The sequence below is a fragment of the Streptomyces sp. NPDC029836 genome (genome assembly GCF_055574495.1).
Genome location: NZ_JBVHZI010000002.1, coordinates 644,236 through 757,971 on the forward strand (window position 1 = coordinate 644,236; position 113,736 = coordinate 757,971).

The window sequence follows — 113,736 nt, forward strand, 5'->3', positions numbered from 1 at the left end:
ACCCCGCCCGGAGCATTCCAACGGGCGCGGCACCCCATTTACCCGAGAAGATATGAAATGCGACCGGCACCCGCCGGTCCCTTGCGTCAGTGCTCTCGGGAGGATCTGCCGTGACCGTCAGTCTTGAGCAGTTGCGCCGCTGCCACGTCGCCGTCGACCTGGGAGCCGCCAGGACCCGCGTGTACGTCAAGGGCGCCGGACTGGTCGTCGACGAGCCCAGCGTCGCCGCCGTCAACACGCGGACCGGCGCGCTGATCGCCGTCGGTACCTTCGCGGAACGGATGACGGGCCGTACGCCCGACTACATCCGGGTCGCGCGTCCGGTCTCCGGCGGCACCGTCGTCGACATCGAAATGGCCCAGCGGATGCTGCGTCACCTGCTCGGCGAGAAGCTGCGCCGCGCACTGCGCCGCAAGCCCCGACTGCGCGCCGCCGCGTGCACCCCGCACGATGCCGACCCGCTGGCCCAGCGGGCCACCGTCGAGACCCTCGTGGGGCTCGGCGCCCGGCGCGTCGAACTCGTCGACACCCTGATCGCGGCGGCCGTCGGCTGCGGCCTGCCCGTGGAGCAGCCGACCGCGACGATGATCATGGTGTGCGGGGCGGCGGCCACCCAGGTCGCGGTCCTGTCCCTCGGCTCGATCGTCACCGCCCAGCGGATCCCCGTCGGCGGCGAGGCCATCGACCACGCCGTGGTCCAGCACCTGCGCCACGCCCACGAGCTGATGCTCCCGAGCCAGGCCGTCCGCCCGCTCCAGCTGGCCCTGCACGGCAACGGCCTCACCGCCGGCGGCCCGACCTCCACCCTCATCCACGGCCGCGACGTGGCCACCGGACTCGCCCGCTCCGTCCACGTGGACACCGCGGCCGTCCGCGACGCCATCCACACCCCGCTGACCGCCGTGCTCGACGGCATCGGCAAGGTGCTCCGCGACTGCCCGCCCGACCTGGTCGCCGACCTGACGGACCGGGGGATCATGATGGTGGGCGGCAGCGCCCTGCTGCCCGGCCTGGACCAGATGCTGCGGGACCAGACCGGAATGCCCGTGGCCATCGCGGAACGGCCCGACGTGTGCGCCGTGCTCGGCCTCGGCGCGATGCTGGAAGGAAAGATCGCCCCCATGGTTCTCAACCCGCTGGCCGGATGACGCGGGAATCGGCCCCCGCCACGACGGCCGGTCTCCCGGTCCTGCTGGAAGCGGTGCTCAGCGTCGGCTCTGAACTGGAACTGCACGCCACCCTCCAGCACATCGTGGAATCCGCCGCCGAGCTGTGCACGGCGCGGTACGGCGCGCTCGGGGTCATCGACCCCGAGCGCGCCCGGCTGACCAGGCTGTTCACCGTCGGCCTGACGGAGGCCGAACGGGCCGCGATCCCCCGGCTGCCCGACGGCCGCTCCGGCCTGCTCGGAGCCCTGATCACCGACCCGCGACCGCTGCTCCTGGACGACCTGACGCGGGACCCCCGCTCGGCCGGTTTCCCGCCGGGCCATCCCCCGATGCGCGCGTTCCTCGGCGTACCGATCCGGGTGCACACCGAGGTCTTCGGGAACCTGTACCTCACGGAGAAGCGCGGCGGGGGCCCCTTCACCGAGGAGGACCTCGCGCTGCTGCGGGTGCTGGCCTCGCAGGCGGGGATAGCGATCGGCAACGCGCGGCTGTACGAGACCGTGCGCCGGCGGGAGCGCTGGATCGAGGGCGCCGCCGCGGTGACCACCACCCTGCTGGCGGGCAGGCCGGCCGCCGACGCCCTGATGTGCGTGGCCGAGCGGGCCCGGCTGCTGGCGGACGCGGCGGCCGGGGTCGTGCTCCAGCCGACCCCGGAGGGCGGCATGGAGATCGTCGCCGCCTCCACGCACGGGGACCCCGGGGACCTGGTCGGTACGGCGATCGCGCCGGGGTCGGCGGTGCTGGAGCAACTGCTGGGCGGGGAACCGGTGTTCATCGAGGACTCGGCGACGGATCCGCGGATGACCACCCATGTGCGGGAGCGCTTCGGCCCGAGCATGATGCTGCCGCTGCAGAGCGGCGGGCAGCTGATCGGCACGTTGGCCCTGCCCCGGGAGCGGGGCGGGCCGCCGTACGACGCCGTGGACCGGCTGCTGGCCTCGCAGTTCGCCTCGCAGGCCGCGCTGGCGCTCGTCCTCGCGGACGCGCAGCACGACCGTGAGCAGCTCGCCGTGTACGAGGACCGCGACCGGATCGCGCGGGACCTGCACGACCTGGTGGTCCAGCGGCTGTTCGCGACGGAGATGATGCTGGAGAGCACCCGGCGACGATCCTCGAACGCGCCTTCCGGGGACACGGTCGGGGAGGAACTGGGCCGGGCCGTCGACGAGCTGGACTCCACGATCCAGGAGGTCCGGACGGCCATCTTCGCCCTTCAGCAGCCGCCGACCGACGCGCCGACGACGTTTCGGGGGCGGGTGCTGCGGGAGACCGGTGGGGCGGCGGTGTTGCTCGGCTTCCAGCCGTCGGTGCACTTCGCGGGAGCGGTGGACGCGTTGCTGCCGGACGCGGTGGCGGGTGACCTGCTCGCCGCCCTGCGCGGGGCGCTGGCCGCGGCGCACCGGCGCAGCGGGGTCACCGCGATCGAAGTCTCCATCGACGCGACCCCGACCCGCGTCCACCTCACCGTCTCCGACGACGGCCGCACCACCACGGGCCCCCGGGGCACGACGCTGCGCTGGGAGTCACCGTTGTAGGGGGGCGGGGTCGGCGGTGGTCGAGGGGCGGGGGCGGACGGCGGCGGCCTAGGGTGTGGGGGTGACGACCCGCCTCTCGGCCCGTGCCGCCATCGCCGCCCTCGTGGATCCCGACAGCTTCGCCGAACTCCCGGTCCCGCCAGGGGAGTCACCGGTCGACGGCCCCCTCGCCTGGGCCGGCTACGACGCCTCCCGGGCCCGGGCCACGGCCCGTACCGGCGAGCAGGAGTCCGTCGTGACCGGCACCGCCCGCATCGGGGGCCGCCAAGCCGCCGTGATCTCCTTCGAGTTCGGATTCCTCGGCGGATCCCTCGGCCGCCGCACCGGAGACCGGCTCGAAGCCGCGTACACGCACGCTCGCGAGCACCGCCTGCCGCTGGTCTCGCTCATCGCCACCGGCGGGTCCCGCATGCAGGAGGGGATGCTCGCGCTGGCCCAGCTCCAGCGGGTGGCCGCGCAGTGCGTCCGGACCCGCGCGGCCGGCCTGCCGCAGCTCGCGGTGCTGCGCGATCCGACGACCGGCGGCGGCTGGGCCACCCTCGGCGCCGGCGCCGACGTGGTGCTCGCGCTCCCCGGCGCGCAGGTCGGCTTCGCCGGGTCCCGGGTGCGGCCCGCCGACGCCGATCCGGCCGCCTACACCGCCGAGGGCCAGTACGCCGCCGGGCACGTCGACGCCGTGGTGCCCCCCGCGGAGCTGCCCGCCGTACTGGCCGACTGGCTGCGCGTGCTGGCCGCGCCCCGGACGACCGACCCCGTGCCGCCCCCGGCCGCGTTGGCCGACGTGGCGCCGCCCGCCACCGGCTGGGACGCCGTCCTCCAGGCCCGGCATCCGGACCGGCCCCGCGCCGAGGCGTACCTGGAGGCGTACTTCGACCTGCGGCTGCCGCTCTCCGGGGACCGCGCCGGCGGCGTCGACCCGGGGATGCTGTGCGGGTTCGGGCTGCGGGGCGGGCGGGCCGTGGCGTACGCCGCCCAGTGCGGCACCGCCACCCGCCCGGCGGGCTACCGTACGGCCGCCCGCGTGGTGCGCCTCGCGGACCGGCTCGGCATCCCGGTGCTGACCCTGGTGGACACCCCGGGCGCGGCCAACGACGCCGCGGCCGAGCACGCGGGGGCCGGCGCGGCCATCGCCGACACCTTCGCGGCGCTCGCCGCGGCCACCGTCCCGGTGACGACCCTGCTGATCGGCGAGGGCGGTTCGGGCGGCGCGCTCGCGCTGGCCGCGCCCGGGAACACCTGGGCGACCCCGGACAGCTACTTCTCGGTGATCGCACCGGAGTTGGCGGCGGCCATCCTCAAGCGCCCGGCCGACCGGGCCCCGGAGACGGCGGAGCAGCTGCGCATCCGTCCCCAGGACCTGGTGGCGCTCGGTGTGGCCCGGGGCGTGGTCGGGCCGTAGGACCCGGGCCCGGGCTACCGGTGGCGCCGCGCCGGCAGGCGGACGTCCAGCGGGTGGAGCCGGGTGATCTGCTGCGGGAACTCGTTGTCGTCGCTGGCGAGCAGCAGTCGGGTGCGGCCGCGGGCGTCGTCGTCGAGGACGACCATGCCCTCGACGTTGTCCGCCGATGTCGGCGCCGGCGCGGGCATCGGCGCGGGCGAGGACCGCCGAACTGTCACATGTCGAACAGAGATAAAACGGAAGGGGTGGCGACGGCATCGCGACGAACCCGCCAACTTCCCTTCACATAGGGCCGGAACGGGCGAATCCGGCCGGCCCGATCCCGACGTGCCGCCCGAAGTGCCGGGTCAGGTGCGCCTGGTCGTGGAACCCGGACGCCGTCGCCGCCTCCGCCGCCGGCGTCCCCGCCAACAGCAGCTCCCGCGCCCGGGCCACCCGCCGCCCGATCAGGTAGGCGTGCGGCGGCAGCCCGTAGGCCCGCCGGAAGGCCCGTACGAGGTGGGTGGGGTGTACGCCGCCCAGTACGGCCGCGGCCTGCGCGAGCGTGACGCCCTCGACCACCCGGGCGTCCAGCAGCTCCCGCAGTCGTACGGCGACCCCCGCGCCCGGGGCCTCGTACGGCGCGGTCCGCCGCCCCGCCAACCACCACCGCAGCCGCTCCCCCACGAAGGCCAGCCGCGTCTCGGCCTCCATCGGATCGGGCGCGGCCAGCGCCCGGTGCAGCCCGTCCAGCCGCGCGCCCAGGGCCGGATCGCGCAGCAGCGGGGCGTCCACGGCCGCCCCGGTCAGCCGTTCGGGCAGGACGGAGGTGTCGAGGTACAGCACCCGTTTGCGGAAGCCGGTCTCGGTGACGGTCCGGCCGTCGTGGGCAACGCCGGGCGGCAGCAGGATCACCGGATCCTGGACCCCCGCGCCGTGCCGCTCCCGGTCGAGGGCGAAGTCCACCCGGCCGCGGTCGAGGAGCATCAGGGTCCAGGTGTCGTGGACGTGCGCCGGGTAGGCGTGCGCGGTGAAGCGGGCGTGGAAGACCTCGGCGATGCCGGCGACCGGCGGCCGCCAGGCGGAGACGGAACTGCGCGGGGGTGCGGCGGCGGCCATGTCAGGAACGTACAAGACCGGCCCCGCCCACCGGGGCAGCCTGTCCACATGACGACACAGAAGGTCAACATCGCCGAGAAGTTCGCCGGTTTCACCGAGCGGTGGGCTCCGCGCCGCATCGCCCGCGTCAACGACTACGAGGTCAAGGCGGCCCGCCTCCACGGCGAGTTCGTGTGGCACAGCCACGAGGACACCGACGAGATGTTCCTCGTGGTGAGCGGCACCCTCACGATCCGGCTCCGGGACGACGAGGTCGTCCTGCGCCCGGGCGAGCTGTACGTGGTCCCGCGCGGGGTCGAGCACCTCCCGGTGGCGCAGGAGGAGGTGTCGATCCTGCTCTTCGAACCCACCGGCACCCGGAACACCGGCGACCGGGGCGGCGAACGCACCCGCGAGCCGGTGGACGCGTAGGCCGTCTCCCGCGGCCGAGGGCCGGCCCGGGGTTCAGGCCTGCGGCGAGCGGGCGTCGTAGCGGGCGAAGTCGCGCCACCGGGTGGCGAGCAGGGCCACCACGAGGACGCAGGCGAGTCCGCCGCCGGTGACGGCGACGGCCGGTGAGGTGAGTTCGGCGGTGGTTCCGGCGAGGAAGTCCCCGAGCCGGGGCCCGCCCGCCACGACCACGATGAAGACGCCTTGGAGCCGGCCGCGCATGCCGTCCGGGGTGGCGGCCTGGAGCATCGTGGTGCGGAACACCATGGACACGGTGTCGGCGCAGCCGGCCACGGCCAGGAAGAACAGGCCGGCCCACAGGTTCCGGGTCAGTCCGAAGACCGCCACGGCCAGCCCCCACGCCGCGACGGAGATCAGGATCGCCAGCCCGTGGCTGCGGATCCGCCCCTGCCAGCCGGAGAACAGCCCGCCGAGCAGCGCCCCCACCGCGGGGGCGGCCACCAGCAGACCCACCGTCCTGGCGTCACCGCCGTACCAGAGCACGGCGATGGCCGGGAACAGCGCTCGCGGCTGGGCCAGCACCATCGCGGCCAGGTCGGAGAAGAAGGTCATCCGGATGTTGGGCCGGGTGCCGAGGAAGCGCAGCCCGTCCATGACCGAGGCCCGCCCCTGCTTGCCATCGCCCTCGGGCAGCATCGACGGCAGCCGCCACATGGCGTACAGGGCGGCGCCGAAGGTCACGGCGTCGATCACGTACGCCGCCTGGTAGCCCCACCAGCCGACGATGACGCCGCCGAGCACGGGCCCGGCCATCATGCCGGTGGTCATGGTGACGGAGTTCAGCGCGTTGGCGGCCGGCAGCTGCTCCTTCGGCAGCAACCTCGGGATCATGGCCGACCGGGCCGGTCCGTTCAGCGCCCCGCAGACGGCCTGGAGGGCGACGACCGCGTAGAGCAGCCACACCCGGTGGTAGTCGAGCAGCGCCGCTCCGGCCAGGGCGAGGGACAGCCCGGTGAGCCCGAGGGAGCTGTGGAGGCCGAGCTTGCGCCGGTCGACGGTGTCGGCGATGGCGCCGCCGTAGAGGCCGAAGGCGACGAGCGGGACCAGGGAGAAGAGCCCGACCAACCCGACCGAGAAACTGGAACCGGTGATCTCGTACACCTGGAGGGAGATGGCGAGGGCGGTCATCGCCTGTCCCAGCCAGGAAATGGTGCTCCCGACCCACAGCCGCCGGTAGTCGGCGGAGGTGCGCAAGGGGGTCAGGTCGGCGAATATCCGTCGGCGGGGCTGTGGAGGAGAGGCGGTACCGGTCACAGCGGATGATAACCAGCGGCCGCGGAGGGCCCCGGGGCCGTCCGCCGTTGTTCACACATCAGCAACGCCCTCCCCACCCGGATCCGGTGTCCCAGGGTTGGCCGGGTCCTGCCGCTAACCCGCCACCATCACCGGACATTTGACCGAATCGTCGTACCTCCTCGCCTCCCGCTCGGCTCATGATGAAAAGACTCGTATGTCCAGGGAGGCGTAGTGATCGAACCTGGCAACAGCACCACGAGCACCAGTGACACCAGCCCCACGGGCCACGGCCTGCGCACCGCGAGCGGCCGCACCTCCCCCCTCACCATCGGGGTCGAGGAGGAGTTCCTCCTGGTCGACGCCCGCACCCTGCGGGTGGTCCCGGCCGCTCAGCACGTCCTCGCCACCGCCGCCGGGCTCCCCCACGAACTGCACGCCGAGGGGACCCGGTACCAGGTGGAGATCGCCACCCCCGTCGCCGATTCCGCGGTCACCCTGCGCGAGGAGCTGGCCGTCCTGCGGCGCACCCTCGCCGGGGCCGCCCGCGCGCACGGCTGCCTCCTGCTCGCCGCCCCCTCGCCGGTCGTGGCCCTGGAAGGGCCGCTGCACCTGACCGACGACGAGCCGCGCCAGCGCGAGCAGCACCGCCGCTTCGGCGCCCTGACCGACACCCTGGTCAGCTGCGGACGCCACGTCCACATCGGCACCCTCGACGTGGACACGGCCGTCGCGGTCTCGAACCGGGTCAGACCTTGGCTGCCCACGCTGATCGCGCTGGCGGCCAACTCCCCCTTCTGGGGCGGCCGCGACACCGGCCACTCCAGTTGGCGGGCCATGGCCTGGTCGGGCTGGCCCTCCGCCGGTCCGCCCCCGCACTTCACGTCCACCGCGCACTTCCGGCGCTCCGTCCAGACCCTGCTCGGCTCCGGGGCCGCGCTGGACACCAAGATGGTCTATTGGGACCTCCGCCCGTCCGGGAACTGGCCGACGCTGGAAATCCGGGCGCTCGACATGTCGCCGGACCTCGACACGGCCGTCCTCCAGGCCGAACTGGGCCGCGCCCTGGTGGCCACGGCCCTGCGCGACATCGCGGAGCGGGTACCGGAGCCGGCCCTGCGGGACGACGTCCTACGGCTCGCGCGCTGGCGGGCCGCTCACGACGGGCTGGAGGGCTTCGGCCTGGACCCGTACACCGGGGTCGAACTCCCGGCCGCCGACCTGGCGGAAGCCCTGCTCGACCTGGTCGCCCCGGCGCTGGCCGCCGCCGGTGACCTCGACCACGCCGCCAAGACCCTGGGCGGACTGCTGCGCGACGGCTCGGGCGCCGCCCGCCAGCGCGCCGCCTTCGCCCGCCGCCACGACCTCGACGACGTACTGCGCCACCTGGTGGAGGAGACCGAGAACTTCTAGCCCTCCCCCACCCGCACCCGCCCCGGCGCCGGTCGCAGCCGCCCCGAACGCCTGCGACCGCGCCGGACCGCACCCCGCGACCGGCCCCGGAACGCGCGAAAGGCGGCCCCGAAGGACCGCCTTATCGTTTCTGCAGAACTGCTCCGCGGTGGGGCGGGTGGGACTCGAACCCACGGCCGACGGATTATGAGTCCGCTGCTCTAACCGGCTGAGCTACCGCCCCTTTACGGCGTGGCGCGTACATGTGTGCGCGCCGTCTGCCGCAGCATAGCCGCTCATACGATCTCCTGCCTCGGATGCCTCGCATGATCGGCTTCGCTGTCCTGAGAGACCGTATCGAGTGCTGCCCGGTTCCAGGATGCGGGCAAAAAAAAGAGGACCCGCCCGGGTCCCCTTCTTCTTTGCTCCCCCGACTGGACTCGAACCAGTAACCTGCCGATTAACAGTCGGCTGCTCTGCCAATTGAGCTACAGGGGACCGCGCTCCCCCGACTGGACTCGAACCAGTAACCTGCCGATTAACAGTCGGCTGCTCTGCCAATTGAGCTACAGGGGATTGCTGCGGGTGCATCGAACGGCCCACCTCCGGCCTTGCCGGGGGGCGAGCGCTCGTTGCGAGTCATAGATTAGCGCAAGCAGGGGGGTGCTCCGCCAATCGGTATCGCCAGCGGGCCGGGCACCACACGACGAAGGGTGGCAAGCATGCGGTACAAGGTCACGTTCGTGGTCGGACTGGCCCTCGGATACGTCCTAGGAACACGGGCCGGGCGCGAGCGCTACGAGCAACTGAAGAAGTCGGCGCGCCAGGTCGCGCAGAACCCGGCGGTCCGCAACGCCGCCGAAACGGCCGGTCAGAGCGGGCGCCAGTTCGCGGGCAAGGCCTTCGCCGTGGTGAGCGACAAGGTCGGCGACGCCGTCCCGGAGTCGCTGACCGAGCGCGTACGGACCCTGCGCGGTCGGGTCGGCGGCGGCGCCGGCCGCGAGGACGAGTGGGGAACCAGCAACACCTGACAGCCGGGTTCGGACGGGGCGCGGCGTCGCCCCGCGCCCCGGTCGGGCCGGGGTACGAGCGACGCCGGTACCCCGGCCCGACCGGGGCGCCGGCGATGCCCGGCGCTCCCCGTCCGGACCGGGTGCGGGCGGCGCCCGGCGCCCCGCCCGCGGTGGGGCGGAGTCCGCGCGGGAGTGCCGGCGCGGCGTGCGGCAGAATTCTCCGCATGGGGATAGTCGCCGGACTGGACAGCAGTTCCACCTTCACTCGCATCGTCGTCTGCGACGCGGACACGGGCGCCGTGCTGCGCCAGGGCTACGCGCCCCATCCGCAGTCCGCGGGTGAGACGGTCCCCCACGAAACCGATCCACAGGCATGGCTGCTGTCCCTCGGCGAGGCCGCGGGCGGCGGGCTGCTGGAGGGCGTCGAGGCGATCGGCGTCTCGGCGCAGCAGCAGGGCGTCCTGCCGTTGGACTCGCAGGGCGCGCTCGTGCGGCCCGCGCTCGTCGGCAACGACAAGCGGGGGCAGGTCGCCGCGGCGGATCTGATCGAGGCGCTCGGCGGGCGGCAGGCGTGGGTGCAGGCCGTGGGTTCGGTGCCGCACGCCGCGCAGCCGATCGCGAAGCTGGCCTGGTTGGCCCGTACGGAGCCGGAGGCGGCCCGCCGGGTGGCGGTCCTGATGTCTCCGCACGACTGGCTCGTCTGGCAGTTGCTCGGCCGGCCCGCCCGCCGCACCACCGACCGGGCCGGCGCCTCCGGGACCGGCTACTGGTCGGCGGCGACCGGCTCCTACCGTCCGGACCTGGTCGAGCTGGCGCTCGGCCGGCAGGCGCTGCTGCCCGAGGTGCTCGGGCCGGCCGAGGCCGCCGGGATGACGCCCGAAGGACTGTTGATCTCCGCGGGGACCGGCGAGACGATGGCCGCCGCCCTCGGGCTCGGGATCGGTCCGGGTGACGCGGTGGTGTCGCTGGGCGCCTCCGGTTCGGTGATGGCCGTCCACCACGAGGCCCTCGCGGAGCCGGGCGGGCTGATCACCTCCCTCGCCGACGCGGGCGGCATGCACCTGCCCGTGGTCAACACCTCCAACGCGGTACGGGCCCTGCGGGGCACCGCCGACATGCTCGGCACCGACCTGGAGGGGCTCAGCGCCCTCGCGTTGAAGTCGACCCCCGGTGCACACGGGCTCGTGCTCCTGCCGTACCTGGAGGGAGAGCGCACGCCGAACCTGCCGCACACCGCGGGCACCCTGAGCGGGCTGCGCCGGGACTCGATGAAGCCCGAACACCTGGCGCGGGCGGCCTTCGAGGGCATGCTGTGCGGGCTGGTGGACGCCCTCGACGTGCTGCGGCACCGGGGCGTCGGGATCCGGCGGGTGTTCCTGCTGGGCGCGGCGGCCGACCTGCCCGCCGTACAGATCGCGGCGCCGGGGCTGTTCGGGACGCAGGTGGTGGTGCCGGCTCCGGCCGACTACGCGGCGCTGGGCGCGGCCCGGCAGGCGGCGTGGGCGCTCGGCGCGCACCGGGGCACGCTGGCCCCGCACACCCCGCCGATCTGGCCGGCCGCGGCCGCTCAGGTCTTCGAGCCGGGTGAGGACTATCCGGCGTGGCAGGCGGTGCGCCAGCAGTACATCGCCACCCGGGAACAGCTGCACCCGGGCGCCTTCCAGTACTAGGGGCGCGGGTCACGGCCGTAGGTCCGGGGGCGCGGGCGGCCTCCTCCTTTTGACCGGGCTTTACGAAATCCGGTGGGGATCGAGGCGCCGGTTGGCACAAGATGGAGCGAACCCCCTCGATCTTGCCGACCGGAGCCTGCGCGTGCTCATACGACTTCTGCGGACCCATCTGGGTCCGTACCGGAAACCGATCGCCGTCCTGGTGCTGCTGCAACTGCTGCAGACCAGTGCGAGCCTCTACCTGCCGACGCTCAACGCCGACATCATCGACAACGGTGTCGTCAACGGTGACACCGGCTACATCCTGCGCTTCGGCGCCCTGATGCTGGGCGTCTCGCTCGTCCAGCTCGTCTGCAACGTCGGGGCCGTCTACTACGGCGCCCGCACCGCGGCCGCCCTCGGCCGCGACGTCCGGGCCGCGGTCTTCGACCGGGTGCAGAGCTTCTCCGCCCGGGAGCTGGGCCAGTTCGGCGCCCCGTCGCTGATCACCCGTACGACGAACGACGTCCAGCAGGTCCAGATGCTGGCCCTGATGACGTTCACGCTGATGGTCTCGGCGCCGATCATGTGCGTCGGCGGCATCGCGATGGCGCTCTCGCTGGACGTGAAGCTGTCCGGCGTGCTGCTCGCGGTGGTGCCGGTCCTCGGCCTGTCGGTCGGTGCGATCGTCTTCCGGACGCGGCCGCTGTTCCGGCAGATGCAGGACCGCCTGGACACCGTGAACCGGGTGCTGCGGGAGCAGATCACCGGCAACCGGGTGATCCGCGCCTTCGTCCGCGACCCGTACGAGAAGGAGCGGTTCCGCGAGGCGAACGCCGATCTGACCGGGGTGTCGCTGGCGGCGGGCAAGCTGCTCGCGCTGATGTTCCCGGTCGTGATCCTGGTCGTGAACGTGTCCAGCGTGGCCGTGATCTGGTTCGGCGCGATGCGGGTCGACAGCGGCGGCATGGAGATCGGCCAGCTGACGGCCTTCCTCGCCTACCTGATGCAGATCGTCATGTCCGTGATGATGGCCACCTTCATGTTCATGATGGTGCCGCGCGCGGAGATCTGCGCCGAGCGCATCCAGGAGGTCCTGGACACCAGGTCGAGCGTGGTCCCGCCCACCGATCCGGTGCGCGAGCTGGCGGTGCGCGGCCGCCTGGAGCTGCGCGGCGCCGACTTCCGCTATCCGGGCGCCGAGGCGTCGGTGCTGCGCGGGGTGGACCTGGTGGCCCGTCCCGGTGAGACCACGGCGGTGATCGGCTCGACGGGCAGCGGGAAGTCGACGCTGCTGGGCCTGGTGCCGCGGCTGTTCGACGCGACCGGCGGCGAGGTCCTCGTCGACGGGGAGGACGTGCGCCGCATCGATCCGGCGCTGCTGGCCAGGACGGTCGGCATGGTGCCGCAGAAGCCGTACCTGTTCTCCGGGACGGTCGCCTCCAACCTGCGCTACGGGCGCCCCGGGGCGAGCGACGAGGAGCTGTGGCAGGCCCTGGAGGTCGCCCAGGCCAAGGAGTTCGTCTCCGCGTTGGAGGGCGGGCTCGACGCGCCCATCTCCCAGGGCGGTACGAACGTCTCCGGCGGGCAGCGCCAGCGGCTGGCGATCGCCCGGACGCTGGTGCAGCGGCCGGAGATCTACCTCTTCGACGACTCCTTCTCGGCGTTGGACTACGCGACGGACGCGGCGCTGCGCGCGGCGCTGTCCCGGGAGACCGAGAACGCGACGGTGGTCATCGTCGCGCAGCGGGTCTCCACGATCCGCGACGCCGACCGGATCATCGTGCTGGACGAGGGCGCGGTCGTGGGTGAGGGCCGGCACCACGAGCTGATGGCCGACAACGAGACCTACCGGGAGATCGTGCTCTCCCAGCTGACGGAGGCGGAGGCCGCATGAGCGGGCCCGGAGGACGGATGATGATGGGCCCGACCGAGCGGTCCATGGACTTCAAGGGGTCGGGCAAGCGGCTGCTGGGGCAGTTGGCGCAGGACCGGGCGAAGCTGTGGGGCATGGTCGCGGCGGTGGTCGGCAGCGTGGGCTGCGCGGTCGTCGGCCCGAAGATCCTCGGCAACGCGACGGACCTGGTCTTCGCGGGGATCGTCGGCCGGGAGTTCCCGGCGGGGGTCACCAAGGAGCAGGCGCTGGAGCGGATGCGCGCGAACGGTGACGGCGGGATGGCCGACATGCTGTCGGGCACCGCGTTCACGCCGGGCGAGGGCATCGACTTCGGCGCTGTCGGGGTGGTGTCGTTGTGGGCGCTGCTGGTGTTCACGCTGGCCGGTCTGCTGATGCTGGTCGCGACGCGGCTGTCGAACCACGTGATGAACGGCGCCGTCTACCGGATGCGCGAGGAGCTCCAGGGGAAGCTGTCGCGGCTGCCGTTGTCGTACTTCGACCGGCAGAAGCGCGGCGAGGTGCTGAGCCGGGCGACGAACGACATAGACAACATCGGGCAGACGCTCCAGCAGACGATGGGGCAGTTGCTGAACTCGCTGCTGACGATCGTCGGCGTGCTGGTGATGATGTTCTGGATCTCGCCGCTGCTGGCGCTGGTCGCGCTGGTGACGGTGCCGCTGTCGGTGGTCGTCGCCGCGAGGATCGGCAAGAAGTCGCAGCCGCAGTTCGTGGCGCAGTGGAAGACCACGGGCACCCTGAACGCCCACATCGAGGAGATGTACTCCGGCCACACGCTGGTGAAGGTGTTCGGGCGGCAGGAGGAGTCGGCGGCGGTGTTCGCCGAGCAGAACGAGGAGCTGTACCGGGCTTCGTTCAAGGCGCAGTTGGTCAGCGGCCTCATGCAGCCGGTGATGTTCTTCCTGTCGAACATCAACTACGTGCTGATCGCGGTCGTGGGTGGTCTGCGGGTGGCCTCGGGCGCCCTGTCGATCGGTGACGTGCAGGCCTTCATCCAGTACTCGCGCCAGTTCTCGATGCCGCTGACGCAGGTGGCGTCGATGGCGAACCTGGTGCAGTCGGGCGTGGCCTCGGCGGAGCGGGTGTACGAGCTGCTGGACGCGGAGGAGGAAGAACCGGACGTGGCGGTTCCGGAGCGTCCGGAGACCCTGCGCGGCCAGGTCACCCTGGACAAGGTGGCCTTCCGGTACGAGCCGGGCAAGCCGCTCATCGAGAGCCTCTCGCTGACGGTGGAGCCGGGCCACACGGTCGCGATCGTCGGCCCGACGGGCGCGGGCAAGACCACGCTCGTCAACCTGCTGATGCGCTTCTACGAGGTGACGGGCGGCGAGATCGCCCTGGACGGCGTGGACATCGCGAAGATGAGCCGCGAGGAGCTGCGCGGCGGCATCGGCATGGTGCTCCAGGACACCTGGCTGTTCGGCGGGACCATCGCGGAGAACATCGCCTACGGCTCCTCCCGCGAGGTCACCCGGGAGGAGGTCCAGGAGGCGGCGCGCGCGGCGCACGCGGACCGGTTCATCCGCACCCTGCCGGACGGCTACGACACGGTGTTGGACGACGAGGGCGCGGGCGTCAGCGCGGGCGAGAAGCAGTTGATCACGATCGCCCGGGCGTTCCTTTCGGATCCGGTGATCCTGGTCCTCGACGAGGCGACCAGCTCGGTGGACACCCGTACCGAGGTGTTGATCCAGAAGGCGATGGCGCGGCTGGCGCACGGCCGTACGTCCTTCGTGATCGCGCACCGGCTGTCCACGATCCGGGACGCCGACGTGATCCTCGTCATGGAGAGCGGCTCGATCGTGGAACAGGGCACGCACGAGGAGCTGTTGGCGGCCGGCGGCGCGTACGCGCGGCTGTACGCGGCGCAGTTCGCGCAGGCGGTGGCCGAGGTCGACTGACCCGCGGGGTCGAGCGGGGTGGGGGCGTCCTTCGGGGCGCCCCCTGCCCGTTTCGGTCGCGGTGGCCGCGGAGTTGGTCGGCTCAGTCGAGGTAGCCGCGGAGTGGGTCGGCTCAGTCGAGGTAGCCGCGGAGTGGGTCGGCTCAGTCGAGGTAGCCGCGGAGTTGGTCGGCGAAGGCGTGGTCGCGGAGCTTGCCGAGGGTCTTGGACTCGATCTGGCGGATCCGTTCGCGCGTCACGCCGAAGATCCGGCCGATCTCCTCCAGGGTGCGGGGCCGGCCGTCGGCGAGTCCGTAGCGGAGTTGGACGACCTTGCGTTCGCGTTCGCCGAGGGTCGACAGGACCGCTTCGAGGTGTTCGCGCAGCAGGAAGAACGCGGCGGACTCCACGGGTGAGGCGGCGTCGCCGTCCTCGATGAGGTCGCCGAGGGCGACGTCGTCCTCCTCGCCGACGGGGGCGTGCAGGGAGACCGGTTCCTGGGCGAGCCGGAGCACCTCCATGACCCGCTCGGGGGTCAGTTCCAGGTGGACGGCGACCTCTTCGGCGGTGGGTTCGTAGCCGCGCTCCTGGAGCATGCGGCGCTGGACGCGGATGACCCGGTTGATGAGCTCCACGACGTGGACGGGGACGCGGATGGTCCGGGCCTGGTCGGCGAGGGCCCGGGACATCGCCTGGCGGATCCACCAGGTGGCGTAGGTGGAGAACTTGTAGCCGCGGGCGTAGTCGAACTTCTCGACGGCGCGGATCAGTCCGAGGTTCCCCTCCTGGACCAGGTCGAGCATGGTGAGGCCGCGGCCGACGTAGCGCTTGGCGACGGAGACGACGAGCCGCAGGTTCGATTCGATGAGGCGGCGTTTGGCCATCCGGCCCATGACGACGAGTTGGTCGAGGTCGTGGGCGAGCCGGGAGTCGAGGTCCGGGGTGTTGCCGAGTTTCTCCTCCGCGAAGAGGCCCGCCTCCACCCGCCGCGCGAGGTCCACCTCCTCGGCGGCGGTGAGCAGCGGGATCCTGCCTATCTCGCGCAGGTACTGCCGGAAGAGGTCCGCGGACGGCCCCGCTCCGGCCGCGTTGTCCCTGCTGCGCGTACGTGGCGCGGGTTCCCGGTCCACCGGCTCCAGGGCCTCGGGCGCGTCGGCTCCGGGTTCGTCGTCCACGGCTTCGGCCTCGGGGTCGGGCTCCGCGCCTGCGACGGCTTCGGGTTCGTCGGCCGGGCCGGCGTGGGCGGCGTGGTGGGCAGGGTGGCTCACGTTCGCGGTCAGGGTCCGGGTCTGCACGGGGGCGACCTCCAGGGCTCCGAGGACGGTGGCACCGCACCTCAGTGTGGGGTACGGCACATCACCGCCACGAGGGGCGTGCGAGCACTTTCTGAGTCCGGTGCGTGACCGGATGGTTACCCCCCGGCGGGAACCCCGATGCGGATCGGACGCATGTCCGAGATGATCGATGTCATGTCTTCGCACGGAACCTACGAAACCCACGTGACGGTCCGCTGCCCGGACGCGGCGGAGCTGGAGCGGCTCGAATCCTGGGCCGCGGCGCGGGAGTTGAAGGTCACGCACATCCTGCTGGCCCGGGGCCGGATGCTGTCGCAGCCGATGTTGACGCTGCCGGACGGCACGAGCCACGAGCGGCTCGTGCCGCAGCTGCGGGCGGCGGGCTTCGACCCGGTCCGGGTGAAGGTCGAGACGGTTCCGTGGAGCACGGACAGCCCGGGGCCGGGCGGCGGCTACTACGAGCACCACCTGAAGCTGGCGCTGCCGGCGGACTACGACCGTCAGGCCCTGGAGTCCCTGGTCACCGAGCACCGGGCGCACCTGTCGTGGAACGCCCGCCACACCCTGCCGGATCCGGACGGCACGCACGAACGCTTCGTCACGCAACGCTGCCGGGGCACCGCGTCCGGCGCGACGGCGGCCTGCGACACGTTGATCTCCGTCCTGGTGGAGGCCGGCTACGACATCCTCGCGGAGGAGCGGGAGTTCGTGCTGTACGACAGCGACCTGTCGGTGGACGAGGGCTGGATCGAGTGCGGGGAGGTGTCCCGATGAGCCCGTGGCGCGCGCTCGGGACGCGGAGCACGCACCAGCCGCGGGAGTCGCTGGACGACGCGACGCGGGCGCCGGGGGCCCTGCCGCGCACGTCGCGGACGGTGGCCGGGGACGACGTACGGCAACGGGCCCTCTGCGACCCGTCGCCGCGGCACCGCTTCCGGGGGTACTGGTGCGGACCGGGCGAGGAGGCGTTCGTCGCCCGCCCGGCGGCGGCCCCGCGGCCGACCTTCGACGGCGACGGCGCCCGGGGCGTCCCGTCCGGATCCTGGATCGCCGCGGGTGGCGGCCCCCCGGTCCGCCGTGGCGGGGACCGGGCGCCGGGGGCGGGTCACCGGCCGGTCAGGTACTTCACCGTCAGGCCCGCGGTCCAACCGCCGTCCACGGCGAGTTCGGCGCCGGTCATGTAGCCGGCGGCGTCCGAGAGCAGGAAGGTGACGGCGGCCGCGATCTCCTCGGGGAGGCCGACGCGGCCCAGGGGGGCGCCGGGGTAGTTGCCCTCGCCCGCCGCGATGCCGATCGGTGCGGTCATCGGGGTCAGCGTCATGCCCGGGTGGACGGAGTTGACGCGGATCCGGTCCTCGGCGAGTTCGACGGCGCCGATCTTCGACAGGCCGCGCACGCCCCACTTGGAGGCCCCGTAGCCGGCGGTGAGGGCGAGACCGGTCAGGCCGGCGGCGGAGGAGATGTTGACGATGGAGCCGCCGCCGTTCGCCCGCATCAGCGGGATCGCGGTCCTGATCCCGATGAACACGCCGACCAGGTTGATGTCGATCACCCGGCGGAAGTCCTCGACGCTCTCGTGCTCCAGGAACTGGCCGGTGGAGATGCCGGCGTTGTTCACGAGCCCGTCGATCCGGCCGAACTCGGACACCGCGTGCGCGAGCACCGCCTCCCAGTCGGCCTCGCTCGTCACGTCGTGCCGCAGGAAGCGCGCCGCGTCCCCCAGCTCGGCGGCGGTCTCCGCGCCCTCCGCCTCCAGCACGTCGGTGAGCAGCACCCGGCCGCCGCCGTCGACGACGGCCCGCGCGGTCGCCGCGCCCAGGCCGCGGGCCCCACCGGTGATGACGACGGCCTTGCCGCCCAGATCCACGACAGCCACGGTTCCACACCCCTGACGCACAGACTGGTATATGACTAATCGGCATACGCCGACGGGCCGTCAGTCTGCCAGAGCGGCCAGCACCCGCGACACCCCCTCCTCCTTCGGCCCCAGGAACCGGGGCGCCGGCTCGAACACGGCGTCCAGCGCCGCCTTTCCCGCCGCGAAGACCTCGCGGGCCCCGCCGTAGTACCAGGTGGCGTCGTGCACGTCCTGGACGCCGACCCCGTACGAGTCCACGCCCGCGGCCTCGCACAGCGCGACCGCGCGGCGGATGTGGAAGCCCTGGCTGATCAGCACCGCCCGGTGCACGCCGAAGATCTCCCGGGCGCGCACGCAGGAGTCCCAGGTGTCGAAGCCGGCGTAGTCGCTGACGATCCGGCCGTCCGGCACCCCGTGGGCGGTGAGGTAGGCGCGCATCGAGTCCGGCTCGTCGTACTCGGTACGGCTGTTGTCACCCGTCACCAGGACCACCTTCACCTTCCCGGCGCGGTACAGCTCCACGGCCGCGTCGAGCCGGTCCGCGAGGTACGGGGTCGGCCGGCCGTCGTAGAGCAGGCCGGCCCCGAACACGACGGCCACCTCGGCCCGCGGCGCGTCGGCCGTGGTGCGCAGTCGGTCGGCGGCGACCGCGTGGGTCCACGCCGAGGGCAGCAGCGCGACGGCGCAGCCCGCCATCACGAGCCGCACGAGCCGGCGCCGGGCCCTGACGGTGCGCGGGACCAGCCCCCGCGCGGCGCGCGCGATCCGGTGCGGGCGCGGTGTGCGCATGAGGTTCCCCCTGGTGGTGCCGGCCGGTGTGCGGCGGGCGCCGCACCCGCAGGTCAGGACGTACGAGGAGGGCGGACGGTTTCACCGAACGCGTCACACCCGGACCCCGGCGCCGCCCCGGGCCGAGCCCGCGGCCCTCCGACGCCCGGCCGGACGCACGGCGGCGTGCACCCGTCGGTGAGCGGGCCGTAAACACCCGTCACCCCGACGCAACGCCCGCGCAACCTGCACCCGGCAGGATCGGTCCGTGACGGAGCCGGTGCACCCTCCCGAACCCTTTCGCCCTCCCCTTCGGCAGCGCGGCCGAGCTGCTGACCCGGATCACGGCACGACTCGGCACGCAGCTCGGCGGCCTGCGCCCGCCCCGCGCCTACGGAGCCCCCGCATGCAGCCCACCCTCGTCGCCGTGGCCCACGGCAGCCGTGACCCGCGCGCCCCGCTCGCCGTCCGCGCCCTCCTCGAACGGGTCCGCGAACTGCGTCCCCACCTCGACGTCCGGCTCGGGCACGTCGAGCTGAACGAGCCGCTCCTCGGCGACGCCCTGGGCGCGCTGCCCGGCGGCGGCGAGGCGGTCCTCGTGCCGCTGCTGCTGGGCCGCGGCACCCACGTCAAGCGGGACCTCCCCGCGGCCGCCGCCCGCGCCGGGCAGCTGCGCGTCCGCGTCGCCGCCCCGCTCGGCCCGCACCCGCTGCTCGTGGAGGCCCTGTACGAGCGGCTCCTGGAGGCCGGCTGGACCCCGGGGACGGCGGTGGTGCTGGCCGCCGCCGGGTCCAGGGACCCGGACTCCGCCGCCGACACCGGGCGCGCCGCCGCCCTGCTGTCGGAGCGGCTCGACGGGGTCCCCGTGGTCCCGGCCTACGCCTCGGCCGCCGCGCCCCGCGTGCCCGACGCCGTCCGGGCGCTGGCCGCACGGGGCCACCGGGTCGCGGTCGCCTCGTACTTCGCCGCCCCGGGCCGGTTCGCCGCCGCCTGCGCGGCCGCCGCGTCCGGCCCGGCGGCCGCTCCGCTCGGCGACCATCCGGCGCTGGCCCGGCTGGTCGTGCTCCGCTACGAGCAGGCCCTCGCCCGGTGGGCGCGGCCCCTCGAACTGGTCACCGCCTGAGGGCCGCCCCCGTACGGATCGCTCGGTTCGTCGGCCATTGCGGTTAACGTCGGAGCATGGAAGGCACCGCACACTCCCCCGCCTACGCGTCCTACGACCCCGCCGCCACCGAGCGGTGGGTCCCCGAGCCCGACAAACAACCCGGCCGCACCGCCTTCCAGCGCGACCGCGCGCGCGTCCTGCACTCCGCCGCGCTGCGCCGCCTCGCCGGCAAGACCCAGGTCGTCACCCCGGGCTCCCGCTCCTACGACTGGGACGCGAGCCCCCGTACCCGGCTGACGCACTCGCTGGAGTGCGCGCAGGTCGGGCGCGAGCTCGGCGCGGCCCTCGGCTGCGATCCCGACCTGGTGGAGGCGGCCTGCCTGTCCCACGACATGGGCCACCCGCCGTTCGGGCACAACGGCGAGGAGGCGCTGAACGAGTTCGCGAAGGACAGCGGCGGCTTCGAGGGCAACGCCCAGTCGCTGCGGCTGCTGACCCGGCTGGAGCCCAAGCGGTTCGTGCCCGATCCGGTGACCGGCGAGCCGGTGAGCGTCGGCCTCAACCTGACCCGCGCCTGCCTGGACGCCGCCACCAAGTACCCGTGGGCGCGCGGCGACCACCCGACGGACCCGGGTTCGGTGAAGTTCGGCGCCTACGAGGACGACCTGCCGGTCTTCGAGTGGCTGCGGCGCGGGGCGCCCGCCGACCGCAAGTGCTTCGAGGCGCAGGTCATGGACTGGTCCGACGACGTCGCGTACTCGGTGCACGACTTCGAGGACGGTCTGCACGCCGGTCACCTCGATCCGAACCTGCTCTTCGCGGAGCCCGAACGCGCCGCGATCTGGCAGGTCGCCATCGGCCGGTACGTGCCCGCCGACACCGCCCCGGAGGAACTCCGCGAGGCCCTGGACCGGCTGATGGACCAGGAGTGGTGGCCGCACGGCTACGACGGTTCGGCCGTCGCCCAAGCTCGGCTGAAGGACGCCACGAGCCAGCTGATCGGCCGGTTCTGCCAGGCGGCGGAGGGGGCGACCCGTGAGGCGTACGGACCCGGCCGGCTGACCCGGTACGCGGCCGGACTGGTCGTGCCCCGCGAGGCGCGCAACGAGTGCGCCGTCCTCAAGGCCGTCGCCGACCTGTACGTCATGCAGCGCGACGAGCAGGAGCGGCTGCGGGCCGATCAGCGCATCGTCCTGGCCGAACTCGCGGAGGCGCTCAGCGCCCGCGCTCCGGAGGGCCTGGACCCGCAGTTCCGGGCGACCTTCGACGCGGCGCCCGACGACCGGGCGCGCAAACGCGCGGTCATCGACCAGATCGCCTGCCTCACCGACGCCGCGGCCCGCTCCCTCCACGCCCGCCTCACCAGACGTCCGCAACGCGCCGAAGGGTGAGCCGATCGGGCCATTCCCCCTTCACGCGGCAGGCTCGGTGCGGGACGCTCGCATGTGGTCGCATGTGGCGGAGAGGTTATGAGGAGGCATCAGGTGGTCGACGCACACCGGACGTTCGTGATCGTCGGGGCAGGGCTCGCCGGGGCGAAGGCGGCCGAAACGCTGAGGTCGGAGGGGTTCACGGGCCGGGTCATCCTGATCGGCGACGAACGCGACCATCCGTACGAACGGCCCCCGCTGTCCAAGGGGTACCTCACGGGCAAGGAGGAGCGCGAGAGCGTCTTCGTCCACGAACCGTCCTGGTACGCGGCCGCCGACATCGAGCTGCACCTGGGGCAGCCGGCCGTCCACCTGGACCGGGAGAACAAGACGGTGCGCCTCGGTGACGGCACGCTGCTGCACTACGACAAGCTGCTGCTGGCCACCGGGGCCGAGCCGCGGCGCCTGGACGTCCCGGGCACCGGCCTGGTCGGGGTGCACCACCTGCGGCGGCTCGCGCACGCCGAGCGGCTGCGCAACGTCCTGGCCGCCCTCGGCCGGGACAACGGGCACCTGCTGATCGCGGGCGCGGGCTGGATCGGCCTGGAGGTCGCGGCGGCGGCGCGCGGCTACGGCGCGGAGGTCACCGTGGTCGAGGCGGAGGCGACCCCGCTGCACTCGGTCCTCGGGCCGGAGATCGGCCGGCTCTTCGCCGACCTGCACGCCGCGCACGGGGTCCGGTTCCACTTCGGGGCGCGGCTCACCGAGATCGTCGGCCACGACGGGATGGTGCTGGCGGCCCGGACGGACGACGGCGAGGAACACCCGGCGCACGCGGTGCTCGCCGCGATCGGGGCCGCGCCCCGCACGGCGCTGGCCGAGACCTCCGGGTTGGCGCTGGTGGACCGCGAGCACGGCGGGGGCATCGCGGTGGACGCGTCCCTGCGCACCTCGGACCCGGACGTGTTCGCCGTCGGCGACGTCGCCGCCGCCCACCACCCGGTGCTGGGGACCCGGCTGCGGGTCGAGCACTGGGCGAACGCCCTCAACGGCGGGCCGGCCGCGGCGCGGGCGATGCTCGGGCAGGAGGTCGGCTACGACCGGGTGCCGTACTTCTTCTCCGACCAGTACGACGTGGGCCTGGAGTACTCCGGGTACGCCCCGGCGGGCGGCTACGACCAGGTGCTGATCCGCGGGGACGTGGGCAGGCGGGAGTTCATCGCGTTCTGGCTGTCGGAGGGCCGCGTGCTCGCCGGAATGAACGTGAACGTGTGGGACGTCACCGAGCACATCCAGGCCCTGATCAGGTCGAAGACGCCGGTGGACCGCGACAAACTGGCGGACCCGTCCGTTCCGCTCGCGTCGTTGATCACCGGGAAGGGTGCCTGACGGGATTGTCGTCGCCCGGCCGTAGACTTCACGCGTGGCAGGACGGATCAACGACGACGACGTGAAGGCGGTACGGGACGCGGTCCCGATCGACGCCGTGGTCTCCGAGTACCTCCAGCTCCGCAACGCCGGCGGCGGCAACCTCAAGGGCCTGTGCCCCTTCCACGACGAGAAGTCCCCGTCCTTCCAGGTCAGTCCCAGCAAGGGCTTCTACCACTGCTTCGGCTGCCAGGCGGGAGGGGACACCCTCGACTTCATCATGAAGATCGACCACCTCTCCTTCTCGGAGGCGGTCGAGCGCCTGGCCGGCCAGGCCGGCATCACCCTGCGGTACGAGGAGGGCGGCTACACCGCCGGCACCAGCGGCCGCGGCGAGCGGATCCGACTGGTCGAGGCGCACAAGGCCGCCGCCCTCTTCTACGCGGAGCAGCTGGGCGGCACCGAGGCCGAGATCGGGCGCCGCTTCCTGGCGGAACGCGGCTTCGACCAGGCGGCGGCCGAGCACTTCGGCGTGGGCTACAGCCCGGCCGGCTGGGACCACCTGACCCGGTTCCTGCGCGGCAAGGGCTTCACCGACAAGGAACTGGTCACCTCCGGGCTCGCCCAGGACAGCCGCAGCGGCAAGCCCATCGACCGCTTCCGCGGCCGACTGATGTGGCCGATCCGGGACATCAGCGGCGAGGTCGTCGGCTTCGGCGCCCGCCGGCTCCGCGACGACGACAACGGCCCCAAGTACCTGAACACCCCCGAGACCGCGATCTACAAGAAGTCCCAGGTCCTGTACGGCATCGACCTGGCGAAGAAGGAGATCGCGAAGACCTCCCGGGCCGTGGTCGTCGAGGGCTACACCGATGTGATGGCCTGCCACATGGCCGGGGTCACCACCGCCATCGCCACCTGTGGCACGGCCTTCGGCGGGGACCACATCAAGATCCTGCGCCGACTGCTGATGGACAACGCGACCGCCGAGGTGATCTTCACGTTCGACGGGGACGCCGCCGGCCAGAAGGCCGCGCTGCGGGCCTTCGAGGACGACCAGAAGTTCGCGGCCGAGACCTCCATCACCATCGCCCCGAACGGGATGGACCCCTGCGACCTGCGCCTCGCGCAGGGCGACGCGGCCGTGTCGGGGCTGGTGGAGTCGCGCACCCCGCTGTTCGAGTTCGCGCTGCGGCACATCGTGTCCCGGCACAACCTGGAGAACCCGGCGGGGCGGGCGGCGGCGCTGGACGAGGCGGCACCGATCGTCGCCAACATCAAGAACATCGCGATCCAGCACGAGTCGGCCGTCCAGCTGGCGGGCATGCTCGGCATCCGTGACGAGCAGTTCGTCGTCAAGCGGGTCGCGCAGCTGGCCCGCTGGGCCCGCGAGCGCGGCAACCAGCCGCAGCAGCAGGGGCGCGGCGGCAACCGGTCCCCCGAGTCGGCGCCCTCCGCGCCGGCCGCGGCGCCCGGCGGTCCCGCGCTGAACCTGCGCAGCCCCGCCCACCGCACCGAACGCGAGCTGCTCAAGCTGGCGCTCCAGCGGCCGGCCCTGGTCTCCCCCGCCTTCGACGCGTACGGCATCGACGAGTTCACCGCCCCGCCCTACGCGGCGGTCCGCCAAGCCATCCAGGACGCCGGCGGCGCCGCGCAGGACACCGACGACTACCTGATCCGGGTCCGCGAGGCGGCGCCGAACGACACCGTCCGCGCCCTGGTGACGGAGCTGGCCGTCGAGGCCATCCACGCCAAGACGGTGGACGAGGTGTACGCCGGGGACCAACTGGTGCAGGTCCGGCTGCGCGCCGTGGACCGCCGGGTCCACGAGGTCCAGGGCACCATGTCCCGGCTCGGCCCGCAGGCCCCGCCGGAGCAGCACGCGGCGGTCCAGGAAGAGCTGTGGGTGCTCCAGCAGTACGGCCGCCGGCTGCGCAACCGCGGCGCCGAAGGGCTCTAGACCGTCCCTTTCGGATCCTGCCGGGCCCCGGTCCGGCGGCGGGCGTGCCAGTCGCCGCCCGGGATCGGGGTGCCCGAGTCGGCCAGTCGGCGGGCCAGGGGCTCGGCCGCCAGGTAGACCCAGGCGCGGACGCGGACGCCGTCGGGGCGGACCGCGTCGCGGGCGACCCGGTCGTAGAGGTTCCCGGGGCGGCCCGGGCCCGCGTACTCCTCCAGCAGGTCCAGCGCGGCCAGGAGTTCCCCGTACGCCTGCGGCAGCGCGGTGATCAGCTCGCCGGCTATCGCCGTCGCCGAGCCCGGGCGGTCCACGGCGTACGGGTAGCCGGGGCCCTCGTACAGGACCGCTCCGGGCAGTCGGGCCGGTTCCTCGGCGGCGGTGCGGCCCCGGAGGAACAGGTCGTGGTTGACCTCGCCCGGCCGCAGCGTCCCGTACACGAAGAACGGCAGCGTGCCGGATTCCGGCCGATCGACCGATGCCACGGGGTCCTCCCTCGACGCAGACCGACTCGACCCACACCGTACGCACCCCGCCCGCGCGGCCGGCGCGGACCCCCAACCCCCTGAACCCGCCGGCTTCTTCTCCCCATGACGCGATCACCCCGCCGCTCCCCCGTCTCCCCGCTGCTCTGCGCCGTCCTGCCGGCCGCCGCGCCGTCGGGGGCTGCGCCGCGCCGGGCGGGCTCGGCGAGGACGAAAGGGCACGGCCGAGCGCGGCCGGGGCACCGGGCTCGGGCTGACCATCGCCTTCGGGCAGGCCCGGGTGATCGGCGCCCAGGTGACCCTGGCCGGTCCGGCCCCGTCGGGGGCGGCGGCGACGGTGACCCTGCCGTCGGCGTGAGCCGGCGGGCCCGCCCCCGGCGGTGGCGGCGGTGGCGGCGGCGGCGGTGCGGGGGCCGGTTCACCCGGACGGGGTGGGGGGACACGGATGCCGTCAAACCGGCTCTGACGTGCACGGATGCCGGTTCGGCGGGCGGAGTTCCGGTGATCTGACGGGGGCTCAGCAGGCGGCCGGCGGGTCCGGCGGTTTACCTCAGGACACGACCCCGTGTCCTCAGGAGCCCCCATGCGCCGCAGCACCGCCCACGTGCTCACCGCCACCGCGCTGACCGCCGTCGCCTTCGCCGGTCCGGTCGCCGGAGCGGTCGCCGCCGCGGACCTCGGCATGACCGCCTTCGCCCCCGGGGACTTCGCCGTGCTGGAGGTCTGGCCGAAGTCGGCCCCGGCGGGCACCACCGTCACCGTGAACACCACGGCCTGCGGCAAGGGCAGCCACGCCGAGGGCGATGCGAGCACCGTCGGCGGCGGGCGGTTCAAACTCGCCCCGGGCACGCACAAGGAGGTCGTCGTGGGTCAGTTCCAGGTCGCCCACGGCACCCGAACCGGCACCTACGGCATCGGGGTGACCTGCGCGAACGGCAAGTTCGCGACCGGTGACCTGGCCATCACCGAACGCGGCCCGCAGGGCCACGTGCGGACCGGGGTGGGTGGTGGGACGACCACCACCTACGACCCCGCCAAGATCGCGGCGGGGGTGGCCGCGCTGGCCGCCGCCGCCGTCGGCGGTACCTGGCTCCTGCGTCGCCGGGCGAGCGGCACGCGGAGCTGACGGACGCCCACCGCGGCTCCGGCCGCGGTCCGACCGGTACCGTCCCCGTCGCCCGCCCCCGCGAGGTCCCCCCCGTTCGCGGGGCCGGGCGACGGCCAGTCACAGGAACGGAGAGACGAGGGGGCAGCCATGGGAACCTCCGGGCGGACCTCCGGGCGGGGAGGGCTCGTCGCCCTCGTCGCCTGCGTCGGCGTATGGCTCGTGAGCAGCGGTTCCGGCGAGACGGTCGGGCCCCCGCTGCCCTCCCCCGGTGAGGCGCTGAGCGCGCAGGCCGCGTACCCGGGGAGCATCGACCCGCTGCCCGGATCCCCGCCGCGGCGGATCCGGATCCCCTCGATCCGGGTGGACGCGCCGCTGACCGGCCTGGGCCTGGACCGCGCCGGTAGCCTCGACGTGCCCCCGCCGAACCGCGTCAACCTCGCCGGCTGGTACCGGGAGGGGACCACCCCGGGGGCTACCGGGACCGCCGTCGTGGCGGGTCACGTGGACCACGCGCGCGGCCCGGCCGTCTTCTACCACTTGGGCGCGGTGCGCCGGGGAGCGTCGATCGAGGTCGTCCGCGAGGACGGACGCACGGCCGTGTTCACCGTGCACGCCGTCGAGGTCCACGACGCCGACGCGTTCCCCGACCAGCGGGTGTACGGGCCGGCCCCGCGCGCGGAGCTGCGCGTGATCACCTGCGGCGGCGGCTTCTCGCCGCGGACCGGATACCAGGGCAACGTCGTCGTCTTCGCCCACCTGACGGGGACGTACTGATCCGCCGGGCGGCTATCCCCACTGTTCGAAGCCGAGTTTGACGACGAGCGCGCCCACGACCGTCAGCAGCACGCCGCGGACGAAGCCGCTGCCCTTCTTGAGGGCCATGCGGGCGCCGATCATGCCGCCGGCGAGGTTGAAGACCGCCATCAGGGCGGCCAGTTGCCACAGCACCATGCCCTGGTGGGCGAACATCGCGAGCGCGCCGGCGTTCGTGCAGGTGTTGACGATCTTCGCGGTGGCGGAGGCGGTGACCAGGTCGAGGTGGAGCAGGGCGGTGAGGGCCAGCACCAGGAAGGTGCCGGTGCCCGGCCCGATGAGGCCGTCGTAGAAACCGATGCCGAGGCCCGCGAGGGCGATGGTCAGCAGGACCCGACCGCGTGTGACCGGCGCGGCGGACGGCGCCGCGCCGAACCCGGGCTTGAAGATCACCACCGCGGCGACCACCACCAGCACGACCATGATCAGCGGACGCAGCGCGTCCTTGCTGATGCCGCCCGCGAGCGTGGCCCCGCCCATCGACCCGGCGAGCGCGGCCAGACCGATCCGGACGGCGGTCCGCACGTCCACCGGGGCCTTGCGGGCGTAGGTGACGGCGGCGCCGGCCGTGCCGACGATCGCCACCGCCTTGTTGGTCCCGAGCACGGTCGCGGGGTGGGCGTGGGGCAGGCCGAGCAGCAGGGCGGGCAGCAGGAGCAGTCCGCCGCCGCCCACCACGGCGTCGATCCAGCCGGCCGCCGCGGCGGCCACGCACAGCACGATGATCATCGTCGTCGATATGTCAGGCACCTGCCGACCCTATGGAGCGGTTCGGTGCAGCGGCCATCAATCCCCGGAAACTTGCGCAAAGGTTGAGCTTTGCCTGGCCGGCACCCGGTCCGGGGCCACCGGAGCCGCCGGTTCCACCACGGCCGTCAGCACGGTCGCGATCAGCGCCCCGGCCAGCCCGAGCCCCGCCGCCAGCCGACGTGGCGCCGGTACGCGGGCCGCCGCGCCCAGTCCGAGCCGTACGGGGGACTCCCGGCGCGGCTTGCGGTGCCGAGCCCCGGACGGGGCCGCGGGGGCGGTCGCGGGCGGCGGCAGGGTGACGTGCAGGGGGTGACGCATGGGCGCGGTGACCTCTCGACGGGACGTTCGGGAGCGGGGAGCGGGGAGCGGGCTGGGGTCCCGAGCTCCGGATTCCCGGGTTCCGTGCTCCGGGATTCGTGTGGTGTCAGAAGCTGAAGCACTCGCTGTGCACGCGCTCCGCCGGCACCCCGGCCCGCAGCAGGGCGGCCAGGGTCGCCTCCGTCATCCCGGGCGGCCCGCACAGGTAGACGTCGTACTCCGGGAGGTCCGGCACCAGCGCGGTCAGCGCCTGCGGGGCGAGCGGGTCGTACGCGGCTCCCGACGGCCCGAGCAGGTAGTGCAGCCCCGCCCCCCGTTCGGCGGCTATGGCCTCCAGCTCGGCCCGCAGCACGAGGTGTTCCTCGGCGCCGGCCCGGTAGAGCAGGGTGATCTCCCCCGGCCCGCCGGGCAGGGTCTCGAACAGGGCCCGCATCGGGGTGATCCCGACCCCGCCGGCGATCAGCAGCACCTTGGTCCGGGTCCGCCGGGCGGCGGTGAGCGCCCCGAACGGCCCGGTGGCCAGGACACGGGTGCCCGGGCGCAGCCGGCGGATCCGGCGGGAGTGGCCGCCGAGCGCCTTGACGGTGATCCGCAGCCGGCCCCCGTCGACGGGGGCGGAGAGGGAGAACGGCAGGGCGGTGTACCAGAGCCGCCGCTGGAGGAACCGCCAGCGCAGGAACTGTCCCGGCTCGGCGCGCAGTTCGGCGAGGTGCTGCCCGTACACGACGACGGAGACCACCCCGGGCCCCTCCACCCGCACCTCGGCGACCCGCAGCGCGTGCCGCAGGGCCTGGCGTACGGGGACCACGATCCGGTACCAGACCAGCAGGACGGCCACGACCGCGTGGGCGAGCGCCCAGAACCAGGCGACGGCCGCGAGGTCGGGCCCGGCGAGCTGGTGGACGAAGCCCAGGGCGACGGCGAGGTGCACGAGCAGGTGGACCCCGCGCCAGGTTTCGTGGGGGATCCGGCGGCGTACGGCGCGGGCCGAGGTCACGCCGACTGCGGCCAGCAGGACGGTGCCGGCCGCGGCGGCGGCGAGCGCGGGGTAGCCGAGCAGTTCCCGGCCGGCGGAGAGCACGTCGACGCCCTCGTGCACGGCGTATCCCAGCAGGGCGAACAGGCCGTGGCCGAAGCACAGCAGGAGGACGTACCGACCGCCTAGGGCGTGCCAACGGGCGAGCCGGTCCGCGCCGACGCCGTGCTCGACGGCGGGCACCCGGGCCATCAGGAACAGCATGACGAGCACCCCGTACCCGGCGAGGAGGCCGGTCAGGTGCGCGGCGGTCGCGAAGAGCGCGTCGAGCCGGGCCGAGGGGCGCACCTGGGCCGCCCAGAGCAGGGTCACCAGCCCCGCTCCGCCCAGCATCCCGCCCTTGACCCGCACCGCCGCATCTCGCATGCCGCTCACGCTAGGCGGCTCCCGGGGCCCGTCCGGACGCCCGGGGTGATCCTTAAGGCGGCCTTGAGGGGCGCCTCACCGGCCCTTAATCCCGGCGCTGAGGTCGGCGTTCCGTACGGGTAACAGGGGCGGTGCCGAGGGGAAACAGCGGCCCCGCACGCTCGTGCCATGACCTCGGAGCAGCGTGCGGTGGTGTCGGCCGGCGGGCCGCCGGCTCGGCGCGGGCACGGCCCCCGCGACCACCGCGCACGCCGGGGCACCGCTTCGACCCGGTCGCCCTCGGCGAACCCGGCGACGACGTGGTCCGCCCCGCCGACGCCGGCCGCCGGCCCTACCGGAAGGTCGTCGTCCGCCGCCCGACCCGTTCCACCCGCTCACCGACGACGGAGGCCACTGACATGACCGAGCCCTTGCCCGCAATCGTGCTCATCGGGCACGGCATGGTCGGCCAGCGCTACCTGGAGGCGCTCGCCGAACGCGGCGCCACCGCCACGCACCGCGTCACCGTGCTGTGCGAGGAGCCCCGGCCCGCGTACGACCGCGTGCACCTGACCTCGTACTTCTCCGGTTCCACCCCCGAGGACCTCTCGCTGACCCCGGCCGGTTTCCTCCGCGACCACGGCATCGACCTGCACCTCGACGACCCCGCCGAGCGCATCGACCGCGACGCCCGCACGGTGACCTCCCGCTCCGGGCGGGTGTTCCCGTACGACGTGCTCGTCCTGGCGACCGGCAGCTACCCGTTCGTGCCGCCCGTGCCCGGCAAGGACGCCCCCGGCTGCTTCGTCTACCGCACCATCGAGGACCTCCTCGCGATCGAGGAGTACGCGAGGACCCGGACCAGCGGCGCGGTCGTCGGCGGCGGTCTGCTCGGCCTGGAGGCCGCAGGCGCCCTGAAGGGGCTGGGGCTGGCCACCCGCGTCGTGGAGTTCGCGCCCCGCCTGATGCCCGTGCAGGTCGACGAGGGCGGCGGCGCCGCGCTGCTGCGCACCATCGAGTCGATGGGCCTGACCGTGCACACCGGGGTCGGCACCCAGGAGGTGCTCACCGGCGAGGACGGCGCCGTCAGCGGGATGCGGCTCTCCGACGGCTCGACCGTCGACACCGATCTGGTCGTCTTCTCGGCCGGCGTCCGCCCGCGCGACCAGCTCGCCCGCGACGCCCTCCTCGACGTCGGCGAGCGCGGCGGCGTCGCCGTCGACTCCCGCTGCCGCACCTCCGACCCGCGCGTCTACGCCATCGGCGAGTGCGCGCTGGCGAGCGACGGCCGGGTCTACGGCCTGGTCGCCCCCGGGTACGAGATGGCGGAGACGGCCGCCGAGGACCTGCTGGGCCGCGAGAAGGAGTTCACCGGCGCCGACCTGTCCACGAAGCTCAAGCTGCTCGGCGTGGACGTGGCCTCCTTCGGCGACGCCCACGGCGCCGCCCCCGGCAGCCTCGACGTCGTCTGGTCCGACTCCCGCTCCGGCGTCTACCGGAAGCTGGTCGTCTCCCCCGACGGGGTGCTGCTCGGCGGGGTCCTGGTCGGCGACGCCGACGCGTACGGTCTGCTGCGCCCCCTCACCGGCACCGTCCCGCCCGTCTCCCCCGAGCAGCTGGTGCTGCCCGCGGGGCTCGGTCCCGCCGCCCAGCTCGGCCCGTCGGCGCTCCCCGACGACGCGGTGATCTGCTCCTGCCACAACGTCACCAAGAAGGCCATCAGCGCCTGCGTCGACCTGCCCGAGGTCAAGAAGTGCACCAAGGCGGGCACCGGCTGCGGCAGTTGCGTCAAGGTGATCGGGCAACTGCTGCCGGCCGCCGCCGACCAGGGGCTGTGCGGCTGCTTCCCGTACACCCGGGCGGAGCTCTACGAGATCGTCCGGACCCGCCGGTTGGCCTCGTACGAGGAGATCCTCGACGGCCACGGCCGACCGGAGGCGCGCGGCGGCGACGGCTGCGAGGTCTGCAAGCCCACCGTCGGTTCGATCATCGCCTCGCTCGCCCCCTCCCTCGGGGCCAGCGGTTACGTCCTGGACGGCGAGCAGGCCGCCCTCCAGGACACCAACGACCACTTCCTCGCGAATCTCCAGCGCAACGGCTCGTACTCGGTCGTCCCGCGCATCCCCGGCGGCGAGATCACCCCCGACAAGCTCATCGTGATCGGCGAGGTGGCCCGCGACTTCGGCCTCTACACGAAGATCACCGGCGGGCAGCGCATCGACCTGTTCGGCGCGAGCGTCGACCAGCTGCCGCGCATCTGGGCCCGCCTCGTCGACGCCGGATTCGAATCCGGGCACGCCTACGGGAAGGCCCTGCGGACGGTGAAGTCCTGCGTGGGGCAGACCTGGTGCCGCTACGGGGTCCAGGACAGCGTACGGATGGCCATCGACCTGGAGCTGCGCTACCGGGGCCTGCGCGCCCCGCACAAGCTGAAGTCGGCGGTGTCGGGCTGCGCCCGCGAGTGCGCGGAGGCGCAGAGCAAGGACTTCGGGGTCATCGCGACGGCGAGCGGCTGGAACCTCTGGGTCGGCGGCAACGGCGGGGCCACCCCGCGCCACGCCGACCTCCTCGCGCAGGACCTGTCGGACGCCGAACTGGTCCGGCTGATCGACCGGTTCCTGATGTTCTACATCCGCACCGCCGACCGGCTGGAGCGCACCTCCACCTGGCTGGACCGGCTGGAGGGCGGCCTGTCCCACCTGCGGGACGTGATCGTGCACGACTCGCTCGGCCTGTGCGCCGAACTGGAGTCGCTGATGGCCGAGCACGTGGCGCACTACCGGGACGAATGGGCCGAGACCCTTCAGGACCCGGAGCGGCTGGGCCGGTTCGTGTCGTTCGTCAACGCGCCCGGGGCTCCGGACCCGACCGTGAGGTTCGTCGCCGAACGCGACCAGGTCAAGCCCGACCTGGCCGTGCTGACCATAGGAGGAGCCGTCCGATGACCGTGGAACTACGGGTTGCCGAAGGCTGGTTGACGGTGTGCGAGCTGTCCTCGCTCGTTCCCGGCCGGGGGGTCGCCGCGCTGCTCCCCGACGGGAGCCAGGCCGCGGTGTTCCTGGACCGCTCGGGGCGGCCGTACGCCATCGGCAACCAGGACCCCTTCACCGGCGCGCACGTGCTCTCGCGCGGGCTGGTCGGTCGCGCGGCGGGCCGGCCCTTCGTGGCCTCGCCGCTGCTCAAGCAGCGCTTCGACCTGGAGTCGGGGCGCTGCCTGGACGACGAGGGGGTGACGGTCCGGACCTACCCGGTGCGGACCGCCGCGACCTCGTGAGCCCCCGTCCCCGGCGGTCGGGGGTCAGCCCTGGACGGCGGCCGGATCCATCCACATGATCTCCCAGGTGTGGCCGTCCAGGTCGTCGAAGGCCCGCCCGTACATGAAGCCGTGGTCCTGGGCCGGCCGGGGCTCGGTGCCACCGGCCGCCACGGCGGCGTCGACGAGCTCGTCGACCGCGGCGCGGCTCTCGGCGCTCAGACACAGCAGCACCTCGGAGGTACGGGTGGCGTCGGCGATCTCCTTGTGGGTGAAGTCCTTGTAGCGGGCCTCGGTCAGCAGCATGGCGACGATCGTGTCGCTGATCACCACGGAGGTGCAGTTCTCGTCGGAGAACTGGGCGTTGAAGGAGTACCCGAGCTTGCTCCAGAAGCCCTTGGCGGCGTCCAGGTCCTTGACCGGCAGATTGACGAAGATCATGGTGGCGGACATCTCGGTCCCTCTTCTCTCGTGTGCGGCGCTGCGCCGTTCCGTGCTGTTCGAGGGGTAGACGGGGGCCGCCGCTGAAACTCATCGCTGTCCGGCAAAGTTTTTCGACAACCCGGCCAGCACGAGGAAATCGCAGGTCAGCGCGGCGGACCAGGTCATGCTCGGGTCGGGTGCCGGGCGCCGCCCCGCCGCCCCGCGCGCGGCGCCCCAGGGGCACCACCCGGGCCCCCGTCGGCCGTCCACGCGTCCTCCGGGCAACGTCCGTGTGTACGGAAGTCGCCGCCGAAGGATTGACCCCGAGCCGGTCGCTCGTGCGTCATGAGGAATTGACGTCACGTCAACTCGACGCCTCTAGGTTCCTCGACGCATGCGACCTCGCGCCCGACCGGACGCGGGGCCTTCCCTCCCACAGGAGTGACCGTGGAACGTCGTACCTTCCTGCGCGGTGCTGTCATCGGCTCGTCCGCCGCCGCCTTCGGGGGCACGTTGATGCGGGGAGCCGCCTACGCGGCCCCCGCCCAGCCCGGCGCCGGCCCCTACGGGGGCCTCGGCGCGGCCGACGCGAACGGCATCATGCTGCCCGCCGGGTTCACCAGCCGGGTCATCGCCCGCTCCGGCCAGACCGTCCCCGGCACCTCGTACACCTGGCACAGCGCCCCCGACGGCGGCGCCTGCTACCCCGACGGCTCCGGTTGGATCTACGTCTCCAACTCGGAGATCAACCCCTCCGGCGGCGCGAGCGCGGTCCGCTTCAACTCGTCCGGCACCGTCACCGGCGCCTACCGGATCCTCTCCAACACCCGGCAGAACTGTGCGGGCGGCAAGACCCCCTGGAACACCTGGCTCTCGTGCGAGGAGGTCGACCGCGGCTTCGTCTACGAGGCCGACCCGTACGGCGTCAACGCGTCGGTGCAGCGCCCCGCGATGGGCCGCTTCAAGCACGAGGCCGCGGCGGCGGACCCGGTGCGCAAGGTGATCTACCTGACCGAGGACGAGACGAGCGGCTGCTTCTACCGCTTCATCCCCACCACCTGGGGCAACCTGTCCTCCGGCACCCTCCAGGTCCTCAAGGCCGGCACGGCCTCCTCGGGCTCCTTCACCTGGGCCAACGTGCCCGACCCGGACGGCTCGCCGACGGTCACCCGCAGCCAGGTCTCGGGGTCGAAGAAGTTCAACGGCGGCGAGGGCTGCCACTACGCCAACGACACCGTCTGGTTCACCACGAAGGGGGACAACCGCGTCTGGCAGCTCAACCTCGCCACCAGCACCTACGAGCTGGCCTACGACGACTCCCTGGTCCCCGGCGGCGCGGCCCCGCTGACCGGCGTCGACAACGTGACCGGGTCCTCGTACGGGGACCTGTACGTCGCCGAGGACGGCGGCAACCTGGAGATCTGCGTGATCACCCCGGACGACGTGGTGGCCCCGTTCCTGCGCGTCACCGGCCAGTCCTCCTCGGAGATCACCGGACCGGCGTTCTCCCCCGCCGGCAACCGGCTGTACTTCAGCAGCCAGCGCGGCACGACGGGCAGCTCCTCCGGCGGCATCACCTACGAGGTGACCGGCCCGTTCCGCACCTGACGCCCCTGACGCCCTCCGCGCGGCCCCGGCGACCCCGGGGCCGCGCGGAGGCGTACGGGAGCGCCCGCGGGCCCTCACGAGACGACGGCGCCGCCCTTGAGCAGGGCCGCGCCGAGCGGCGTCACCGTGTGCAGGACGGCGTTGCCGTGGCGGAGGGTGGTGACCAGGCCCGCCTCGCGCATCACGCAGGCGTGTTGGCTCGCCGAGGCCAGGGAAACCCCCGCCCGGCGGGCGAGCTCGCTGGTGGTGGCCCCGTCCCCGATGGCCCGCAGGACCACCGAGCGGGTGTGCCCGACCAGCTTGCCCAGGGTGCGCTGGCGCAGCTCCTCCGGCCGCCCGGACTCGCCGCCGGCCGACGCGGAGGCCAGCTGCGCGGCGGCCGGGTAGACCAGCACCGGCGGCAGCTCCGGATCGTGCAGGGTCACCGCGGTGCGCCGGCAGAAGAAGGACGGCTGGAGCAGCAGCCCGCGCCCCCGCAGCCGTACGTCCCGGTCCACGGGGTACTCGCATTCCAGGACGGGCGCCCGCCAGCGCAGCATCGGCGGCAGCGAGGCGAGCAGTTCGTCCGCGCCGCCGTCGAGCAGGGCCCGGCCGCGCGCGGCCCGTTCGGCCTCTATCTGCGCCTGTATGTGCGTCCAGTACGGCTCCACGGCCGCCCGGTGGTACCCGCGCAGTTCGCCCAGCAGCCGGGGCATGTGTTTGGTGCCGCCGTCCATGAACTCCCGCAGCCGGTTGGGCGTCGGAGTTCCGAAGGCCGCGCCGAAGCCCGTTCCGGCACCCGCGCCGACGAGCGACAGCTCGCGCCGCAGCCGTTCGGGACGCAGCCCGCGCAGCGCGTCGAGGGCGACGTCCCAGCCGTACTGCCCCTCGGTGGGGGTCAGGAAATCCGGGAAATAGCCGCGCGCCGGTATCAAGGCACCGAGCAGCCTTGTTTCACTATTCAACCGGCTCCGGGTTTCCGTACGCCATTCGCCGAACAGCCGGGCGTCGCGCCGGTCTCTTAAGCGGTGAAAACTAAGAATCGTTTCCCACAACGCATCGGGACGCCCTGCCATCCTTACGCGTGCCAGGTCCACTCCAGTGAAATGGATACGAAGCACCGAACCCCCAGCTGTGCAACCGCAATCCCCCCGCCCCATGAGTATGCATGCCGTCACACGTGGTCACCACGCCCTTTCGGCCACAGTTGAAACCCCTTTCGGCAGGGGCGTCACAAGCGAAATCCTGTAGTCCGCCGGGCACACTCCGGTGCGACCGAAACGCTCCGTGAAGGCCGTGGGGGGCTTTGCGGGGCCTGGCGGTCGGTCGCACAGGGAAGCGCCGACGTGCCTGGCGGATAGGCGTCAGGCGGTGGACGGGTGGGGATCCGTCCACCGCCTGACGCCGTAAAACTTTGTTGAATGCTTTGCGGAACGGGACCTTCGAAAAGACGTGGACGCCCGCCCCGGGCAGTCAGGGAACCCGGGGCGGGCGTGGTCGAGGGGCCGGTGACGCTCTCCGGTCAGCGGCTGTCGGAGCCCTTCGACTCGGCGGCCGCGCGGCCCGCCTCCAGGCGCGCCACCGGGATCCGGAAGGGCGAGCAGGAGACGTAGTCGAGGCCGACCTCGTGGAAGAAGTGCACCGACTCGGGGTCGCCACCGTGCTCGCCGCAGATGCCGAGCTTGAGGTCGGGGCGGGTGGCCCGACCGGCCTGGACCGCGCTGCGCACGAGGGCGCCGACGCCGTCCTTGTCGATGGTCTCGAAGGGCGAGACCCCGAAGATGCCCTTCTCCAGGTACGCGGTGAAGAAGCTGGCCTCGACGTCGTCGCGGGAGAAGCCCCACACCGTCTGGGTCAGGTCGTTCGTGCCGAAGGAGAAGAACTGCGCGGCTTCGGCGATCTGGCCGGCGGTCAGCGCGGCGCGCGGCAGCTCGATCATCGTGCCGATGCTCAGCTTGAGGTTGGTGCCGGTGGCGGCCTCGACCTCGGCGATGACCTGGTCGGCCTCGTCTCGGACGATCTCCAGCTCCTGGACGGTGCCGACGAGCGGGACCATGATCTCGGCGCGCGGGTCGCCCTTGGCGTTCTTGCGCTCGGCCGCGGCCTCGGCGATCGCCCGGACCTGCATCTTGAACAGACCCGGGATGACCAGGCCCAGACGGACGCCGCGCAGACCCAGCATCGGGTTCTGCTCGTGCAGCTTGTGCACGGCCTGGAGCAGGCGCAGGTCGTTCTCGTTGGCGTCCTTGCGGGACTCGGCGAGGGCGACGCGGACCGACAGCTCGGTGATGTCGGGCAGGAACTCGTGCAGCGGCGGGTCCAGCAGGCGCACGGTGACGGGCAGTCCGTCCATCGCCTCGAACAGCTCGACGAAGTCCTTCTTCTGCAGCGGCAGCAGGGCGCCGAGCGCCTCTTCGCGCTCCCCGTCGGTGTCCGCGAGGATCAGTCGCTCCACCAGTTCGCGGCGCTCGCCGAGGAACATGTGCTCCGTGCGGCACAGGCCGATGCCCTGGGCGCCGAAGCGACGGGCGCGCAGCGCGTCCTCGGCGTTGTCGGCGTTGGCTCGCACCCGCAGGCGCCGGACGCGGTCCGCGTACGCCATGATCCGGTGCACGGCGGCGACGAGTTCGTCGGCGTCGTCTGCGCCGGCGTGCATGCGGCCCTCGAAGTACTCGACGACCGGGGACGGTACGACGGGTACCTCACCGAGGTAGACCTTGCCGGTGGAGCCGTCGATGGAGACGACGTCGCCCTCTTCGATGACGGTCTCGCCGACCGTCATGCGGCGGCGCTTGGTGTCGACGTCGAGTTCCTCGGCGCCGCAGACGCAGGTCTTGCCCATGCCGCGGGCGACGACGGCCGCGTGCGAGGTCTTGCCGCCGCGCGAGGTCAGGATGCCCTGGGAGGCGATCATGCCGTCCAGGTCGTCGGGGTTGGTCTCGCGGCGGATCAGGATGACCTTCTCGCCGGAGCGCGACCACTTGACGGCCGTGTACGAGTCGAAGACGGCCTTGCCGACCGCCGCGCCCGGGGAGGCGGCGATGCCGCGGCCCAGCAGGGTGGTCGAGGCGGTGTCGTCGAAGCGCGGGAACATCAGCTGCGCGAGCTGGTGGCCGTTGACGCGCTGGAGGGCCTCGGCCTCGTCGATCAGACCCTGGTCCACGAGCTGCGTGGCGATGCGGAAGGCGGCGCCGGCGGTGCGCTTGCCGACCCGGGTCTGGAGCATCCACAGCTGACCGCGCTCGATGGTGAACTCGATGTCGCACAGGTCCTTGTAGTGCGTCTCCAGCGTCTCCATGATCGTCATGAGCTGGTCGTACGAGACCTTGTCGATCGACTCCAGGTCCGCGAGCGGCACGGTGTTGCGGATGCCCGCGACGACGTCCTCGCCCTGGGCGTTCTGCAGGTAGTCGCCGTAGACGCCCTGGTGGCCGCTGGCGGGGTCGCGGGTGAAGGCGACGCCGGTGCCGGAGTCGGGGCCCAGGTTGCCGAACACCATGGAGCAGATGTTGACGGCGGTGCCCAGGTCGCCCGGGATGCGCTCCTGGCGGCGGTAGAGCTTGGCGCGGTCGGTGTTCCAGGAGTTGAAGACGGCCTCGACGGCGAGGTCCATCTGCGCGCGGGCCTCCTGCGGGAACTCGCGGCCGGCCTCCTTCGCGACGATCTTCTTGAAGTGCTTGACCAGCTTCTTGAGGTCGGCGGCGTCGAGGTCGGTGTCGACGGTGACCTTCTTGGCGGCCTTGGCCTCTTCGAGGGCGTCCTCGAACAGCTCGCCCTCGACGCCCAGGACGGTCTTGCCGAACATCTGGATGAGGCGGCGGTAGGAGTCCCACGCGAAGCGCTCGTCACCGGACTGCGCGGCGAGACCGACGACGGACTCGTCGGAGAGGCCGATGTTGAGGACCGTGTCCATCATGCCGGGCATCGAGAACTTGGCGCCGGAACGCACGGAGACCAGCAGCGGGTCGTCCGACTGGCCGAGCTTCTTGCCCATCCGCGCCTCAAGGGCGGCAAGGTGTGCGCTGACCTCGTCGCGCAGCTCGGCCGGGGCCTCGCCGCTTTCGAGGTAGACCTTGCAGGCCTCGGTGGTGATGGTGAAGCCGGGAGGGACGGGGAGACCCAGGTTGGTCATCTCGGCGAGGTTGGCTCCCTTGCCGCCGAGAAGGTCCTTGAGGTCCCGGTTTCCCTCGGTGAAGTCGTAGACGAACTTCTGATCTTTGTTTTCCGACACGGGTCTCGACTCCTCGAGGACTCGGGTGGCTGCCCTGACGGCCAGGAACATACCCAGATCGAAGGCTTATGGGTACGTCCACTTGGTCGTCATACGGCTGTAACCACCCGTGCGCCAGCAGATCGAAAGTAACTCACGGGTAATCGGAAGGCCCGAAGAGCGTTCACCTCCCGAAGACGAAGGGGCCCATAAAGGCCCACTGACGCTCGGATGAGCGATCATCGATACATTTGCGTTCAAGTCTTGAACGCTCAAAGGGTGGCACCCAGTGCCACCCTTTGAAAGTCTTACCCGTGACCTTTCTGCTCATCTGAGCGAAACCTCGCCCCTGCGTGGCGTATATCACGCGCCACGGAGGGCGATTTGTCAGCCTCCGGAAGTGTCCAGCTCCGCGTCCTCGCTCACACCCGCGCAGTCATAGGGATCCTTCAACCAGCCCTCAGGCAGGACAACTCGGTTGTTTCCGGACGTCCGGCCCCGCGGGCCGTCCGCGCTCTCGGGCCACGACTGATCCAAATCCAGCTCGCTCAGATGAGCGTCCAGTTCGGCCAGGGAGGACGTGACCGCCAGCTTCTGGCGCATCTCGGATCCGACGGCGAAGCCCTTCAGGTACCAGGCCACGTGCTTACGGAAGTCGATCACCCCGCGCGCCTCGTCACCGATCCACTCCCCCAGCAGTTCGGCATGCCGGAGCATGGTGGCCGCGACCTCGCGCAGGTTCGGCTTGTGGAAGTCCTCGGGGCGGCCCTCGAAGGCCGCGACCAGGTCGTTGAACAGCCACGGCCGGCCCAGGCAACCGCGCCCGACCACGACGCCGTCGCAGCCGGTCTCGCGGACCATGCGCAGCGCGTCCTCGGCGCACCAGATGTCGCCGTTGCCGAGGACCGGGATCTCCGGCACGTGCTCCTTGAGGCGCGCGATGGCCTCCCAGTCGGCGGTGCCGCCGTAGTGCTGGGCGGTCGTCCGCCCGTGCAGGGCTATGGCGGTGACGCCCTCCTCGACGGCGATCCGGCCCGCGTCGAGGTAGGTGAGGTGCTCGTCGTTGATCCCCTTGCGCATCTTCATGGTGACCGGCAGGTCGCCGGCGCCCGCGACGGCCTCGCGCAGGATCGCGCGCAGCAGGTTCCGCTTGTACGGGAGGGCCGAGCCGCCGCCCTTGCGGGTGACCTTGGGGACGGGGCAGCCGAAGTTCAGGTCGATGTGGTCCGCGCGGTCCTCGTCGACGATCATCCGGACGGCCTTGCCGACGGTCGCCGGGTCCACGCCGTACAGCTGGATCGAGCGGGGCTTCTCGGTCTCGTCGAAGTGGATCAGCTGCATGGTCTTGTCGTTGCGCTCGACCAGGGCGCGGGTCGTGATCATCTCGCTCACGAACAGCCCCTTGCCGCCGGAGAACTCGCGGCAGAGCGTGCGGAAGGGGGCATTGGTGATCCCGGCCATCGGCGCGAGCACCACCGGGGGCTGCACGGTGTGCGGGCCGATCGCGAGGGGCGGGGGAAGCGTGGTCATCCGCCCATTGTCCCGCATGCCGGGGCGCGGGTGCGGACGTACGATCGGCCCCATGATCGAGCCGAGTCACCGGCAACGCACGCTCATCCTGGCGATCTGCTGCATCAGCCTGCTCATCGTCAGCCTCGACAACACCGTCCTGAACGTGGCGCTGCCCTCGATGCGCGAGGACCTGGGTGCCTCGGTCGCGGGCATGCAGTGGACCATCGACGCCTACACCCTGGTCATGGCCTCGCTGCTGATGCTCGCGGGCTCCACCGCCGACCGGATCGGCCGCCGCAAGGTGTTCGTCACCGGTCTGATCCTCTTCACCCTGGGCTCCCTGCTGTGCTCGCTCGCCCCCGGGCTGGGCTGGCTCATCACCTTCCGCATGGTGCAGGCCGTGGGCGCGGCGATGCTCAACCCCGTCGCCATCTCGATCATCACCAACACCTTCACCGATCCGGCCGAACGTGCCCGGGCCATCGGCATCTGGGGGGCGGTGGCCGGTCTCTCCATGGCGGCGGGTCCCGTGATCGGCGGCGTCCTGGTGGACACCGTCGGGTGGCGGTCCATCTTCTGGGTGAACCTGCCGATCGGGCTGGTGGCCCTCTGGCTGACCCTGCGGCACGTCCCCGACTCCCGGGCCGCGCACGCGCGCCGGCCCGACCCGGTGGGGCAGCTGCTGATCATGGGGCTGCTGGGCTCCCTGACGTACGGGATCATCGAGGCCCCGGCCGCCGGCATCGGCTCCCCGCTGATCCTGAGCTGCGCCGTGATCGCCGTCGCCTCGTTGGTGGGGCTGCTGCTGTACGAGCCCCGGCGCGAGGAACCCCTGATCGACCTGCGGTTCTTCCGCAGCGCCCCGTTCAGCGGGGCGACGGTGTGCGCCGTCAGCGCCTTCGCCGCGCTGTCCGGGTTCCTCTTCCTGAACACCCTGTACCTCCAGGACGTACGGGGGCTCAGCGCCCTGCACGCCGGGCTGTACATGGTGCCGATGGCCGGGCTGACCCTGCTGTTCGCACCCCTGTCGGGGCGGCTGACCGGCAGTCGGGGGCCCCGGCTGCCGCTGCTGATCGCGGGCGGGGCGATGGGGTCGAGCGGGCTGCTGTTCGCGGCCTTCTCGGCGGAAACCTCCACGCCCCTGATGTTCGTCGGGTTCATGCTCTTCGGCCTCGGCTTCGGCATGGTCAACGCCCCGATCACCAATACGGCCGTGTCCGGGATGCCGCGCGCCCAGGCCGGGGTGGCGGCCGCCGTGGCCGCCACCAGCCGGCAGACCGGCGGGACGCTGGGGGTCGCCGTGATCGGCGCCGTGCTGGCCGCCGGGACGGCGGGCGGCGGCGAGTTCACCGCGGCGGCGAAGCCCGCCTACTGGATCATCACCGTCTGCGGACTGCTCGTCCTGCTGGTCGGCGCCGCCACCAACGGCCGCTGGGCCCGCGGGACGGCCCTGCGCACCGCGGCGGCCCTGGAACCGGGTTCGCCCGGGCAGGGCTCGGCCCCGGTCGGGGCGCCGCGGTAGCTCCCGCACTCCCCTTCCCGCTGCGGCGCGGACGCCCCGTCGCACTGACGAGTGACAGATATTGAAATCTGTCACTCGTCATGCCATTCTCGTTCCATGACCACGAACCAGAACACCCCGAGCACCTCCCACGGCCCCCGCACGCTCGGCGCGACCGGTCCGACCGTCTTCCCGCTTGGTCTGGGCTGCATGGGCATGTCCGCCCTGTACGGCGAGGCCGACCGCGGCGAGTCCATCGCCACCCTCCACGCCTTCCTCGACGCCGTCCCCGAGGGCACGAACGCCCTCCTGGACACCGGCGACTTCTACGGGATGGGCCACAACGAACTGCTGATCGCCGAGGCCCTGCGCACCGCTCCGGCGGCGGCCCGCGAGCGGGCCCTGACCAGCGTGAAGTTCGGCGCCCTGCGGACGGTCGAAGGCGGTTTCGCCGGGTACGACGGCCGGCCGGACGCCGTCCGCAACTTCCTGGCCTACTCGCTCCAGCGACTCGGCCGGGACCACATCGACGTCTACCGGATCGCCCGCGTGGACCCGGACGTACCGATCGAGGAGACGGTCGGGGCCATCGCCGAGGCCGTCCAGGCCGGACACGTCCGGCACATCGGCCTGTCCGAGGTCGGCGCGGACACCTTGCGCCGGGCCGCGGCCGTCGCCCCCATATCGGACCTCCAGATCGAGTACTCCCTGATCTCGCGGAACATCGAGACGGAGATCCTGCCGACCGCCCGCGAGCTCGGCATCGGCGTCACGGCGTACGGGGTGCTGTCCCGCGGCCTGATCAGCGGGCACTTCTCGCGGGAGCGGGAACTGGCCCCCGGCGACTTCCGGGGCATGAGCCCCCGCTTCCAGGGCGACAACCTCGACCGCAACCTCGCCCTGGTCGAAGCGCTGCGCAAGGTCGCCGAGGAGAAGGACGTGAGCGTCGCCCGGATAGCCATCGCCTGGGTGCTCGCGCGCGGCGAGGACATCGTGCCGCTGGTGGGCGCACGGCGCCGGGACCGGCTCGCCGAGGCACTCGGTGCCATGCGGGTGGAGCTGACCGCGGCGGACCTGGCGGCCGTCGAGGAGGCCGTACCGGCCGGAGCGGCGGCCGGCGACCGCTACCCGGCGGCGCAGATGGCCCACCTCGACAGCGAGCACTGACGCGGCTGTACGGTCGTACTCATGCCCCCCCCTGCTGCCGAGCCCCTGACCCCCGAGCGCATCCTCGAAACCACCGAGGAGGTGCTGCGTCGCTTCGGCCCGACCAAGGCGACCGTGGTGGATGTGGCGCGCGCCCTGGGTGTCAGCCACGGCAGCGTGTACCGGCACTTCCCCTCGAAGGCGGCGCTGCGCGAGGCGGTCACCGACCGGTGGCTGGCCAAGAGCGTGGTGATGCTGGAGAAGATCGCCTCGGCTCCGGCCGAGCCCGCCCCGTCCAAGCTGGAAGCGTGGCTGGAGGCCCTCTTCGAGGCCAAGCGCCACAAGGCCGGTGACGACCCTGAACTGTTCGCCACCTACACGGTGCTGCTCGCCGAGAACAGCGGCACGGTCGACGCCCACCTCACCGAGCTGATCGACCAGCTGGCCGCGATCATCGCCGAGGGCGTCGAAGCCGGGACCCTGTCCGCACCCGATGTCCAGGGCGCCGCCCGCGCGGTCTTCCACGCCACCGGGCGGTTCCACGACCCGCAGTACGCGGCGGACTGGCTCTCGCCGTCGATCCTCACGGAATTCGAGGCGGTCACCGCCCTCGTGATCCGGGGCCTGCGCGCCTGATCCGGGCCGGGGCCGCGTGCTGCTGCGGTGTGCTGGTTCCGGGCTGCGGGCTCCCGGCCGGGGTTCCGGGCCGGGGTTCCGGCCGCGGGTTGCGGCACCCGACTCCCGCCCCGGGTCGCGGACACGGGTTCCGCGCCTTCCGATCCCCTACCCACTCCCGCGCACCCCTGTGGCCGCGGTCGCCCCGCTCCCCCGTGCACCCCTGTGTCCGCGTCACCGCGTCACCGCGTCGCCCCCGGGCCGTTCGCCGCGATGTCCGGAATTCGATGGTCCGGGTGTCTTGACGATCTTTTTGGGCACTCGATGGCTTGCCCATGCCATCTTGCTGCCTACGGTCCCCTGTACCGCACGCACAAGGCACCCCAGGGGGAAGCATGTCCACCCAGGTCGCTCGACCCGACGCACCCGCCCGATCGGGCGTCGCCACCGCACTCGGCTGGCTCCTGACCATCGCGCTCAACGTGGTCGCGCCGATCCTCACCTACAACTTCCTGACCGGCAGCCGGGGCTGGGAGGAGTTCCCGGCGCTCCTGCTGAGCGGTGCGTGGCCCGTCCTCGACACCGTGATCCACGTGATCTGGCGCCGCAAGGTCGACGAGTTCGCCGTGGTCACCATGGTGTTCCTGGTCATCACCGCCGTGGTGGGCCTCGTCGGGGACCATTCGGCCCGGACCCTGCTCGTCAAGGACTCCGTCGTGACGGGGCTGTTCGGCGTGCTCTGCCTGGCCACGCTGCTGGCCAAGCGCCCGCTGATGTTCTACTTCGGCCGCAAGTTCGCCACCGACGGCACCGCCAGGAGCACCGCCTGGTGGAACGGCCTGTGGCAGTACGAGGGCTTCCGCACCACGATGCGCCGCATGACCCTGGTCTGGGGCGTGGCGTACGTGATCGAGGCGCTGGTGCGCGTCGTCCTCTCGTACAGCGTGAACACCAAGACCATGGTGGTCGTCAGCCCGATCATGGTCTACGGCGTGCTGGCCGCCCTCGGTGTCTGGACCGCCCTCTACGGCAAGCGCTCCCAGGCCGAGGGTGAGCGCCGCGAGGCCGAGGCCAAGGCGCGGGCCGAGGCCGAAGCCGCGCCCGCGGGCGCTCCCCGAGCCGCGCCCGAGGCCCGGAGCGAGCCGGCAGAGGCCGGGCGCGGCGGGGGGTCCGCGTAGGACGCGGGGAGGAACGACGGTGGCCCGGTGCGCGGATCGCGCACCGGGCCACCGGTCGTTTTCAGGCCACTTCGAAGAGGGCCCGGGGTGCTCTAGCAGCCGAGCAGACGGCTGCCGAGGTAGCTCTGGATCTGGTCCAGGGAGACGCGCTCCTGCTTCATGGTGTCGCGCTCGCGCACGGTCACCGCGTTGTCGTCCAGGGTGTCGAAGTCGACGGTGACGCAGAACGGCGTACCGATCTCGTCCTGGCGGCGGTAGCGGCGGCCGATCGCGCCCGCGTCGTCGAACTCGATGTTCCAGAACTTGCGCAGGTCGGCGGCGAGGCCCTTGGCCTTCGGCGTCAGCTGCGCGTTGCGGGACAGCGGCAGGACGGCGACCTTGACCGGGGCCAGGCGCGGGTCGAAGCGCATCACGGTGCGCTTCTCCATGACGCCCTTGGCGTTCGGGGCCTCGTCCTCGTTGAAGGCGTCGAGCATGAAGGCGAGCATCGCGCGGTTCACACCGGCCGCCGGCTCGATGACGTACGGGGTGTACTTCTCCTTCGACTCCTGGTCGAAGTACACGAGGTCCTGGCCGGAGGCGGCGGAGTGGGCCTTCAGGTCGAAGTCGGTGCGGTTGGCCACGCCTTCGAGCTCGGAGAACTCGTTGCCACCGAAGTTGAAGCGGTACTCGATGTCAGCGGTGCGCTTCGAGTAGTGGGACAGCTTCTCCTTCGGGTGGTCGTACCAGCGGATGTTCTCCTCGCGGATGCCGAGGTCGCGGTACCAGTTCCACCGCTCCTGCATCCAGTACTCCTGCCACTGCTCGTCCTCGCCCGGCTTGACGAAGAACTCCATCTCCATCTGCTCGAACTCGCGCGTGCGGAAGATGAAGTTGCCGGGCGTGATCTCGTTGCGGAAGGACTTGCCCATCTGCGCGATGCCGAACGGGGGCTTCTTGCGCGAAGTGGTCTGCACCTGGGCGAAGTTGGTGAAGATGCCCTGGGCGGTCTCGGGCCGCAGGTACGCCTTGGAACCGGTGTCCTGGGTCGGGCCGAGGTGGGTCTCCAGCATGCCGGAGAACTGCTTCGGCTCGGTGAACTGGCCCTTCACACCGCAGTTGGGGCAGTTGATATCGGCAAGACCATTGGCGGGCACGCGGCCGTGCTTGGCCTCGTACGCCTCTTCAAGGTGGTCCGCGCGGTGACGCTTGTGACAGGAGGTGCACTCGGTCAGCGGGTCCGAGAAGGTGCCCACGTGACCCGAGGCCACCCAGACCTCGGGGGCCAGGATCACGGAGGAGTCGATACCGACGATGTCCTCACGTCCGGTGACCATGGCCTTCCACCACTGACGCTTGATGTTCTCCTTGAGCTCGACACCGAGCGGGCCGTAGTCCCAGGCGGCCTTGGAGCCGCCGTAGATCTCACTGCACGGGAAAACGAAGCCACGGCGCTTGCTCAGGCTGACGATGGTTTCGATCTTGTCGGCGGCCACGGTGCTCTCTTCATTACGAGGACGAACGGCGAAGGCCTTAGGTTACCGGCGCCCACACCCCCCTCTTCAAATCGGGATCCCCTTCCACGCCCACCGCCCGGGCTCCCCACCTGGGTTTTTGACAATCGTTTCCATCTTTGATGAAAATGGATGTCATGAACGTACGACGCCTCATACCCAGCGCCGCCCTCGCCGGTGCCGTCGCCCTCGCGGCCACGGCCCTCACCGCGTGCTCCGGAGCCGCCGACGCGGCCGGGAACAAGGACGGCAAGGTCAGCGTGCTGGCGTCGTTCTACCCGATGCAGTTCATAGCCGAGGAGATCGGCCGGGACCACGTGAAGGTCGAGACCCTGACCAAGCCGGGCGTCGAACCGCACGACCTGGAGATCACGCCGAAGCAGACCGCGCAGCTGGCCGAGGCCGACGTGGTCCTCTACCTGCGGACCCTCCAGCCCGCCGTCGACAAGGCCGTCGGACAGGCCGTCGCCCACTCCGGCCTGGAGCACGCCGTCGACGCCACCGCCCTCACCAAGCTGGAGGCGCACGACAAGCCGGGCCACGGCGAGCAGGGCCACCAGCACACCGACGGCGACGAGCACGCCGGCGGCCACTCCGAGGGCGACGGCCACGACCACGGCGAGGCCGGCGAGGACCCGCACGTCTGGCTCGACCCCACCAAGTACGCGGAGATCGCGACCGGTTTCGGCGCCGCCCTGGAGAAGGCCGACCCCGCCCACGCCGCGGACTACCGCAAGAGCACCTCCGAGCTCGTCGCCAAACTGCAGGCCCTGGACACGGAGTTCGAGGACGGCCTGAAGAACACGGCCACCAAGACGTTCATCACCACCCACTCCGCCTTCGGATACCTCGCCGAGCGCTACGGGCTCGACCAGGAGGGCATCTCCGGCGTCGACCCCGAGGCCGAGCCCAGCCCGGCCCGCATGAAGGACCTCCAGGCCCTGGCCAAGAAGGACAACGTCACGACGGTGTTCTTCGAGGCGCTGGCCAGCGACAAGACGGCCAAGACCCTCGCCAAGGACACCGGGCTGACCACCGATGTCCTGGACCCGCTGGAGGGAATCACCGACAAGTCCCAGGGCGCTGACTACTTCGAGGTCATGCGGTCCAACCTGAAGAACCTCCAGAAGGCACTCGGAGCCAAGTAATGACACCAGCAGTCACGGAGGTGCGAGCCATGCAGTCCACGCCCCGCACGGCGGACGACCAGCCCGTCATATCCCTGCGCGGGGCCACGGCCTCGCTCGGCTCGCGCCCCGTACTGCGCGGCGTCGACCTCACCGTCCACCGCGGCGAGGTCGTCGCGCTCCTCGGCGCCAACGGCTCCGGCAAGTCCACGGCCGTGCGCGCCGTGGTCGGTCAGGTCCCGCTGAGCGACGGCACGCTGTCCCTCTTCGGCACCGAGTTCCCGCGCTTTCGGCAGTGGTCGCGGATCGGCTACGTCCCGCAGCGCACCACCGCCGCCAGCGGCGTCCCGGCCACCGTCCGCGAGGTCGTCTCCTCCGGCCGGCTGGCCCGCTCCCGCTTCGGAATGCTGCGCCGGGCCGACAAGGACGCCGTGACCCGCGCCCTGGCCCTCGTCGACATGGAGCCGTACGCCGACGCCTCGGTGAACGCCCTCTCCGGCGGCCAGCACCAGCGCGTGCTCATCGCCCGGGCCCTCGCCGTCGAGCCCGAGCTGCTGATCATGGACGAGCCGATGGCGGGCGTCGACCTCGCCAACCAGGAGGTCCTCGCGAACGCGCTGCGCGAGCAGGTCTCCGCCGGCACCACCGTCCTGCTGGTCCTGCACGAACTGGGTCCGCTGGAGCCGCTGATCGGCCGGGCCGTCGTGCTGCGCGACGGCTGCGTCGTCCACGACGGCCCGCCGCCGGAGGCCGTCGGTCAGCACGCCCTGCCCGGCCACGACCACGTACACCCCCACGCGGCGCACGACGCCGAGCCCCTGCGGACGGGACTGCTGAGCTGATGGACCTCCTGAACTACGCCTTCATGCAGCGGGCGCTGCTCGCGGCCGTCCTGGTGGGCCTGACCGCGCCCGCGATCGGCACGTACCTCGTCCAGCGGCGGCAGGCCGTCATGGGCGACGGCATCGGGCACGTGGCGATGACCGGCGTCGCGCTCGGCTTCCTGCTCAACACGAACCCGGTGTGGATGGCCGGCATCGTCGCCGTCGTCGGCGCGGTCGGCATGGAGCTGATCCGCTCCCGCGGGAAGACCAGCGGCGACATCGCGCTCGCGATGCTCTTCTACGGCGGCCTGGCCGGCGGCGTCATGATCATCAACGTGGCCGGCGGGTCCACCGCCAGCCTGAGCAGCTACCTCTTCGGTGGCATCACCTCCGTCGCGCCGGAGGACGTCACCGCCGCGGCCGTCCTCGCCGTCTGCGTGCTGGCCGTCACCGTCGGACTGCGCCGCCAGCTGTTCGCGATCAGTCAGGACGAGGAGTTCGCGCGGGTCACCGGGCTGCCGGTGCGGGCGCTGAACCTCCTGCTGGCCGTCACGGCCGCGCTCACCGTCACCGTCGCGATGCGGATCGTGGGCCTGCTGCTGGTCAGCGCCATGATGGTGATCCCCGTCGCCGCCGCCCAGCGGGTCACCCGCGGGTTCACCGCGACCCTGACGCTGGCCATGGCCATCGGCGTCGTGGTCTCGCTGACCGGCGTGACCACGACGTACTACCTCGACGCCCCCTCCGGCGCGGCGATCGTGCTGCTCGCCATCGCCGTCTTCGTCGTCATGACGGCGGTTTCCGCGCCGCTGGCCAGGCGTCGGGCGAAGGCGGCCCGTGCGGCCGGGGAAGAGGTCTGCTCGCGCGACGACGTCAAGGTCTAGGGCGGTCGGCCGCCTGGCACAATGGCGGCAGGCCGAAACGAGGAGGAACCGGTGGCGACTGCGCCTGGCGAGACGAATACCGCGCCAGTACGAGGACGGTCCACCCGGCAGCGGGCCGCCGTCGCGGCGGCGCTGGACGAGGTGGACGAGTTCCGCAGCGCCCAGGAGCTGCACGACATGCTCAAGCACCGCGGTGACTCCGTGGGCCTGACCACCGTCTACCGCACGCTCCAGTCCCTCGCCGACGCGGGCGAGGTCGACGTCCTGCGGACCAGCGACGGCGAGTCGGTGTACCGGCGCTGCTCCACCGGCGATCACCACCACCACCTGGTCTGCCGCAAGTGCGGCAAGGCCGTGGAGGTGGAGGGCCCGGCCGTGGAGAAGTGGGCCGAGTCCATCGCCGCCGAACACGGCTACGTCAACGTGGCCCACACCGTCGAGATCTTCGGCACCTGCGCGGACTGCGCCGCCGCCGGCTGAGCCGACGCGGCCGCCCGGTCGGAGGGCCGGGCTAGCCGGCCCGGCCGATCCGGGGCAGGTTCCGGTCGAAGATCGATCGGATCCGGTCGATGTCCCGCGGGCCCGCCGCCGCCCGCTTGGGCAGCCAGCCGACGTCCCCCGTCGTGAAGACCACCACGAACAGGTGTCGGGTCTCGCCCCAGCCGCCGTACTGCGTCCACGGGTGGTCGACCATCGTCCCGTCCGGACGCTGGTTGGACATCCCCGACTCCGAGACCACGCAGTGGTACGCCGGGTACTCCGCGGCCCAGGCGTACCAGCGGCGGCAGCGCAGCGCCAAGTCGGTCAGGCACCACAGCAGGCCCATGAACAGACCCGCCGCGACGGCGACGACCGGATGGGGCACGCTGCCCCCGTTGGTGATCCATACCAACGCCACGACGAGCACCGGCACCGAGAGCAGCCGTGACGGCAGCCCCCGCCGGTCCTGGGGGCGCTCGCGCAGGCACCAGCGTTGGACCTGGCGCACGTCGGAGCGCGCCGTGCCGTAGTACAGCCCCACCGCCTGATCAGTCATGTTCATGGCGGCAGAGCGTACCGGTGGGGTCAGCCCGTCGGACCCTCGGCCTGGTTCGGGACGGCTCCGCCGAAACGGCGGTCGCGCTGGGCGTACTCCAGGCACGCCGCCCACAGGTTGCGGCGGTCGAAGTCCGGCCACAGCACGTCCTGGAAGACCATCTCGGCGTACGCGCTCTGCCAGAGCAGGTAGTTCGAGGTGCGCTGCTCGCCGCTCGGGCGCAGGAAGAGGTCCACGTCCGGCATGTCCGGGTAGTACATGTACTTCGCGAAGGTCTTCTCGTTGACCTTCGACGGGTCGAGCCGGCCGGACGCGACGTCGCGGGCGATGGCCTGCGCGGCGTCGGCGATCTCGGCTCGACCGCCGTAGTTGACGCAGAAGTACAAGGTCATCGCGTCGTTGTCGACGGTCTGCTCCTGGGCGACCTGGAGCTCCTGGACGACCGACTTCCACATCTTCGGCATGCGACCGACCCAGCGGATGCGGATGCCGAGCTCGTTCATCTCGTCGCGGCGGCGGCGGATCACGTCGCGGTTGAAGTTCATCAGGAAGCGGACCTCGTCGGGCGAGCGCTTCCAGTTCTCCGTCGAGAAGGCGTACAGGGACAGGTTCTTGACGCCCATCTCCAGGCAGCCCTTGAGCACGTCGAGCACGACGCCCTCGCCGACCTTGTGGCCCTCGGTGCGCGGGAGCCCGCGGTCCTTGGCCCAGCGGCCGTTGCCGTCCATGACGATGGCCACGTGGTTCGGGACCAGCTCGCCGGGGATCTTCGGGGGGCGCGCACCGGACGGGTGCGGCTCGGGAACCTTGTACTCGCGGCGAGAGCGTCCCAGAATCCCGCGTCGTGCCATGTGCCCAGCTCCTATTTCTCGACGTATCGCAGGGAGCGTAGCCCGCGCTCCAGATGCCAGTGCAAATAGGCCGAGACCAGCCCGCTGCCCTCCCGCACGTGACGCGCCTCGCAGGCGTCCGCGTGACGCCAGTCGCCCGTCAGCAGGGCGCTGAGCAGTGCGATGGCCTCCGACGAGGGTACGACGGAGCCGGGGACGCGGCAGTCCCCGCATATCACCCCGCCCGCGGCGACGGAGAAGTGCCGGTTGGGGCCGTGGATGCCGCACTTGGCGCAGTCGTCGAAGCTGGGCGCGTAGCCGTTGACGGCGAGGGAGCGCAGCAGGAAGGCGTCGAGGATCAGGTGCGGTTCGTGTTCGCCGCGGGAGAGGGTGCGCAGGGCTCCGACGAGCAGCAGGTACTGCTGTACGGCCGGCTCGCCCTCGTTCTCGGCGAAGCGTTCGGCGGTCTCCAGCATCGCGGTGCCGGCGGTGTAGCGGGCGTAGTCGGTGACGATGCCGTTGCCGTAGGGGGCGATGATCTCGGTCTGGGTGCACAGCGGCAGGCTGCGGCCGATGAGGTCGGCGCCGCGGGCGAAGAACTGGACGTCGGCGTGGGAGAAAGGTTCCAGCCGGGCGCCGAACTTGGACTTGGTGCGCCGTACGCCGCGGGCGACGGCCCGGACGCGGCCGTGGCCGCGGGTGAGCAGCGTGATGATGCGGTCCGCCTCACCCAGCTTCTGGGTGCGCAGCACGATGCCGTCGTCGCGGAACAGGCTCATGCGCCCATTGTCCCCCGCCCGGGGACCCGTACGGGAACGCCTGCGCGGACGGCGCGGACCCCTCGTCCGGACGAGGGGTCCGGGCGAGGGGTCCGGGCGAGGGGTCGGCACCCCTTGGGAGGGTCAGCCGGCGGGGGTGCCCGCCCCGTCGGCCCGCTCGCCGGCGGCCGGGGCCTTCTCGGTGGACACCGGGGCCTTCTCGGTGGTGGTCGGGGCCTTCTCGGTGGACACCGGGGTCGGGGCCTTCTCGGCGTCCGCCGGGGCCGCCGCCGCCTGGACGGGCAGTCCGACCGGGGCGAGCGGGGCGGGCTCCTCGTCCTTGGCCAGGCCGTTGAAGAGCAGGTTGAGGACGATGGCGGCCGTGGCCCCGAGGGTGACGCCGCTGTTGAGGAGCGAGGACAGGTCCGGGTCCATGTGCTGGGTGAAGAAGACCGGGACGGTGGCGGGGAGCAGGGCGAAGGCGAGGGAGACGCCGACGATCAGGGCGTTCTTCTCCGCCTTGAGGTCGACCTTGCCGAGGGTCTGGATGCCTGCGAGGGCGACCATGCCGAACATCACGGTCGCGGCGCCGCCGAGGACCCCGTGCGGGACGGCGGCGACGATGGCCGCGGCCTTCGGCAGCAGACCCAGAATGATCATGAAGACACCGGCGGCGACGACCACGAACCGGCTCTTGACCTTCGTCATCCGCACGAGGCCGACGTTCTCGGCGAAGGCCACGTACGGGAAGGAGTTGAGGACGCCGCCCAGCGCGGTCGCGGCGCCGTCGGCGCGCAGGGCGCGGGCCACGGTCTCGCTGTCGATGTCCTTCTCGACGATCTCGCCGACGGCGTAGGTGTCACCGGTCGTCTCGACCATGGTGATCAGCATGACGATGAGCATCAGGACGATCGGGAACCACTCGAACTTCGGGGCGCCGAAGTGGAAGGGGGTGGTGACGCCGATCCAGCCGGAGTTGCCGACGTCGCCGAACTTCGCGTCGCCGAGCAGGAAGGCGACCGCGGTGCCGCCGACCAGGCCGAGGAGGATGGAGATGCTGGAGAGGAACGGCTTGCCGATCTTCATCAGGATCAGGATGCCGAGCATGGTGCCGCCGGCGTAGGCGAAGTTCTTCGGGTCGCCGAAGTCGGGGCTGCCGAGGCCGCCGGCCGCGTCGTTGAGGCCGACCGGGATCAGGACGATGCCGAGGACGGTGATGACGGTGCCGGTGACGACCGGCGGGAACAGCCTCATGACCGTACGGAAGGCCCTGGCGGGCAGCCAGGCGAAGGCGAAGGTCGCCATGCCGGCGGTGATCACCGCGCCGTAGATGACCAGCAGCGCGGCGGTCCCGCCGCCCGCGCCGAGGCCGATGGCGATCATCGGGGAGACGGCCGTGAAGGTGACGCCCTGGATCAGCGGGAGGCGCGCGCCGACCCGGCCGATGCCCCAGGCCTGGATGATCGAGGCGATGCCGCAGGTGAACAGGTCGGCGTTGATCAGGTAGACGAGCTGTTCAGGGCTCAGCTTCAGCGCGTTGCCGACGATGATCGGGACGATCACCGCGCCGGCGTAGAAGGCGAGTACGTGTTGGAAGCCGTACAGCGCGAGCTTGGGGAGGGGGAGCACCTCGTCGACCGGGTGCGTGCTCTGCTCTCCGTTGGGGGAAAGCCGGGCGGCGACACGTGCCATCTCTGCCTTGCCCTTTCATGGGGTAGGTGACGAGAGGAGATTGATCGCCCCGGCCGGAGTGGGTCGTCAACCCGTTGATCCGTCGGGGCCGTCGGTGAGAACACGTGAATCGAAGCCCCGCTGTGTTTCCGGCGGCGTCTCGTCGTGTGACCGGAATTGAACGCCTGTGGGAGGGCTCACAGATATCGTCGACTTCTACAAATTGTGGAAGTTCCGGCGGGCGCGATCTGTAGGTTCCGCCAGTGGCGCGGATCTCTGCGCGGGCGTATGCTCCGGGGTCGCCGAACCACCCGCTCCGACCGCCCGCATCGACGGCGGCTACCTGCCCTGACCTGCGCGGACATGGCCGTGCGGGCCGTGGACGGGCCCCGTCCGAACCCCTGTTTCCGACCGTCCGAGGGATGGACGGTCCGGGGTGGAGGCGGACCCTCCACCCCTGCGCGAGGCCGCCCGGGGAGGCCGGTTCACGCCCTGTGAGGCCGGATCGTTACGCCCCGGGGGGCTCGTTTCGGACGTTCACGTCACGCTCCGGGGCCGCCCGCGCACGCGGCCGGGCCCGGCGGGTGGCCCGCCGGGCCCGGAGACCGTATGCGACGCGTCCCGCTCGGGCGGGCGCTACGGAGCGCGCACCGCCGACAGCAGCCGCGCGACCTCGTCCGCTTCCATGCGCAGGGCCGCGCCCACGGTGGCCAGCACCTCGCGCTCGGCCGGGATGTACGGCCCGTCCGCAAGGGCGATCCGCGCGCCCTGGAGCAGGATCGACTCCCGGCCCGGACCGGCCAGGTGCGGGGCCAGGGGCTCCAACGCCTCGTGGAGCTCTATCGACAGCGCGGCCCCGCAGCACTCGGGGCCGTCGTACAGCCCCAGTCGGCCCTCGTCGGTGGCCAGCGCCTCCACGAGGGCCTCCAGCTGCTCCTCGGTGCAGTCCTGGAACCCGGCGGCCCGTACGGCCGACACGGCGGCCTCCAGGGCGCTGCGGGAGCCGGCGCCGCCGGCGGCGAGGACGGCGAGCGTGACGGTGTGCACGGCGTCGCGGAGCAGGGCCGAGAAGCGGGTGGTGGTGAGGTGGTCGAGGACCTCGGTGTCGTAGCGCTCCCGGCAGGCGTGGCATTCGACGACGGGCCCGGCCTGGCCCCGCGGCAGCAGCGGGACGCCGAGCACGGTGAACCGGCGCCGCCCGGTGCGTCGTCGGTAATTGCGGTCACCGCCGCAACCGGGGCAGAAGAACTCCCCGTCGCCCACGGTGCTCCAGGTGGTACGGATGCCCCAGGCCGTCAGCTTCCGGCCGTCCCCACCCCGAACTGGCAGCACGTCGCACCTCCGTAACCTTCCGGCAACATCGCCGGGTTGGCGTGATGTTAGCCACATCGGTGAGGATGCGTCAGCCGTGTGACAGGACAACCTCGCGCAGGGGGGCGTACTTGGCCGATCTGCGCCCCTCCCGAACCGGGCGCGGCGGGCGGTGTCCGGCCGGTGAACGGCGGCCGGCCGGCCCGTGCGGGCCCCGCGAACGCCGGAGCCCCGTCCCCGCCCGGACGGGCGAAGGGACGGGGCTCCGGCGGGGTGGGTCAGCGACCCGCGCGGTTGACGGCGGAGATGACCGCCTTCAGGGAGGCGCGGGTGGTGTTCGCATCGATGCCGATGCCCCACAGGACGCGGCCGTCGATCGCGCACTCGATGTACGAGGCGGCCACGGCGGAGGCGCCCTCACTCATCGTGTGCTCGGTGTAGTCCAGCAGGCGGGCGTCGATCCCGATGCCGGCCAGCGCGTCGAAGAAGGCCGAGATCGGACCGTTGCCGGTGCCGTTCAGTACGGCCTCGACGCCGTCCACGACGGCCTCGACGGTCAGCGTGTCCGTGCCGTCCTTGTCGGTGGCGGTCGAACCGGAGCGCAGCTGGATGCGACCCCAACGCGACCCGGCGCTTTCGGGGTTGGGCAGGTACTCGTCCGAGAAGATGTCCCAGATGGCCTTCGGGGTGACCTCGCCGCCCTCGGCGTCGGTCTTGGCCTGGATGATCCGGGAGAACTCGATCTGCATGCGGCGCGGCAGGTCCAGCTTGTGGTCGTTCTTCAGGACGTACGCGATGCCGCCCTTGCCGGACTGCGAGTTGACGCGGATGACGGCCTCGTAGGAGCGGCCGACGTCCTTGGGGTCGATGGGCAGGTACGGGACCGCCCACTCCAGGTCGTCGACGGTCTTGCCGGCCGCGGCCGCGTCGGCCTCCATCGCGTCGAAGCCCTTCTTGATGGCGTCCTGGTGGGAGCCGGAGAAGGCCGTGTAGACCAGATCGCCCGCGTAGGGGTGGCGCGGGTGCACTTCCATCTGATTGCAGTACTCGCTCGTGCGACGGATCTCGTCGATCTGCGAGAAGTCGATCTGCGGGTCGATGCCCTGCGAGAACAGGTTCATGCCCAGCGTGATCAGGTCGACGTTGCCGGTGCGCTCGCCCTGCCCGAACAGACAGCCCTCGACGCGGTCGGCGCCGGCCATCAGGGCCAGCTCGGCGGCGGCGACGGCGGTGCCGCGGTCGTTGTGCGGGTGGACGGAGATGCAGACGTGCTCGCGGCGGGTCAGGTTGCGGGCCATCCACTCGAAGCGGTCCGCGTGCGTGGAGGGCGTCGAACGCTCCACGGTGGCGGGCAGGTTCAGGATGATCTCGCGGCCCTCGGCCGGTTGCCAGACGTCGCAGACGGCCTCGCAGACGTCCAGCGCGAAGTCCAGCTCGGTGTCGGTGAAGATCTCCGGGCTGTACTGGTAGCCGAAGACCGTCTCGGGGCCCAGCAGCTTCTCGGCGTACTCCATGACCAGGCGCGTGCCGTCGACGGCGATCTGCTTGATCTGTTCCTTGGAGCCGCGGAAGACGACCCGGCGGAAGGTCGGGGCGGTCGCGTTGTACAGGTGGACGGTGGCGCGGCGGGCGCCGACCAGGGACTCCACGGTCCGCTCGATCAGGTCCTCGCGGGCCTGGGTCAGTACGGAGATGGTGACGTCGTCCGGGATCGCGCCCTCTTCGATGATCGAACGCACGAAGGCGAAGTCGGTGTCGCCGGAGGAGGGGAACCCGACCTCGATCTCCTTGTAGCCCATGCGCACCAGCAGGTCGAACATCTCGCGCTTGCGGGCGGGGGTCATCGGGTCGATCAGCGACTGGTTGCCGTCGCGCAGGTCGGTGGACAGCCAGCGCGGGGCCTTGGTGACGCGGGCGTTCGGCCAGGTGCGGTCCGGGATCTCGACCTGCTCGTAGAAGCCGTACTTGTGGATCGGCATGCCGGAGGGCTTCTGGGTGTGGGTCGCGTTCGTGATGGGCGTGGGGCGACCGACAAAAGGCTGCTGGCTCATGGCGTTGGGCTCCTCGCGTGTCCGCGTGTAGTTCGCTGGGACGGCCGACGGGCGGTCGTGAAAACCGCAACACCAAACTCCGCGGGGAGGGGGCCGGCCTACGACTACAGACCCTCGCCGCGGCAGCTAAGGAGAAGCAGCCCGAAACGCATGATGGACCGAGCCTATCCGAGCCGCGCCGTATCGCGAGGACCTGTTCAGTATGCAAGACCCGAGGGTCCGATTTGTACCCTTCATGAGGTATTTCTCTTATTTGGTGGTGTCCGCGGTCCGATGTCCGGGCGATCCGTCAACGCGGCGCGGCCGCTTTCAGACAAGAGAATGAATCATGGTTGCAGCTAGTGACAGAGCCATTACGGACTGCCACATTGCGGTCATGAGCGCCCCCCTTTCCCCAGGCCACACCCGCCACCACCCCGTCTTCTGCACCGTGGTGCCCCCGCACCTGCTCGACAAGGCCGCCCGCTCGGCCGACGCCGCCCGCGCCGACGCCGCCCAGCGCACCCTGGAGCAGGACGCCTTCCTGCGGACCCGGCGGCGCATCAGCACCGTCCGGGGCATCGTCCCCACCGCGGCCGCACCCGGTAGCGACACACCCCGGCGGACCGTCTACGACGCCGGGCACCGCACCCGGCTGCCCGGGACCATGGTCCGCGGCGAGGGCGACGAGCCGGGCCGCGACGCCACCGTGAACCGGGCCTACGCCGGCCTCGGGGCGACGTTCGACCTCTTCCTCCAGGGCTTCGGCCGTCGCTCCATCGACGATGGCGGGCTCCCGCTCGACGCGACCGTGCACTACGGCGAGGACTACAACAACGCGTTCTGGGACGGCCGGCAGATGGTCTTCGGCGACGGGGACGGCGACCTGTTCCTCGACTTCACCGTCGCCGTGGACGTCATCGGACACGAGTTGGCCCACGGCGTCACCCAGTACACGGCCAACCTCGACTACCACGGCCAGTCGGGCGCCCTCAACGAGTCCATGTCGGACGTCTTCGGCTCCCTGATCAAGCAGTACACCCTCGGCCAGAACGCCGACGAGGCCGACTGGCTGATCGGCGCCGGCCTGCTCGGCCCGAACGTCACCGGCGTCGCCCTGCGGTCGATGCGGGCGCCGGGGACCGCGTACGACGACGACGAGCTCGGCAAGGACCCGCAGCCGGCGACGATGGACGACTACGTGGTCACCTCGCGCGACAACGGGGGCGTCCACATCAACTCCGGCATCCCCAACCACGCCTTCTGCATCGCGGCGACGGAACTGGGCGGCCGGGCCTGGGAGCGGGCCGGACAGATCTGGTACGACACCCTGACCGGCGGGGAGCTCACGGAGCGGGCCGACTTCGCCGACTTCGCCCGGCTGTCGGTGGCGGCGGCGGTCACCCGCTTCGGGGACGGCGGCGCCGAACACCGGGCGCTGCAGAAGGCCTGGGCGACGGTAGGCGTCCCGGCGGCGGGGTAGGACGCTCCCCATGCGCATCCAGGTGGTCAGGACGGGCGGTTTCGCGGGCATCGAGCGCCGGGCCGAGGTGGACACCTCGGGCCGGTCCGACGAGGACGAGTGGCGGGCGCTGGCCCTGCTCGCCCTGCGGCCCGACCCGGCGGGCCCGCAGGACGCGAGGGGCGTCCGGGACGGGTTCTCGTACCGGATCACGGTGGACGGGCGGACGGTGTCCTGCCAGGACCCCCACCTCTCCGAGGCCCAGCGGAACCTGGTCTCGCGGGTGCTGAAGGAGGGCGCCTGAAACCCGGATGCCCGGTCCGGCCCCGTGCGCTTGGATGTCCGGATGACCGACATGATCCTGACAGCGCTGGAGCGGTACTACGACGGCGTCCCCCGCCGGGGCGGGGCCCGCGGCGAGGACTTCGGACCGCTGACCCTCTTCGTACAGGAGGGTGACGGCTGGCAGTACTACGCGCGCCCCGCGCCCGGCGCCCCGGACGCCACCGCGGCGGACGTGGAGCGGGTACGGGAGCGACAGCGGGAACTGAAGGTGCCCGAGGCCTTCGAATGGGTGGCCGAAAACAGCCCCGCCCTGCGGGCCGCGGTGGAGGCGGCGGGCCTGCACGTCCACGCGCACCCCCTCATGGTCCTGGAGGCCGACGCGACGCCTCCCCCGCCGCATCCGGACGTACGGGTCCTCGGCGCGGACGACCCGTTGCTCGCGGCGGCGGTGACGGTGCCCGCGCTGGCCTTCTCCGCACCCGGCACCGCGCTCGGCGAAGCCGGCCCCGCCGAACTGGCCGGCGCGCTGGCGGATCCGGGCGTGGAACAGCGCCGCGCCTTCGTCGCGCAACTGCTCGCGTCGGGCCGCACGGGGATGGCGGCGGCCGTCCGGGACGGCGTGGTGCTGTGCTCGGGCCAGTTCAACCCGGTCGGGGACGTCGCCGAGATCGTGGGGGTGGGCACCCTGCCCGCCGTCCGTCGGCAGGGCCTGGCCCTCGGGGTGACGGCGGCGCTGGTGGCGCAGGCCCGCGAGCGCGGCGCGGGGACGGTGTTCCTGTCGGCCGGCGACGAGGACGTGGCCCGGATCTACGGCCGCGCCGGGTTCCGCCGGGTGGGCACGGCCATGATCGCGGAACCCCCGGCGTAACGCGGGGCGTAAGGCGGGGCGGGCCGGCGAGGACGGGAAGCGGGCCGGTACGCGAACGGGTCCGGACCCGGCCCGAAGGCGGGTCCGGACCCGGACGGCGGACGACGCGTCGCCGCGGACCGCGCGGCGGCAGCGGCGCCGGGGGGTCAGAAGCCGAGCTTGCGCAGCTGCTTGGGGTCGCGCTGCCAGTCCTTGGCGACCTTCACGTGCAGGTCCAGGAAGACCGGCGTGCCGAGCAGCGCCTCGATGTGCTTGCGCGACTTCATGCCGACCTCCTTCAGGCGCGAGCCCTTCGGGCCGATGATGATGCCCTTCTGGCTCGGACGCTCGATGTAGACGTTGGCGTGGATGTCGAGCAGCGGACGGTCCGCCGGGCGGTTCTCCCGGGGGATCATCTCCTCGACCACGACGGCGATGGAGTGCGGCAGCTCGTCGCGCACGCCTTCCAGCGCGGCCTCGCGGATGAGCTCGGCGACCATCACCATCTCGGGCTCGTCGGTGAGGTCGCCCTCCGGGTACAGCGGCGGGCTCTCCGGCAGCAGCGGCGCGATCAGGTCGGCCAGCAGCTGGACCTGGCTGTCGCCGACGGCGGAGACGGGCACGATCTCGGCCCACTCGAAACCGAGCTCGGCGGCGAGCTGGTGCACGGCGAGGAGCTGTTCCGCCAGCGCCTTGGACTCGACCAGGTCGGTCTTGGTGATGATGGCGATCTTGGGGGTCTTCTTGATCCCCGCGAGCTCCTTGACGATGAACTTGTCGCCGGGGCCGAGCTTCTGGTCGGCGGGCAGGCAGAAGCCGATGACGTCGACCTCGGACCAGGTGGCCCTCACGACGTCGTTCAGGCGCTCGCCGAGCAGGGTGCGCGGCTTGTGCAGGCCCGGTGTGTCGACCAGGACGAGCTGCGCGTCGGGGCGGTGCACGATGCCGCGGACGGTGTGGCGCGTGGTCTGCGGCCGGTTGGAGGTGATCGCGACCTTGGTGCCCACGAGCGCGTTGGTCAGGGTCGACTTGCCCGCGTTGGGGCGGCCGACGAAGCATGCGAAGCCCGCGCGGTGCGGGGCGGTGGGCTCGGGGGAACGATCGCTCATACGGGCCATTCTCCCCGATGCGGCTCCCAGCGCCGACCAGGCCACCGCCACGAGGGCCGAAGCGAGGGTCAGGGCGACCGTCAGCCGGGGGTGCGCGGCGTGGTCGGCGGCGCCCCGGGCGCTCGCTCCCCCGCCCTCGGCGCGCACCGTCAGGCGACTCCACTCCAGGTCGGGCGGGTCGTCCCAGCGGGCGGTGAGGGTGACCCGCGTCCCGGGGAGCAGTTCGGCCGGCAGGGCGGTGAGCTCGCGCCGCAGCAGGTTCCGACCGAGGAAACCGGAGGCGGTGAGGGTGGCTCGGGGGCGCAACGTCACGTTGCCGAGGTTGTGCAGGGTGTACGTGACCACCGCGCCGGAGCCGCCGCCCGTGACCCGGACGTCCTGGACGGCGAGGGCGGGGGCGGTGGGTCCCGTCACCCTCAGGTAGAGGCGGGCGGCGACGGCCTGCCGGACGCCGATCCCGCCGCCGGCGGGGGTGGCGGGCCCGTCCTCGACGGCGACCACGGCGCCGGGGTGGTCCCCCGGCTCGGCCCGGTCGGGTACGGCGACGGTGAAGGGCACGTCCGCGGTGCCGCCGGCGGGTACGGTGATCCGCTCCCGCGCGAGCCGGGTCCAGGCGCCGGCGCCCCGCCGCGGCTCGTCGGGGCCGCGCAGGGCGAAGCCGCCGTCGCGGGCGGTGTTGTGGGCGTCGGCGGCGTACAGCAGGAAGGTGCGGGGCCGGTCGGTGCGGTTCGCGACGGTGACGGTGTCCCGCACCTCCGCGCCGGGTGCGGCGGACAGGTAGAAGTAGGGGCGCTGCCCGACGGTGGTGGCGGCGGGCAGGACGGACCACCGGCCGTTGTCCGCGGCGGCGGCGGGTCCGGACCAACCCAGCAGGACGAGGGCCGCGCCGACCAGCGCGACCCGCACGGCCCGGGCCGCGGCGGCCGGGTGACGGTCGGGGGTCACGACAGGGTCAGCGTCAGGACCGCCGTGTACGCGCCCGGCGGGGTGTAGGGCGGCACCTGGAGGGAGACGCCGGCGTCCACCGTGAAGGTGCCGCCCGCTACCGGGGCGTCCGCCGTGGAGGCGAGCACGGCCCCGTCCGGACCGACCACGCCGGCGCTGCCCGCGGCGCACGCGCCGGGACTGCCCTCGGCGGCCGTGCACGTCGGGGTCCAGGACAGCGAGGCGCCGGGGATGCGCACGCCGCCCGGACCGGCGAAGTCGGTGACCTTCCCGACCAGCGACCATCCCGCGGGCCCGCCCCGGGCGTCCTTGACGGTGACGGTGCCGATCCGGCCGGGGGCCGCACCGCCGTCCCCGTACGGGACCGCGCCCAGGGTCACCGACTCGCCCGCCTGGCTCATGGCGAGGGTGCCCCGCTCGACGGTGGCCGTCACCTGCCGGGTCAGCGGCGCCGGGAGCGGCGCCGCCGGCGGGGCGGGCGCGACCACGGTGTAGGCGGCCGGGGCGCTGCCCAACGGCGCCGACCAGGCGGTCCCCTCGTACGCGACCACCCCCGTGGTCGCCCGGTCCGTCAGGGGCAGCCACGCGACCAGCTCCCCCCGCCGGTCGGCGGTGGCGGCGACCCGGTCGGCCGTCTCGGCGGCGCCCGCCCGGCCGGCCACGGTCACGGCGGCGCCGGGGGCGAAGCCCGCGCCGGTGACCTCGACGCGGGCGCCCGGGGTTCCGTAGGCGGTGGTGAGGGTGAGGCGGCGCAGGTTGGCGGTGGGCAGCGGGGTCGCGGTGAGGCGCTCGGAGACCGGGGTGCCCGGGCCGGCGGTGCAGAGCGTGGACAGGTCCAGGAGGTGGCCGGTGCGCAGGGTGTAGGAACCCGGGGTGAGGGTGATCGCGCCGGGTGCGGTGACGGTGAAGGTACCGGTCATGGTCACGGCCGGCAGGGCCCCGCCGGGCGGCACCGGTTCGTTGCGTTGGGCGCCGGTGACGGTGACCTCGCCGCTCTGCGCACCGCCGAGCAGGACCCGTCCGGTGGGGGTGAGCACGTCGGCGGGCAGTTCGGAGGGGAGCGGGTTCACGGCCGGGGTCGCGGCCACCTGGTAGGTCACCGTCACCGTGTCGCCCACGCGCGGCGCCGGGTCGTCGACGGTGATCCGGGCCGTGGTGGGGCCGTCCGCCGGCGGACGGCCGGCTTCCTGCGGCGGCAGGCAGTGCGCGGGGAACTCCACCTGCCCGGGGGGCGTTTCCCCCACGGCGGCGGCCGGTGCGCTCAACGCTCCCCCGGTCACCGCCGCGAGTACCGCCATGCCGACGGCCGCCGATCGTCTCCTGCTGCGCGCGCCTGTTCGCACTGCCCGCCCCCTGCGTTCCGTCGCCCCGACAGGGGGCCATTCACGAGCGGGTGGCGGCAGAAGTCAATGCACGGATCCCGCAGCGTCTGATGGGCCATCAGAAGACGGCAGGGTGACGGTCCGCGTGCCGCCGGCGGGGGCCGCGGCCGCGGCGCCCTCGGCCGCCGGGCGGAAGGTGCGCCGGTACGCCGTCGGGCTCACGCCCAGGGCCGCCTGGACGTGCTTGCGCAGCGACTGGGCCGTGCCGAAGCCCGCCTCCCGGGCGATCTGCTCCATCGACAGCTCCGTCCGCTCCAGCAGCCGCCGGGCCCGCTCGACCCGCCGACCGGTGATCCACTCCCCCGGGCTGACCCCGCATTCCTCCCGGAACCGGCGCGTGAAGGTCCGTACGGACACGGCCTCCTGCCGGGCCAGGTCGCTCAGGCGCAGCGGTTCGTGCAGCCGGTCCAGCAGCCGGGCGCGGGCCGCCGTGGTGGAGGCCTGCCGCGGCTCGGGCAGCGGCCGGTCCACGAACTGCGCCTGACCGCCCTCCCGGTGGGGCGGTACGACGGTCCGCCGGGCCACGTCGTTGGCGACGGCCACGCCGTGGTCGCGGCGCACGATGTGCAGGCACAGGTCGATCCCGGCGGCCACGCCGGCGGAGGTGAGCACGTCCCCGTCGTCGGTGTAGAGCACGCCCGGGTCGACGCGGACGGCGGGGAAGAGCCGCTGGAAGTGCTCGGCGGAGGCCCAGTGGGTGGTGGCGGGCCGACCGTCCAGGTGGCCGGCGGCGGCCAGGACGTAGCCGCCGGTGCAGATCGAGACGAGCCGGGTGCCGGGTCGGATGTGCGCGAGGGCGGCCGCGAGTTCCTCGGTCAGCACCCCGAACTCGTGCACCGGACCCAGCTCGTACGAGGCGGGCACCACCACCGTGTCGGCCGTGGCCAACAGCTCCGGGCCGTGCGCGACGTGGACGGCGAAGTCGGCATCGGTGGACACCGGGCCGGACGCGAGCCCGCAGGTGAGGATCTCGTACAGCGGCCGTCCGGCCGGGTCCTTGGCCCGGCCGAAGATCCGGTGCGGGATCCCCAGCTCGAAGGGCAGCAGCCCGGCGAGGGCGAGGACGACGACGCGGTGGGCCCGCGGATTCGGCTCCATGGCCCGATCGTACCGAAGGGTGACAGTCAGGCCACTGTCGGCAGGTGCGGAGCCGCCGGAAGCTGACGGGGTGACGCAGACAGCACCCACCTCCACCTCCCCCGCGGAAGATCCGCCGGCCCAGCGCCGGGCCGGCCGCATCCACCGCGCCTGGTACGCGGCGGCCGTGGCCTTCGTGACGATCATCGGCGCCGCCGCGTTCAGCTCCCTGCCGAGCCTGCTCATCGAGCCGCTGCACGCGGAGTTCGAATGGTCGCGCGGCACGATCGGCTTCGCCGTCTCCGTCAACCTCGCCCTGTACGGGCTCACCGCGCCGTTCGCCGCCGCGCTGATGGACCGCTTCGGGATCCGCAAGGTCGTCGCCCTGGCCCTCACCGTCATCGCCGGCGGATCGGTGGCGACGGTGTGGATGACGCGGCCCTGGCAGCTGGTCCTGTACTGGGGCGTCCTGGTCGGGCTCGGCAGCGGCTCGATGGCCCTGGCCTTCGCGGCGACCGTCACCAACCGGTGGTTCACCGCGCGGCGCGGTCTGGTGACCGGGATCCTGACGGCGGCGGGCGCCTCCGGGCAGCTGGTCTTCCTGCCGCTGCTGTCCTGGATGGTCGAACACCACGGATGGCGCCCGGCGACCGTCACCGTGTCGCTCGCGGCGCTGGCCGTCGTCCCGTTCGTGTGGCTGCTGCTGCGCGACCACCCCGCCGATGTGGGGCTCGCGCCGTACGGGGGCGTGTACGCGCCGAAGCCGGCGCCGGTGGCGGGCGCGGCGCGGCGGGCGGTGACGGTGCTGTTCGCGGCGGCGCGGACGGGGCCGTTCTGGCTGTTGGCCGGTACCTTCGCGATCTGCGGCGCGTCGACGAACGGGCTGGTCAGGACGCACTTCGTGCCGGCCGCGCACGATCACGGCATGCCGGTGACGGCGGCGGCCGGGTTGCTGGCGGTGATCGGGGTGTTCGACGTCGTCGGGACGATCGCCTCCGGCTGGTTCACGGATCGCTTCGAGGCGCGGCGGCTGTTGGCGGTGTACTACGCGCTGCGGGGGATCTCGCTGCTCTTCCTGCCGATGTTGCTCGCGCCGTCGGTGCACCCGCCGATGGTGTTCTTCATCGTCTTCTACGGGCTGGACTGGGTGGCGACCGTGCCGCCGACGATCGCCCTGTGCCGGGAGCACTACGGGGAGGACAGCGCGATCGTCTTCGGCTGCGTCCTGGCCTCGCACCAGGTGGGCGCGGCGCTGGTCGCCTTCCTGGGCGGGGTGGCCCGCGACGTCTTCGGCTCGTACGACCTCGTCTGGTACGCGTCGGGCGGCCTGTGCGCGATGGCGGCCCTGATGGCGATGGTCATCGGACGGGGCCACGGCCGCCCGTCCGGGGCGACGGGGTGAGGCTGGGGGGCGGGGGGCTGCGGGTGGGCGGCTGCCGGCCCAGGGGGCTGCGGGGTGGGTCGGGGCCGGGGCCGGGGTGGGGTGTCGTCCGGGGCGGGCATGATTTATGGCGCCCTGTCCGCAGCTTCGTTTGCGGGGCGGCACCGCGCGCCAACAAATCACGTTTTAGCCCCGGCCGACACCCCACCCCGTCCCCGACCCCGACCGGGGCGCAACCCCCCGCCTGCGACTCTGCCCCGCCCCGCCCCGACCAGGACTCGGCAGCCGCTCCGGCAGACCAACCCGCCCCATCCAGCCCCGCCCGACGCTTGAGGCCACCTCAGCCCCGCTGCCGGTTGAAGCGAGCTCGGCCCCGCCGACGCTTGGGGCAACCTCAGCCCGCCGACGCTTGAAACAACCTCAGCCCCGCCTCCGGTTGAAGCAACCTCAGCCCCGCCGGCGTTTGAGGCGACCTCAGCCCCGCCGGCGTTTGAGGCGCGGGGTCTGGGGCGGAGCCCCAGGGGACCGGCGCCCGACGCCCCCCAAGCCGCCGAACCGGACCCGCAAACCCAGCCGCGCCGGCGATTGAGGCGCGGGGTCCGGGCGGGGGCGGAACCCCCGGCCGCGGGGGCGGAGCCCCAGGCCGCTGCGGCGGGTCAGGCCGGGGCGCCGGCCGGGGTGGTCGACTGGAGGGTGCCGTCCGGGGCCGCCAGGAGGATCGGGGTGTCCGGGCCGCCCAGGTCCGCGACGGCGGCGCGATCGGCCTCCGCCGGAGCCCCGGCCTCCGTCACCACGGCCGCCGCCTCCAGCGACCGCGCCCCGCTCGCCACGGCCATCGCGACCGCCGTCCGCAGCGCGCTCAGCCGCAGGGAGTCCAGCGCCACCGTCCCGGCGACGTACGTCCGGCCGGTCTCGTCGCGCACGGCCGCCCCCTCGGGCACCCCGTTGCGGGCGCGGGCACTGCGGGCCAGCGTGATGATCTTGGTGTCCTCGGGGTCGATGCCCGTGCTCTCCGTCATGGTCGAAAGCATAGGGAGAGCGCGGGCGGGGCCCTACGACCGGCCCCGCCCACGGACCCGAGCGGGTCGGCTCACGGCCGGTCGAGCCGCAGCCGCTCCGCCTTCGGGAGCCCCGCGACGACCAGGTCGTACGAGTCCTCCACCAGCTCGCGCACCAGCGCGTCCGGCAGACCGCCCACGGTGACCGTGTTCCAGTGCCGCTTGTTCATGTGCCAACCCGGCACGATCGCCTCGTGCTCCTCGCGTTGGCGCACCGCCAACTCGGGCTCGCACTTGAGGTTGACCTTCAGCGGCTCCGCGTCCAGCGCGCTCAGCGCGAACACCTTGCCCAGCACCTTGAACACCGAGGTCTCCGGGGTGAACGGGAACTCCTCGACCGCCGCGTTGAAGCCCAGGCAGCATTCGCGCAGTTCGGCGGGCGTCATTCGCCCTGCTCCCCGTCGGCCGCCGCTGGCGGCACCGGCTCGACCAGCACCGTCACGATTTTGTTCCGGCGGCCCGCCGGGGATTCGGCCGTCAGCCGCAGCGGGCGCCCGTCCGGCAGGTCGACCATCGCCGAGGCACCCGCGATCGGCACCCGGCCCAGCGCCTTCGCCAGCAGCCCGCCGACCGTCTCCACGTCCTCGTCGTCGAAGGCCAACGCCCCGAACAACTCGCCGAGGTCGGTGATGTCCAGCCGCGCGGTGACCCGGTAGCGGTCACCACCCAGGTCCTCGACGGGCGGCAGTTCGCGGTCGTACTCGTCGGTGATCTCGCCGACGATCTCCTCCAGGATGTCCTCGATGGTGACGATCCCGGCCGTGCCGCCGTACTCGTCGATGACCACGGCCACGTGGTTGCGCACCGACTGCATCTCGCGCAGCAGGTCACCGGCGTTCTTCGTGTCCGGCACGAACACCGCCTGCCGCATCGCCGTGGAGACCAGGTCGGTCTCCGCCTCCCGGCTGATGTGGGTCTTGCGGACGAGGTCCTTCAGGTAGACGATCCCGACGATGTCGTCCTCGTTCTCCCCGGTGACGGGGATCCGCGAGAAACCGGACCGCAGGGCGAGCGTGGTGGCCTGACGGACCGTCTTGTACCGCTCTATGCAGACCAGGTCGGTGCGCGGCACCATCACCTCGCGCACGAGGGTGTCGCCCAACTCGAAGACCTGGTGCACCATCCGGCGCTCGTCGTCCTCGATCAGCGATTCCTTCTCCGCGAGGTCCACCATCGCGCGCAGCTCCGCCTCGGAGGCGAACGGCCCCTTGCGGAATCCCTTGCCCGGCGTGAGCGCGTTGCCGATGAGGATCAGCAGTTGCGGGATCGGCCCCATGATCCGGGCGAGCGGTACGAGGACGTACGCGGCCGCCGTCGCGGTGTTCAGCGGGTGCTGGCGGCCGATGGTGCGCGGGGACACGCCGACCGCGACGTAGGAGACCAGCACCATCACGCCGATGGCGACGAACAGCGCCGTCCAGTTCTCGCCGAACTCGTCGAGGCAGACGTACGTGACGAGCACGCCCGCCGCCATCTCGCAGGTGACGCGCACCAGTAGCGCCACGTTGACGTAGCGGGTGGGGTCGCCGGTGACCTGGGCGAGCTTCGCGCTGCCGCGCCGGTTCTCCCGTACGGCCTGCTCGGCGCGGAAGCTGGAGACGCGGGCGATCCCGGACTCGGCGCACGCCGCGAACCAGGCCACCACCACCAGCAGGACCGCTCCCGTGATCAGCTGGGGGGCGTTCACGAGACGGTCGGGGCCGGGGACGGGCCGGTCACGCCGCGTTCACCGCGCCAGCCGTCGACGATGGCCGCCTGGAGGCCGAACATCTCGGCCTTCTCGTCCGGCTCCTCGTGGTCGTACCCGAGGAGGTGCAGCACTCCGTGGACGGTGAGGAGTTGGAGCTCCTCGTCCATGGAGTGCTGCGTCGGGGCGTCCTCGCCCTGCTTCTTCGCCACTTCGGGGCACAGCACGATGTCGCCGAGGAGCCCCTGCGGGGGCTCCTCGTCGTCCTTCGTCGGCGGACGCAGTTCGTCCATCGGGAAGGACATGACGTCGGTCGGGCCGGGCAGGTCCATCCACTGGATGTGGAGCTGCTCCATGGCGTCCTCGTCGATGACGATGACGGAGAGCTCGGAGAGCGGGTGGATCCGCATCCGGGTGAGCGCGTAGCGGGCGATGTCGAGGATCGCCTGCTCGTCGACCTCGGTTCCGGACTCGTTGTTGACGTCGATCGACATGGTGCGCTGAGCTCTACTTCCGCTGGTGGCCGTTCGTGGCCTGCTGGCTGTCGTCGTACTTCTCGTACGCGTCGACGATACGGCCGACCAGCTTGTGGCGGACGACATCCTCGGACGTGAGCCGCGAGAAGTGGATGTCGGGCAGGCCTTCGAGGATGTCCTGCACCTGCCGCAGACCGCTACGGGCGCCACCCGGCAGGTCGACCTGCGTCACGTCCCCGGTGACCACGATCTTCGAATCGAAGCCGAGCCGGGTCAGGAACATCTTCATCTGCTCGGTGGTGGTGTTCTGCGCCTCGTCGAGAACGACAAAAGCCTCATTAAGGGTGCGACCCCGCATATATGCCAGGGGTGCCACCTCGATCGTTCCGGCCGCCATCAGGCGGGGGATGGAGTCCGGGTCGATCATGTCGTGCAGGGCGTCGTAGAGCGGCCGCAGGTACGGGTCGATCTTGTCGAACAGGGTGCCGGGCAGGAAGCCGAGGCGCTCGCCGGCCTCGACGGCGGGGCGGGTCAGGATGATCCGGCTGACCTGCTTGGACTGCAGCGCCTGGACCGCCTTCGCCATGGCGAGGTAGGTCTTGCCGGTACCGGCGGGGCCGATGCCGAAGACGATCGTGTTCTTGTCGATCGCGTCGACGTACCGTTTCTGGTTGAGCGTCTTGGGGCGGATCGTCCGGCCGCGGCTGGAGAGGATGTTCTGCGTGAGCACCTCGGCGGGGGTCTCGTCCTCGCCGCCTCCCGAGCCGTTGGCCCGGAGCATGCCGATCGAGCGTTCCACTGCGTCCTCCGTCATCGGCTGCCCGGTGCGGAGCACCAGCATCATCTCGTCGAACAAGCGCTGGATGAGTGCGACTTCCGCCGCTTCACCCACCGCGCTGACCTGATTGCCCCGCACGTGGATGTCGGCCTTCGGGAAAGCCCTCTCGATCACGCGCAGCAGGGCGTCGCCGGAACCGAGCACCGTCACCATGGGGTGGGTGGCCGGAACCGTGAAGTGGGCGCGCGCCTGACCCGGCGCGGGGGTGTGGCCTGTCGGTGTCTGAGTCATGGGCCGGCACTGTGGCCTGCGCATACCTCCCACTGAAGGGTCGCGCGGATCGCCGACCTCCGGAGTACCAAGGGTACGTCCACGACCTCGCTTCCCCGAGGGGTTTTCCGGCTGGGCCGCGTCGGAAACGGGCGTACGGTCACACGGGGTGCTTGAACCCGATCGTCGGGACGGCGCGGCGGCGCGGCGAAGGGGTGGCACCGGGGGGCACCAGTGCGTCCAGGAAGCCGTACCGCTCCCGCAGCGGGTCCGGGGCCGCGCGCCACCAGTGGGCCACTTCCGGCCAGCCCGGCGCGGAGAGGGAGCCGCCGAACTCCTGGACGGACAGGGCGGCCGTCAGCCCGGCGAAGGCCAGCCGGTCGGCCAGCGGCCACCCGGCCAGGCTGCCGGTGACGAACCCGGCGACGTACACGTCCCCCGCGCCGGTGGGGTCCAGGGCGTCCACCGTGATCGCGGGCACCTCGGCGGTCTCCCCGGTCCGGGAGTCGACCGCGTACGAGCCCTCGGAGCCCATCGTCACCACCGCCACCGGCACCTTCTCGGCGAGCGCCCGGGCGGCGGCGCGCGGACACTCGGTCCGGGTGTAGCGCATCGCCTCGCCCGCGTTGGGGAGGAAGGCCTCGCAGTGCTCCAGATCGGTGAGGGCGCCCAGGTCCCAGCGCCCGGTCTCGTCCCAGCCCACGTCCGCGAAGATCCGCGAGCCGCGCCGGGCGGCCTCGGCGATCCACGGCTCCCCCGGCCCGGCGGCCAGCGAGGCCACGGCCGCCCGGGCCTTAGGGGGGCAGCGGGGGACGGCCCCGGATCCGGCGGGGGGCGGGGCCTCGTGGCCGTGGGAGACCATCGTGCGCTCGCCCTCGTAGGCCATCGAGACGGTGACGGGGCTGTGCCAGCCGGGGATGGTCCGCGACATGGCGAGGTCGATGCCCTCACCCTGTTCGAGCGCGTCCCAGCAGTACTCGCCGTAGTGGTCGTCGCCGAAGGCGGCGGCGAGGGAGGTCCGCAGGCCGAGCCGGGCCAGCGCGGTGGCCATGTTGGCGACGCCGCCGGGGCTGGAGCCCATGCCGCGCGCCCAGGACTCCGTACCGCGCACCGGGGCGGAGTCGAGGCCGGTGAAGATGATGTCGAGGAAGACGGTGCCGGTGAGGTAGACGTCGCAGCCCGGTTCGTGGGGATCGCGGACCGGACCCAGCGGGTCCAGGTGGTCGAGCTCGCCCGGCTCGTCCGGCTCGTCCGGCTCTCCCTGCGGGCCGATGAGGCTGTCCCGACTGGTCACGGTGGTCTCCCCGCTGCGCGAAGGTCTGTGGCGCTCCATGAGGCTTCATGAAGCTCCCGATGGGTGCGGACGGTCCGGCCGGCTCCGGCCGGGTCTGCGAAGTGTCGTTTCTCCTCGTGGGTCGCGGGTGAAAAGCCCTGACGGGCGCCGGAAAACTGCCGGCGCCGTCCCGCCCGGCAGAGCCGAACCCAGTGTGACGCACCTCACCGCCGGATCGCCGCTCCGGGCGACACCCGCCTCGCGCGGCCCGGGCGCCCCGTCAGGGGCGCTTCGGTACCGCCACCGTCACCAGGTCCGCCGCGATCGTCAGCTCGCCCTCGAACCCCGCCGCCCGCGCCTCCCGCTCGAATGCCGAGGGGTCGGAGTACCGCTGCGAGAAGTGCGTCAGGACCAGGTGCCGGACGCCCGCGTCGCGCGCCACCCGCGCCGCCTGCCCCGCGGTGAGGTGGCCGTGGTCGGTGGCGAGCCGCTCGTCGGCCTCCAGGAACGTCGACTCGATCACCAACATGTCGCAGCCCCGCGCCAGCTCGTCCACCCCGGAGCACAGCCGGGTGTCCATGACGAAGGCGAACCGCTGACCGGCCCGGTGCTCGCTGACGTCGTCGAGACCGACCCCGCCCAGCCGGCCCTCGCGCTGGATCCGCCCCACGTCCGGCCCCTTGATCCCGTGCCGCGCGAGCAGCTCCGGCACCATCCGACGCCCGTCCGGCTCGGTGATCCGGTAGCCGAAGGACTCCACCGGGTGCGAGAGCAGTCGTGCTTCCAGGACGTACGAGGGCCCCCGTGCGAGCACCCCGTCCCGCGAGACGGGCTCCTCGGCGAGCGCCACCGTCTCCCGGTAGGCCGTCGCGTACCGGAGCCGGTCGAAGAACTTCTGCCCGGAGGCCGGGTAGTGCGCGGTGACCGGGTGCGGGACCTGGTCCAGGTTGATGCGCTGGATCACCCCGGCCAGGCCGAGGCTGTGGTCACCGTGGAAGTGCGTGACGCAGATCCGGTTGATGTCGTGCGCGGCGACCCCGGCGCGCAGCATCTGGCGCTGCGTGCCCTCGCCCGGGTCGAAGAGGATGCCCTCGCCGTCCCAGCGCAGCAGGTAGCCGTTGTGGTTGCGGTGCCGCGTGGGGACCTGGCTGGCGGTGCCGAGCACCACGAATTCGCGTACGGACACGACTTATCCCGGGGGCCATTCGAGGCCGCGGCCACCGAGCACGTGCGCGTGCGCGTGGAAGACGGTCTGGCCGGCGCCGGCGCCCGTGTTGAGGACGATCCGGTAGCCGTGCTCCTCGATCTTCTCGTCGGCGGCGACCCGGCCGGCCTCGGCCAGTACGTCGGCGGCGAGGGCCGGCGCGCCGGCCGCGAGGGAGGCGGCGTCGGGGTAGTGCGCCTTGGGGATGACCAGGACGTGGGTCGGTGCCTGCGGGTTGACGTCCCGGAAGGCGATGGTCGTCGCGGTCTCCCGGACCACGGTCGCCGGGACGGCGCCCGCGACGATCTTGCAGAACAGGCAGTCCGCCTGCGGTTCCCCGGCCATTGCTGCGCCTCCCGTGACGTTGATCGGTCCGGGCATCGTAGCCGCCCCCGGCGCCGCGGAAGGCTCGGTCCGCCGGAGATCCACCGGAGCCCGGCCGCCCCGGCGGGGGCGGCGGCTCAGGACCAGCGGCCGGTGCGCGCCAGCAGGACGGCGGTCGCGGCCGTGCCCGCGGTGGAGGTGCGCAGGACGCTGCGGCCCAGCCGGTGGGGCCGGGCGCCCGCCTGCGCGAAGGCGGCCAGTTCCTCGGGCGAGACGCCGCCCTCGGGGCCGACGACCAGGACGACGGAGCCCGATTCCGGCAGCGGGGCCGTGGCGAGGGCGTCGGAGGCGGCGTCGCGGTCCTCGTGGAGCACCATGGCCAGGTCGGCCTCGGCGAGCAGCGCGGCGACCTGTTTCGTGGAGAGCGCCTCGGCGACCTCGGGGAAGCGGACGCGGCGGGACTGCTTGCCGGATTCCCGGGCGGTGGCCCGCCACTTGGCCAGCGACTTGGCGCCGCGGTCGCCGCGCCACTGGGTGATGCAGCGCGAGGCCTGCCAGGGGACGATCGCGTCGACGCCGGTCTCCGTCATCGTCTCGACGGCGACCTCGCCCCGGTCGCCCTTGGGCAGGGCCTGGACGACCGTGATGCGGACGGCCGGTTCGGCTTCCTCGGACACCTCGGAGAGGGAGACGACGAGCCGGTCCTTGCCCTCGGCGGACTTCACGACGGCCTCGGCCCAGCGGCCGCGGCCGTCGGTGAGGACGAGTTCCTCGCCCGGGTTCAGTCGCTTCACGGACACGGCGTGCCGGCCCTCGGGGCCGTCCAGTACGAACTCGGGCCCCGCGGGGACCTCTTCGACCACGAACACGGGGGCCGTCATGACGCTCTCCTCGGGTGCAACATCTTCAACGTGCTCTGTGCCTCGGCCAGTTCGGCCGTCAGTAGTTCCACCAGGTCGCCGGCCGGCATCGTCCGTGCCATTCGGTGTCCCTGGCCGGCCCACAGGGACATGCCCTGCGGGTCGCCGGCGGCGGCGGCCGCCTTGCGCAGCCCGGAGGTCATGTGGTGGATCTGCGGGTAGGCGGCGGGGGCGTACGGTCCGTGCTCGCGCATGAACCGGTTGACCAGGCCCCGGGCCGGCCGGCCCGAGAACGCCCGGGTGAGTTCGGTGTGGGCGAACAGGGGGTCCGTCAGGGCCTTCTTGTGCAGCGGGTGCGCGCCCGACTCGGGGCAGGCGAGGAAGGCGGTGCCGAGCTGCGCCGCCTCCGCGCCGGCGGCGAGGAGGGCGGCGATCTGCGCGCCGCGCATGAGGCCGCCCGAGGCGATGAGGGGCAGGGTGACCGCTTCCCGTACCTGGGTGACCAGGGCGAGCAGGCCCACGCCGGCGGTGCCGTCGATCTGCGGGTCGTCGCGGTGGGTGCCCTGGTGGCCGCCGGCCTCGACGCCCTGGACGCAGAGGGCGTCGGCGCCGGCTTCCTGCGCGGCGCGGGCCTCGTCGACGGAGGTGACGGTGACGATGCCGTAGGTGCCGGCGTTGCGCAGCCGGGTGAACACGGCGGGCGCGGGGCAGCCGAAGGTGAAGGAGACGACGGGAACGGGGTCGTCGAGGAGAATGGCGAGTTTGGCGTCGTAGCCGTCGTCGCAGGTCCCGATGATGTCCTCCTCGGCGAGGGAGACCTCGTACCAGCTGGCCTCGCCGGCGAGCTGCCCTCGGTAGGCCTCGACGGCGGCCGGCTCGACGTAGCCGGTCTGCGGCATGAAGAGGTTCACGCCGAAGGGGCGGCGGGTGAGCCCGCGCGTCTGCTTGATCTCCTGGTACATGCCGTCGGCGGTCTTGTAGCCGCCGGCGAGGAAGCCCAGCCCGCCGGCCTCGCACACGGCGGCCGCCAGGGGCGGGCAGGAGGCGCCGCCCGCCATGGGAGCCTGCACGATCGGGTACCGGGAGAGACCGTTCGGTGCGGAGGACATGGACTGCATCGTGCCACGTCCCGACCACCGGACCGAATCACGGCATTCGCCTGGCATAGTCCCCTTCCCGCCCGGCCCGTTCGGGCCTGCGCGAACGCGCGGGAGCCCGGTCCGGGGTGACCCGGGCCGGGCTCCTGCGGCGGTGTCGCGGGCCGCTCAGCGGCCGTTGAACGCGTCCTTCAGACGGCTGAACAGACCCTGCTGGCCGGGCGCGAACTGCCCCGTGGGCCGCTCCTCGCCGCGCAGCTTGGCCAGCTGGCGCAGCAGTTCCTCCTGCGGGGCGTCCAGCTTGCTCGGGGTGGTCACCTCGACGTGGACGATGAGGTCGCCGCGGCCGCCGCCGCGCAGGTGCGTGACGCCGCGCCCGTGCAGCGGGATCGACTGGCCGGACTGGGTGCCGGGCCGGATGTCGATCTCCTCCATGCCGTCCAGGGTCTCCAGCGGGCACTTGGTGCCCAGGGAGGCCGCGGTCATCGGGATGGTGACCGTGCAGTGCAGGTCGTCGCCGCGCCGCTGGAAGGTCGGGTGGGGCAGCTCGTGGATCTCCACGTAGAGGTCGCCGGCGGGGCCGCCGCCGGGGCCGACCTCGCCCTCGCCCGCGAGCTGGATCCGGGTGCCGTTCTCGACGCCGGCGGGGATCTTGACCGTCAGGTTGCGGCGGGACCGGACCCGGCCGTCGCCCGCGCACTCGGTGCACGGGGTGGGGACCACGGTGCCGAAGCCCTGGCACTGGGGGCAGGGGCGCGAGGTCATGACCTGGCCCAGGAAGGACCGGGTGACCTGCGAGACCTCGCCGCGACCGCGGCACATGTCGCACGTCTGCGCGGAGGTGCCGGGTGCGGCGCCCTCACCGGAGCAGGTGGTGCAGACGATGGCCGTGTCGACCTGGATGGGCTTGGTGGTCCCGAAGGCCGCCTCGTCCAGTTCCAGCTCCAGGCGGATCATGGCGTCCTGGCCGCGGCGGGTCCGCGAGCGCGGTCCGCGCTGCTGGGACTGGCCGAAGAAGGCGTCCATGATGTCCGAGAAGTTGCCGAAGCCACCGGCTCCGAAGCCGCCCGCGCCGCCACCGCCGCCGGCGGAGAGGGGGTCCCCGCCGAGGTCGTGGACCTGCTTCTTCTGCGGGTCCGAGAGGACCTCGTAGGCGGCGTTGATCTCCTTGAAGCGCTCTTGCGTCTTGGGATCGGGATTGACGTCCGGGTGCAGCTCGCGGGCGAGCCGCCGGAACGCCTTCTTGATCTCGTCCTGCGATGCGTCGCGGCGCACGCCGAGTACGGCGTAGTAGTCCGTGGCCACTTACGACTCCGCCAGGATCTGTCCGACGTAACGTGCCACTGCGCGTACCGCTCCCATCGTTCCGGGGTAGTCCATGCGGGTCGGTCCGACCACGCCGAGTTTGGCGACTGCCTCGCCGCCCGAACCGTAGCCGACGGAGACGACCGACGTGGAGTTGAGCCCCTCGTAGGCGTTCTCGTGACCGATCCGTACCGCCATCCCCGACTCCCCTGCCTCGCCGAGCAGCTTGAGCAGCACGACGTGCTCCTCCAGCGCTTCGAGCACCGGCCTGATCGTCAAGGGAAAATCATGTCCGAAGCGGGTGAGGTTGGCGGTGCCGCCGATCATCAGCCGCTCCTCCGCCTCCTCCTCCAGCGTTTCGAGGAGGGTGTCGAGGACGGCCTTGACCGTCGCTCGGTCCTCGGTCTCGAACGACTCCGGAAGGTCCTGCACGAGCTGCGGCACGTCGGTGAACCGACGGCCGACGACCCGACTGTTGAGCCGCGCCCGCAGGTCGGCCAGGGAGGTCTCCCCGAAGGGCGTCTGGCAGTCCACGAGCCGCTGCTCGACCCGCCCGGTGTCCGTGATCACCACGAGCATCAGCCGGGCCGGGGCCAGGGAGAGCAGCTCGACGTGCCGGACGGTGGAGCGGGTCAGGGACGGGTACTGGACGACGGCGACCTGGCGGGTGAGCTGCGCCAGCAGGCGCACCGTGCGGCCCACCACGTCGTCGAGGTCGACGGCCCCGTCGAGGAAGTTCTGGATGGCCCTGCGCTCGGGCGTCGACAGCGGTTTGACCCCCGCCAGTTTGTCGACGAAGAGGCGGTAGCCCTTGTCCGTGGGGATCCGACCGGCGCTGGTGTGGGGTTGGGCGATGTAGCCCTCCTCCTCCAGCACGGCCATGTCGTTGCGCACGGTCGCCGGGGAGACGCCGAGGCGGTGCCGCTCGGTGAGCGCCTTGGAACCGACCGGTTCCTCCGTCCCGACGTAGTCCTGGACGATGGCGCGCAGCACTTCGAGCCTGCGTTCACTGAGCATCGCGCACACCTCCGGAAGCGGTCGTATCGGTCGGTCTCGGTCGGGCTGTGGTCGGGCTGTGGTCCTGCTTCGGTCGATCTTCGGCCCTGCTTCGGTCCGGCTCGATCGACCGTTGTTGGCACTCCGGGCGGGCGAGTGCCAGAGATCCCCCGGTCAGTGTACGGCCGGGTGGTACGAGCGGGGCAAGGGCGGCCCGTCAGGGTAGCGTCGCGCCATGGACGTACGTTGGGAAGAGGCGGGCTGGGAACGACTGACCGGACGGGCCGGTCGGCGCCGCCTTCCGGTGTGGGACTGCACGGTGGGACTGGTGGTGGGGGACGAGTCGGTCCTCCTGATCGACCCGGGTTCCTCGGTCCGGGAGGGCGCCGAGGTGGGCGCCGAGGCGGAGCGGCTGACGGGGCGCCGCGTGACCCATATCGCATTCACACACGGACATTTCGACCACGTCATGGGTGCGCCGGCCTTCCCGGAGGCCGAGGTCTTCGGCGCGGTCGGCCTGGAGCGGCTGCTGGCGTCCGCCAAGGGCCGCGAGGAGCTGCGGGCGAGCGCGGTGCGCAACGGGCTGGCGCCGCAGGACGCGGCCGAGGCGGCGGAGCTGTTGCGGGCGCCGCGGCACCTGGTGTCGGGCGAGTGGACGTTGGAGCTGGGCGGGGTGCAGGTGCTGCTGGCCAATCTGGGGCCCGCGCACTCGCAGTACGACCTGACCGTCTTCGTGCCGGGCGAGCGCGAGGTGGTGTTCTGCGGGGACCTCGTCGAGGAGTCGGGCGAGCCCCAGGCGGGCCGGGACGCGGTTCCCGGGCAGTGGCCCGCCGCCCTGGACCGGCTGCTGTCGCTGGGCGGGGACGACGCCGTGTACGTGCCGGGTCACGGAGCGCTGGTCACGGCCGGCTTCGTACGTGAGCAACGCGCCACACTGGCGGCCAGGTTCGGCGTGTCGGAGGCGTGATCGGCGCGGCTCTCCTACGCTCGGCCGGATGCGCGAGTACTCCCCCGACCTGACCCCGCAGTGGAAGCGCCCCCGGGCTGTGCCCCAGGTGCCGGCCGATCCCGGCCTGGTGGTCGAGGTCGCCGGCGGCGACTTCTGCGGCGCGGTCGTCGAGTGCGAGGCCGGCGTCGTGACCCTGGAGGACCGCTTCGGCAAGCGCCGGGCCTTCCCCCTGGAGCCGGCCGGCTTCCTGCTGGAGGGCGCCCCCGTGACCCTGGTGCGCGCCGCGCGGGCGCCGGCCGCGCCCGCCCGTACGGCGTCGGGTTCGGTGGCCGTCCCCGGGGCCCGGGCCCGGGTGGCCCGGGCGGGGCGCATCTACGTCGAGGGCCGGCACGACGCGGAGCTCGTGGAGCGGGTCTGGGGCGACGACCTGCGCGTCGAGGGCGTGGTCGTGGAGTACTTGGAGGGCGTCGACGACCTGCCCGCCGTGGTGGCGGAGTTCGACCCGGCTCCGGACGCCCGCCTGGGCGTCCTGGTGGACCACCTGGTTCCCGGCTCGAAGGAGTCCCGGATCGCGGCGGCCGTGACCGGCGCGGACGTGCTGGTCGTGGGCCACCCGTACGTGGACGTCTGGCAGGCGGTGAAGCCGTCCGCGCTGGGCATCGCGGCCTGGCCCGTGGTGCCGCGCGGCCAGGACTGGAAGACGGGCATCTGCCGTGCGCTGGGCTGGCCGGAGAACACCGGGGCCGCCTGGCAGCACATCCTGTCGCGGGTGACCTCGTACCGGGACCTGGAGCCCGCCCTGCTGGGGCGCGTCGAAGAGCTGATCGACTTCGTGACGGCGCCCTGAGGGCCCGGCCGACGGGCCCGGCGCCCGGCCGACCGGCCCCGCGCCCGGGCTAGTCGACCAGGTCCCGGACCACCGCGTCGGCCAGCAGCCGCCCGCGCAGGGTCAGCACCGCCCGGCCGGCCGCGTACGGTTCCGGTTCCAGCAGGCCGTCGGACAGGGCCCGGCCGGCCGCCGCGAGCCCGGCGGGGGCGAGCAGCGTCAGCGGGACGCCGTCCACGAGGCGCAGCTCCAGCAGGATCCGCTCCACCCGCCGGTCCTCCGCCGAGAGGAGTTCGCGCCCCGCGCCCGGGGAGCGGCCCTGGGCGAGGGCGGCCGCGTAGGCGCCGGGGTGCTTGACGTTCCACCAGCGGACCCCGCCGACGTGCGAGTGGGCGCCCGGTCCGGCGCCCCACCAGTCGGCGCCGCGCCAGTACAGCTCGTTGTGCAGGCAGCGGCCCGCCGGCGAGGTCGCCCAGTTCGACACCTCGTACCAGTGGTAGCCCGCGTCGGCCATCACCGAGTCCGCGATCAGATACCGGTCGGCGTGCACGTCGTCGTCGGTCATGGGGACCTCGCCGCGGCGGATGCGGCGGGCCAGCTGGGTGCCCTCCTCGACGATCAGGGCGTAGGCGCTGACGTGGTCGGGCCCGGCGCCCAGCGCGGCCTCCAGGGAGGCCCGCCAGTCGTCGTCGGACTCCCCGGGGGTGCCGTAGATCAAATCCAGGTTCACGTGCTCGAAGCCGGCTTCCCGGGCCTCCGCCACGCACGCCTCGGGGCGCCCGGGCGTGTGGGTGCGGTCGAGGACCTTCAGGACGTGCTGCTTGGCGCTCTGCATGCCGAAGGAGATCCGGTTGAAGCCGCCGGCCCGCAGTTCGGCGAGGTAGGCCGGGTGCACCGATTCGGGGTTGGCCTCGGTGGTGATCTCCGCGTCCTCGGCCAGGCCGAACTCGTCGCGGATCGCCGCGAGCATCCGTACGAGATCACCGGCGGGCAGCAGCGTGGGCGTGCCGCCGCCCACGAAGACGGTGCGCACGGCGCGCGGGTCGTCGCCGAGCACCTTGCGGGCGAGGCGGACCTCGTCGATCAGGGTGTCGGCGTAGTTCTCCCGGGAGGCGAGCACGCCGCCGGTGCCGCGCAGCTCGGTGGCCGTGTAGGTGTTGAAGTCGCAGTACCCGCAGCGGGTGGCGCAGTAAGGGACGTGCAGGTAGAACCCGAGCGGCCGGTCCCCCGCACCCACCAGGGCGTGCGACGGCAGCGAGCCGTCTTCGGGCATGGGTTCACCGTCGGGGAGTGCGGAAGGCATGCCCCCATTGTCCCGCACCCGCCGCCCCGGGCGGCCCGCCGGCGGCGGGGCGCCCGGGATCCCGCCCGCGAGGTGGCCGCGGGCGGGTCCGGACGGGCGGGTGTCAGGCCTCGCGCGAGCCCTCGTACATCTCCTCGATGAGGTACTTGAACTCGCGCTCGACGACCGGGCGCTTCAGCTTGAGGCTGGGCGTGAGGTCGCCGTGCTCGACGTCCAGGTCCCGGGGCAGCAGCCGGAACTTCTTGACCGTCTGCCAGCGCTGGAGGCCCTCGTTGAGGGTCTGGACGTACGTCTCGATGAGGCGCTCGGTCTCCGGCGCGGCCAGGACCTGCCCGTACGACTTGCCCTCCAGGCCGTTGTCGGCGGCCCAGACCAGGATCGAGGGCTCGTCGAGGGCGATCAGCGCGGTGCAGAAGTTCCGGTCGGCGCCGTGCACGACGATGCTGGAGACGTAGGGGCAGATGCCCTTGAACTGGCCCTCGATCTCCGCGGGGGCGACGTACTTGCCGCCCGAGGTCTTGATCAGGTCCTTCTTCCGGTCGGTGATGCGCAGGTAGCCGTCGGGCGAGAGCTCCCCGATGTCACCGGTGTGCAGCCAGCCGTCCGACTCCAGCACCTCGGCGGTCTTGTCGGGCTGCTGGTGGTAGCCCTGCATGATGCCGGGGCCGCGCAGCATGACCTCGCCGTCGTCGGCGATGCGGACCTCGGTGCCGGGGAGCGGCTTGCCGACGGTGCCGGTGCGGTAGGCCTCGCCGGGGTTGACGAAGGAGGCCGCGCTGGACTCCGTCAGGCCGTAGCCCTCCAGGATGTGGATGCCGGCGCCGGAGAAGAAGTAGCCGATCTCGGGGGCGAGGGCGGAGGCCCCGGAGACGGCGGCGCGGAGGTTGCCGCCGAAGGCTTCGCGGAGCTTGGAGTAGACGAGCGCGTCAGCGATCTTGTGCTGGGTGTTGAGGCCGAAGGGGGCGCTCGCCCGGCCGGTGCGCCGGAAGTTGTCCTGGGTGACCTTGGCGTACTCGCGGGAGACGCCGGCCGCCCACTGGAAGATCTTGTACTTGGCGCCGCCGCCCGCCCGGGCCTTGGCCGCGACACCGTTGTAGACCTTCTCGAAGATGCGCGGGACGGCCGCCATGTAGGTCGGCTGGACGATCGGCAGGTTCTCGATGATCTTGTCGATGCGTCCGTCGACGGCGGTGACGTGCCCGACCTCGATCTGGCCGGAGGTGAGCACCTTGCCGAAGACGTGCGCCAGCGGCAGCCACAGGTACTGGACGTCGTCCGCGGTGATCAGACCGGTGGCGACGGTGGCCTTGGCCATGTACGACCAGTTGTCGTGCGGCAGCCGTACGCCCTTGGGCCGGCCGGTGGTGCCGGAGGTGTAGATCAGGGTGGCGAGCTGGTCCGCGGTGATGTCCGCGATCCGCTGCTTCACCGCCTCCGGGTGCTTGGCGAGGTACTCCGCGCCGCGCGCCTCCAGGTCGGCGAGCGAGAGCACCCAACCCTCGGGGTCACCGTCGACCGCGACCGCGTCGGCGGCCTCCACGACCACCACGTGGGCGAGGTGCGGCAGGTCGGCGCGGCGCTCGCGCGCCTTCGCCAGCTGCGTGCCGTCCTCGGCGATCAGCACCAGGCTCTCGGAGTCCGCGAGGATGTACGCCGACTCCTCCGCGTTGGTGCTGGGGTAGATCGTGGTGACGGCGCCGCCCGCGCACATCACACCGAGGTCGGCGAGGATCCACTCGACCCGGGTGTTCGAGGCGAGGGCGACGCGCTGCTCGGGCTGGATGCCCAGCTCGATGAGTCCGGCGGCGATGGCGAAGACGCGTTCCGCGGCCTGTCCCCAGCTGAGCGACTTCCAGTCGTCGGGTCCGCCCTCGGGGCCGGCCGCCGGCACGGGGAAGCGGTAGGCCTCCCTGTTCGGCGTGGCGGCGACGCGGTCAAGGAAGAGGGCCGCCACGGAGGGCGGACGGTTCTCGATCATGGTCTGTGTGTCGCTCACGACATCCTCCGGACCGGGTCCACGCGGCAGGGCGTGGGCGTGGGGCGCTTGGGCTGGCGGGGTGCAGCCGCCACCCGTGCGGATGGCGGTTCGACTGGCGCAATAGAACTGGCGAGTAACCATGGGGCAGTGATCAGACTAGAGGCCGCGTGCCCGGCACGTAAGAGCCCGCGAGCGGCCGCTTCATAACGAAACGGGCCCCCATGCGTGTGCATGTGGGCCCGTTTCGTACGACTTGGGCGATGCCGCTTCTTGACCCGCCCTTGGTGTTCCCTTGGCTGCCGCGCGCGGCGGCCGCGGGTACGGCTACTTCTTCTTGCCGCCGGACTCGTCGCTGGAGAGGACGGCGATGAAGGCCTCCTGCGGGACCTCCACGGAGCCGACCATCTTCATCCGCTTCTTGCCCTCCTTCTGCTTCTCCAGCAGCTTCCGCTTACGGGAGATGTCACCGCCGTAGCACTTGGCGAGGACGTCCTTGCGGATGGCTCGGATCGTCTCGCGGGCGATGACGCGGGAGCCGACCGCGGCCTGGATCGGCACCTCGAAGGCCTGCCGCGGGATGAGCTCGCGCAGCTTGGCGACCAGGCGCACGCCGTAGGCGTAGGCGGCGTCCTTGTGGGTGACGGCGGAGAAGGCGTCGACCTTGTCGCCGTGCAGCAGGATGTCGACCTTGACGAGGCTGCCGGACTGCTCGCCGGTGGGCTCGTAGTCGAGGGAGGCGTAGCCGCGCGTCTTGGACTTCAGCTGGTCGAAGAAGTCGAAGACGATCTCCGCGAGGGGGAGGGTGTAGCGGATCTCGACCCGGTCCTCGGAGAGGTAGTCCATGCCGAGCAGCGTGCCGCGGCGGGTCTGGCAGAGCTCCATGATCGCGCCGATGAACTCGGTGGGCGCGAGCACGGTGGCCCGTACGACCGGCTCGAACACGTCCGAGATCTTGCCCTCGGGGAATTCGCTCGGGTTGGTGACGGTGACTTCCTTGCCGTCCTCCAGGACCACGCGGTAGACCACGTTCGGCGCGGTGGCGATCAGGTCGAGCCCGAACTCGCGCTCCAGGCGCTCGCGCACCACGTCCAGGTGCAGCAGGCCGAGGAAGCCGACGCGGAAGCCGAAGCCGAGGGCCGCGGAGGTCTCCGGCTCGTAGACCAGCGCGGCGTCGTTGAGCTGGAGCTTGTCCAGCGCCTCGCGCAGGTCCGGGTAGTCCGAACCGTCGAGCGGGTACAGGCCCGAGAAGACCATCGGACGCGGGTCCTTGTAGCCGCCGAGGGCCTCGGTCGCGCCGTTGTGCAGGCTGGTGATGGTGTCACCGACCTTGGACTGACGGACGTCCTTCACGCCGGTGATGATGTAACCCACCTCGCCGACGCCGATGCCGTCGGCCGGGGTCATCTCCGGGGAGGAGACGCCGATCTCCAGCAGCTCGTGCGTGGCGCCGGTGGACATCATCCGGATGCGCTCGCGCTTGTTGAGCTGGCCGTCGACGACACGGACGTACGTCACGACGCCGCGGTACGAGTCGTAGACCGAGTCGAAGATCATGGCGCGGGCCGGGGCGTCCTTGGGGCCGACCGGGGCGGGCACCGTGGCGACGATCTTGTCGAGCAGCGCGTCCACGCCGAGACCGGTCTTCGCCGAGACGCGCAGCACGTCCTCCGGCTGGCAGCCGACCAGGTTCGCGAGCTCCTCGGCGAACTTCTCCGGCTGGGCGGCCGGCAGGTCGATCTTGTTCAGGACCGGGACGATCGCGAGGTCCTTCTCCATCGCCAGGTACAGGTTGGCGAGGGTCTGCGCCTCGATGCCCTGAGCGGCGTCCACGAGCAGGACCGTGCCCTCGCAGGCCGCCAGCGACCGCGAGACCTCGTACGTGAAGTCGACGTGACCGGGCGTGTCGATCATGTTCAGGATGTGCGTGGTGCCCTTGCCCTCGCCCTCCGTGGGCGCCCAGGGCAGACGGACCGCCTGCGACTTGATCGTGATGCCGCGCTCACGCTCGATGTCCATGCGGTCGAGGTACTGGGCGCGCATCTGCCGCTGGTCGACGACACCGGTGAGCTGAAGCATCCGGTCGGCGAGCGTCGACTTGCCGTGGTCGATGTGCGCGATGATGCAGAAGTTGCGGATCAGCGCCGGGTCGGTACGGCTCGGCTCGGGCACGTGGCTGGGGATCGCGGGCACGCAGTGTCCTGATTCTCGGTCGGAGTCGGAAGCGTTGTCCGAAGTGAAGTTCGGCTCTCGTCGCCTCGTCGGCGCGATGGGGGATCTGTACGCAGGTTCCCATGGTCCCATGGACGGGGCAGTGCGCTCGGTTTGGGCCGGTCGGAGCGTGCCTGGTAGCCTGGGCAGCTGTGTCTCGTATGCCCTCTCAGCTGCGGGACGCAATCCGAAGAACAAAACTCTGAACCTGAAAAGGCTCTTTCGTGGCGAACATCAAGTCCCAGATCAAGCGGAACAAGACGAACGAGAAGGCGCGCCTGCGCAACAAGGCCGTCAAGTCCTCGCTCAAGACCGCGATCCGCAAGGCCCGCGAGGCCGTCGTCGCCGGTGACGTCGAGAAGGCCACCGTGGCTTCTCGCGCCGCCGCGCGTGCGCTCGACAAGGCTGTCTCGAAGGGTGTCATCCACAAGAACGCCGCCGCCAACAAGAAGTCGGCGCTGGCCACCAAGGTTGGCTCCCTCCAGGGCTGAGCTCTCGATGTGAATCGCCGGTAGGGACTCAGCGGGCCCTCTCTCCCGCTCCGTACCGGCACAACGCGCCGCACGCGGCCTGCGTTCGCCACGCGGGTGCGGCGCAACCAAGCAGTGACCGAAGGCCCCGGCCTCCGCCCTTCCCCAGGACGGACCGCCGGGGCCTTCGCGCTGCCCACCACGGTGGCGCCCGGCACCTCCCCACGGGCCGAGCCCCGGGGGCATGCCGGTACCGACTGCGGGCCTTCGCGCTGCCCCCTCACGGTGGCGCCCGGCACCTCCCCACGGGCCGAGCCCCGGGGGCCTACCGGGAGCGGCCCTCGGCCGGCCTACTCGCGGCGTGCGCCGTGGAGCGGGCCGCCCGTGTGGGGCTGCGGCCGTCGGACGTGTGGGCCGGCCCGGGTCATCTCGGGCCGGGCCGGGAGCAGCGTTGATCCTCCGACAGAACCCGCAGGGTCGGTACGGATGCCTTCGCGGGCTCTACTGGCGGGACGGGCGGGCCGCGCGGGCCACCGCCACGACTGCCTTCTCCAGTGCGTACTCGGGGTCGTCGCCCCCGCCCTTGACGCCCGCGTCCGCCGCGGCCACCGCACGCAACGCGTCGGAGACGGCGTCCGCCGACCAACCCCGCATCTGCTGCCGGACCCGGTCGATCTTCCACGGCGGCATGCCGAGGTCACGGGCGAGGTCGCCCGGGCGGGCCCCGCGCGGCGCGGAGGCCAGCTTGCCGATCGCCCGGACCGCCTGGGCCAGCGCGCTGGTGATCAGGACCGGCGCGACCCCCGTGGACAGGGACCAGCGCAACGCTTCGAGCGCTTCCGCGGCCCGCCCCTCCACGGCCCGGTCGGCGACGGTGAAGCTGGAGGCCTCGGCCCGGCCGGTGTAGTAGCGGCCGACCACGGCCTCGTCGATGGTCCCCTCGACGTCCGCGCACAGTTGCGCCGCCGCACTCGCCAACTCCCGCAGATCGCTGCCGATGGCGTCGACCAGGGTCTGGCAGGCCTCGGGGGTCGCGGAGCGCCCCAACGTCCGGAACTCTCCGCGCACGAACGACAGCCGGTCCGCCGCCTTGGTCATCTTCGGGCAGGCGACCTCGCGGGCACCCGCCTTGCGTGCCGCGTCGAGCAGGCCCTTGCCCTTGACGCCTCCCGCGTGGAGGAGGACGAGGGCGATCTCCTCGTACGGTGCGCCGAGGTAGGCCTTGACCTCCTTGACCGTGTCCGCCCCCAGGTCCTGCGCGTTGCGCACGATCAGGACCTTGCGCTCGGAGAAGAGCGAGGGGCTGGTCAGCTCGGCCAGCGTGCCGGGCTGGAGCTGGTCGGAGGTGAGGTCCCGGACGTCCGTGTCGGCGTCGGCCGCGCGGGCCGCCGTCACCACGTCCCGTACGACACGGTCGAGCAGCAGGTCCTCCTGCCCCACCGCGAGGGTGAGCGGGGCGAGCAGGTCGTCGGTTGAGTTCTTCCTGGTGGCCATCGGCTCCAGCATCCCACGCCGCACCGACAGTCCCCCGCGTCCGGTACCCGAGAATGGTCGGGTGAACGTGCGACATGTACTGGTCCTCCCGGACCGCGACGCCGCCGAAGAGGTGGCCCAGGAAGCCGTCGACCGCTTCGGCCTGCCCGAAGAACCCCAGCTGGTGCGCGACGCCCTCGCCGGTGAGGACGACGCCGAGGACGCCCAGTGGCTGGTGGTCGTGGAGGACCCGCGGGAACGGCTCGACGCCGGTTCCCTGGACGACCTCGCCGCCGAGTACGAGGGCTGGCTGGAAGCCCCCTGACGGCCGGCCGGGCCCGCCCGGGCGGCGGGGACGCGACGTCAGGCCTTGTGGACGATCTGCACGTCCAGCGCCACTTCCACACTGGCGCCGATCGCCGCGACCCCGGCCGCCAACATCGACTGCCAGTTCAGGGTGAAGTCCTCGCGGTTCAGTTCGGCCGTGGCGCGGCAGGCGGCCCGCGGTTCGCCCTCCAGGCCCGTGCCGTTGCCCAGGTACTGGGTGTCCAGGGTGACGGAACGGCTGACGCCGTGGAGGGTGAGGGCGCCCGCGACCGCCCAGCGGCTGCCGGAGCGGTGGATGAACCGCTCGCTGTAGAACTCCACCGTCGGATGCCGGGCGGCGTCGAGGAAGTCCGCGGACCGCAGGTGGTCGTCCCGTAGGCGCAATCCGGTGTCGATGCTCGTCGCGTCGATGATCACGTGCATGGAGGACTCCTCCATGCGGTCCGCGATCCGCACCGCGCCCGCGAAGGTGTTGAAGCGGCCGTTGATCCGGGCGAAGCCGATGTGCCGTGCGGCGAAGCCGATCGAGGAGTGCGACGGATCGAGCTCCCAGTGCCCCGGCTGCGGCAGCCGCGGCGGTTCCACCGCGTCCAGGATGATCTCGGCGGTGTCGAGCTGCGCCGGGTCGCCCACGAGCATCGCCCCGTGGAACGGCGCGTACCCCTCGGCGGTCACCGCCAGCCGGTACTCGCCCTCCGGCATCGCGGCGGTGAACCCTCCGTACGGGTCGGTCTCGCCGCTGACGACCCGTCTGCCGATCGGATCCGTGACCTCGAACTTGGCTTGCCGAATGGGCTGGTGGACCGTGTCGAGGACCCGACAGCTCAACAGCCGCGCCGTCGGCGGCAGCGTGAGCGTCGCGGTCCTCTGCGAGTCGACGCTTCCGGCCGACTCCATCCCCCGTCGACGACCGAACATGGTTGACGCACCCCCGTGCTGTGTGGACCTGGACCGATCCGGCGAAGACGCATTCGATCATGCTGCCGGGTTGTGGGCAAACAGAATGGTCGGCCCCGGTATGCCCGAGCCCGCGCCGTCGGCGGCCGGCCGGAAAGGCCCGCATCCGGGGGCCGCTGCCGGAAACCGCGACCGAACCGTCGGTATCGGTGCGCAGGACGGTCGTCCCGAGGGCCCGCAACCGGGCCAGCGCGCTCGGCGCGGGGTGGCCGTAGCGGTTGTCCGGGCCGACCGGAACGATCGCGATCCGCGGTCGTACGCGGTCGTGGAGAGCGGGGTCCTGGCGGGCCGAACCGTGGTGGGCGACCTTCAGCACGTCCACCGGTCCCAGCTCGGGATGTTCCCTCAAGAGGGCTTCCTGGGAGGGCGGTTCCAGGTCCCCCAGCAGCAGGAACGTCAATCCGGAGGTACGTACCAGCAGGGCGACGCTGGCGTCGTTGGCACCCTCGGGCGCAGGCCCCGCCGCCGAGGGCCACAGCACCTGCCACTCCAGCCTTCCGGCCCTCCGCCGCTCCCCCGCCACGGCCTGCGTCACGGGCACCCCGGCGGCCGCCGCGGCCCGCCCGACGAACGCCGCCTGCCCGGGAGGCTCCCGCACGGTGGTGGTTTGAATCACACCCACGGACCGACCCCGCAGCACCCCCTGGAGCCCTCCCACGTGGTCGGCGTGAAAGTGCGTCAGGAGCAGGAGTGGGACGCGACTCACACCCAGGGCCCGCAGGCAGGCGTCCACCGGACCGGGCTCCGGCCCCGTGTCCACCACGACGGCGGTGCCCGGGCCGACGGCGAGCACGGCGGCGTCGCCCTGGCCCACGGCGCACTGTACGTAGCTCCAGTCGGGCGGCGGCCAGCCCGTGAACGTACGGATCAGCAACGGCGGCCGTAGCACCACGACCAGCAGCACCACGGCGACGGCGACGCACACGCCCCGCCGCCGGCCGAACCTGACGCCGAGTCCTACGAGGACCACCGTGGCGGCCACCAGCAGCCCGGCTCCGCCCAGCCCGCCCGGCCAGGGCAGCTCCGCCCCCGGCAGCGCCGCCCCGGCCCGCGCGACCGCGGCGATCCACCCGGCGGGCACGCCCGCGCACCTCGCCAGCAGTTCCGCCAGCGGCATGCACCACGGAGCCGTGGCGAGGACCGCGAAGCCCAGCACCGTGGCCGGCCCCGCCGCGAGCTCCGCCAGCAGGTTGCACGGGATGGCGACGAGGCTCACCCGGGCGGAGAGCACGACCACGACGGGGGCGCACACGGCCTGCGCCGCGACGGCGGCCGCCAGCGCGTCGGCGAACCGTGGCCGCATCCCCCGCCGCCGCAGGGCCTCGCTCCAGCGGGGCCCGAGGGTGAGCAGCGACCCGGTGGCCAGGACGGACAACAGGAACCCGGGGCTGCGGGCCAGCCACGGCTCGTGCAGCACCAGCAGCAGGACGGCCCCGGCCAGCGCGGGGATCAGGGACCTGCGCCGCCCGGTGGCGAGGGCCAGCAGGGTGATCCCTCCGCAGGCGGCGGCGCGCAGCACGCTCGGCTCGGGGCGACAGACCACGACGAAGGCCAGGGTCAGCGCCGCCCCGCACCACGCGGTGGCCCTCAGCGACAACCCCAGGCGGGGCGCGAGCCCCTGCCGCTCGACGTGCTGCGCGCGGGCCGGAGGCCCGATGAGCAGGTACAGCACGACGGTCAGGTTCGCCCCGGAGACGGCCAGCAGGTGCAGCAGGTCGGTGGCCCTGAACGCGTCGTGCAGATCGGTCGGGACCCGGGAGGTGTCGCCGACCACCAGGCCCGGCAGCAGGGCCCTGGCATCCGGCGCGAGGCCGTCGGTGGCTTCGCGCAGGCCGGCCCGCAGGGTCCCGGCGAGGCGCTGCGCGGCCTCCGGGCCGCCCGTCACCCGGGGCGGCACATCGCCCGCGGGGCGGACCAACGCCACGGCCCGTTCCCCGCTCCGGGCCGGCGCGAGGCGGGCCCGCACCGCGACCCGGGTGGAGGGCTGCAGCCCAAGCCATCCGGGGTGCGCGGCGAGCACCCGCACCGGGGTCCGGATCCGGCTCACCGTCCCGTCGGGGCCCGTCACCCGGGTGGCCACCGCGTCCAGCACCACCACGGGCGGCCCGGTTCCCGCGCGGGCCGATCGGGGGTCAGTGCCCACGGTGAGTTCCACGAGGACCCGGGCGTGCTCCCCGGCCAGCCGGGGCAAGGGTCCCGCCCGCGCCTCGGCCCGCTCCAGCCCGGCCACGCCCGCCGCCGCGGCCGCGCAGAGCAGGGTGGCGGCCGCGGTCACCCCGACCCCCCGCAACAGCTGCGGCCCGCGGGCGCCGCACACCAGCAGCACCCCCGCCGCGACCACCGCGACCCCCACCCCGACGGCGTTCCAGAACCCCGGAACCACTAGGGCCACGGCCGCCGCCGCCCAAGCGCCGAGCGCCGGCACCACGAGCCGCAGATCCACCGGCCCACCCCGCCCCCGCCGCAACCTTGCAGCACCACCCGCCCCCTCCGCCCCACCGGACGCCTCCACCGACAAGGCCGGCCGCCGCACGCGCCCCACGACCCCGACCCGGCCGGACACGCGCCCACCAGGGGCACCCCCGCCACTCCCCTCACCAGGTCCACACGCCCCGCACCCACCCGAGCCACACCCGCCCACACCACCCCCGTCCGAACCGCACCCACCCGAGCCACACCCGGCGCCTGAAGCACGCCGGGCGGACCCGTACCCCTCAGGACCACGCCCGTCCGGGGGACTCATGGCCGGACCAGGGGGCGTAGGTCGGCGAAGCGGCGTTCACCGATGCCGTTGACCTGACGGAGTTCCTCCACGGCCCGGAATCCACCCCGGGCGGTACGGAAGTCGATGATGTGCCGGGCCAGTACCGGACCCACGCCGGGCAGCCCGTCCAACTGCTCGACGGTCGCACTGGCAAGGCTCAGCGGCACGACGCCCGAACCCGAACCGGCACCCGCACGCCCACCGGCACCCGCACCCGCAGCGCCCGCCATTGGCGGCTGCGACGCCACCCCCACCAGCACCTGTTCGCCGTCCACCAGGATCCGGGCCCGGTTGAGCCCGGTGGTGTCGGTGCCCGGCCGCACTCCCCCGGCCGCCGCCAGCGCGTCCTCCACCCGTGAACCGGCGGGCAGCCTCCGTACGCCGGGGTCCCGGACCTTGCCGCCGACGTCCACCACGATGCGCCCGCCCGGCGCCACCGCGGGGACGGCCCCCGGCGCCGGGCCGGGAGCCGGTGCGGGCGTCGGGGTGAGCACCGCGGGCGCCGTCACCGGCTGCGGCCGGCCCGACCAGTACTGCTGGGCGGCGCATCCGACCGCCACGGCCAGCACCACGGCCACGGCGGCCACCGTGCGCCGCTCCACCCCGCAGCGGGCCTGCACCCACACCGGCAGCCGCTCCCGCACGGCAAGCCGCCGCACGACCGCCCCGCTCAGCGCACCGGCTTCCTCCGCCGATCCACCCGACACCGGAGCCCGCGCTCCGGCCCGCGCCCCCGCCGCACCGATGACGGCGGGCCGAACCCCCTCCGCATCCACGCCGAGCCCGAGCCCCTCACCCGCGGTCCGCACCCCGCGCAAGCCGAACCCGTCAGGCCCCTCCCGAACGTCGGGCGGTGGCGGATCGGGGGCCCGCCCGGTCTCCCGGCCGCCCCCGACCGCGCCACCGGACAGCAGCGCCTCGGCGCGCCGCCGCATGCGGTCGGCGTCGGGATGGGTGCGACGACGGTCGCGGAGACGGCCGTCGAAACGGCGGGGCCGGCTGGGGCCACGGGTGGCGCCGAGGGCTACGGAGTGGCGCGAGGAGCGCGTTCGCACAGTCATGCCACGACGTTAGGAACGAATCCCGACCCCCGCTCGGAACCCTCAATTCCAGGGGATATCAGTCGCGTTGTGGATAACCCGACCACCCGTTCCGGTGACGGACCCCCGAGCCCAACCCGCACCGAACGCACGTGCACGACTCCGGACCCGACCCCGCCCCGCCCCGCCCCCAACAGCGCCCAGCACCCAGCACCCAGCACCCAACGCTCAACGCGGCGAAACGACCGCCGCCAACAGCCCCGGACCCGTATGCGCGCCGATGACCGCGCCGACTTCGCTGACGTGCAGCTCGACCAGCCCCGGGATCCGTTCCCGAAGCCGCTGCGCCAGTTGCTCGGCGCGCTCGGGCGCCGCCAGGTGGTGCACGGCGACGTCGACACTGCGCGAACCCGCCCGCTCGACGGCCAGTTCCTCCAGCCGCGCAATGGCCTTGGAGGCCGTACGCACCTTCTCCAGCATCTCGATGCGGCCGCCGTCCAGCGTCAGCAGCGGCTTGACCGCCAGGGCCGAGCCGAGGAGGGCCTGCGCGGCCCCGATCCGGCCGCCGCGGCGTAGGTAGTCGAGGGTGTCCACGTAGAAGTACGCCGACATCTCCGCGGCCCGTTTCTCCGCCGCGGCCACGGCTTCGTCGACGGAACCGCCCGCCTCGGCCGCCTCGGCGGCGGCGAGGGCGCAGAAGCCGAGGGCCATCGCGACCATGCCGGTGTCGACGACCCGCACGGGTACCGGAGCGGTCCTCGCCGCCACCACGGCGGCGTCGTAGGTGCCGGAGAACTCGGCGGAGAGGTGGAGGCTGACGATGCCGGTCGCACCGGCGTCCGCGGCGGCCCGGTAGGCCCGTACGAACTCCTCCGGGCCCGGCCGGGAGGTGGTGACCGAGCGGCGCTTCTGCAGGGCGGTGGCAAGGCTGCGGGCCGAGATCTCGGTGCCCTCTTCCAGGGCCTCGCCCCCCAGGACCACGGTCAGGGGGACGGAACTGATCCCGTGCCGCGCCATCGCCGGTGGGGGCAGATAGGCCGTGGAATCGGTGATGATCGCGACATGGCGGGACATGAGCCGGAGGTTACCGCCACCGGCGGCGATCCGGCAGCCCGGCCCCTGCTCTCCTGAAGAACAGCATGTCCGAGCCCCGCGCGTACGTCAGCCCCGGCCCCTCATCACGACGGACCCGAGCCCCCACCCACGGGAGCCAAAAGCGCCGGGGCACGCCTCACCACCACCACGAACCTCAGCCCATCACCACGACGCGCCGAGCCCCGGGTCACGGCGGCCAACCGCCGCGCCCGGCCACCTCAGCCGACCCACCGCGCCCCACCACGTAACCGGCCACCTCACCTCACCGGCTCACCGGCTCACCGGCTCACCGCACCGGCTCACCGGCCACCTCAGGTGGTGGCCTCAGGCCGGGGAGCCTTCTGCCACGGGTACCGCACCTGCGGCGTGGGCGGGTTCAGCGCGGCAGCCTCCGGCCGCCCCTCCCGAGCCGCCCACCCGGCCGGCGCCTGCGAACCCTGTGCCTCCGGCCCGCCCGGCCCGCCCGGCACGCCCTGCGCACCAGCCCCGGCCTGCTGCGCGTCCCACGCGGCCGCGGCGGCGGCCAGTTCGTCGACCGACTCCGGGGACCAGTCGCGCAGCGCGTCCGACTCGACGCCGATCTGGGTCGACAGCAGGTCCAGGTCGTCCTGCGCGAACCGGCGGGCACGATCCCGCGCGGCCCAGCGGAGCGCGTCCGCGGCCTGCGTGATCTTGGCGGTGCGCTCGCGGAGGTCCGGGAGGCTCTCCTCGATGCGCTTGCGGTCCGGGTCGTGCTCCAGCCGCTTCAGTTCGTCGTCCAGCTCGTACCCGTGGGCGCTGAGCCGCTCGAAGAGGTGGATCGACTCCTTCAGCGAGCTGTCCGCCTGCACGCCCTGGTACAGCGCCTGCTGCGTGGCTCGCATGGAGTTGCGCAGGTCCAGCCGCAGCTGCGCCAGTGCCCCCGTGACCCCGACCTGGCCGAAGCTCTTCGCCTTCAGGGTCGTGTCCTCGACCGTCCGGCGGGCCTGCGTGATCGTACGGTCCACGCCGCGCTTCGCCGCGCCCACCACCTTCACCGTGGCCCAGGCACCCAGCCCCAAGAAGGCGAACAGCACCAACAGGGCAAAGATGATCAAAGCGCCCGCCTCCATGAGGTTCCCTTCCTCCGCCGAATCCGTCCCCTCCACCGTAAACGCCAAGGGCAGGTCGGGGGTTCCCGTCGAACCCCCAACCTGCCCTTACGGGATGTCCCTCACCCGGAACCGCCCCTCACTCAGGGCGCCCCGCACGAGGCCCTCCTCAGATGACGATGTTGACCAGCTTCGGCGCCCGCACGATCACCTTGCGGACCTCCGCGCCGCCCAGCGCGGCGACCACGCCCGCGTCGGTGAGGGCCAGCTGCTCCAGGTCCGCGTCGGAGATCGTGGGCGGCACCTCCAGCCGCGCCTTGACCTTGCCCTTGACCTGGACGACGCAGGTGACGGCGTCGTCCACGACGTACGCCGGGTCCGCGACCGGGAAGTCCTGGTGGACCACCGAGTCGCCGTGGCCCAGGCGGTGCCACAGCTCCTCCGCGATGTGCGGGGCCAGCGGCGCGACCAGCAGCACCAGCCGCTCGGCGACGGAGCGCTCCAGCGGGCGGCCCGCCTTCGTCAGGAAGTTGTTCAGCTCGGTGATCTTGGCGATGGCGGTGTTGAACCGCAGCGCCGCCATGTCGGCGCCGGCCCCGTCGATCGCCTTGTGCAGCGCTCGCAGGGTGTCCTCGCCCGGCTCCGCGTCGACGACCGTGACCTCGCCGCTCTCCTCGTCCACCACGTTGCGCCACAGGCGCTGCAGCAGTCGGTACGAGCCGACGACGGCGCGGGTGTCCCACGGACGCGAGACGTCCAGCGGGCCCATGGCCATCTCGTACAGGCGCAGGGTGTCCGCGCCGTACTCCTCGCACATCTCGTCCGGCGTGACGGCGTTCTTCAGGGACTTGCCCATCTTGCCGTGCTCGCGCTTGACGGGTTCGCCCTGGTGGAACCAGCCGCCGTCGCGCTCCTCGACCTCGGCCGCCGGGACGTACACACCGCGCGAGTCGGTGTACGCGTACGCCTGGATCATGCCCTGGTTGAACAGCTTGTGGAACGGCTCGACGGAGGAGACGTGACCCAGGTCGAACAGCACCTTCGACCAGAAGCGGGCGTACAGCAGGTGCAGGACGGCGTGTTCGGCGCCGCCGACGTACAGGTCGACGCCGCCGTGCGGGGCGCCCTCCCGCGGGCCCATCCAGTACTGCTCGATCTCCGGGTCGACCAGCGCGTCCGCGTTGTGCGGGTCCAGGTAGCGCAGCTCGTACCAGCAGGAGCCGGCCCAGTTGGGCATGGTATTGGTCTCGCGGCGGTAGCGCTTGACGCCCGCCCCGTCGCCCAGGTCCAGTTCGACGTTGACCCAGGCCTCGTTGCGCGACAGCGGCGTCTCGGGCTGGGAGGCGGCGTCGTCCGGGGCGAAGGTGCGCGGCGAGTAGTCCTCGACCTCGGGCAGTTCCAGGGGCAGCATCGAGGCGGGCAGCGGGTGGGCGACGCCGTCCTCGTCGTAGACGATCGGGAAGGGCTCGCCCCAGTACCGCTGGCGGCTGAACAGCCAGTCGCGCAGGCGGAAGTTGACGGTGCCCTCGCCGATGCCGCGTTCGGCCAGCCAGTCGGTGATGGCGGCCTTGGCCTCGACGACGCCCAGGCCGTCCAGCGAGATGCCCTCGCCGGCGGAGTTGACCAGGGTGGCGTCGTACGCGACGAACGCGGCGTCCCACTCGGCCGGGTCGGTGCCCCGGCCGTCCGTCGGCTGCACGACGCAGCGCATCGGCAGCTCGAAGGCGCGCGCGAACTCGAAGTCCCGGCCGTCGTGGGCGGGTACGGCCATGATCGCGCCGGTGCCGTAGCCCATCAGCACGTAGTCGGCGATGAAGACGGGGACCTGCTCGCCGCTGACCGGGTTGGTCGCCCAGGCGCCGGTGAAGACGCCGGTCTTGTCCTTGGCCTCGGCCTGTCGCTCGACGTCCGACTTCGACGCCGCCTGCTTGCGGTACGCGTCGACGGCCTCGGCGGGCGTCGCCCAGCCGCCGGTCCACACCGGGTGGGTGCCCTCGGGCCACGCGGCCGGGACGATCGCGGAGACCAGCTCGTGTTCGGGCGCCAGGACCATGTAGGTCGCGCCGAACAGGGTGTCGGGGCGGGTGGTGAAGACAGTGATCGCACCGGCGTCGCCGACGGCGAAGTCGACGCGGGCGCCCTCGCTGCGGCCGATCCAGTTCCGCTGCTGCAGCTTGATGGCCTCGGGCCAGTCCAGCGCGTCCAGGTCGTCCAGCAGGCGGTCCGCGTAGGCGGTGATCCGCATGTTCCACTGGCTCAGCTTGGCCTTGAAGACGGGGAAGTTGCCGCGCTCGGAGCGGCCGTCCGCGGTGACCTCCTCGTTGGCCAGTACGGTGCCCAGCCCGGGGCACCAGTTGACCGGCGCGTCGGAGGCGTAGGCCAGCCGGAAGCCGTTCAGCACGTCGGCCCGCTCGCCCGCGGTCAGCTGGGCCCAGGCGCGGCCGCCGGGCACCTCACGGCTGCCGTCCTCGAAGGCGGCGACCAGCTCGGAGATCGGGCGGGCCTTGCGCGCCTCGGTGTCGTAGAAGGAGTTGTAGATCTGCAGGAAGATCCACTGCGTCCACTTGTAGTACTCGGGGTCGATCGTCGCGAACGAGCGGCGCTTGTCGTGGCCCAGGCCCAGCCGGCGCAGCTGGACCTTCATGTTCTCGATGTTCGCCTCGGTCGACACGCGCGGGTGCGTGCCGGTCTGCACGGCGTACTGCTCTGCCGGCAGGCCGAAGGCGTCGAAGCCCAGGGTGTGCAGGACGTTGTGGCCGGTCATCCGCTGGTGGCGGGCGAAGACGTCGGTGGCGATGTACCCGAGCGGGTGGCCGACGTGCAGGCCCGCACCGGACGGGTACGGGAACATGTCCATGATGAACTTCTTGGGCCGGGCGACCACGGCGGGGTCACCGGCCAGGTCCCCGCTCGGGTTCGGGGCCTCGTACGTGCCCTCCGCGTCCCATACGTCCTGCCAGCGTGCCTCGATGTCGGCGGCCATGGCAGCCGTGTAGCGGTGCCCCTCGGCCGCCTCGGGGGCCGGGGTGTTCGTCTCGCTCATGATTCCTGAAGCTCCATCGATCGACTCTGCCGTCTCTGCCTGCCCAAACGAAAAAACCCCTCGCACAGGAGGGGACGCCACGCCGATGCCGAACGCATCCGTGGGCTCGATGGGTCGGTACTGATCAGCGCGGCTCGGTAAGCAGAAGGCGTACGGCACGCATGGCGTCAGGGTACCGCAGCGGCCCCCGCGACCGCTCTGCCGTTCCGAGCGGTGGGCACAACGAGAAGCGGGCCACCCGATCAGGGTGGCCCGCTTCTTCATCTTGGATCTTGTGGAGCTATGGAGAATTGAACTCCAGACCTCCTGCATGCCATGCAGGCGCTCTACCAACTGAGCTATAGCCCCTTGTTCCGCTTGCCGCTTCGGTTTCCCTTGCCGGTTTCCCTTGGCGACGTCCCAAACATTACACGGTCATGGCCCTGGTCCAAAAACCGGTTTCCGCCGATCCCGGGCCATGTCCGCTTTGGGGTGTATCGCCGCCTTCTCGCCACCTTCACGTCGGGCTCGTCGGGCTCGTCAGGCCCGCGCGAACTGGTAGAACCGCTTCAACGTGCAGTGCTCATCGAGCAGCCGCCCGTAGATCGGTTCCCCTTCGAGCTCCCGGTACGTCTCGATCGGGTCGCCTTTTATGATCAGCGCCCGCGCGCATTCCTCGCACCAGTACTGGTAGTCGTGGTTGACCGGTTCCATGTCCCGCACGATCGGCGTGCCGTTGTCGCACCAGTCGCACCGCCGCCGGTGTGCACCCATCCGTCAGCGACTCCCTCCCGCGTCGGGCCGTCGTGACCCCCTCCGGCCGTCCGATTCTGCCATGCCGGTGCCGGCGGGGGCAGCCGTCGCAAAAGGAACAAACGCAAGGATCCCGCCCCCTGTTGGGGACGGGATCCTGATTGTGGAGCTATGGAGAATTGAACTCCAGACCTCCTGCATGCCATGCAGGCGCTCTACCAACTGAGCTATAGCCCCGCTCTTCGCCGCGTTCCCCCCGTTTCCGGTGTTCTTCGCTGCGAACAAGAAGAACTCTAGCCTGCGACCAGCCGGAAAGTGAAATCCGGGTGGGAGGCCCGTTCCGACGCCTCGGGCCGGGCTCCGCGCGGGCTCAGTCGTCGTCGCCGAGCACCGGTTCGGGCAGCGTGCCGGCGTTGTGTTCCAACAGCCGCCAACCGCGCGCGCCCTCGCCGAGGACGGACCAGCAGCAGTTGGAGAGTCCGCCGAGACCCTCCCAGTAGTACGACTCCAGGCCCAGCAGGCGGCCGATCGTCGTACGGATGGTGCCGCCGTGGCTGACCACCACGAGGGTGCCGCCCGCGGGCAGCGCCTCGGCGTGCCGCAGCACCACCGGAGCGGCGCGGTCGGCGACCTCGGTCTCCAGTTCACCGCCGCCGCGGCGGACGGGCTCGCCGCGCTTCCAGGCGGCGTACTGCTCGCCGTACTTCGCGAGGATCTCGTCGTGGGTGAGGCCCTGCCACTCGCCGGCGTAGGTCTCGCGCAGCGCCTCGTCGTGCTGGACGGACAGGCCCGTGACGGCGGCCAGCTCGGCGGCCGTGTCCGCGGCCCGCCGGAGGTCGGAGGCCACGATGGCGTCCGGCTGCAGCGAGGCGAGCAGCCGAGCGGCGCGGCGCGCCTGCGCCACACCCGTCCCGGTCAGCTCTATGTCCGTGGAGCCCTGGAAGCGTCGCTCCAGGTTCCACGAGGTCTGGCCGTGCCGCCAGAGGACGATCTTCCTGCTGGTCGTGCCCGTTTGGCTGGTGCTCAGAACAGATCACCGTCCAGTTCGTCTTCGTCGCCCGCCGCCTCGCGCAGCTTGGCGTGCTCCTCGGCCTTGCCGATGGTGAGCTTGGCGTCCTCGGGGAGCTCGATCTCGGGGCAGTCCTTCCACAGGCGCTCCAGCGCGTAGAAGACGCGCTCTTCGCTGTGCTGGACGTGGACGACGATGTCGACGTAGTCGAGCAGGATCCAGCGGGCGTCGCGGTCGCCTTCGCGGCGGACCGGCTTGGCGCCGAGCTTCTTGAGGAGCTGCTCCTCGATCTCGTCCACGATCGACTTGACCTGGCGGTCGTTGGGCGCGGAGGCGAGGAGGAAGGCATCGGTGATCGACAGCACATCGCTGACGTCGTACGCGATGATGTCGTGCGCGAGCCGGTCGGCCGCGGCCTGGGCGGCGGCGGTGATGAGCTCGATGGAGCGGTCCGTGGCGGTCACGTGGCCATGCTTTCGGGTTGACGGGCAGATCCTTACAAGGGTCTCATGTACCGCCGACCCCGCCCGCGCAGAACGTTCCGCGCGGGCACAGGCCCAGCTCAGGGCCCCTGCGGGGGAGCTCAGGAGCCCTCAGGACGCCTTGTAGTCGCGGCCCAGGACGACCACGACGTCCGCGTTGACCGCGTTCTCCGCCTTCTTCACGGCCGTTTCCGGCAGGCCGAGCGTCTTGGCGACGTCGATCGCCCGGTCCCGCTGGGCGTCGTCCTGGTAGGTGATCCGCGAGGTGGCGTCGGTCCTGTCGGCCTTCCCGCCGTCCACGAACGCGTAGCCGCCGTTGAGCAGGGCCGCCTTCGCCGCGGTCCCGGTCCGTTCGTCGCCCGTGGCGTCCTTGAGACCGACCCGGGGGGCGGCGCCCGGCTGGGCCGCGGTGAAGGAACCCCCGAGGACCTCCTTGACGACCTTCTTGTTCGCCTCGTCGGTCAGGCCGCCGTCGGGCTTCACGCCGAGGACGTCAGTGCGGTACGCGCCGACCTTGGCGTGCTCGCCGATCCGCGACAGGAGCGCGCCGAGGTTCTGCGCGTCGAGTCCGGGGTCCAGGATCTGGCCCATGCTCTCCACGGTCGTCGCGGCCGACTTCGGATCGCCGGGGATCTTGCGCAGGACGGCGTACAGCACGCGGCCGGTGCGCTCCAACTGCTTGGCCTCCGGTTCCCCGGGAGCGCGGTGGGTGGCGTACGCGACGGCCATCGCCCCGGTGAGGCTCTGCTCGGGGCCCTGTCCGACGGCGGGGGTCCTGGCCCGCTCGTCGGCCGGGACGGCGGTGTCGGTGTCCGTCTCGATGCCGCCGACCAGCTCGACGAGGCGTTCCAGGAAGGGGGTGTCCAGGCGCCAGGTCCCGCCGATGCGGGTGCCGAGGACCGTGTCGAGGGATTCGCGAGTGCCGGGGGCGCCCTCCTCGACGGCTTTGCCGAGGGCCGCCGGGGTGCCGTCCTGCTTGGTGACTCCGAGGGTGTTGGGCAACAGGACGGTGGCGCCCCGGCGGGTGGTGACGTTGTCCACGAGGAGGGCGGTGGAGGTGCCGCCGCGCTTGGTGTTGTGCAGGTGGACGACGATCATGTCGCGCTTCTGCTCGCCGGCGGGAGCCGCGGTGTTCCGCTGCTCGCCGGGGCCGTCGAGGAACGGCAGCCGGTCCGCGTACCAGAGGTAGCCGGCGCCCCCGACGACGAACAGGGACAGGACGACGATCAGCGCGACCCCGCGGTTGCGACCCCGCCGGCGGGCCTCCTCGCGGCGCTCGGTGCGGCTCTCGGTGAAGGCGAGCCAGTCGATGACGTCCTCGGAGTCCTCGTCGGGCTGGTCGACGAAGTCGAACCGCTCGGCGCGCCGGTCCGCGCCGGCGCCCGGGTCGCCGGTCGGCTCGCGGCGCGGCTCGGGGATCTGCGGGGGCGGCTCCGGAGCCGCCTCGTACCTCTGGTGCGGCGGCTCCGGGTCCTGGGGCCGGTACGTCGGCTCCGGGGCGCTCTGCTGCGGGATCCACTGCTGCGCCTGCCGGGTGTCGTACCCGGGATCGGGCTCCTGTGGGTAGGGGGGCTGCTGGTACTGCTGCTGTTGGTACGGCTGCTGGTACTGCTGGGGCGGCTGTTGCTGTTGCTGCTGCGGGTAAGGCTGCTGCTCGTATCCGTATTCGTACGCGTACCCGTACGGAGGGGGCGCGGCCGGGGGCGGGGCGGCGGGTGGCGCGGCGACCGGGCCGTACACGGGTCTGCCGTACGGGTCGTAGCCGATGAGCTCGCGCTCCTGGGCGGCGTACGGGTCGTACGGATCCTGTGGGTCGTTCACCGCGGGCCCCTCTCTTCCGGAAGCTCAGGCTCCCCGGTACAGCTCACGCTTGTCGATGTAGCGCACCACACCGTCGGGAACGAGATACCAGACCGGATCGCCCTGGGCGACCCGGGCTCGGCAGTCCGTGGAGGAGATGGCCAGTGCGGGGACCTCGACGAGCGAGACGCCGCCTTCGGGCAGTCCGTCGTCGGTGAGCACGTGGCCGGGGCGGGTCACTCCGATGAAGTGCGCGAGGGAGAAGAGTTCCTCGGCGTTGCGCCAGGTCAGGATCTGGGCGAGGGCGTCGGCGCCGGTGATGAAGAACAGGTCGGCGTCGTCGTTGAGCGCGCTCAGGTCCCGCAGGGTGTCGATCGTGTACGTCGGGCCGCCGCGGTCGATGTCGATGCGGCTCACCGAGAACTGGGGGTTCGAGGCCGTCGCGATGACCGTCATGAGGTACCGGTCCTCGGCGGGTGACACGGCCCGCTGCGACTTCTGCCAGGGCTCACCGGTCGGTACGAACATCACCTCGTCGAGGTGGAACAGCGCGGCGACTTCACTGGCGGCCACGAGGTGGCCGTGGTGGATCGGGTCGAATGTCCCGCCCATCACGCCGAGCCGGCGCTTGACCGGGCCGGTAGGCATTTCCTGCTCTCCCATGAGCGCAGAGCCTACTGGCCCGGTGCCGCGTGCACGGAGGGGCTTAGCGGTCGCGGTTCAGGCGCGTGGTCACCCAGAGCATCAGCATCAGGATGACGAACGCAGCGCCACCGGTGAGGTAGGGGCTCAGGCTGTCGTGGTTGCTGCCGTGCTCGGCGCCCCCCGATGCGAGAACGACCATGTTGTGGGCGGTGGTGGAGAGGCTCATCAGGCAGATACCTATCGAGTCGGGGAGCGTGCGGAGACTTCGCTCACATCGTAAGCGGGGCCCCTGGGCACGCTCACGCCGACTCAGTCGTTGGAGAGGATGGACGCCACAGGGCACAGGTCGATCGAGGGGGAGGCGCTATGACGGACACGGGTTTCGAGAAGGCACCGGCACGCAATCGCAGGAGGTTCCCCGGAATCTCCTCACGGGCGTACGAGCACCCCGCGGACCGTTCCGCGCTGGTCGCGCTGCGCAAGCTGAGCGGCTTCGACACGGTGTTCAAAACCCTGAGCGGGCTGCTCCCGGAGCGCAGTCTGCGCCTGCTCTTCCTGTCGGACTCGGTGCGGGTCGGCGAGACGCAGTTCCCGCACCTGCACGGGATGCTGCGCGACGCCTGTTACATCCTGGACCTGGAGACCGTCCCGCAGATGTACGTGCGGCAGGACCCGACGCCCAACGCCATGTGCATCGGCCTGGACGAGCCGATCATCGTGGTGACGACCGGCCTCGTGGAGCTGCTCGACGAGGAGGAGATGCGGGCGGTGGTGGGCCACGAGGTCGGCCACGCGCTGTCCGGGCACTCCGTGTACCGCACGATCCTGCTGTTCCTGACGGGTCTGGCGCTGAAGGTCGCGTGGATCCCGCTGGGCAACGTGGCGATCATGGCGCTGGTCACCGCGCTGCGGGAGTGGTTCCGCAAGTCGGAGCTGTCCGCGGACCGGGCCGGTCTGCTGGTCGGCCAGGACCTGAACGCCTCGATGCGCGGCCTGATGAAGATCGCGGGCGGCAACCACCTCCACGAGATGAACGTCGACGCGTTCCTGGCCCAGGCGGACGAGTACGAGAAGAGCGGGGACCTGCGCGATTCCGTGCTGAAGATCCTCAACGTGCTGCCGCGCACCCACCCCTTCACCACGGTCCGCGCGGCCGAGCTGAAGAAGTGGTCCCAGCACCGCGACTACCAGCGGATCATGGACGGCCACTACCCGCGGCGCGAGGAGGACAAGGACACCTCGGTGACCGACTCCTTCCGCCAGTCGGCCTCGCACTACGCGGACACCGTGCGCACCAGCAAGGACCCGCTGATGAAGCTGGTCGGCGACATCGCCGGCGGCGCGGGTGACCTCGGCGGCAAGCTCCGCGACCGGTTCACCGGAGCCGGGGCCGGCGGGGGCACGGGATCCGGATCGGGTACGGGTACGGGTACGGGTACCGCCGGCGGCGGTACCGATGGCAAGGGCGCTACGGGACCGGAGCAGGGCTGACGGGAACCGCCACCTGCGGCGCGGGCGCCGGCACGAGCGACGCCGGCGGCGGCTGCGCCGTGGGCGCCGCGCCCGGAGCCAGTACCCCGCACAGCCCGGCCGTGCGCCGGGGCCTGCCGTCGGTGTACGGATCGGTCGCGGGCGGGCCCACGGTGGTGGGCGCCGCCCCGGCCGTCAGCGGGCGGAAGCCGCCCGCGGGGTCACTGGCGCAGTCCTGCGGGCCGGCGAGCACGTAGGCGGAGGTCAGCTCGGTGCGGCGGGCCGTGAGGTCGTCCTTGTCGATGCGCATCCGCAGCTCGCGCCGGACGGTGAACAGCGAGGCCCCGTCGGCGCCGGCCGGCGCGCCGCCCGCCGGGCGGACGGCGTACACGAAGGTGTGGTCGGTGGTCACTTCCAGGGCCTCCGGCGTCAGCTCCCGGAAGGCGAGGGTGCCGCTGACCCTGACCCTGGTGTCGGCCACCAGGGCGACGGTCGGGTCGAAGCGGACGAGCCAGCCGGTCGCGGCGTGCCCGCCGTCCCCGGCGGGCGCGGTCATGCTCCGGTCGAACTGGGTGAGCTGACCGGGGTCGAGCAGGACCCGGACGGGCCGCGAGGCGGTCCCGGACAGCACGTCGGGGTCCAGCGAGGACTGCACCAGGTAGTCCTTGGCGATGGACAGCGCGGCGACGACCTGCCCCTCGGTGAAGTGGTGCGTGCGGCGCAGGGCCGGAAGGGTGATCCCGGCCGCGCCGACCCGGTAGTCGGCCGCCCGGCTCCTCTCGTACAGCTCGGCGGGTTTCCCGCCGGGCACCGGCTCGGCCGGGGCGAGGGGGACGACGACGCTGCTGAGCGGCTCGGCGGTGCCACCGGGCGGTGGGACGTACGGGTTGCGCAGGCCCATGTAGACGGCGACCGCGAAGGCGGTGGCGATGAGCAGGACGAGGAGCATGCCCTGGCGGGCGCCGCGCCCCGGAGTGCTCGTCCCCTGCCCGGCGGCGGCTCCGCCGGCCGACCAGAGGGAGCGGCTGCGGACGGCCCGGGCGTGCTCGCCCATGCGTTCCTCGGCGGAGTACTCCTGGAGCCGGGCAGCGCGGACGAAGTCCTCGTCGAACACCACCGACCGGTACTCGTCCGGGCGCGGTTCGTCATCGCCCCCGCCGATGCCGTCAGGGGTGCCGCCTGGTGGATCTCCTGGAACGGCCATCGCTTCTCCCCGCTGTCCCCGCTTCAGAGAAGCCCCCGTCTCCGGTTCGCGCAAGCGGGGTCGTACCTTCAGGGTTGGCGAACCACGGGGTACGTAAACGCGCCGACGTCCCCGACTTCCCTGAGCGGGGTGCTGGCGGGTGTCGGGGTGGGGTCCGCTTCGCCGGAGGTGTTGCGGTACACGGCGCTGAAGGCGAGGGCGACCATGCCGAGCCCCATGACGAAGGCGAGCACCCAGGCGACCGGGCGCAGCCACGGCGACCGGCCGCGGTAGGGGCGCAGGCTGCCGCCGTAGGCCCCGTACGGGCCTTCGGCGTAGCCGTGGTGGTCGGGGTCCCAGCCGGGGTCGTCGAGGCCGTAGCCGTCGGGGTGGCCGTAGCCGTGGTCGTCGTCGCCGTTCCAGCCTCCGGCGACGCGGGCGGCCTCGGCCTCGGCGCGGGCCCGGTCGGCGGCCCGCTGGCGCTCGGCGGCGCTCGGTTCATGGATCTCGGCGTTCCGGACGAAGGCCTCGTCGAACACCACGGAGGCGAAGTCGTGTTCCGCGCCTCCGCGGTCGTCTGCATCGTCTTCGGGGGCCCCGTCGTCCGGGAACGGCTTGCCCCCCACGTCGTCCGGCACAGCACCAGCGTAGACCTGGGGGGCGGCTTTGGGCAGGCGTACGCCGGCATCCGGCCACAGCGTGTTCGTGGGGCGGTTACCGGATGTGACCGTCGCCGGTGACGATGTACTTGGTGGAGGTGAGCTCGGGAAGGCCCATCGGGCCCCGGGCGTGCAGCTTCTGGGTGGAGATGCCGATCTCGGCGCCGAAGCCGAACTGGCCACCGTCCGTGAAGCGGGTGGAGGCGTTGACGGCGACGGTGGTGGAGTCGACCAGCTGGGTGAACCGGCGGGCGGCGGCCTGGGAGGTGGTGACGATCGCCTCGGTGTGGCCGGAGGTCCAGCGCCGGATGTGGGTGACGGCGTCGTCGAGGGAGTCCACGACGGCGGCGGCGATGTCGTAGGACAGGTACTCGGCGGCCCAGTCCTCGTCGGTGGCGGGCAGCGCGGTGGCCTTGGTGCCCTCGGCGGCGGCCAGGACCCGCTCGTCGCCGTGGACGGTGACGCCGGCGTCGGCGAGGGCGTCGAGGGCGAGCGGGAGGAACGCGTCGGCGATGTCGCGGTGCACGAGGAGGGTCTCGGCGGAGTTGCAGACGGAGGGCCGCTGCGCCTTGGAGTTGACGAGGATGTCCACCGCCATGCCGAGGTCCGTCTGGGCGTCGACGTAGACGTGGCAGTTGCCGGTACCGGTCTCGATGACCGGGACGATCGACTCCTCGACGACGGTCTTGATGAGGGAGGCGCCACCGCGCGGGATGAGGACGTCGACGAGGCCGCGGGCGCGCATCAGTTCGCGGACGGAGTCGCGGGACTCGCCGGGGACGAGCTGGATCGCGTCGGCGGGCAGGCCGACGCTCTCGACGGCGTCGCGCAGGATGGCGACGAGGGCCGTGTTGGAGGCGTAGGCGGACGAACTGCCGCGCAGGAGAACGGCGTTGCCGGACTTCAGGCAGAGGGCAGCGGCGTCGACGGTGACGTTGGGGCGGGCCTCGTAGATGATGCCGACGACGCCGAGCGGTACCCGGATCTGGCGGAGGTCGATGCCGTTGGGGAGGGTCGAGCCGCGGACGACCTCGCCGACGGGGTCGGGGAGGGCGGCGACGTCGCGCACGTCGGAGGCGATGGCCCCGATCCGCTCCGGGGTGAGGGTGAGGCGGTCGATGACCGTCTCGCTCGTACCGGCCTCGCGCGCCTTGGCCGTGTCCACGGCGTTGGCGGTGACGATCTCCGCCGTACGGGCCTCCAGGGCGTCCGCGATGGCCAGCAGGGCCGTGTCCTTGGCGGACCGCGGGAGTGGCGCGAGGGTGGCGGCCGCCGTACGGGACCGCTGCGCGGTGGCGAGGACAGGGGTGGTGGCGGGGGCGTCGTCGAGCGAGGTCATGCGGTCAGGGTAGTCCCCGGTCCGGCCGGGTCCGAAGGGGTTCCATACCCCGAGACGGGGGCGGGACGCTGCGCGGGGCTGCTCCCCCGGCTCCCGTCGGTCGGGGGCCGGGCTCCGCCCCGGACCCCGCGCCTCGAACGCCGGCGGGGCCGGATGGGCCGGGCTCCGACGTCGGACGACGGGGACTTCGGGCGCCCCGTCCCCGCCTAGTACGGGTGGACGCCCACCGGGTGGGCCGGGGGTGGGCCGTAGCCCTCCGCCACGCGTTGGTGGTAGGTCGCGCGGTCGATGACCTCCAGGCCGACGATCTCCCAGGGCGGCAGTTGTGCCGAGGAGCGGTGTTCGCCCCATAGGCGCAGGGCGACGGCCGCCGCGTCGTGGAGGTCGCGGGCCTCCTCCCAGTAGCGGATCTCCGCGTGGTCGTCGGCGTACCGGCTGGTCAGCAGGAAGGGGTGGTCGTGGGCGAGTTGTTCCAGCCCGCGCCGGACCTCCGACAGGGGTGCGGGCTTTCCGGAGACGCTCAGGGTGATGTGCCACAGGCGGGACTCGTCCCGGTCCCCGTGGCCGTCGTCCCCGTGGCCGTGGTCCCCGTCCCCGTTTCCGTGCCCGTTCCCCCGGCCGTGGCCGTCCCCGGTGCCGACGCTGGTCAGCGCTCGTCTCACCAGCCGCCTCCTGTCTGCGCTACGCCTGTCCGCCCCTCACAGTTGACCAGTCCCCGGCCCCCCGCGCGGCGGTTTTGCCGAACCTCAGCCCTGGAGCAGCACCAGATCGTCACGGTGTACGACCTCCCGCTCGTACGCCGGTCCGAGCTCCCTGGCGAGCTCGCGGGTGGAGCGGCCGAGGAGCTGCGGGAGCTCCTTGGCGTCGAAGTTGACGAGGCCCCGCGCGACGGCGCGGCCGTCCGCGGAACGCAGCTCCACGGGGTCCCCCGCGACGAAGTCCCCCTCGACGGCGGCGATCCCGGCGGGCAGCAGGGAGCTGCCGCGTTCGGTGACGGCGCGGACGGCGCCGTCGTCCAGGACGAGGTGGCCCTGCGGGGTCGAGGCGTGCTGGAGCCACAGGAGCCGGTCGGCGGAGCGACGGCCGGTGGCGTGGAAGTGCGTACCGGTCGGGCGGCCGGAGAGCGCGTCGGCGGCCTGGCTGGCGGAGGTGAGGACGACGGGGATGCCCGCCGCGGCGGCGATCCGGGCGGCTTCCACCTTGGTGACCATGCCGCCGGTGCCGACGCCCGCCTTGCCGGCGCTGCCGATGCTGACGTGGGCGATGTCCTGGGGGCCGCGCACCTCGTCGATGCGGGTGGTGCCGGGCTGCGAGGGGTCGCCGTCGTAGAGGCCGTCGACGTCGGACAGCAGGACGAGGAGGTCGGCGCGGACCAGGTGGGCGACGAGGGCGGCGAGCCGGTCGTTGTCGCCGAAGCGGATCTCGTCGGTGGCGACGGTGTCGTTCTCGTTGACGACGGGCAGCGCGCCCATGGCCAGGAGTTGGTCGAGGGTCCGGTAGGCGTTGCGGTAGTGCGCGCGCCGGCTGGTGTCGTCGGTGGTGAGCAGGACCTGGCCGACGCGGATTCCGTAGCGGGCGAAGGAGGCGGTGTACCGGGCGACGAGCAGGCCCTGGCCGACGCTGGCGGCGGCCTGCTGGCGGGCGAGGTCCTTGGGCCGGCGGCGCAGCCCGAGCGGGGAGAGTCCGGCGGCGATGGCTCCGGAGGAGACCAGGACGATCTCCTTCTCCCCGCCGCCGCGCGCCTTGGCCAGTACGTCGACCAGGGCGTCCACCCGGTCGGCGTCGAGTCCGCCTTCGGCCGTGGTCAAGGACGAGGAACCGACCTTGACCACGATCCTGCGGGCGTCCAGCACGCCTTGCCTTGCCGCTGACACGTCTGTCCCCTTGCCCCTTGCCGGACGGCCGGACGGTTGGTCCGGCCGACCCGCCCAATCTACGGGGTGGCCGTGAGCGCGCGCTCGGCGGTTTCAGACCGTGGACGAGGACGGCGGCCGCGGTGCGGGTTCCGCTTCGCGGGGGGCGCCGGGTACCAGGATCCTGCGGGACAGCAGGAAGGTGAAGGGGATGGCGACGACGGCCGCGACGAGCGGCGCGATCCGGGTGTCCATGCCGGCCCAGCTGACCAGGGCGTAGAGGCCGACGGACTGGATGACGTAGTTGGTGACGTTGGTCAGCGGGAAGAAGAGGAACTTCTTCCAGGTGGGCCGGGTGCGGTAGGTGAAGTAGGTGTTCATGAAGAACGACCCGATCATCGACAGCAGGAAGGCCAGGGTGTAGGCGGCGAAGTACGGCATCCACGGGTGCAGGAGCAGGTAGCACCCGAAGAAGCTGCAGGTGTTGACGCCGCCGACGAGGCCGAACCGGAAGATCTGGCCGAGCTGTTCCTTCTTCGTCATCCTCGGCTGCGCTCCGCGATCACGGCTTCGGAGATCTCGGGCATGCGCTCGGCTCCGTGGGCCTCCTTGACCAGGAAGTGAGGCCGGCGCTTGGTCTCGTAGTAGATGCGGCCGATGTACTCGCCGATCAGGCCCAGCATGATCATTTGCATGCCGCCGATGCCGGCGATCATCGCGACGAGGGTGACGTAGCCCGGGGAGTCGATGCCGTTGGTGATCGCCATGACGGTGATCCACAGGGCGTACAGGCCGGTCAGCCCGACGAGCGACACGCCGAGCCAGATCCCGATCCGCAGCGGACGGTTGTTGAACGAGATCAGCCCGTCCATGCCGTAGTTCAGCAGGCTGCCGAACTTCCACTTCGTCTCGCCGGCCCCGCGCTGGGCGTTGCGGTAGTCGAAGTGGACGGTGTCGAAGCCGATCCAGGAGAAGAGGCCCTTGGAGAAGCGGTTGTACTCGGGGAGCGCCAGGAGGGCGTCCACCGCCGGCCGGGACAGCATGCGGAAGTCTCCGACGCCGTCGGCCAGCTCGACGTCGACCCAGCGGTTGACGCCCCGGTAGTAGAGGCGGCTCAGGGCCGAGCGGAGCTTCTTGTCGCCCTCGCGGGTGCGGCGGGCGATGATCTGGTCGTGGCCCTGCCGGTAGTGCTCCAGCATGGTGGCGATCAGCTCGGGCGGGTGCTGGAGGTCGGCGTCCATGATGACGACGGCGTCGCCGGTGGCCTCGCGCAGACCGGCGAGCATGCCGGCCTCCTTGCCGAAGTTGCGGCTGAAGGAGACGTACCGGGTCCGGTCGGGGCACTGGGAGGCGATCTTGCGGAGCTTCTCCAGAGTTCCGTCACGACTGCCGTCGTCGACGTAGCAGACCTCGTACTCGACGGGCAGGGCGTCGAGCACCCGCCTGATCTCAGCGTCGAAGCTGTCGATCACTGCTTCTTCGTTGTAACAAGGGACGACTACCGACAGCTTGGTCATGAGTACTTCCTGGTGGGTCCGAACGGGTGATTGTCGGCGACCGGACCCGCCACTCACCTCTTCCTCAGAAGTATGCACGCCGGTGGCCGGCCTGCCGGAGTCGCGTGCGGTACACGGTAGCTTTGACGGGATAAGCGGAATGGAACGAAGGGATCGAGGTGCACGTGCCTGACGTCTCCGTGGTCGTCATCGTCTACAACGACGCAGAGCGTCTGCCGACAGCCGTCCAGTCGGTTTTGGACCAGACCCTGCGCGGGGTCGAAGTCGTGATCGTGGACGACTGCAGCAAGGACGGGTCCTACGCGGTCGCCAAGGAGCTGGAAGCGGCGCATCCGGGGCGGGTGCGCGCCTTCCGGCTGCCCGAGAACAGCGGCGGCTGCGGCGCGCCGCGCAATCACGGCATCAAGCAGGCCACGGGCACGTACGTCATGTTCCTGGACAGTGACGACGTACTGGAGCGCAACGCCTGCCGGAACATGCTGGCGGCCGCCGAGCGCACCGGCTCCGACCTGGTGTCGGGCATGTGCGTGCGCGTGCACCTGGACAACCGGTGGAACAAGACCACCGAGTGGTACCCGTGGATCTACTCGCGCACCCGGACGCTGGAGTCGATCACCGAGTACCCGGACCTGCTGGTCTACGACACCCTCTCCACGAACAAGTGCTACCGGCGCGCGTTCCTGCTGGAGCAGGGCCTGGAGTTCCCGGTCGGCATCCACTACGAGGACCTGCTGTTCTCCGCGCAGGCCTACGTGGCCGCCCGCCGCATCACGCTGATCCCGAACCACGTCTACTTCTGGAACGTGGTCGAGAAGGCGGCGGCGAAGTCGATCAGCAACCGACGCCACGAGATCGCGAACTTCGTCCACCGGATGGAGATCCACCGCCGCGTCGACGACCTGCTCGCCGCCAACGGCCACACCGCGATCAAGTCGGCGAAGGACGCCAAGTTCCTCAAGCACGACCTGGTGCTGCACCTGCGTGACCTGCCGCTCCTCGGTCACGACTACCGGCAGCAGTTCGCCCGGCTGGCGAACGGTTACCTCGCGGACCTCGACCCGGCCGCGTACGAGAACGTCACCCACCTCCAGGCCATCTGCGCCTACCTGCTCGGCAAGGAGGACTGGGACAACCTGCTCGCCGCGGCCGACGCGATGACCAACAAGGGCCGGCTGTCCTCCCCCCTCGCGGAGCGCGACGGCCGCGTCTACTGGTGCGGGGGCCATCTCGACGACGCCGAGGGCCGCCGGATACTGGACGTCACCGGCCAGGGCTTCCACACCGCCCCGCTCGCCTCCCTGGCCCTCGGCAACCGTCTGACCTCCTACGCGGACGACGGGCGCGGCACCGTCACCCTGGCCGGCTCCGTCGTGAACCCGCTGGGCCGCATCTCCGCCGACAGCGACTTGAAGGCGACGCTCGAATTCCGGGCCCGCCGGCAGATCGGGGTCCGCTCGTTCAGCTTCCCGGTCACCCACGTGCGCCACGCCGGTGACTCGATCGAGTGGTCCACGACGGCCGACGTCGGCGCCACCGTCCGCCCGCTCGGCATCATCGACGCCGTCTGGGACGTCCGGCTCAAGTTGACGGCGGGCGCCGACCGGATGACGACCCGCGTGTCCGTCGGCGCCGTCGACCTCGACTCGGCGGCCCGGCTGCGCGTGCGCCCGCGCCTGACCCGGCTCGTCTCCGACCGCTTCGAGCCGGAGATGACGAAGAAGGGCAACCTCTCGTACGTGCTGACCGCCGAGGGCGCCGCGGCCGTCCGCACCCGGACGCTGATCAACAGCGCGATGCACGGCAGGGCCGCCGGGGTGGTCAAGCGCGGCCTGCGCCGCGCGCTGCGGGCCCGCCGCAACATCGGCTCGGGCGAGCAGAAGGTGAAGGTCTACCACGAGGTCTTCTCGAAGCTGCCCGTCAAGAAGGGCACGGTCGTCTTCGAGAGCCACATGGGCAAGCAGTACAGCGACAGCCCCAAGGCCATCTACGAGGAGCTGGTCCGCAGCGGCGCGCCGTTCGAGGCGATCTGGTCGTACGCGGGCGGCAAGCCCACCGGCTTCCCCAAGGACGCCACCCTCGTGCGGCGCTGGAGCTGGCCGTACCTGCGGGCGCTCGCGCAGGCCGAGTTCTGGGTCGACAACCAGGGCTTCCCGTTGGCCCTGACCAAGCGCCCCGGAACCACGTACATCCAGACCTGGCACGGGTCCGCGCTCAAGCGGATGGGCTTCCACGAGCCCCGTACCAAGGCGCAGGGCAAGGCCGGGCAGGACCGTTTCCAGGCGGCCGTCGACCGCTTCGACCACTTCCTGATCCGCTCCGAGCACGACACCCGCACCCTCGCGAAGGGGTTCCGCCTGCGCGACGAGGTCCTGTTGCGCACCGGCTACCCGCGCAACGACGCCCTGGTCGAGGCGCACCGCGCCGAGGCGGACAGCGGGGAGCGGCTGCGCGGTCCGCTCGCCGCGGAGCTGGGCATCGACCCGGACAAGAAGGTGCTGCTGTACGCGCCGACGTTCCGGGCGAACGCGGACGGCACGGTGGAGAACTTCACGTTCCCCTTCGACGTGGAGGAGTTCGCCGACCGGCTCGGCGACCGCTTCACCCTGCTGGTGCGCACGCACTACCTCAACAGCGTGTCGCTGCCGCCGTCGGTCGCGGGCCGGGTCCTGGACGTGTCCCGGCACCACGACGTCACCCCGCTGCTGGCCCTGGCCGACGGGCTGATCACCGACTACTCGTCCGTGATGTTCGACTACGCGGTGCTGGACCGGCCGATGCTGTTCTTCGCGTACGACTACGAGGCGTACGCGACGGACATCCGCGGCACGTACTTCGACCTGAAGGAGAAGGCGCCCGGCCCGGTCGTGTCCACGGCCGACGAGCTGATGCAGGCCGTCGCGGCCTTCGACGAGGCGGACGCCAAGTACGCCGAGGCCCGTCAGCGTTTCCTCACCGAGTTCGGCGAGTACGACCGCGGCGACGCCGCCCGCCAGATCGTCGAGAAGTTCTTCACCAGGAGCGGCAAGTGAGCCTCCAGCCCCACGGGTCCGCGGCGCCGGGCGGCCGCGACGTCTTCCTCGTCTCCAACAGCGTGGACGAACTCGGCGGGGTCACCACCTGGTCGCACCAGATGGCCCGGCTGCTGACCGACCGCGGGCACCGGGTGCACGTCGTCGGCATCGCTCCCGTCGCCGAGGAGATCCGGCAGAAGCTGCCGGCCGACCTGCCGTACGCGACGACGACGCTCTACGACACCCACCCGCCGAAGGCCCGCCGGCTGCGCGGCATCAAGGGCCGGCTGAACGCCCCCGAGCGTCGCCGGCAGGCGGCCCGGCGGGCCGGGATGCGCGACCGGGCGGAGACGCTGAGCGGTCTGTTCCGCGCGGCCCGGCCCGGCGCCGTGGTCATCGTCACCCAGGTCTGGGCGATGGAGTGGGTGGCCCTCGCGGACACCAAGGGGCTGTCGGTCATCGGGATGAGCCACGAGTCCTTCGAGGCCAGCCAGAAGTCCACCCGGGGCGAGCGGGTCCGTCGGCACTACCGCGAGGTCGACCGGCTGCTGGTGCTGACCCCGGAGGACGCGGACCTGTGGATCCGGGCCGGCATGGAGAACGTCGACAGCATGCCGAACCCGCTGCCGTTCATGCCGGACTCCCCCGCCCCGCGCACCGCGAAGGTCGTCGCGAGCGTCGGCCGCCTCGCCTTCGAGAAGGGCGTGGACCTGCTCCTCGACGCGTGGGCGGACGCCGCCCCGCACCACCCCGACTGGACCCTGCGGATCTACGGCGCCGGCGTCGAGGAGAAGTCCCTGCGGGCGCACTGCGCCTCGCTGGGGCTCGACGACTGCGTGGAGTGGATGGGCAGCACCGACGACGTACTGGGCTCCCTGCGCGAGGCCTCGGTCTTCGCCCAGGCCTCCCGCGCCGAGGGCTTCCCGATCACCCTGCTGGAGGCGATGGCGGCGGGCCTGCCGGTGGCCGCCTTCGACTGCGCGCCGGGCGTACGGGCCATCGTGGAGCACGGCGAGGACGGGCTGCTGGCCCGCCTTGGCAACACCATGGAACTCGCCGGGCACCTGGACGCCCTGATGTCGGACTCGGCCCTGCGCGACCGGCTCGGCGACGCGGGCTTCCGTCACGTGCGGCGCTTCTCCAGTGCCGAGATCACCGACCGCTGGGAAACCCTGTTCGCGTTCCTGGACCGCTGAGCCCCCGCAGTACCGACGAAGCCGCCCGCCCCGGACCGTTCCGGGGCGGGCGGCTTCGTCGGCGCGATGGCGTCAGACCGCGTGGACGTCCTTGTGCGGGTCCCGGCGGGCGCCCGCCTTGTTGGCCTCCCAGCCGGCCCACGCCGAGGTGATCATCTCGCGTACGTCGTGCCGGGCCTTCCAACCCAGCTCGGCGGCGATCCGGTCGGCCGAGGCGACGACCTTCGCCGGGTCACCGGGGCGGCGCGGGGTGACGACCGGGGCGTGGGTGTGCCCGGTGCCCTCGTTCAGCAGCTCGACCATCTCCTTGACGGAGACGCCCTCGCCCCGCCCGATGTTGACGGTGAGGTCCTTGTGGTCGCCGGCCGCACCCCATTCGGCGAGCCGGCGCGCGGCGACCACGTGGGCGTCGGCGAGGTCCTCGACGTGGATGTAGTCGCGGATGCAGGTGCCGTCCGGGGTCGGATAGTCGTCGCCGAAGATGCGGGCGCCCTCGCCGGCGTCGTAGCGCTCGAAGACCATCGGGACCAGGTTGAAGACGCCGGTGTCCGCCAGCTCGGGGGTGGCCGCGCCCGCCACGTTGAAGTAGCGCAGGCAGGCGGTGGAGATGCCGTGCGCCTTGCCGGCGGCGCGCACCAGCCACTCGCCGGCCAGCTTGGTCTCGCCGTACGGGCTCAGCGGCCGGCAGGGGGTCTCCTCGGTGACCGAATCCACGTCGGGCATCCCGTACACGGAGGCGGAGGAGGAGAACAGGAAGTTGCGGATGCCGGCGGCGGCCACGGCCTGGAGCAGCACCGTCAGGCCCTGCACGTTCTCGTGGTAGTAGT

At 72.3% G+C, this 113,736-nt stretch carries 96 protein-coding genes, 5 tRNA genes and 2 pseudogenes (1 of these 103 only partly in view); 38 read left to right on the plus strand and 65 right to left on the minus strand.

Translation table 11 applies throughout. The annotated features are described in order from the left end of the window. Positions 1–110: 110 nt before the first annotated feature. The 3 genes from ACZ4XJ_RS08720 to ACZ4XJ_RS08730 all read left to right on the plus strand — a co-directional run bounded on the left by ACZ4XJ_RS08720 (position 111) and on the right by ACZ4XJ_RS08730 (position 4,103). A complete protein-coding gene (locus ACZ4XJ_RS08720; RefSeq protein WP_362878268.1) occupies positions 111–1,148 on the plus strand; it encodes a rod shape-determining protein in 1,038 nt (345 codons plus the stop codon). Then, positions 1,145–2,704 carry a GAF domain-containing protein gene (locus ACZ4XJ_RS08725; protein ID WP_468495715.1) on the plus strand — a complete coding sequence of 520 codons (1,560 nt, stop codon included), beginning with the start codon at positions 1,145–1,147 and terminating at the stop codon, positions 2,702–2,704. The genes ACZ4XJ_RS08720 and ACZ4XJ_RS08725 overlap by 4 nt, the downstream gene beginning before the upstream one ends. Positions 2,705–2,765: 61 nt before the next feature. After that, positions 2,766–4,103, plus strand: coding sequence for a carboxyl transferase domain-containing protein (locus tag ACZ4XJ_RS08730; RefSeq protein ID WP_468495716.1), 1,338 nt, complete (start codon positions 2,766–2,768; stop codon positions 4,101–4,103). A 14-nt stretch (positions 4,104–4,117) separates the two neighbouring features. Here ACZ4XJ_RS08730 and ACZ4XJ_RS08735 read toward each other — a convergent pair whose 3' ends face one another. After that, on the minus strand, positions 4,118–4,321 hold the full coding sequence (locus tag ACZ4XJ_RS08735; protein WP_362878274.1) for a hypothetical protein: 204 nt from the start codon (positions 4,319–4,321) through the stop codon (positions 4,118–4,120). Positions 4,322–4,385: 64 nt separating this feature from the next. Continuing rightward, complete coding sequence (locus ACZ4XJ_RS08740; protein WP_362878276.1) at positions 4,386–5,201, minus strand: AraC family transcriptional regulator; 816 nt, start codon at positions 5,199–5,201, stop codon at positions 4,386–4,388. A 48-nt stretch (positions 5,202–5,249) separates the two neighbouring features. On the opposite strand from ACZ4XJ_RS08740, the gene ACZ4XJ_RS08745 reads away from it, so the two are divergent. Further along, on the plus strand, positions 5,250–5,612 hold the full coding sequence (locus ACZ4XJ_RS08745; RefSeq protein ID WP_362878278.1) for a cupin domain-containing protein: 363 nt from the start codon (positions 5,250–5,252) through the stop codon (positions 5,610–5,612). A 33-nt stretch (positions 5,613–5,645) separates the two neighbouring features. On the opposite strand, the gene ACZ4XJ_RS08750 is transcribed toward ACZ4XJ_RS08745, so the two are convergent. Beyond that, positions 5,646–6,905, minus strand: coding sequence for an MFS transporter (locus ACZ4XJ_RS08750; protein ID WP_468495717.1), 1,260 nt, complete (start codon positions 6,903–6,905; stop codon positions 5,646–5,648). Positions 6,906–7,118: 213 nt separating this feature from the next. Between ACZ4XJ_RS08750 and ACZ4XJ_RS08755 the strand changes: the two genes are divergently transcribed. Further along, positions 7,119–8,297 carry a carboxylate-amine ligase gene (locus ACZ4XJ_RS08755; RefSeq protein WP_468495718.1) on the plus strand — a complete coding sequence of 393 codons (1,179 nt, stop codon included), beginning with the start codon at positions 7,119–7,121 and terminating at the stop codon, positions 8,295–8,297. A gap of 149 nt (positions 8,298–8,446) precedes the next feature. On the opposite strand, the gene ACZ4XJ_RS08760 is transcribed toward ACZ4XJ_RS08755, so the two are convergent. The 3 genes from ACZ4XJ_RS08760 to ACZ4XJ_RS08770 all read right to left on the minus strand — a co-directional run bounded on the left by ACZ4XJ_RS08760 (position 8,447) and on the right by ACZ4XJ_RS08770 (position 8,852). Beyond that, positions 8,447–8,520: transfer RNA gene (locus tag ACZ4XJ_RS08760), tRNA-Ile, on the minus strand. Between the two features lie 181 nt (positions 8,521–8,701). Then, positions 8,702–8,774: transfer RNA gene (locus tag ACZ4XJ_RS08765), tRNA-Asn, on the minus strand. Between the two features lie 5 nt (positions 8,775–8,779). Beyond that, positions 8,780–8,852 (minus strand) — tRNA-Asn (locus tag ACZ4XJ_RS08770). 146 nt (positions 8,853–8,998) lie between these two features. On the opposite strand from ACZ4XJ_RS08770, the gene ACZ4XJ_RS08775 reads away from it, so the two are divergent. The 4 genes from ACZ4XJ_RS08775 (at position 8,999) to ACZ4XJ_RS08790 (ending at position 14,754) form a co-directional block, all read left to right on the plus strand. Beyond that, positions 8,999–9,307, plus strand: coding sequence for a YtxH domain-containing protein (locus ACZ4XJ_RS08775; protein ID WP_384000011.1), 309 nt, complete (start codon positions 8,999–9,001; stop codon positions 9,305–9,307). Between the two features lie 206 nt (positions 9,308–9,513). Next, on the plus strand, positions 9,514–10,959 hold the full coding sequence (locus ACZ4XJ_RS08780; RefSeq protein ID WP_362878290.1) for an FGGY family carbohydrate kinase: 1,446 nt from the start codon (positions 9,514–9,516) through the stop codon (positions 10,957–10,959). Between the two features lie 142 nt (positions 10,960–11,101). Continuing rightward, positions 11,102–12,835: an ABC transporter ATP-binding protein gene (locus ACZ4XJ_RS08785; RefSeq protein WP_468495719.1), complete on the plus strand. Its 1,734-nt coding sequence runs from the start codon at positions 11,102–11,104 to the stop codon at positions 12,833–12,835. After that, positions 12,832–14,754, plus strand: coding sequence for an ABC transporter ATP-binding protein (locus tag ACZ4XJ_RS08790; protein ID WP_468495720.1), 1,923 nt, complete (start codon positions 12,832–12,834; stop codon positions 14,752–14,754). Before ACZ4XJ_RS08785 ends, ACZ4XJ_RS08790 begins: the two co-directional genes overlap by 4 nt. A 142-nt stretch (positions 14,755–14,896) precedes the next feature. Here the strand turns inward: ACZ4XJ_RS08790 and ACZ4XJ_RS08795 are convergent, their stop codons facing one another. After that, positions 14,897–16,087 carry an RNA polymerase sigma factor gene (locus ACZ4XJ_RS08795; protein ID WP_362878295.1) on the minus strand — a complete coding sequence of 397 codons (1,191 nt, stop codon included), beginning with the start codon at positions 16,085–16,087 and terminating at the stop codon, positions 14,897–14,899. A gap of 114 nt (positions 16,088–16,201) precedes the next feature. On the opposite strand from ACZ4XJ_RS08795, the gene ACZ4XJ_RS08800 reads away from it, so the two are divergent. Then, a complete protein-coding gene (locus ACZ4XJ_RS08800) occupies positions 16,202–16,801 on the plus strand; it encodes a hypothetical protein (protein ID WP_468495721.1) in 600 nt (199 codons plus the stop codon). Between the two features lie 331 nt (positions 16,802–17,132). Here ACZ4XJ_RS08800 and ACZ4XJ_RS08805 read toward each other — a convergent pair whose 3' ends face one another. Together ACZ4XJ_RS08805 and ACZ4XJ_RS08810 are read right to left on the minus strand one after the other, a co-directional pair. Continuing rightward, positions 17,133–17,903 (minus strand): glucose 1-dehydrogenase, encoded by a 771-nt coding sequence (locus ACZ4XJ_RS08805; protein ID WP_468495722.1) that lies wholly within the window; start codon positions 17,901–17,903, stop codon positions 17,133–17,135. A gap of 60 nt (positions 17,904–17,963) precedes the next feature. Further along, positions 17,964–18,674 (minus strand): SanA/YdcF family protein, encoded by a 711-nt coding sequence (locus ACZ4XJ_RS08810; RefSeq protein ID WP_362878299.1) that lies wholly within the window; start codon positions 18,672–18,674, stop codon positions 17,964–17,966. A 308-nt stretch (positions 18,675–18,982) separates the two neighbouring features. Here ACZ4XJ_RS08810 and ACZ4XJ_RS08815 point away from each other — a divergent pair. The 4 genes and pseudogenes from ACZ4XJ_RS08815 to dnaG all read left to right on the plus strand — a co-directional run bounded on the left by ACZ4XJ_RS08815 (position 18,983) and on the right by dnaG (position 24,456). Then, positions 18,983–19,776 (plus strand): annotated as a pseudogene (locus tag ACZ4XJ_RS08815) (sirohydrochlorin chelatase). 56 nt (positions 19,777–19,832) lie between these two features. Continuing rightward, positions 19,833–21,149, plus strand: coding sequence for a deoxyguanosinetriphosphate triphosphohydrolase (locus ACZ4XJ_RS08820; protein ID WP_362878302.1), 1,317 nt, complete (start codon positions 19,833–19,835; stop codon positions 21,147–21,149). A 93-nt stretch (positions 21,150–21,242) separates the two neighbouring features. Next, entirely contained in the window at positions 21,243–22,517 is a 1,275-nt protein-coding gene (locus ACZ4XJ_RS08825; protein WP_362878304.1) for an NAD(P)/FAD-dependent oxidoreductase, read from the plus strand. Positions 22,518–22,551: 34 nt separating this feature from the next. Continuing rightward, positions 22,552–24,456: a DNA primase gene (gene dnaG / locus ACZ4XJ_RS08830; RefSeq protein WP_468495723.1), complete on the plus strand. Its 1,905-nt coding sequence runs from the start codon at positions 22,552–22,554 to the stop codon at positions 24,454–24,456. Here dnaG and ACZ4XJ_RS08835 read toward each other — a convergent pair. Further along, a complete protein-coding gene (locus tag ACZ4XJ_RS08835; protein WP_468495724.1) occupies positions 24,453–24,935 on the minus strand; it encodes a gamma-glutamylcyclotransferase family protein in 483 nt (160 codons plus the stop codon). The two genes, dnaG and ACZ4XJ_RS08835, sit on opposite strands and share 4 nt — an antisense overlap. A gap of 583 nt (positions 24,936–25,518) precedes the next feature. Here ACZ4XJ_RS08835 and ACZ4XJ_RS08840 point away from each other — a divergent pair. Next, the gene (locus ACZ4XJ_RS08840; protein ID WP_468495725.1) at positions 25,519–26,061 is read left to right on the plus strand and encodes a hypothetical protein; all 543 of its coding nucleotides are present in this window, start codon (positions 25,519–25,521) and stop codon (positions 26,059–26,061) included. A 129-nt stretch (positions 26,062–26,190) separates the two neighbouring features. Beyond that, positions 26,191–26,817 (plus strand): class F sortase, encoded by a 627-nt coding sequence (locus tag ACZ4XJ_RS08845; protein WP_362878311.1) that lies wholly within the window; start codon positions 26,191–26,193, stop codon positions 26,815–26,817. 12 nt (positions 26,818–26,829) lie between these two features. Here the strand turns inward: ACZ4XJ_RS08845 and ACZ4XJ_RS08850 are convergent, their stop codons facing one another. The 3 genes from ACZ4XJ_RS08850 to ACZ4XJ_RS08860 form a co-directional block, all read right to left on the minus strand. Continuing rightward, positions 26,830–27,606, minus strand: coding sequence for a sulfite exporter TauE/SafE family protein (locus tag ACZ4XJ_RS08850; protein WP_362878312.1), 777 nt, complete (start codon positions 27,604–27,606; stop codon positions 26,830–26,832). Positions 27,607–27,642: 36 nt separating this feature from the next. Continuing rightward, positions 27,643–27,924, minus strand: coding sequence for a hypothetical protein (locus ACZ4XJ_RS08855; RefSeq protein ID WP_362878314.1), 282 nt, complete (start codon positions 27,922–27,924; stop codon positions 27,643–27,645). 106 nt (positions 27,925–28,030) lie between these two features. Then, positions 28,031–29,326: a ferredoxin reductase family protein gene (locus ACZ4XJ_RS08860; protein WP_468495726.1), complete on the minus strand. Its 1,296-nt coding sequence runs from the start codon at positions 29,324–29,326 to the stop codon at positions 28,031–28,033. A 398-nt stretch (positions 29,327–29,724) separates the two neighbouring features. On the opposite strand from ACZ4XJ_RS08860, the gene nirB reads away from it, so the two are divergent. Together nirB and nirD are read left to right on the plus strand one after the other, a co-directional pair. Further along, positions 29,725–32,250 (plus strand): nitrite reductase large subunit NirB, encoded by a 2,526-nt coding sequence (gene nirB, locus ACZ4XJ_RS08865; RefSeq protein WP_362878317.1) that lies wholly within the window; start codon positions 29,725–29,727, stop codon positions 32,248–32,250. After that, a complete protein-coding gene (gene nirD, locus ACZ4XJ_RS08870) occupies positions 32,247–32,579 on the plus strand; it encodes a nitrite reductase small subunit NirD (RefSeq protein WP_362878319.1) in 333 nt (110 codons plus the stop codon). Before nirB ends, nirD begins: the two co-directional genes overlap by 4 nt. Positions 32,580–32,603: 24 nt before the next feature. Here the strand turns inward: nirD and ACZ4XJ_RS08875 are convergent, their stop codons facing one another. Then, complete coding sequence (locus ACZ4XJ_RS08875; protein WP_362878320.1) at positions 32,604–33,011, minus strand: VOC family protein; 408 nt, start codon at positions 33,009–33,011, stop codon at positions 32,604–32,606. Positions 33,012–33,428: 417 nt separating this feature from the next. Here ACZ4XJ_RS08875 and ACZ4XJ_RS08880 point away from each other — a divergent pair, with 417 nt between their 5' ends. Then, positions 33,429–34,589, plus strand: coding sequence for an alkaline phosphatase PhoX (locus ACZ4XJ_RS08880; RefSeq protein WP_468495727.1), 1,161 nt, complete (start codon positions 33,429–33,431; stop codon positions 34,587–34,589). Positions 34,590–34,663: 74 nt separating this feature from the next. On the opposite strand, the gene ACZ4XJ_RS08885 is transcribed toward ACZ4XJ_RS08880, so the two are convergent. From ACZ4XJ_RS08885 to dusB, 3 genes are all read right to left on the minus strand, one after another. Next, on the minus strand, positions 34,664–35,689 hold the full coding sequence (locus ACZ4XJ_RS08885; protein ID WP_362878323.1) for an ArsR/SmtB family transcription factor: 1,026 nt from the start codon (positions 35,687–35,689) through the stop codon (positions 34,664–34,666). A gap of 401 nt (positions 35,690–36,090) precedes the next feature. Then, on the minus strand, positions 36,091–38,799 hold the full coding sequence (gene ppdK, locus ACZ4XJ_RS08890) for a pyruvate, phosphate dikinase (protein WP_362878325.1): 2,709 nt from the start codon (positions 38,797–38,799) through the stop codon (positions 36,091–36,093). Positions 38,800–39,165: 366 nt separating this feature from the next. Beyond that, complete coding sequence (gene dusB, locus ACZ4XJ_RS08895; protein ID WP_362878327.1) at positions 39,166–40,326, minus strand: tRNA dihydrouridine synthase DusB; 1,161 nt, start codon at positions 40,324–40,326, stop codon at positions 39,166–39,168. 34 nt (positions 40,327–40,360) lie between these two features. On the opposite strand from dusB, the gene ACZ4XJ_RS08900 reads away from it, so the two are divergent. The 4 genes from ACZ4XJ_RS08900 (at position 40,361) to ACZ4XJ_RS08915 (ending at position 44,730) form a co-directional block, all read left to right on the plus strand. Next, positions 40,361–41,812 (plus strand): MFS transporter, encoded by a 1,452-nt coding sequence (locus tag ACZ4XJ_RS08900; protein ID WP_468495728.1) that lies wholly within the window; start codon positions 40,361–40,363, stop codon positions 41,810–41,812. 96 nt (positions 41,813–41,908) lie between these two features. Beyond that, a complete protein-coding gene (locus ACZ4XJ_RS08905) occupies positions 41,909–42,958 on the plus strand; it encodes an aldo/keto reductase (protein ID WP_362878331.1) in 1,050 nt (349 codons plus the stop codon). Positions 42,959–42,979: 21 nt separating this feature from the next. Beyond that, the gene (locus ACZ4XJ_RS08910; RefSeq protein WP_468495729.1) at positions 42,980–43,573 is read left to right on the plus strand and encodes a TetR/AcrR family transcriptional regulator; all 594 of its coding nucleotides are present in this window, start codon (positions 42,980–42,982) and stop codon (positions 43,571–43,573) included. A 374-nt stretch (positions 43,574–43,947) separates the two neighbouring features. Beyond that, a complete protein-coding gene (locus ACZ4XJ_RS08915) occupies positions 43,948–44,730 on the plus strand; it encodes a VC0807 family protein (RefSeq protein ID WP_468495730.1) in 783 nt (260 codons plus the stop codon). 92 nt (positions 44,731–44,822) lie between these two features. On the opposite strand, the gene ACZ4XJ_RS08920 is transcribed toward ACZ4XJ_RS08915, so the two are convergent. Beyond that, on the minus strand, positions 44,823–46,205 hold the full coding sequence (locus tag ACZ4XJ_RS08920; protein ID WP_362878337.1) for a glycine--tRNA ligase: 1,383 nt from the start codon (positions 46,203–46,205) through the stop codon (positions 44,823–44,825). Positions 46,206–46,360: 155 nt separating this feature from the next. Here ACZ4XJ_RS08920 and ACZ4XJ_RS08925 point away from each other — a divergent pair, with 155 nt between their 5' ends. Genes ACZ4XJ_RS08925 through ACZ4XJ_RS08940 form a run of 4 tightly spaced genes read left to right on the plus strand, consistent with a single transcriptional unit; the run spans position 46,361 to position 49,538 of the window. Then, entirely contained in the window at positions 46,361–47,371 is a 1,011-nt protein-coding gene (locus tag ACZ4XJ_RS08925; protein ID WP_362878339.1) for a metal ABC transporter substrate-binding protein, read from the plus strand. 29 nt (positions 47,372–47,400) lie between these two features. After that, on the plus strand, positions 47,401–48,192 hold the full coding sequence (locus ACZ4XJ_RS08930; RefSeq protein ID WP_362878341.1) for a metal ABC transporter ATP-binding protein: 792 nt from the start codon (positions 47,401–47,403) through the stop codon (positions 48,190–48,192). After that, positions 48,192–49,058, plus strand: a complete 867-nt coding sequence (locus ACZ4XJ_RS08935; RefSeq protein ID WP_468495731.1) for a metal ABC transporter permease — start codon at positions 48,192–48,194, stop codon at positions 49,056–49,058. The genes ACZ4XJ_RS08930 and ACZ4XJ_RS08935 overlap by 1 nt, the downstream gene beginning before the upstream one ends. A 51-nt stretch (positions 49,059–49,109) precedes the next feature. Continuing rightward, positions 49,110–49,538: a Fur family transcriptional regulator gene (locus ACZ4XJ_RS08940; RefSeq protein ID WP_150519707.1), complete on the plus strand. Its 429-nt coding sequence runs from the start codon at positions 49,110–49,112 to the stop codon at positions 49,536–49,538. A 31-nt stretch (positions 49,539–49,569) separates the two neighbouring features. Here the strand turns inward: ACZ4XJ_RS08940 and ACZ4XJ_RS08945 are convergent, their stop codons facing one another. From ACZ4XJ_RS08945 to leuA, 6 genes are all read right to left on the minus strand, one after another. Next, the gene (locus ACZ4XJ_RS08945; protein WP_468495732.1) at positions 49,570–50,100 is read right to left on the minus strand and encodes a hypothetical protein; all 531 of its coding nucleotides are present in this window, start codon (positions 50,098–50,100) and stop codon (positions 49,570–49,572) included. A gap of 23 nt (positions 50,101–50,123) precedes the next feature. After that, positions 50,124–50,945 (minus strand): isoprenyl transferase, encoded by an 822-nt coding sequence (locus tag ACZ4XJ_RS08950; protein WP_362878347.1) that lies wholly within the window; start codon positions 50,943–50,945, stop codon positions 50,124–50,126. Positions 50,946–50,956: 11 nt separating this feature from the next. Continuing rightward, the gene (recO, locus tag ACZ4XJ_RS08955; RefSeq protein ID WP_362878349.1) at positions 50,957–51,703 is read right to left on the minus strand and encodes a DNA repair protein RecO; all 747 of its coding nucleotides are present in this window, start codon (positions 51,701–51,703) and stop codon (positions 50,957–50,959) included. A 123-nt stretch (positions 51,704–51,826) separates the two neighbouring features. Continuing rightward, a complete protein-coding gene (locus tag ACZ4XJ_RS08960; protein ID WP_468495733.1) occupies positions 51,827–53,374 on the minus strand; it encodes a nucleobase:cation symporter-2 family protein in 1,548 nt (515 codons plus the stop codon). Positions 53,375–53,989: 615 nt separating this feature from the next. After that, entirely contained in the window at positions 53,990–54,685 is a 696-nt protein-coding gene (locus ACZ4XJ_RS08965) for a TerB family tellurite resistance protein (RefSeq protein ID WP_384003385.1), read from the minus strand. 257 nt (positions 54,686–54,942) lie between these two features. Continuing rightward, complete coding sequence (gene leuA, locus ACZ4XJ_RS08970) at positions 54,943–56,715, minus strand: 2-isopropylmalate synthase (RefSeq protein ID WP_468495734.1); 1,773 nt, start codon at positions 56,713–56,715, stop codon at positions 54,943–54,945. Positions 56,716–57,091: 376 nt separating this feature from the next. On the opposite strand from leuA, the gene ACZ4XJ_RS08975 reads away from it, so the two are divergent. Genes ACZ4XJ_RS08975 through ACZ4XJ_RS08985 form a run of 3 tightly spaced genes read left to right on the plus strand, consistent with a single transcriptional unit; the run spans position 57,092 to position 59,309 of the window. Further along, complete coding sequence (locus tag ACZ4XJ_RS08975; protein WP_468495735.1) at positions 57,092–58,177, plus strand: M4 family metallopeptidase; 1,086 nt, start codon at positions 57,092–57,094, stop codon at positions 58,175–58,177. A 10-nt stretch (positions 58,178–58,187) separates the two neighbouring features. Next, the gene (locus tag ACZ4XJ_RS08980; RefSeq protein ID WP_362878359.1) at positions 58,188–58,460 is read left to right on the plus strand and encodes a protealysin inhibitor emfourin; all 273 of its coding nucleotides are present in this window, start codon (positions 58,188–58,190) and stop codon (positions 58,458–58,460) included. A gap of 42 nt (positions 58,461–58,502) precedes the next feature. Next, the gene (locus tag ACZ4XJ_RS08985) at positions 58,503–59,309 is read left to right on the plus strand and encodes a GNAT family N-acetyltransferase (RefSeq protein WP_468495736.1); all 807 of its coding nucleotides are present in this window, start codon (positions 58,503–58,505) and stop codon (positions 59,307–59,309) included. Between the two features lie 146 nt (positions 59,310–59,455). Here ACZ4XJ_RS08985 and era read toward each other — a convergent pair whose 3' ends face one another. The 3 genes from era to ACZ4XJ_RS09000 all read right to left on the minus strand — a co-directional run bounded on the left by era (position 59,456) and on the right by ACZ4XJ_RS09000 (position 63,822). Beyond that, entirely contained in the window at positions 59,456–60,406 is a 951-nt protein-coding gene (gene era / locus ACZ4XJ_RS08990) for a GTPase Era (RefSeq protein ID WP_384003411.1), read from the minus strand. A gap of 932 nt (positions 60,407–61,338) precedes the next feature. Next, the gene (locus ACZ4XJ_RS08995) at positions 61,339–62,640 is read right to left on the minus strand and encodes a WxL domain-containing protein (RefSeq protein ID WP_468495737.1); all 1,302 of its coding nucleotides are present in this window, start codon (positions 62,638–62,640) and stop codon (positions 61,339–61,341) included. 108 nt (positions 62,641–62,748) lie between these two features. After that, complete coding sequence (locus tag ACZ4XJ_RS09000) at positions 62,749–63,822, minus strand: GlxA family transcriptional regulator (protein ID WP_362878365.1); 1,074 nt, start codon at positions 63,820–63,822, stop codon at positions 62,749–62,751. A 70-nt stretch (positions 63,823–63,892) separates the two neighbouring features. On the opposite strand from ACZ4XJ_RS09000, the gene ACZ4XJ_RS09005 reads away from it, so the two are divergent. Further along, positions 63,893–65,203 (plus strand): MFS transporter, encoded by a 1,311-nt coding sequence (locus ACZ4XJ_RS09005; RefSeq protein WP_468495738.1) that lies wholly within the window; start codon positions 63,893–63,895, stop codon positions 65,201–65,203. 635 nt (positions 65,204–65,838) lie between these two features. On the opposite strand, the gene ACZ4XJ_RS09010 is transcribed toward ACZ4XJ_RS09005, so the two are convergent. From ACZ4XJ_RS09010 to hrcA, 12 genes are all read right to left on the minus strand, one after another. Continuing rightward, a complete protein-coding gene (locus tag ACZ4XJ_RS09010; protein WP_362876758.1) occupies positions 65,839–66,213 on the minus strand; it encodes a cytidine deaminase in 375 nt (124 codons plus the stop codon). Positions 66,214–66,272: 59 nt separating this feature from the next. Next, a complete protein-coding gene (locus ACZ4XJ_RS09015) occupies positions 66,273–66,626 on the minus strand; it encodes an MmcQ/YjbR family DNA-binding protein (RefSeq protein ID WP_468495739.1) in 354 nt (117 codons plus the stop codon). Further along, a complete protein-coding gene (locus tag ACZ4XJ_RS09020; RefSeq protein ID WP_362876760.1) occupies positions 66,623–67,927 on the minus strand; it encodes a hemolysin family protein in 1,305 nt (434 codons plus the stop codon). Before ACZ4XJ_RS09020 ends, ACZ4XJ_RS09015 begins: the two co-directional genes overlap by 4 nt. Next, on the minus strand, positions 67,924–68,421 hold the full coding sequence (gene ybeY / locus ACZ4XJ_RS09025) for an rRNA maturation RNase YbeY (RefSeq protein WP_362876761.1): 498 nt from the start codon (positions 68,419–68,421) through the stop codon (positions 67,924–67,926). The genes ACZ4XJ_RS09020 and ybeY overlap by 4 nt, the downstream gene beginning before the upstream one ends. 13 nt (positions 68,422–68,434) lie before the next feature. Beyond that, positions 68,435–69,472, minus strand: a complete 1,038-nt coding sequence (locus ACZ4XJ_RS09030; RefSeq protein WP_362876762.1) for a PhoH family protein — start codon at positions 69,470–69,472, stop codon at positions 68,435–68,437. Between the two features lie 139 nt (positions 69,473–69,611). Next, positions 69,612–70,784 carry a PfkB family carbohydrate kinase gene (locus ACZ4XJ_RS09035; RefSeq protein ID WP_468495740.1) on the minus strand — a complete coding sequence of 391 codons (1,173 nt, stop codon included), beginning with the start codon at positions 70,782–70,784 and terminating at the stop codon, positions 69,612–69,614. Between the two features lie 220 nt (positions 70,785–71,004). After that, positions 71,005–71,910, minus strand: a complete 906-nt coding sequence (locus ACZ4XJ_RS09040) for a ribonuclease Z (RefSeq protein ID WP_362876763.1) — start codon at positions 71,908–71,910, stop codon at positions 71,005–71,007. 3 nt (positions 71,911–71,913) lie between these two features. Next, the gene (locus ACZ4XJ_RS09045; protein ID WP_468495741.1) at positions 71,914–72,273 is read right to left on the minus strand and encodes a histidine triad nucleotide-binding protein; all 360 of its coding nucleotides are present in this window, start codon (positions 72,271–72,273) and stop codon (positions 71,914–71,916) included. Positions 72,274–72,389: 116 nt separating this feature from the next. Beyond that, positions 72,390–73,133, minus strand: a complete 744-nt coding sequence (locus tag ACZ4XJ_RS09050; protein WP_362876765.1) for a 16S rRNA (uracil(1498)-N(3))-methyltransferase — start codon at positions 73,131–73,133, stop codon at positions 72,390–72,392. Then, positions 73,130–74,221, minus strand: a complete 1,092-nt coding sequence (locus ACZ4XJ_RS09055; protein ID WP_468495742.1) for a nitronate monooxygenase — start codon at positions 74,219–74,221, stop codon at positions 73,130–73,132. Before ACZ4XJ_RS09055 ends, ACZ4XJ_RS09050 begins: the two co-directional genes overlap by 4 nt. A 156-nt stretch (positions 74,222–74,377) precedes the next feature. Continuing rightward, positions 74,378–75,514 carry a molecular chaperone DnaJ gene (gene dnaJ, locus ACZ4XJ_RS09060; RefSeq protein WP_362876767.1) on the minus strand — a complete coding sequence of 379 codons (1,137 nt, stop codon included), beginning with the start codon at positions 75,512–75,514 and terminating at the stop codon, positions 74,378–74,380. Next, positions 75,515–76,531: a heat-inducible transcriptional repressor HrcA gene (gene hrcA / locus ACZ4XJ_RS09065; protein ID WP_362876768.1), complete on the minus strand. Its 1,017-nt coding sequence runs from the start codon at positions 76,529–76,531 to the stop codon at positions 75,515–75,517. A 214-nt stretch (positions 76,532–76,745) separates the two neighbouring features. On the opposite strand from hrcA, the gene ACZ4XJ_RS09070 reads away from it, so the two are divergent. After that, on the plus strand, positions 76,746–77,477 hold the full coding sequence (locus tag ACZ4XJ_RS09070) for an MBL fold metallo-hydrolase (protein ID WP_468495743.1): 732 nt from the start codon (positions 76,746–76,748) through the stop codon (positions 77,475–77,477). 28 nt (positions 77,478–77,505) lie between these two features. Further along, positions 77,506–78,306, plus strand: coding sequence for a DUF3097 domain-containing protein (locus ACZ4XJ_RS09075; protein ID WP_468495744.1), 801 nt, complete (start codon positions 77,506–77,508; stop codon positions 78,304–78,306). 49 nt (positions 78,307–78,355) lie between these two features. Here ACZ4XJ_RS09075 and hemW read toward each other — a convergent pair whose 3' ends face one another. The 3 genes from hemW to lepA form a co-directional block, all read right to left on the minus strand. Beyond that, complete coding sequence (gene hemW, locus ACZ4XJ_RS09080) at positions 78,356–79,588, minus strand: radical SAM family heme chaperone HemW (protein WP_468495745.1); 1,233 nt, start codon at positions 79,586–79,588, stop codon at positions 78,356–78,358. Positions 79,589–79,691: 103 nt separating this feature from the next. Further along, positions 79,692–81,584: an AMP-dependent synthetase/ligase gene (locus tag ACZ4XJ_RS09085; RefSeq protein WP_362876772.1), complete on the minus strand. Its 1,893-nt coding sequence runs from the start codon at positions 81,582–81,584 to the stop codon at positions 79,692–79,694. A 306-nt stretch (positions 81,585–81,890) separates the two neighbouring features. Further along, the gene (gene lepA / locus ACZ4XJ_RS09090; protein ID WP_362876773.1) at positions 81,891–83,756 is read right to left on the minus strand and encodes a translation elongation factor 4; all 1,866 of its coding nucleotides are present in this window, start codon (positions 83,754–83,756) and stop codon (positions 81,891–81,893) included. A gap of 242 nt (positions 83,757–83,998) precedes the next feature. Between lepA and rpsT the strand changes: the two genes are divergently transcribed. Next, entirely contained in the window at positions 83,999–84,265 is a 267-nt protein-coding gene (gene rpsT / locus ACZ4XJ_RS09095; RefSeq protein ID WP_362876774.1) for a 30S ribosomal protein S20, read from the plus strand. A 480-nt stretch (positions 84,266–84,745) separates the two neighbouring features. Here rpsT and holA read toward each other — a convergent pair whose 3' ends face one another. Next, entirely contained in the window at positions 84,746–85,738 is a 993-nt protein-coding gene (gene holA, locus ACZ4XJ_RS09100; protein ID WP_362876775.1) for a DNA polymerase III subunit delta, read from the minus strand. Between the two features lie 61 nt (positions 85,739–85,799). Here holA and ACZ4XJ_RS09105 point away from each other — a divergent pair, with 61 nt between their 5' ends. Then, the gene (locus ACZ4XJ_RS09105; protein WP_281206795.1) at positions 85,800–86,042 is read left to right on the plus strand and encodes a hypothetical protein; all 243 of its coding nucleotides are present in this window, start codon (positions 85,800–85,802) and stop codon (positions 86,040–86,042) included. A gap of 38 nt (positions 86,043–86,080) precedes the next feature. Here ACZ4XJ_RS09105 and ACZ4XJ_RS09110 read toward each other — a convergent pair whose 3' ends face one another. The 14 genes and pseudogenes from ACZ4XJ_RS09110 to ACZ4XJ_RS09175 form a co-directional block, all read right to left on the minus strand. Beyond that, positions 86,081–86,962: a YceI family protein gene (locus ACZ4XJ_RS09110; protein WP_468495746.1), complete on the minus strand. Its 882-nt coding sequence runs from the start codon at positions 86,960–86,962 to the stop codon at positions 86,081–86,083. 136 nt (positions 86,963–87,098) lie between these two features. Beyond that, positions 87,099–89,468: pseudogene (locus ACZ4XJ_RS09115) on the minus strand (ComEC/Rec2 family competence protein); the annotation flags it as partial. Between the two features lie 272 nt (positions 89,469–89,740). Next, positions 89,741–90,826, minus strand: a complete 1,086-nt coding sequence (locus ACZ4XJ_RS09120) for a ComEA family DNA-binding protein (RefSeq protein WP_468495747.1) — start codon at positions 90,824–90,826, stop codon at positions 89,741–89,743. 207 nt (positions 90,827–91,033) lie between these two features. Further along, positions 91,034–91,879: a DegV family protein gene (locus tag ACZ4XJ_RS09125; RefSeq protein WP_468495748.1), complete on the minus strand. Its 846-nt coding sequence runs from the start codon at positions 91,877–91,879 to the stop codon at positions 91,034–91,036. A 332-nt stretch (positions 91,880–92,211) separates the two neighbouring features. Continuing rightward, positions 92,212–92,991 (minus strand): hypothetical protein, encoded by a 780-nt coding sequence (locus ACZ4XJ_RS09130; protein ID WP_468495749.1) that lies wholly within the window; start codon positions 92,989–92,991, stop codon positions 92,212–92,214. Positions 92,992–93,139: 148 nt separating this feature from the next. Beyond that, positions 93,140–96,013, minus strand: a complete 2,874-nt coding sequence (leuS, locus tag ACZ4XJ_RS09135) for a leucine--tRNA ligase (RefSeq protein ID WP_362876779.1) — start codon at positions 96,011–96,013, stop codon at positions 93,140–93,142. A gap of 275 nt (positions 96,014–96,288) precedes the next feature. Then, positions 96,289–96,361, minus strand: a tRNA-Ala gene (locus ACZ4XJ_RS09140). 171 nt (positions 96,362–96,532) lie between these two features. Next, a complete protein-coding gene (locus tag ACZ4XJ_RS09145; protein ID WP_362876780.1) occupies positions 96,533–96,766 on the minus strand; it encodes a hypothetical protein in 234 nt (77 codons plus the stop codon). A 143-nt stretch (positions 96,767–96,909) separates the two neighbouring features. After that, positions 96,910–96,982, minus strand: a tRNA-Ala gene (locus ACZ4XJ_RS09150). Positions 96,983–97,115: 133 nt separating this feature from the next. Further along, a complete protein-coding gene (locus tag ACZ4XJ_RS09155) occupies positions 97,116–97,772 on the minus strand; it encodes a histidine phosphatase family protein (protein WP_362876877.1) in 657 nt (218 codons plus the stop codon). After that, positions 97,769–98,218: a ribosome silencing factor gene (rsfS, locus tag ACZ4XJ_RS09160; protein WP_468495750.1), complete on the minus strand. Its 450-nt coding sequence runs from the start codon at positions 98,216–98,218 to the stop codon at positions 97,769–97,771. The genes ACZ4XJ_RS09155 and rsfS overlap by 4 nt, the downstream gene beginning before the upstream one ends. 129 nt (positions 98,219–98,347) lie before the next feature. Continuing rightward, positions 98,348–100,057, minus strand: a complete 1,710-nt coding sequence (locus ACZ4XJ_RS09165; protein ID WP_468495751.1) for a LytR C-terminal domain-containing protein — start codon at positions 100,055–100,057, stop codon at positions 98,348–98,350. A 24-nt stretch (positions 100,058–100,081) separates the two neighbouring features. After that, positions 100,082–100,699 (minus strand): nicotinate-nucleotide adenylyltransferase, encoded by a 618-nt coding sequence (nadD, locus tag ACZ4XJ_RS09170; protein WP_281206789.1) that lies wholly within the window; start codon positions 100,697–100,699, stop codon positions 100,082–100,084. A 43-nt stretch (positions 100,700–100,742) separates the two neighbouring features. Beyond that, positions 100,743–100,907: a hypothetical protein gene (locus tag ACZ4XJ_RS09175; protein ID WP_362876783.1), complete on the minus strand. Its 165-nt coding sequence runs from the start codon at positions 100,905–100,907 to the stop codon at positions 100,743–100,745. Positions 100,908–101,047: 140 nt separating this feature from the next. Between ACZ4XJ_RS09175 and ACZ4XJ_RS09180 the strand changes: the two genes are divergently transcribed. Further along, positions 101,048–102,172: a M48 family metallopeptidase gene (locus tag ACZ4XJ_RS09180; RefSeq protein WP_468495752.1), complete on the plus strand. Its 1,125-nt coding sequence runs from the start codon at positions 101,048–101,050 to the stop codon at positions 102,170–102,172. On the opposite strand, the gene ACZ4XJ_RS09185 is transcribed toward ACZ4XJ_RS09180, so the two are convergent. The 7 genes from ACZ4XJ_RS09185 to ACZ4XJ_RS09215 all read right to left on the minus strand — a co-directional run bounded on the left by ACZ4XJ_RS09185 (position 102,150) and on the right by ACZ4XJ_RS09215 (position 108,702). Further along, on the minus strand, positions 102,150–103,355 hold the full coding sequence (locus tag ACZ4XJ_RS09185) for an SCO2583 family membrane protein (RefSeq protein WP_468495753.1): 1,206 nt from the start codon (positions 103,353–103,355) through the stop codon (positions 102,150–102,152). The two genes, ACZ4XJ_RS09180 and ACZ4XJ_RS09185, sit on opposite strands and share 23 nt — an antisense overlap. A 68-nt stretch (positions 103,356–103,423) precedes the next feature. Further along, positions 103,424–103,972 carry an SCO2584 family spore wall biosynthesis protein gene (locus ACZ4XJ_RS09190; protein ID WP_362876786.1) on the minus strand — a complete coding sequence of 183 codons (549 nt, stop codon included), beginning with the start codon at positions 103,970–103,972 and terminating at the stop codon, positions 103,424–103,426. A 76-nt stretch (positions 103,973–104,048) separates the two neighbouring features. After that, complete coding sequence (locus ACZ4XJ_RS09195) at positions 104,049–105,332, minus strand: glutamate-5-semialdehyde dehydrogenase (protein ID WP_362876787.1); 1,284 nt, start codon at positions 105,330–105,332, stop codon at positions 104,049–104,051. Between the two features lie 206 nt (positions 105,333–105,538). Further along, positions 105,539–105,994: a hypothetical protein gene (locus ACZ4XJ_RS09200; protein WP_383999711.1), complete on the minus strand. Its 456-nt coding sequence runs from the start codon at positions 105,992–105,994 to the stop codon at positions 105,539–105,541. An 84-nt stretch (positions 105,995–106,078) separates the two neighbouring features. Continuing rightward, complete coding sequence (gene proB, locus ACZ4XJ_RS09205; protein WP_383999708.1) at positions 106,079–107,206, minus strand: glutamate 5-kinase; 1,128 nt, start codon at positions 107,204–107,206, stop codon at positions 106,079–106,081. Positions 107,207–107,299: 93 nt separating this feature from the next. After that, entirely contained in the window at positions 107,300–107,728 is a 429-nt protein-coding gene (locus ACZ4XJ_RS09210) for a GtrA family protein (protein ID WP_362876789.1), read from the minus strand. Further along, positions 107,725–108,702, minus strand: coding sequence for a glycosyltransferase family 2 protein (locus ACZ4XJ_RS09215; RefSeq protein ID WP_468495754.1), 978 nt, complete (start codon positions 108,700–108,702; stop codon positions 107,725–107,727). The genes ACZ4XJ_RS09210 and ACZ4XJ_RS09215 overlap by 4 nt, the downstream gene beginning before the upstream one ends. Positions 108,703–108,860: 158 nt before the next feature. On the opposite strand from ACZ4XJ_RS09215, the gene ACZ4XJ_RS09220 reads away from it, so the two are divergent. Then, positions 108,861–111,731, plus strand: a complete 2,871-nt coding sequence (locus ACZ4XJ_RS09220) for a bifunctional glycosyltransferase/CDP-glycerol:glycerophosphate glycerophosphotransferase (RefSeq protein ID WP_468495755.1) — start codon at positions 108,861–108,863, stop codon at positions 111,729–111,731. Next, complete coding sequence (locus tag ACZ4XJ_RS09225; protein ID WP_468495756.1) at positions 111,728–112,909, plus strand: glycosyltransferase; 1,182 nt, start codon at positions 111,728–111,730, stop codon at positions 112,907–112,909. Before ACZ4XJ_RS09220 ends, ACZ4XJ_RS09225 begins: the two co-directional genes overlap by 4 nt. 72 nt (positions 112,910–112,981) lie before the next feature. On the opposite strand, the gene galE is transcribed toward ACZ4XJ_RS09225, so the two are convergent. Next, positions 112,982–113,736: the 3' portion of a UDP-glucose 4-epimerase GalE gene (gene galE / locus ACZ4XJ_RS09230; RefSeq protein WP_468495757.1), read on the minus strand. It continues 262 nt past the right edge of the window; only the last 755 of its 1,017 coding nucleotides appear in the window; the start codon falls outside the window, past its right edge; the stop codon is at positions 112,982–112,984.

Bases quoted from the DNA above. Each gene is read 5' to 3' on its own strand.
- ACZ4XJ_RS08725 (WP_468495715.1), top strand. From the start codon at position 1,145: ATGACGCGGGAATCGGCCCCCGCCACGACGGCCGGTCTCCCGGTCCTG.
- ACZ4XJ_RS08740 (WP_362878276.1), bottom strand. From the start codon at position 5,201: ATGGCCGCCGCCGCACCCCCGCGCAGTTCCGTCTCCGCCTGGCGGCCG.
- ACZ4XJ_RS08745 (WP_362878278.1), top strand. From the start codon at position 5,250: ATGACGACACAGAAGGTCAACATCGCCGAGAAGTTCGCCGGTTTCACC.
- ACZ4XJ_RS08775 (WP_384000011.1), top strand. From the start codon at position 8,999: ATGCGGTACAAGGTCACGTTCGTGGTCGGACTGGCCCTCGGATACGTC.
- ACZ4XJ_RS08780 (WP_362878290.1), top strand. From the start codon at position 9,514: ATGGGGATAGTCGCCGGACTGGACAGCAGTTCCACCTTCACTCGCATC.
- ACZ4XJ_RS08790 (WP_468495720.1), top strand. From the start codon at position 12,832: ATGAGCGGGCCCGGAGGACGGATGATGATGGGCCCGACCGAGCGGTCC.
- ACZ4XJ_RS08800 (WP_468495721.1), top strand. From the start codon at position 16,202: ATGTCTTCGCACGGAACCTACGAAACCCACGTGACGGTCCGCTGCCCG.
- ACZ4XJ_RS08810 (WP_362878299.1), bottom strand. From the start codon at position 18,674: ATGCGCACACCGCGCCCGCACCGGATCGCGCGCGCCGCGCGGGGGCTG.
- ACZ4XJ_RS08820 (WP_362878302.1), top strand. From the start codon at position 19,833: ATGGAAGGCACCGCACACTCCCCCGCCTACGCGTCCTACGACCCCGCC.
- ACZ4XJ_RS08840 (WP_468495725.1), top strand. From the start codon at position 25,519: ATGCGCCGCAGCACCGCCCACGTGCTCACCGCCACCGCGCTGACCGCC.
- ACZ4XJ_RS08845 (WP_362878311.1), top strand. From the start codon at position 26,191: ATGGGAACCTCCGGGCGGACCTCCGGGCGGGGAGGGCTCGTCGCCCTC.
- ACZ4XJ_RS08855 (WP_362878314.1), bottom strand. From the start codon at position 27,924: ATGCGTCACCCCCTGCACGTCACCCTGCCGCCGCCCGCGACCGCCCCC.
- ACZ4XJ_RS08860 (WP_468495726.1), bottom strand. From the start codon at position 29,326: ATGCGAGATGCGGCGGTGCGGGTCAAGGGCGGGATGCTGGGCGGAGCG.
- nirB (WP_362878317.1), top strand. From the start codon at position 29,725: ATGACCGAGCCCTTGCCCGCAATCGTGCTCATCGGGCACGGCATGGTC.
- nirD (WP_362878319.1), top strand. From the start codon at position 32,247: ATGACCGTGGAACTACGGGTTGCCGAAGGCTGGTTGACGGTGTGCGAG.
- ACZ4XJ_RS08875 (WP_362878320.1), bottom strand. From the start codon at position 33,011: ATGTCCGCCACCATGATCTTCGTCAATCTGCCGGTCAAGGACCTGGAC.
- dusB (WP_362878327.1), bottom strand. From the start codon at position 40,326: ATGCGGGACAATGGGCGGATGACCACGCTTCCCCCGCCCCTCGCGATC.
- ACZ4XJ_RS08900 (WP_468495728.1), top strand. From the start codon at position 40,361: ATGATCGAGCCGAGTCACCGGCAACGCACGCTCATCCTGGCGATCTGC.
- ACZ4XJ_RS08905 (WP_362878331.1), top strand. From the start codon at position 41,909: ATGACCACGAACCAGAACACCCCGAGCACCTCCCACGGCCCCCGCACG.
- ACZ4XJ_RS08910 (WP_468495729.1), top strand. From the start codon at position 42,980: ATGCCCCCCCCTGCTGCCGAGCCCCTGACCCCCGAGCGCATCCTCGAA.
- ACZ4XJ_RS08915 (WP_468495730.1), top strand. From the start codon at position 43,948: ATGTCCACCCAGGTCGCTCGACCCGACGCACCCGCCCGATCGGGCGTC.
- ACZ4XJ_RS08925 (WP_362878339.1), top strand. From the start codon at position 46,361: ATGAACGTACGACGCCTCATACCCAGCGCCGCCCTCGCCGGTGCCGTC.
- ACZ4XJ_RS08930 (WP_362878341.1), top strand. From the start codon at position 47,401: ATGCAGTCCACGCCCCGCACGGCGGACGACCAGCCCGTCATATCCCTG.
- ACZ4XJ_RS08935 (WP_468495731.1), top strand. From the start codon at position 48,192: ATGGACCTCCTGAACTACGCCTTCATGCAGCGGGCGCTGCTCGCGGCC.
- ACZ4XJ_RS08945 (WP_468495732.1), bottom strand. From the start codon at position 50,100: ATGAACATGACTGATCAGGCGGTGGGGCTGTACTACGGCACGGCGCGC.
- ACZ4XJ_RS08950 (WP_362878347.1), bottom strand. From the start codon at position 50,945: ATGGCACGACGCGGGATTCTGGGACGCTCTCGCCGCGAGTACAAGGTT.
- recO (WP_362878349.1), bottom strand. From the start codon at position 51,703: ATGAGCCTGTTCCGCGACGACGGCATCGTGCTGCGCACCCAGAAGCTG.
- ACZ4XJ_RS08960 (WP_468495733.1), bottom strand. From the start codon at position 53,374: ATGGCACGTGTCGCCGCCCGGCTTTCCCCCAACGGAGAGCAGAGCACG.
- leuA (WP_468495734.1), bottom strand. From the start codon at position 56,715: ATGAGCCAGCAGCCTTTTGTCGGTCGCCCCACGCCCATCACGAACGCG.
- ACZ4XJ_RS08975 (WP_468495735.1), top strand. From the start codon at position 57,092: ATGAGCGCCCCCCTTTCCCCAGGCCACACCCGCCACCACCCCGTCTTC.
- ACZ4XJ_RS08980 (WP_362878359.1), top strand. From the start codon at position 58,188: ATGCGCATCCAGGTGGTCAGGACGGGCGGTTTCGCGGGCATCGAGCGC.
- ACZ4XJ_RS08985 (WP_468495736.1), top strand. From the start codon at position 58,503: ATGACCGACATGATCCTGACAGCGCTGGAGCGGTACTACGACGGCGTC.
- era (WP_384003411.1), bottom strand. From the start codon at position 60,406: ATGGCCCGTATGAGCGATCGTTCCCCCGAGCCCACCGCCCCGCACCGC.
- ACZ4XJ_RS08995 (WP_468495737.1), bottom strand. From the start codon at position 62,640: ATGGCGGTACTCGCGGCGGTGACCGGGGGAGCGTTGAGCGCACCGGCC.
- ACZ4XJ_RS09000 (WP_362878365.1), bottom strand. From the start codon at position 63,822: ATGGAGCCGAATCCGCGGGCCCACCGCGTCGTCGTCCTCGCCCTCGCC.
- ACZ4XJ_RS09010 (WP_362876758.1), bottom strand. From the start codon at position 66,213: ATGCTTTCGACCATGACGGAGAGCACGGGCATCGACCCCGAGGACACC.
- ACZ4XJ_RS09015 (WP_468495739.1), bottom strand. From the start codon at position 66,626: ATGACGCCCGCCGAACTGCGCGAATGCTGCCTGGGCTTCAACGCGGCG.
- ybeY (WP_362876761.1), bottom strand. From the start codon at position 68,421: ATGTCGATCGACGTCAACAACGAGTCCGGAACCGAGGTCGACGAGCAG.
- ACZ4XJ_RS09030 (WP_362876762.1), bottom strand. From the start codon at position 69,472: ATGACTCAGACACCGACAGGCCACACCCCCGCGCCGGGTCAGGCGCGC.
- ACZ4XJ_RS09035 (WP_468495740.1), bottom strand. From the start codon at position 70,784: ATGGAGCGCCACAGACCTTCGCGCAGCGGGGAGACCACCGTGACCAGT.
- ACZ4XJ_RS09045 (WP_468495741.1), bottom strand. From the start codon at position 72,273: ATGGCCGGGGAACCGCAGGCGGACTGCCTGTTCTGCAAGATCGTCGCG.
- ACZ4XJ_RS09050 (WP_362876765.1), bottom strand. From the start codon at position 73,133: ATGACGGCCCCCGTGTTCGTGGTCGAAGAGGTCCCCGCGGGGCCCGAG.
- ACZ4XJ_RS09055 (WP_468495742.1), bottom strand. From the start codon at position 74,221: ATGTCCTCCGCACCGAACGGTCTCTCCCGGTACCCGATCGTGCAGGCT.
- hrcA (WP_362876768.1), bottom strand. From the start codon at position 76,531: ATGCTCAGTGAACGCAGGCTCGAAGTGCTGCGCGCCATCGTCCAGGAC.
- ACZ4XJ_RS09070 (WP_468495743.1), top strand. From the start codon at position 76,746: ATGGACGTACGTTGGGAAGAGGCGGGCTGGGAACGACTGACCGGACGG.
- ACZ4XJ_RS09075 (WP_468495744.1), top strand. From the start codon at position 77,506: ATGCGCGAGTACTCCCCCGACCTGACCCCGCAGTGGAAGCGCCCCCGG.
- hemW (WP_468495745.1), bottom strand. From the start codon at position 79,588: ATGCCTTCCGCACTCCCCGACGGTGAACCCATGCCCGAAGACGGCTCG.
- holA (WP_362876775.1), bottom strand. From the start codon at position 85,738: ATGGCCACCAGGAAGAACTCAACCGACGACCTGCTCGCCCCGCTCACC.
- ACZ4XJ_RS09110 (WP_468495746.1), bottom strand. From the start codon at position 86,962: ATGTTCGGTCGTCGACGGGGGATGGAGTCGGCCGGAAGCGTCGACTCG.
- ACZ4XJ_RS09120 (WP_468495747.1), bottom strand. From the start codon at position 90,826: ATGACTGTGCGAACGCGCTCCTCGCGCCACTCCGTAGCCCTCGGCGCC.
- ACZ4XJ_RS09125 (WP_468495748.1), bottom strand. From the start codon at position 91,879: ATGTCCCGCCATGTCGCGATCATCACCGATTCCACGGCCTATCTGCCC.
- ACZ4XJ_RS09130 (WP_468495749.1), bottom strand. From the start codon at position 92,991: ATGGAGGCGGGCGCTTTGATCATCTTTGCCCTGTTGGTGCTGTTCGCC.
- leuS (WP_362876779.1), bottom strand. From the start codon at position 96,013: ATGAGCGAGACGAACACCCCGGCCCCCGAGGCGGCCGAGGGGCACCGC.
- ACZ4XJ_RS09145 (WP_362876780.1), bottom strand. From the start codon at position 96,766: ATGGGTGCACACCGGCGGCGGTGCGACTGGTGCGACAACGGCACGCCG.
- nadD (WP_281206789.1), bottom strand. From the start codon at position 100,699: ATGGGAGAGCAGGAAATGCCTACCGGCCCGGTCAAGCGCCGGCTCGGC.
- ACZ4XJ_RS09175 (WP_362876783.1), bottom strand. From the start codon at position 100,907: ATGAGCCTCTCCACCACCGCCCACAACATGGTCGTTCTCGCATCGGGG.
- ACZ4XJ_RS09180 (WP_468495752.1), top strand. From the start codon at position 101,048: ATGACGGACACGGGTTTCGAGAAGGCACCGGCACGCAATCGCAGGAGG.
- ACZ4XJ_RS09185 (WP_468495753.1), bottom strand. From the start codon at position 103,355: ATGGCCGTTCCAGGAGATCCACCAGGCGGCACCCCTGACGGCATCGGC.
- ACZ4XJ_RS09195 (WP_362876787.1), bottom strand. From the start codon at position 105,332: ATGACCTCGCTCGACGACGCCCCCGCCACCACCCCTGTCCTCGCCACC.
- ACZ4XJ_RS09210 (WP_362876789.1), bottom strand. From the start codon at position 107,728: ATGACGAAGAAGGAACAGCTCGGCCAGATCTTCCGGTTCGGCCTCGTC.
- ACZ4XJ_RS09215 (WP_468495754.1), bottom strand. From the start codon at position 108,702: ATGACCAAGCTGTCGGTAGTCGTCCCTTGTTACAACGAAGAAGCAGTG.